General features: G+C 50.9%; 109 protein-coding genes and 3 pseudogenes (1 of these 112 only partly in view). 48 read left to right on the top strand and 64 right to left on the bottom strand.

Going from position 1 to position 115,343, the window contains the following annotated elements:
- Window positions 1–121: 121 nt before the first annotated feature.
- The 3 genes from LIW51_RS38155 to LIW51_RS38145 all read left to right on the top strand — a co-directional run bounded on the left by LIW51_RS38155 (window position 122) and on the right by LIW51_RS38145 (window position 1,499).
- Window positions 122–376 (top strand): DUF5789 family protein, encoded by a 255-nt coding sequence (locus LIW51_RS38155; RefSeq protein ID WP_227380892.1) that lies wholly within the window; start codon window positions 122–124, stop codon window positions 374–376.
- A 120-nt stretch (window positions 377–496) separates the two neighbouring features.
- The gene (locus LIW51_RS38150; protein WP_227380891.1) at window positions 497–754 is read left to right on the top strand and encodes a VIT1/CCC1 transporter family protein; all 258 of its coding nucleotides are present in this window, start codon (window positions 497–499) and stop codon (window positions 752–754) included.
- A gap of 25 nt (window positions 755–779) precedes the next feature.
- Entirely contained in the window at window positions 780–1,499 is a 720-nt protein-coding gene (locus tag LIW51_RS38145; protein ID WP_227380890.1) for a DUF2270 domain-containing protein, read from the top strand.
- Between the two features lie 170 nt (window positions 1,500–1,669).
- Here the strand turns inward: LIW51_RS38145 and LIW51_RS38140 are convergent, their stop codons facing one another.
- The gene (locus tag LIW51_RS38140; protein ID WP_227380889.1) at window positions 1,670–2,089 is read right to left on the bottom strand and encodes a hypothetical protein; all 420 of its coding nucleotides are present in this window, start codon (window positions 2,087–2,089) and stop codon (window positions 1,670–1,672) included.
- 96 nt (window positions 2,090–2,185) lie between these two features.
- Here LIW51_RS38140 and sp36 point away from each other — a divergent pair, with 96 nt between their 5' ends.
- Together sp36 and LIW51_RS38130 are read left to right on the top strand one after the other, a co-directional pair.
- Entirely contained in the window at window positions 2,186–2,410 is a 225-nt protein-coding gene (gene sp36 / locus LIW51_RS38135; protein WP_227380888.1) for a Sp36 family protein, read from the top strand.
- Window positions 2,407–3,426: a DUF7972 family membrane protein gene (locus LIW51_RS38130; RefSeq protein WP_227380010.1), complete on the top strand. Its 1,020-nt coding sequence runs from the start codon at window positions 2,407–2,409 to the stop codon at window positions 3,424–3,426. The genes sp36 and LIW51_RS38130 overlap by 4 nt, the downstream gene beginning before the upstream one ends.
- 259 nt (window positions 3,427–3,685) lie before the next feature.
- Here the strand turns inward: LIW51_RS38130 and LIW51_RS38125 are convergent, their stop codons facing one another.
- On the bottom strand, window positions 3,686–4,348 hold the full coding sequence (locus tag LIW51_RS38125) for a thermonuclease family protein (protein WP_227380887.1): 663 nt from the start codon (window positions 4,346–4,348) through the stop codon (window positions 3,686–3,688).
- 787 nt (window positions 4,349–5,135) lie between these two features.
- Window positions 5,136–5,276, bottom strand: coding sequence for a hypothetical protein (locus LIW51_RS38120; protein WP_227380886.1), 141 nt, complete (start codon window positions 5,274–5,276; stop codon window positions 5,136–5,138).
- 543 nt (window positions 5,277–5,819) lie between these two features.
- On the opposite strand from LIW51_RS38120, the gene LIW51_RS38115 reads away from it, so the two are divergent.
- Window positions 5,820–6,314, top strand: coding sequence for a helix-turn-helix domain-containing protein (locus tag LIW51_RS38115; RefSeq protein WP_227380885.1), 495 nt, complete (start codon window positions 5,820–5,822; stop codon window positions 6,312–6,314).
- Entirely contained in the window at window positions 6,307–6,627 is a 321-nt protein-coding gene (locus LIW51_RS38110) for a DUF4326 domain-containing protein (protein WP_227380884.1), read from the top strand. The genes LIW51_RS38115 and LIW51_RS38110 overlap by 8 nt, the downstream gene beginning before the upstream one ends.
- A 6-nt stretch (window positions 6,628–6,633) precedes the next feature.
- Here the strand turns inward: LIW51_RS38110 and LIW51_RS38105 are convergent, their stop codons facing one another.
- The 7 genes from LIW51_RS38105 to LIW51_RS38075 all read right to left on the bottom strand — a co-directional run bounded on the left by LIW51_RS38105 (window position 6,634) and on the right by LIW51_RS38075 (window position 15,893).
- On the bottom strand, window positions 6,634–9,378 hold the full coding sequence (locus tag LIW51_RS38105) for a type IV secretory system conjugative DNA transfer family protein (protein ID WP_227380883.1): 2,745 nt from the start codon (window positions 9,376–9,378) through the stop codon (window positions 6,634–6,636).
- A complete protein-coding gene (locus LIW51_RS38100) occupies window positions 9,371–10,435 on the bottom strand; it encodes a DUF8128 domain-containing protein (RefSeq protein ID WP_227380882.1) in 1,065 nt (354 codons plus the stop codon). Before LIW51_RS38100 ends, LIW51_RS38105 begins: the two co-directional genes overlap by 8 nt.
- On the bottom strand, window positions 10,432–10,692 hold the full coding sequence (locus tag LIW51_RS38095; protein ID WP_227380881.1) for a hypothetical protein: 261 nt from the start codon (window positions 10,690–10,692) through the stop codon (window positions 10,432–10,434). Before LIW51_RS38095 ends, LIW51_RS38100 begins: the two co-directional genes overlap by 4 nt.
- A complete protein-coding gene (locus LIW51_RS38090) occupies window positions 10,689–13,601 on the bottom strand; it encodes a VirB4 family type IV secretion system protein (RefSeq protein ID WP_227380880.1) in 2,913 nt (970 codons plus the stop codon). The genes LIW51_RS38095 and LIW51_RS38090 overlap by 4 nt, the downstream gene beginning before the upstream one ends.
- A 44-nt stretch (window positions 13,602–13,645) precedes the next feature.
- Entirely contained in the window at window positions 13,646–13,918 is a 273-nt protein-coding gene (locus LIW51_RS38085; RefSeq protein WP_497007430.1) for a PrgI-related protein, read from the bottom strand.
- A gap of 153 nt (window positions 13,919–14,071) precedes the next feature.
- On the bottom strand, window positions 14,072–15,472 hold the full coding sequence (locus LIW51_RS38080; protein WP_227380878.1) for a TrbL/VirB6 family protein: 1,401 nt from the start codon (window positions 15,470–15,472) through the stop codon (window positions 14,072–14,074).
- A 10-nt stretch (window positions 15,473–15,482) separates the two neighbouring features.
- Window positions 15,483–15,893 (bottom strand): hypothetical protein, encoded by a 411-nt coding sequence (locus LIW51_RS38075; RefSeq protein ID WP_227380877.1) that lies wholly within the window; start codon window positions 15,891–15,893, stop codon window positions 15,483–15,485.
- 255 nt (window positions 15,894–16,148) lie between these two features.
- On the opposite strand from LIW51_RS38075, the gene LIW51_RS38070 reads away from it, so the two are divergent.
- From LIW51_RS38070 to LIW51_RS38060, 3 genes are read left to right on the top strand one after another with little or no spacing between them, the layout of a single operon-like run.
- Window positions 16,149–16,382 carry a MarR family transcriptional regulator gene (locus LIW51_RS38070; RefSeq protein WP_227380876.1) on the top strand — a complete coding sequence of 78 codons (234 nt, stop codon included), beginning with the start codon at window positions 16,149–16,151 and terminating at the stop codon, window positions 16,380–16,382.
- On the top strand, window positions 16,379–16,549 hold the full coding sequence (locus LIW51_RS38065; protein ID WP_227380875.1) for a hypothetical protein: 171 nt from the start codon (window positions 16,379–16,381) through the stop codon (window positions 16,547–16,549). Before LIW51_RS38070 ends, LIW51_RS38065 begins: the two co-directional genes overlap by 4 nt.
- Before the next feature lie 2 nt (window positions 16,550–16,551).
- The gene (locus LIW51_RS38060; protein WP_227380874.1) at window positions 16,552–16,746 is read left to right on the top strand and encodes a hypothetical protein; all 195 of its coding nucleotides are present in this window, start codon (window positions 16,552–16,554) and stop codon (window positions 16,744–16,746) included.
- 8 nt (window positions 16,747–16,754) lie between these two features.
- Here the strand turns inward: LIW51_RS38060 and LIW51_RS38055 are convergent, their stop codons facing one another.
- From LIW51_RS38055 to LIW51_RS38045, 3 genes are all read right to left on the bottom strand, one after another.
- Entirely contained in the window at window positions 16,755–18,014 is a 1,260-nt protein-coding gene (locus LIW51_RS38055) for a hypothetical protein (RefSeq protein WP_227380873.1), read from the bottom strand.
- 254 nt (window positions 18,015–18,268) lie between these two features.
- Window positions 18,269–18,505, bottom strand: a complete 237-nt coding sequence (locus tag LIW51_RS38050) for a hypothetical protein (RefSeq protein WP_227380872.1) — start codon at window positions 18,503–18,505, stop codon at window positions 18,269–18,271.
- Window positions 18,506–18,639: 134 nt separating this feature from the next.
- The gene (locus tag LIW51_RS38045) at window positions 18,640–19,350 is read right to left on the bottom strand and encodes a phosphoglycerol geranylgeranyltransferase (RefSeq protein WP_227380871.1); all 711 of its coding nucleotides are present in this window, start codon (window positions 19,348–19,350) and stop codon (window positions 18,640–18,642) included.
- 136 nt (window positions 19,351–19,486) lie between these two features.
- On the opposite strand from LIW51_RS38045, the gene LIW51_RS38040 reads away from it, so the two are divergent.
- Window positions 19,487–19,861: a hypothetical protein gene (locus tag LIW51_RS38040; RefSeq protein WP_227380870.1), complete on the top strand. Its 375-nt coding sequence runs from the start codon at window positions 19,487–19,489 to the stop codon at window positions 19,859–19,861.
- 11 nt (window positions 19,862–19,872) lie between these two features.
- On the opposite strand, the gene LIW51_RS38035 is transcribed toward LIW51_RS38040, so the two are convergent.
- From LIW51_RS38035 to LIW51_RS38015, 5 genes are all read right to left on the bottom strand, one after another.
- Complete coding sequence (locus tag LIW51_RS38035; protein WP_227380869.1) at window positions 19,873–20,514, bottom strand: hypothetical protein; 642 nt, start codon at window positions 20,512–20,514, stop codon at window positions 19,873–19,875.
- Window positions 20,515–20,648: 134 nt separating this feature from the next.
- The gene (locus LIW51_RS38030) at window positions 20,649–21,275 is read right to left on the bottom strand and encodes a hypothetical protein (RefSeq protein ID WP_227380868.1); all 627 of its coding nucleotides are present in this window, start codon (window positions 21,273–21,275) and stop codon (window positions 20,649–20,651) included.
- Between the two features lie 14 nt (window positions 21,276–21,289).
- On the bottom strand, window positions 21,290–21,922 hold the full coding sequence (locus tag LIW51_RS38025) for a hypothetical protein (protein WP_227380867.1): 633 nt from the start codon (window positions 21,920–21,922) through the stop codon (window positions 21,290–21,292).
- Window positions 21,923–21,988: 66 nt separating this feature from the next.
- Complete coding sequence (locus tag LIW51_RS38020; RefSeq protein WP_227380866.1) at window positions 21,989–23,017, bottom strand: hypothetical protein; 1,029 nt, start codon at window positions 23,015–23,017, stop codon at window positions 21,989–21,991.
- Window positions 23,018–23,423: 406 nt separating this feature from the next.
- The gene (locus LIW51_RS38015; protein WP_227380865.1) at window positions 23,424–24,053 is read right to left on the bottom strand and encodes a GNAT family N-acetyltransferase; all 630 of its coding nucleotides are present in this window, start codon (window positions 24,051–24,053) and stop codon (window positions 23,424–23,426) included.
- Between the two features lie 202 nt (window positions 24,054–24,255).
- On the opposite strand from LIW51_RS38015, the gene LIW51_RS38010 reads away from it, so the two are divergent.
- The gene (locus LIW51_RS38010; RefSeq protein ID WP_227380864.1) at window positions 24,256–25,347 is read left to right on the top strand and encodes a DegT/DnrJ/EryC1/StrS family aminotransferase; all 1,092 of its coding nucleotides are present in this window, start codon (window positions 24,256–24,258) and stop codon (window positions 25,345–25,347) included.
- Window positions 25,348–25,536: 189 nt separating this feature from the next.
- Here the strand turns inward: LIW51_RS38010 and LIW51_RS38005 are convergent, their stop codons facing one another.
- The 6 genes from LIW51_RS38005 to aspS all read right to left on the bottom strand — a co-directional run bounded on the left by LIW51_RS38005 (window position 25,537) and on the right by aspS (window position 30,123).
- On the bottom strand, window positions 25,537–26,088 hold the full coding sequence (locus LIW51_RS38005; protein ID WP_227380863.1) for a GNAT family N-acetyltransferase: 552 nt from the start codon (window positions 26,086–26,088) through the stop codon (window positions 25,537–25,539).
- A 57-nt stretch (window positions 26,089–26,145) separates the two neighbouring features.
- Complete coding sequence (locus tag LIW51_RS38000; RefSeq protein ID WP_227380862.1) at window positions 26,146–26,721, bottom strand: GNAT family N-acetyltransferase; 576 nt, start codon at window positions 26,719–26,721, stop codon at window positions 26,146–26,148.
- A 265-nt stretch (window positions 26,722–26,986) separates the two neighbouring features.
- Complete coding sequence (locus tag LIW51_RS39810; RefSeq protein WP_368411928.1) at window positions 26,987–27,211, bottom strand: tyrosine-type recombinase/integrase; 225 nt, start codon at window positions 27,209–27,211, stop codon at window positions 26,987–26,989.
- Between the two features lie 20 nt (window positions 27,212–27,231).
- Entirely contained in the window at window positions 27,232–27,570 is a 339-nt protein-coding gene (locus tag LIW51_RS39805; protein WP_368411927.1) for a site-specific integrase, read from the bottom strand.
- Window positions 27,571–27,781: 211 nt separating this feature from the next.
- Entirely contained in the window at window positions 27,782–28,540 is a 759-nt protein-coding gene (locus tag LIW51_RS37990) for a creatininase family protein (RefSeq protein ID WP_227380861.1), read from the bottom strand.
- Between the two features lie 272 nt (window positions 28,541–28,812).
- The gene (gene aspS / locus LIW51_RS37985) at window positions 28,813–30,123 is read right to left on the bottom strand and encodes an aspartate--tRNA(Asn) ligase (RefSeq protein WP_227380860.1); all 1,311 of its coding nucleotides are present in this window, start codon (window positions 30,121–30,123) and stop codon (window positions 28,813–28,815) included.
- Window positions 30,124–30,658: 535 nt separating this feature from the next.
- Between aspS and LIW51_RS37980 the strand changes: the two genes are divergently transcribed.
- Window positions 30,659–31,372 carry a methyltransferase domain-containing protein gene (locus LIW51_RS37980; protein WP_227380859.1) on the top strand — a complete coding sequence of 238 codons (714 nt, stop codon included), beginning with the start codon at window positions 30,659–30,661 and terminating at the stop codon, window positions 31,370–31,372.
- 313 nt (window positions 31,373–31,685) lie between these two features.
- Here the strand turns inward: LIW51_RS37980 and LIW51_RS37975 are convergent, their stop codons facing one another.
- From LIW51_RS37975 to LIW51_RS37965, 3 genes are all read right to left on the bottom strand, one after another.
- Window positions 31,686–31,979, bottom strand: a complete 294-nt coding sequence (locus tag LIW51_RS37975) for a HalOD1 output domain-containing protein (RefSeq protein ID WP_227380858.1) — start codon at window positions 31,977–31,979, stop codon at window positions 31,686–31,688.
- A 300-nt stretch (window positions 31,980–32,279) separates the two neighbouring features.
- Window positions 32,280–32,954: a bacterio-opsin activator domain-containing protein gene (locus tag LIW51_RS37970; RefSeq protein ID WP_227380857.1), complete on the bottom strand. Its 675-nt coding sequence runs from the start codon at window positions 32,952–32,954 to the stop codon at window positions 32,280–32,282.
- Between the two features lie 214 nt (window positions 32,955–33,168).
- On the bottom strand, window positions 33,169–33,384 hold the full coding sequence (locus tag LIW51_RS37965) for a hypothetical protein (protein WP_227380856.1): 216 nt from the start codon (window positions 33,382–33,384) through the stop codon (window positions 33,169–33,171).
- 357 nt (window positions 33,385–33,741) lie between these two features.
- Here LIW51_RS37965 and LIW51_RS37960 point away from each other — a divergent pair, with 357 nt between their 5' ends.
- Both LIW51_RS37960 and LIW51_RS37955 read left to right on the top strand, forming a co-directional pair.
- Window positions 33,742–34,059, top strand: a complete 318-nt coding sequence (locus LIW51_RS37960) for a DUF7344 domain-containing protein (RefSeq protein ID WP_227380855.1) — start codon at window positions 33,742–33,744, stop codon at window positions 34,057–34,059.
- A gap of 527 nt (window positions 34,060–34,586) precedes the next feature.
- A pseudogene (locus tag LIW51_RS37955) lies at window positions 34,587–34,904 on the top strand (TrmB family transcriptional regulator); the annotation flags it as partial.
- A gap of 699 nt (window positions 34,905–35,603) precedes the next feature.
- Here the strand turns inward: LIW51_RS37955 and LIW51_RS37950 are convergent.
- Window positions 35,604–37,121 carry an alpha,alpha-trehalose-phosphate synthase (UDP-forming) gene (locus LIW51_RS37950; protein WP_368411926.1) on the bottom strand — a complete coding sequence of 506 codons (1,518 nt, stop codon included), beginning with the start codon at window positions 37,119–37,121 and terminating at the stop codon, window positions 35,604–35,606.
- 662 nt (window positions 37,122–37,783) lie between these two features.
- Here LIW51_RS37950 and LIW51_RS40345 point away from each other — a divergent pair.
- The 6 genes from LIW51_RS40345 to LIW51_RS37925 all read left to right on the top strand — a co-directional run bounded on the left by LIW51_RS40345 (window position 37,784) and on the right by LIW51_RS37925 (window position 41,797).
- Entirely contained in the window at window positions 37,784–37,942 is a 159-nt protein-coding gene (locus tag LIW51_RS40345) for a DUF7837 family putative zinc-binding protein (protein ID WP_438267519.1), read from the top strand.
- A 211-nt stretch (window positions 37,943–38,153) separates the two neighbouring features.
- The gene (locus tag LIW51_RS37945; protein WP_227380854.1) at window positions 38,154–38,579 is read left to right on the top strand and encodes a CBS domain-containing protein; all 426 of its coding nucleotides are present in this window, start codon (window positions 38,154–38,156) and stop codon (window positions 38,577–38,579) included.
- Between the two features lie 414 nt (window positions 38,580–38,993).
- Window positions 38,994–40,487, top strand: a complete 1,494-nt coding sequence (locus tag LIW51_RS37940) for an SLC13 family permease (RefSeq protein ID WP_227380853.1) — start codon at window positions 38,994–38,996, stop codon at window positions 40,485–40,487.
- Window positions 40,488–40,585: 98 nt separating this feature from the next.
- The gene (locus tag LIW51_RS37935) at window positions 40,586–40,738 is read left to right on the top strand and encodes a hypothetical protein (protein ID WP_227380852.1); all 153 of its coding nucleotides are present in this window, start codon (window positions 40,586–40,588) and stop codon (window positions 40,736–40,738) included.
- A gap of 284 nt (window positions 40,739–41,022) precedes the next feature.
- Window positions 41,023–41,265 (top strand): DUF7127 family protein, encoded by a 243-nt coding sequence (locus tag LIW51_RS37930; RefSeq protein ID WP_227380851.1) that lies wholly within the window; start codon window positions 41,023–41,025, stop codon window positions 41,263–41,265.
- A 301-nt stretch (window positions 41,266–41,566) separates the two neighbouring features.
- Window positions 41,567–41,797 carry a DUF7120 family protein gene (locus LIW51_RS37925; protein ID WP_227380850.1) on the top strand — a complete coding sequence of 77 codons (231 nt, stop codon included), beginning with the start codon at window positions 41,567–41,569 and terminating at the stop codon, window positions 41,795–41,797.
- Window positions 41,798–42,109: 312 nt separating this feature from the next.
- On the opposite strand, the pseudogene LIW51_RS37920 reads toward LIW51_RS37925, so the two are convergent.
- The 7 genes and pseudogenes from LIW51_RS37920 to LIW51_RS37890 all read right to left on the bottom strand — a co-directional run bounded on the left by LIW51_RS37920 (window position 42,110) and on the right by LIW51_RS37890 (window position 50,227).
- A pseudogene (locus LIW51_RS37920) lies at window positions 42,110–43,155 on the bottom strand (PrsW family intramembrane metalloprotease).
- 740 nt (window positions 43,156–43,895) lie between these two features.
- Window positions 43,896–45,044: an MBL fold metallo-hydrolase gene (locus tag LIW51_RS37915; protein WP_227380848.1), complete on the bottom strand. Its 1,149-nt coding sequence runs from the start codon at window positions 45,042–45,044 to the stop codon at window positions 43,896–43,898.
- A 1,020-nt stretch (window positions 45,045–46,064) separates the two neighbouring features.
- The gene (locus tag LIW51_RS37910) at window positions 46,065–46,364 is read right to left on the bottom strand and encodes a HalOD1 output domain-containing protein (protein ID WP_227380847.1); all 300 of its coding nucleotides are present in this window, start codon (window positions 46,362–46,364) and stop codon (window positions 46,065–46,067) included.
- A 447-nt stretch (window positions 46,365–46,811) separates the two neighbouring features.
- Window positions 46,812–48,020 carry a glycosyltransferase family 4 protein gene (locus LIW51_RS37905; RefSeq protein WP_227380846.1) on the bottom strand — a complete coding sequence of 403 codons (1,209 nt, stop codon included), beginning with the start codon at window positions 48,018–48,020 and terminating at the stop codon, window positions 46,812–46,814.
- 620 nt (window positions 48,021–48,640) lie between these two features.
- Window positions 48,641–48,979: a hypothetical protein gene (locus LIW51_RS37900; protein WP_227380845.1), complete on the bottom strand. Its 339-nt coding sequence runs from the start codon at window positions 48,977–48,979 to the stop codon at window positions 48,641–48,643.
- Window positions 48,980–49,169: 190 nt separating this feature from the next.
- Window positions 49,170–49,466 carry a hypothetical protein gene (locus tag LIW51_RS37895; protein WP_227380844.1) on the bottom strand — a complete coding sequence of 99 codons (297 nt, stop codon included), beginning with the start codon at window positions 49,464–49,466 and terminating at the stop codon, window positions 49,170–49,172.
- Window positions 49,467–49,768: 302 nt separating this feature from the next.
- Window positions 49,769–50,227 carry a universal stress protein gene (locus LIW51_RS37890; RefSeq protein ID WP_227380843.1) on the bottom strand — a complete coding sequence of 153 codons (459 nt, stop codon included), beginning with the start codon at window positions 50,225–50,227 and terminating at the stop codon, window positions 49,769–49,771.
- Between the two features lie 1,293 nt (window positions 50,228–51,520).
- Between LIW51_RS37890 and LIW51_RS37885 the strand changes: the two genes are divergently transcribed.
- The 3 genes from LIW51_RS37885 to LIW51_RS37875 all read left to right on the top strand — a co-directional run bounded on the left by LIW51_RS37885 (window position 51,521) and on the right by LIW51_RS37875 (window position 54,654).
- Window positions 51,521–52,912, top strand: coding sequence for a right-handed parallel beta-helix repeat-containing protein (locus LIW51_RS37885; protein WP_227380842.1), 1,392 nt, complete (start codon window positions 51,521–51,523; stop codon window positions 52,910–52,912).
- 532 nt (window positions 52,913–53,444) lie between these two features.
- A complete protein-coding gene (locus LIW51_RS37880) occupies window positions 53,445–54,185 on the top strand; it encodes a mechanosensitive ion channel family protein (protein ID WP_227380841.1) in 741 nt (246 codons plus the stop codon).
- A gap of 325 nt (window positions 54,186–54,510) precedes the next feature.
- Complete coding sequence (locus LIW51_RS37875) at window positions 54,511–54,654, top strand: hypothetical protein (RefSeq protein ID WP_227380840.1); 144 nt, start codon at window positions 54,511–54,513, stop codon at window positions 54,652–54,654.
- A gap of 431 nt (window positions 54,655–55,085) precedes the next feature.
- On the opposite strand, the gene LIW51_RS37870 is transcribed toward LIW51_RS37875, so the two are convergent.
- Together LIW51_RS37870 and LIW51_RS37865 are read right to left on the bottom strand one after the other, a co-directional pair.
- On the bottom strand, window positions 55,086–55,460 hold the full coding sequence (locus tag LIW51_RS37870; RefSeq protein ID WP_227380839.1) for a DUF7853 family protein: 375 nt from the start codon (window positions 55,458–55,460) through the stop codon (window positions 55,086–55,088).
- A gap of 692 nt (window positions 55,461–56,152) precedes the next feature.
- Complete coding sequence (locus tag LIW51_RS37865; protein ID WP_227380838.1) at window positions 56,153–56,542, bottom strand: DUF6788 family protein; 390 nt, start codon at window positions 56,540–56,542, stop codon at window positions 56,153–56,155.
- 1,042 nt (window positions 56,543–57,584) lie between these two features.
- Here LIW51_RS37865 and LIW51_RS37860 point away from each other — a divergent pair.
- On the top strand, window positions 57,585–57,830 hold the full coding sequence (locus LIW51_RS37860) for a hypothetical protein (protein WP_227380837.1): 246 nt from the start codon (window positions 57,585–57,587) through the stop codon (window positions 57,828–57,830).
- 164 nt (window positions 57,831–57,994) lie between these two features.
- Complete coding sequence (locus tag LIW51_RS37855; protein ID WP_227380836.1) at window positions 57,995–58,267, top strand: hypothetical protein; 273 nt, start codon at window positions 57,995–57,997, stop codon at window positions 58,265–58,267.
- Window positions 58,268–58,350: 83 nt separating this feature from the next.
- Here LIW51_RS37855 and LIW51_RS37850 read toward each other — a convergent pair whose 3' ends face one another.
- From LIW51_RS37850 to LIW51_RS37835, 4 genes are all read right to left on the bottom strand, one after another.
- A complete protein-coding gene (locus tag LIW51_RS37850; RefSeq protein ID WP_227380835.1) occupies window positions 58,351–59,235 on the bottom strand; it encodes an NAD-dependent epimerase/dehydratase family protein in 885 nt (294 codons plus the stop codon).
- A gap of 448 nt (window positions 59,236–59,683) precedes the next feature.
- Window positions 59,684–59,899, bottom strand: a complete 216-nt coding sequence (locus tag LIW51_RS37845) for a hypothetical protein (RefSeq protein WP_227380834.1) — start codon at window positions 59,897–59,899, stop codon at window positions 59,684–59,686.
- A 167-nt stretch (window positions 59,900–60,066) separates the two neighbouring features.
- Window positions 60,067–60,459: a DUF7344 domain-containing protein gene (locus LIW51_RS37840; RefSeq protein WP_227380833.1), complete on the bottom strand. Its 393-nt coding sequence runs from the start codon at window positions 60,457–60,459 to the stop codon at window positions 60,067–60,069.
- 133 nt (window positions 60,460–60,592) lie between these two features.
- Window positions 60,593–61,021, bottom strand: coding sequence for a hypothetical protein (locus LIW51_RS37835; protein WP_227380832.1), 429 nt, complete (start codon window positions 61,019–61,021; stop codon window positions 60,593–60,595).
- Window positions 61,022–61,209: 188 nt separating this feature from the next.
- Here LIW51_RS37835 and LIW51_RS37830 point away from each other — a divergent pair, with 188 nt between their 5' ends.
- From LIW51_RS37830 to LIW51_RS37810, 5 genes are all read left to right on the top strand, one after another.
- Complete coding sequence (locus tag LIW51_RS37830) at window positions 61,210–61,857, top strand: helix-turn-helix domain-containing protein (protein ID WP_227380831.1); 648 nt, start codon at window positions 61,210–61,212, stop codon at window positions 61,855–61,857.
- A gap of 328 nt (window positions 61,858–62,185) precedes the next feature.
- Window positions 62,186–62,845, top strand: coding sequence for a helix-turn-helix domain-containing protein (locus tag LIW51_RS37825; protein ID WP_227380830.1), 660 nt, complete (start codon window positions 62,186–62,188; stop codon window positions 62,843–62,845).
- A 163-nt stretch (window positions 62,846–63,008) separates the two neighbouring features.
- Window positions 63,009–63,239, top strand: a complete 231-nt coding sequence (locus LIW51_RS37820; protein ID WP_227380829.1) for a DUF7120 family protein — start codon at window positions 63,009–63,011, stop codon at window positions 63,237–63,239.
- Window positions 63,240–63,903: 664 nt separating this feature from the next.
- Entirely contained in the window at window positions 63,904–65,316 is a 1,413-nt protein-coding gene (locus LIW51_RS37815; RefSeq protein ID WP_227380828.1) for a sulfatase, read from the top strand.
- Window positions 65,317–65,433: 117 nt separating this feature from the next.
- Window positions 65,434–66,753 carry a sulfatase-like hydrolase/transferase gene (locus LIW51_RS37810; RefSeq protein ID WP_227380827.1) on the top strand — a complete coding sequence of 440 codons (1,320 nt, stop codon included), beginning with the start codon at window positions 65,434–65,436 and terminating at the stop codon, window positions 66,751–66,753.
- Window positions 66,754–66,873: 120 nt separating this feature from the next.
- On the opposite strand, the gene LIW51_RS37805 is transcribed toward LIW51_RS37810, so the two are convergent.
- From LIW51_RS37805 to LIW51_RS37780, 6 genes are all read right to left on the bottom strand, one after another.
- Window positions 66,874–67,278 carry a hypothetical protein gene (locus tag LIW51_RS37805; protein ID WP_227380826.1) on the bottom strand — a complete coding sequence of 135 codons (405 nt, stop codon included), beginning with the start codon at window positions 67,276–67,278 and terminating at the stop codon, window positions 66,874–66,876.
- 141 nt (window positions 67,279–67,419) lie between these two features.
- The gene (locus LIW51_RS37800; protein ID WP_227380825.1) at window positions 67,420–67,659 is read right to left on the bottom strand and encodes a hypothetical protein; all 240 of its coding nucleotides are present in this window, start codon (window positions 67,657–67,659) and stop codon (window positions 67,420–67,422) included.
- Between the two features lie 91 nt (window positions 67,660–67,750).
- Window positions 67,751–68,404, bottom strand: a complete 654-nt coding sequence (locus tag LIW51_RS37795) for a hypothetical protein (RefSeq protein WP_227380824.1) — start codon at window positions 68,402–68,404, stop codon at window positions 67,751–67,753.
- Window positions 68,401–68,751, bottom strand: coding sequence for a hypothetical protein (locus LIW51_RS37790; protein ID WP_227380823.1), 351 nt, complete (start codon window positions 68,749–68,751; stop codon window positions 68,401–68,403). Before LIW51_RS37790 ends, LIW51_RS37795 begins: the two co-directional genes overlap by 4 nt.
- Window positions 68,748–69,329, bottom strand: a complete 582-nt coding sequence (locus LIW51_RS37785; protein WP_227380822.1) for a hypothetical protein — start codon at window positions 69,327–69,329, stop codon at window positions 68,748–68,750. Before LIW51_RS37785 ends, LIW51_RS37790 begins: the two co-directional genes overlap by 4 nt.
- Window positions 69,330–69,721: 392 nt before the next feature.
- On the bottom strand, window positions 69,722–71,863 hold the full coding sequence (locus LIW51_RS37780) for a cation:proton antiporter (RefSeq protein WP_227380821.1): 2,142 nt from the start codon (window positions 71,861–71,863) through the stop codon (window positions 69,722–69,724).
- Between the two features lie 211 nt (window positions 71,864–72,074).
- Here LIW51_RS37780 and LIW51_RS37775 point away from each other — a divergent pair, with 211 nt between their 5' ends.
- On the top strand, window positions 72,075–72,647 hold the full coding sequence (locus LIW51_RS37775) for a Gfo/Idh/MocA family protein (protein ID WP_227380820.1): 573 nt from the start codon (window positions 72,075–72,077) through the stop codon (window positions 72,645–72,647).
- Window positions 72,648–73,035: 388 nt separating this feature from the next.
- Here LIW51_RS37775 and LIW51_RS37770 read toward each other — a convergent pair whose 3' ends face one another.
- Both LIW51_RS37770 and LIW51_RS37765 read right to left on the bottom strand, forming a co-directional pair.
- Window positions 73,036–74,085, bottom strand: a complete 1,050-nt coding sequence (locus tag LIW51_RS37770) for an FAD-binding oxidoreductase (protein WP_227380819.1) — start codon at window positions 74,083–74,085, stop codon at window positions 73,036–73,038.
- A gap of 215 nt (window positions 74,086–74,300) precedes the next feature.
- The gene (locus LIW51_RS37765) at window positions 74,301–75,500 is read right to left on the bottom strand and encodes a cation:proton antiporter (protein WP_227380818.1); all 1,200 of its coding nucleotides are present in this window, start codon (window positions 75,498–75,500) and stop codon (window positions 74,301–74,303) included.
- Between the two features lie 901 nt (window positions 75,501–76,401).
- On the opposite strand from LIW51_RS37765, the gene LIW51_RS37760 reads away from it, so the two are divergent.
- The 3 genes from LIW51_RS37760 to LIW51_RS37750 all read left to right on the top strand — a co-directional run bounded on the left by LIW51_RS37760 (window position 76,402) and on the right by LIW51_RS37750 (window position 80,233).
- Window positions 76,402–77,700, top strand: a complete 1,299-nt coding sequence (locus LIW51_RS37760) for a TIGR00341 family protein (protein ID WP_227380817.1) — start codon at window positions 76,402–76,404, stop codon at window positions 77,698–77,700.
- Between the two features lie 555 nt (window positions 77,701–78,255).
- Window positions 78,256–79,254: a DUF7972 family membrane protein gene (locus tag LIW51_RS37755; protein WP_497007429.1), complete on the top strand. Its 999-nt coding sequence runs from the start codon at window positions 78,256–78,258 to the stop codon at window positions 79,252–79,254.
- Between the two features lie 574 nt (window positions 79,255–79,828).
- Window positions 79,829–80,233 (top strand): universal stress protein, encoded by a 405-nt coding sequence (locus tag LIW51_RS37750; protein WP_227380986.1) that lies wholly within the window; start codon window positions 79,829–79,831, stop codon window positions 80,231–80,233.
- Window positions 80,234–80,425: 192 nt separating this feature from the next.
- Here the strand turns inward: LIW51_RS37750 and LIW51_RS37745 are convergent, their stop codons facing one another.
- Complete coding sequence (locus LIW51_RS37745) at window positions 80,426–80,749, bottom strand: DUF7344 domain-containing protein (RefSeq protein ID WP_227380985.1); 324 nt, start codon at window positions 80,747–80,749, stop codon at window positions 80,426–80,428.
- Between the two features lie 293 nt (window positions 80,750–81,042).
- Here LIW51_RS37745 and LIW51_RS37740 point away from each other — a divergent pair, with 293 nt between their 5' ends.
- Window positions 81,043–82,326 carry a DUF7504 family protein gene (locus tag LIW51_RS37740; RefSeq protein ID WP_227380984.1) on the top strand — a complete coding sequence of 428 codons (1,284 nt, stop codon included), beginning with the start codon at window positions 81,043–81,045 and terminating at the stop codon, window positions 82,324–82,326.
- A gap of 97 nt (window positions 82,327–82,423) precedes the next feature.
- Here LIW51_RS37740 and LIW51_RS37735 read toward each other — a convergent pair whose 3' ends face one another.
- Together LIW51_RS37735 and LIW51_RS37730 are read right to left on the bottom strand one after the other, a co-directional pair.
- On the bottom strand, window positions 82,424–82,753 hold the full coding sequence (locus LIW51_RS37735; protein WP_227380983.1) for a hypothetical protein: 330 nt from the start codon (window positions 82,751–82,753) through the stop codon (window positions 82,424–82,426).
- A 594-nt stretch (window positions 82,754–83,347) separates the two neighbouring features.
- Window positions 83,348–84,346 carry a mechanosensitive ion channel family protein gene (locus LIW51_RS37730; protein ID WP_227380982.1) on the bottom strand — a complete coding sequence of 333 codons (999 nt, stop codon included), beginning with the start codon at window positions 84,344–84,346 and terminating at the stop codon, window positions 83,348–83,350.
- A gap of 488 nt (window positions 84,347–84,834) precedes the next feature.
- Here LIW51_RS37730 and LIW51_RS37725 point away from each other — a divergent pair, with 488 nt between their 5' ends.
- The 4 genes from LIW51_RS37725 (at window position 84,835) to LIW51_RS37710 (ending at window position 88,396) form a co-directional block, all read left to right on the top strand.
- Window positions 84,835–85,272, top strand: a complete 438-nt coding sequence (locus tag LIW51_RS37725) for a DUF2391 family protein (RefSeq protein WP_227380981.1) — start codon at window positions 84,835–84,837, stop codon at window positions 85,270–85,272.
- An 852-nt stretch (window positions 85,273–86,124) separates the two neighbouring features.
- Window positions 86,125–86,367 (top strand): amphi-Trp domain-containing protein, encoded by a 243-nt coding sequence (locus tag LIW51_RS37720; RefSeq protein ID WP_368411930.1) that lies wholly within the window; start codon window positions 86,125–86,127, stop codon window positions 86,365–86,367.
- Window positions 86,368–86,422: 55 nt separating this feature from the next.
- The gene (locus tag LIW51_RS37715; protein WP_227380980.1) at window positions 86,423–87,469 is read left to right on the top strand and encodes a YihY/virulence factor BrkB family protein; all 1,047 of its coding nucleotides are present in this window, start codon (window positions 86,423–86,425) and stop codon (window positions 87,467–87,469) included.
- 81 nt (window positions 87,470–87,550) lie between these two features.
- Complete coding sequence (locus LIW51_RS37710) at window positions 87,551–88,396, top strand: mechanosensitive ion channel family protein (protein ID WP_227380979.1); 846 nt, start codon at window positions 87,551–87,553, stop codon at window positions 88,394–88,396.
- Between the two features lie 160 nt (window positions 88,397–88,556).
- Here LIW51_RS37710 and LIW51_RS37705 read toward each other — a convergent pair whose 3' ends face one another.
- Entirely contained in the window at window positions 88,557–89,918 is a 1,362-nt protein-coding gene (locus tag LIW51_RS37705) for a TIGR00341 family protein (RefSeq protein WP_227380978.1), read from the bottom strand.
- 590 nt (window positions 89,919–90,508) lie between these two features.
- On the opposite strand from LIW51_RS37705, the gene LIW51_RS37700 reads away from it, so the two are divergent.
- Together LIW51_RS37700 and LIW51_RS37695 are read left to right on the top strand one after the other, a co-directional pair.
- Window positions 90,509–90,745: an IclR family transcriptional regulator gene (locus LIW51_RS37700; RefSeq protein WP_227380977.1), complete on the top strand. Its 237-nt coding sequence runs from the start codon at window positions 90,509–90,511 to the stop codon at window positions 90,743–90,745.
- A 120-nt stretch (window positions 90,746–90,865) separates the two neighbouring features.
- Window positions 90,866–91,144, top strand: coding sequence for a HalOD1 output domain-containing protein (locus LIW51_RS37695; RefSeq protein ID WP_227380976.1), 279 nt, complete (start codon window positions 90,866–90,868; stop codon window positions 91,142–91,144).
- A gap of 457 nt (window positions 91,145–91,601) precedes the next feature.
- Here LIW51_RS37695 and LIW51_RS37690 read toward each other — a convergent pair whose 3' ends face one another.
- The 5 genes from LIW51_RS37690 to LIW51_RS37670 all read right to left on the bottom strand — a co-directional run bounded on the left by LIW51_RS37690 (window position 91,602) and on the right by LIW51_RS37670 (window position 101,636).
- On the bottom strand, window positions 91,602–93,536 hold the full coding sequence (locus LIW51_RS37690) for a bifunctional metallophosphatase/5'-nucleotidase (RefSeq protein ID WP_227380975.1): 1,935 nt from the start codon (window positions 93,534–93,536) through the stop codon (window positions 91,602–91,604).
- A 92-nt stretch (window positions 93,537–93,628) separates the two neighbouring features.
- Window positions 93,629–94,540 carry a DUF6454 family protein gene (locus tag LIW51_RS37685; protein WP_227380974.1) on the bottom strand — a complete coding sequence of 304 codons (912 nt, stop codon included), beginning with the start codon at window positions 94,538–94,540 and terminating at the stop codon, window positions 93,629–93,631.
- A 279-nt stretch (window positions 94,541–94,819) separates the two neighbouring features.
- Window positions 94,820–97,048 carry an alpha-N-acetylglucosaminidase gene (locus LIW51_RS37680; RefSeq protein WP_227380992.1) on the bottom strand — a complete coding sequence of 743 codons (2,229 nt, stop codon included), beginning with the start codon at window positions 97,046–97,048 and terminating at the stop codon, window positions 94,820–94,822.
- A gap of 287 nt (window positions 97,049–97,335) precedes the next feature.
- Window positions 97,336–99,240, bottom strand: coding sequence for an alkaline phosphatase D family protein (locus tag LIW51_RS37675; protein WP_227380991.1), 1,905 nt, complete (start codon window positions 99,238–99,240; stop codon window positions 97,336–97,338).
- A 602-nt stretch (window positions 99,241–99,842) separates the two neighbouring features.
- Entirely contained in the window at window positions 99,843–101,636 is a 1,794-nt protein-coding gene (locus LIW51_RS37670; protein ID WP_227380973.1) for a PhoX family protein, read from the bottom strand.
- Window positions 101,637–101,831: 195 nt separating this feature from the next.
- On the opposite strand from LIW51_RS37670, the gene LIW51_RS37665 reads away from it, so the two are divergent.
- Window positions 101,832–102,890 carry an endonuclease/exonuclease/phosphatase family protein gene (locus LIW51_RS37665; protein ID WP_227380972.1) on the top strand — a complete coding sequence of 353 codons (1,059 nt, stop codon included), beginning with the start codon at window positions 101,832–101,834 and terminating at the stop codon, window positions 102,888–102,890.
- A gap of 338 nt (window positions 102,891–103,228) precedes the next feature.
- On the opposite strand, the gene LIW51_RS37660 is transcribed toward LIW51_RS37665, so the two are convergent.
- From LIW51_RS37660 to LIW51_RS37640, 5 genes and pseudogenes are all read right to left on the bottom strand, one after another.
- Window positions 103,229–103,636, bottom strand: a complete 408-nt coding sequence (locus LIW51_RS37660; RefSeq protein WP_227380971.1) for an endonuclease/exonuclease/phosphatase family protein — start codon at window positions 103,634–103,636, stop codon at window positions 103,229–103,231.
- A 137-nt stretch (window positions 103,637–103,773) separates the two neighbouring features.
- Window positions 103,774–103,857: pseudogene (locus tag LIW51_RS39800) on the bottom strand (twin-arginine translocation signal domain-containing protein); the annotation flags it as partial.
- 194 nt (window positions 103,858–104,051) lie between these two features.
- Window positions 104,052–104,999, bottom strand: a complete 948-nt coding sequence (locus tag LIW51_RS37650) for an endonuclease/exonuclease/phosphatase family protein (RefSeq protein WP_227380970.1) — start codon at window positions 104,997–104,999, stop codon at window positions 104,052–104,054.
- A 413-nt stretch (window positions 105,000–105,412) separates the two neighbouring features.
- Window positions 105,413–106,408: a phosphate signaling complex PhoU family protein gene (locus LIW51_RS37645; RefSeq protein WP_227380969.1), complete on the bottom strand. Its 996-nt coding sequence runs from the start codon at window positions 106,406–106,408 to the stop codon at window positions 105,413–105,415.
- A 2,899-nt stretch (window positions 106,409–109,307) separates the two neighbouring features.
- A complete protein-coding gene (locus LIW51_RS37640) occupies window positions 109,308–109,445 on the bottom strand; it encodes a hypothetical protein (RefSeq protein ID WP_227380968.1) in 138 nt (45 codons plus the stop codon).
- A gap of 442 nt (window positions 109,446–109,887) precedes the next feature.
- Between LIW51_RS37640 and LIW51_RS37635 the strand changes: the two genes are divergently transcribed.
- From LIW51_RS37635 to LIW51_RS37615, 5 genes are read left to right on the top strand one after another with little or no spacing between them, the layout of a single operon-like run.
- The gene (locus LIW51_RS37635; RefSeq protein ID WP_227380967.1) at window positions 109,888–110,487 is read left to right on the top strand and encodes a hypothetical protein; all 600 of its coding nucleotides are present in this window, start codon (window positions 109,888–109,890) and stop codon (window positions 110,485–110,487) included.
- A 27-nt stretch (window positions 110,488–110,514) separates the two neighbouring features.
- Entirely contained in the window at window positions 110,515–112,293 is a 1,779-nt protein-coding gene (locus tag LIW51_RS37630; protein WP_227380966.1) for an ABC transporter ATP-binding protein, read from the top strand.
- Entirely contained in the window at window positions 112,290–113,081 is a 792-nt protein-coding gene (locus LIW51_RS37625) for an energy-coupling factor transporter transmembrane component T family protein (RefSeq protein ID WP_227380965.1), read from the top strand. The genes LIW51_RS37630 and LIW51_RS37625 overlap by 4 nt, the downstream gene beginning before the upstream one ends.
- Before the next feature lie 2 nt (window positions 113,082–113,083).
- Window positions 113,084–113,530, top strand: a complete 447-nt coding sequence (locus tag LIW51_RS37620; protein WP_227380964.1) for a hypothetical protein — start codon at window positions 113,084–113,086, stop codon at window positions 113,528–113,530.
- Window positions 113,531–113,546: 16 nt separating this feature from the next.
- Window positions 113,547–114,584, top strand: a complete 1,038-nt coding sequence (locus LIW51_RS37615) for a phosphate uptake regulator PhoU (RefSeq protein ID WP_227380963.1) — start codon at window positions 113,547–113,549, stop codon at window positions 114,582–114,584.
- Between the two features lie 326 nt (window positions 114,585–114,910).
- Here the strand turns inward: LIW51_RS37615 and LIW51_RS37610 are convergent, their stop codons facing one another.
- Window positions 114,911–115,343 carry the 3' end of an alkaline phosphatase D family protein gene (locus LIW51_RS37610; RefSeq protein WP_227380962.1) on the bottom strand. Its footprint extends 1,382 nt past the window's final position, so only the last 433 of its 1,815 coding nucleotides appear in the window; its start codon lies beyond the right edge, outside the window; it ends in the stop codon at window positions 114,911–114,913.

Genomic DNA, 115,343 nt, shown 5'->3' with positions numbered 1-115,343 from the left:
CGAGATCGCTTACTCCAATCCCTTTTCCCCCATAACTTGAGAAGCGGAAGTGGAAACCCCACGGTAATAATCTGGTGAATCAGCCAACAGCTTATTCTGGCTTGTGAATCTAAACAAGCCTATGAGTGACGATCGACCATCAATCGAGGAACGATCACAAGGCGGTGAACTTGGTGACTTTGATGAGATCCTCGAGGCTCAAGACTATCCAGTGACATTAGACGAGTTGGTTACAGCGTATGGCAATTATGAGGTCGAATCGTCGAGCGGCACACAATCTATCGAGGAAGTGTTTAGTTCAGTCGACAATAAAACATACAACTCCATAGACGAAGTCCAAAACGACATACTAAATCAGTTAAACCGAGAGGAATAGCAAACCAGTTTCGCAGTGTTTGTTTTGATATAGTATCTGATCACGCCATCCAGATCAGCCGCAAAGAGCTTATCAGCAGTGTCGAATACTTGTGTCTCGTACCAGGTCATAAATGTACTCATGAGTGGGCTAGGACCGTTGTTCGGACTCGTGCTGCCGCTCACGCCCTTTCTGTTTGCAGACACGGCACTCTCGTTGCTCCAAGCCACGATCCTTTCGGTCGCTGTCGCGGTCGGCGTGCTGTTCGCTTTTGGTGTCTGTATGGCGTCGATCTCCCGCCAGCGGTGGTATATCGCTGGCATCCGGATGAGGCTCGCTGGCATTGTCGTTGCGGTCATTAGCATCATTCTGCCTAGTGAATTGAGCAAGGTCAGTTAAGGAACGAGAGTACGTAATCAGTGATATGAATACCGATGAGAACCGTGAATTCGACCCGGAAGCGCCGGAAGAGCGCGAAATCGGACGCGAGATGGTCGATCAAAGTACTGGTCTTGGTTCCGTGATGGCCCACTTTTATCGCGGTGAAATGGATCGAGTAACGACGTGGCGCCAACGGCTCGATGAAACGACGAAGTGGACGGTGACAGTCATTGCGGCCTTACTTGCCTATGGCTTTTCAACGAGTGGCACACCTGCTGTCCTTCTTGCTGGAATCATCGTTACAACAGTTTTTCTTGCGATCGAAGCACGTCGCTATCAAGACTATGATCTCTACCGAGCGCGCATACGCATACTCCAGGAGAACCTCTTCTCGAACGCACTTGATCCATCTCAAGGCGTTGAACATCACGATTGGCGACGAAAACTCACTGATGATCTGCGCGATCCGACGTTGAAAACTCCATATCCAGAGGCCGTCGCTCGACGACTGCGCAGAGTATATCTCCCACTGTTGTTCATCTTACTCGCTGCTTGGTTCTTTCGCATTGTCGCCTTCGCAAAAAATGGAACATGGATCGAAAACGCCGCGATCGGGATCGTACCAGGAACCATCATTCTCGGTCTTGTTGCTGTCTTTTATCTCGGTCTACTGTGGATCACGTTCCGACCGCGTCCCCGGCACGCCAAGGAGGATTTTGACCGGCAGCACGTTGAGCAGGAAAAGTGGAACGACTCGGAATGAGTTCCTCAGTCCTTTTCAACAGGCCACTGATCACTTATCAGTTCAAGCAATTCTGTTGGTGTAAAGCTCTCGTTCTCGCATTGACTAGATTTTTCTTCCAGTTTGCTATACTTTCTGGCTAGGCCCTATACTAAATTTATCTTTTCTCCCACAGAACCGAGAATGGTCATTTAAATCACGCTCTTGCCAGTGATTGTCGCGTTCCGTGTTTCAACAACCGTTCCATTGACTGTATTAACCGCGACAATTGTCACCGTACCAGTTGTCGGCAGCATGAGTGTGACTGACGTCTCGCCACTTTCAACAGGCGTCTTATAGACTGCTTTGCCTGTCGCATCAATCACGTTCAATTGGGTCACTCCGTCACTGGTCGTTGCCTCATCGGTGAGTGTGACTCGTGTATCGACTTTCCCTGCTGCAACTGAATCAGTTGTCGACGCACCTTTGAAAATGGATGAATCAGCAGTACCGAGAGTTACCGTTGGATCGAGTGTTAGACAGCCACTCGTCATCGAGACCATCACGACCAGTATCGTGATCATCACAACGCGGATCCATTGATTCATTACTTCTATGACTTGGTGCCGCATGCTTAGTCCTCACGACTAGCCGGTCCGGCCGTGGCTATCCATTTTCCGTCTATCGATCAGCATTCTTAGGCCCGTTGAGTCTAACAGAGAGACGTAATGAGTCAAACGCAGGGAACTCAATGGGAGTATAAGACGCTGAGACCACCGCGTGGTGAAACCAAAAAAGAAGCCGATGATCCGCAAAAGGAATTGAATGCCTACGGCGAAGATGGGTGGGAACTGAGCGAGACGATCGAATACACGGGTGGCGGCACCAAGTATCTCGTGTTTAAACGACCAGCTGCAGCTGATACCTGCGCCGGTGAGGACGCAGAATCATGAGCGATGAGAGTTCTGACATCAGTACGGCCAATACAATGCGCGAGCGAGCAGGCGAGAGTCGGCTCAAAATCTGGCTCTTGCTCGCCGCGAACCGCCTCCACGTAACGGCCGTCTTAGCGTTTGCAGTCCTGATTGTCTTTGTCATTGCGGTGACCTTCCTGTCTCCACCCTTGCAGCAACAACTTCAATCCGGAGACATGATTGAGACGATGTTCTCGACGATGATTGGGGCCATCATCACTGGCGTGACGCTCGTCGTGACCATCGGTCAACTCGTCATCTCCCAGGAAAACGGCCCGCTCGGCGAGCAACGCGAACGCATGGAGAATTCGATGGACTTCCGTGACTATGCCGAGGAGCTGATCGGTTCACCGAGTCCTGCAGATCCGTCGGCATTCCTCCGAGAACTGATCGATGTGGCCGAGCAGCGAGCCGTCGCCCTTCAAGAGGGTCTGTCCGAAAACGACAATGATCAACTTCAAGAGGAAGTTGACGAGTTCACCGACAGTTTCACTGGAAATTCGGAAGTTGTTCGTGATCAGCTTGATGGCGCCAAATTTGGTACGTTCGACGTGCTCTTTGCCGCACTCAATTTCAATTACTCATGGAAAGTTTTCCAAGTCGAACGACTCATGAATAACTATGAAGAGAGTCTCTCCGAGGAAGAGATCACGCTCTTAACTGATCTGAAAACGGCATTGAGCCTGTTCGGCCCAGCTCGTGAACATATCAAGACCCTCTATTTTGAGTGGGCACTTGTGAGTCTCTCACAAATGATTCTGTATGCAGCGATCCCAGCACTTGTCGTCGCCGGGATTATGCTCACGATTGTTAATGCGACTACGTTTTCAGGGAGTACGCTCGGCGTGACGAATATGGCGTGGACGATCGGTCTGGCGTTCACAATAACGTTAGTACCATTTTTCCTCTTTACATCGTATGTCTTACGAGTTGTCACCGTTGCGAAGAGAACGCTTGCTATCGAACCGTTGATCCTTCGGGATTCACAACGGTAATTCATGCCTTAGCAACCATCGTGAGGTCTATATACTTCAAAATTGGTCGAGTGTCTTCAAGAGGGCGAGTGCGTCACTTGGCACCGTAAATTCAGCAATAACACTCATAGCAACGCAACATCCTGGAAAAGGATAAGAGCAGGGGCACAGCAATTCAGCTGCCAAAGATGTTACTGTTTTCGCGTGGTGTAACCACAACTGCTTAGTGCAACAGGCGGCAGTGAATGTTCGATGCAGAATATCCGTCGACTGAGGGTGGTTAGGCTGTTGTCGTGGTGTTCTTCCACAAACCGTAGCCGCCTTGCTTGGCCTCCTGTTGTTTGGTCATGAACTCCTGGCGCTTGCTAAAGCCGGTGTCTGGCACGCGAGCGTAGCCAATACGGATCAAATCAGTGTTGACCATGAAATTCCCGATGTAGACGTACGCGTGCATGTGACCGTCGTCTGTTGTACCCACCTGTGGATCAGAGACGACTGTCACGACTTGATGATCCAATTGTGAGTTCGTATAGCGAACTGCCTTCTTATGGATCTGGCCGCTGTCAGGGACGCGTACGCCGATCAAATCGACGGTCTGGTTCTTCCCATCATGTTTGATCTTGAGCGTTGTCGGATCGATGACCTTGATAACACGCGCTTGGAAGCGTTTGCTATCCTCAGGGGTCTCAATGTTCGCCGTCGTTGGCTGCCGTAGATACGTCGTCTGCGTCCGTGTCTGCGTCTGGGTTTCTGTGGTCGTCGTGGTCGCAGTAGTCGACTCTCCCACTGCTGTCGTCGTGCTGACGGTCGTAGTCGTCTGGGTCTCCTTGTTCGTGGTGGTCGGCGGTGGAGTCTCGCTACTGCTACCGAATCCGAGACCACCGAGACAGCCTGCACACACGATGAGCAGTATCAGGCTGAACGCGGGGAGCGACCGATGCATACCGGTGGTCGTCACTCTGTTTAGTTCAACGTTGCGGGTACCGAATGATGCGCGATGGCGAGCGAAAGGAAGCGCACCAAACGGTCCGCACCGACCGGCCTCGGCCGCCCGCCCAGCAGCGCCGAATGACCGCCACTGGCGAACGGTGGACAGTCGGCCGACAGAAACCAGAAGGGGTGCCTACCCAGCTGAAACACACCGGAATTCATCTGTTTTTCCACCGGATAGACAGTCAGTCAGAGCGCTCATGATAGTCCCACTGGTGACACACCAGAGTTCCGTTGTAAACAGTGCTCGCTCGACAGTCCCACCGTCGCTAAACCTAACACTCTCCTGTTAATACGCAGAGGACAGTCCACCGGGCTCTGACCTGCTTATCTCTACTGTGCTTGTATTCTTGGACAGTCCAATGTGCTGTCCTGTACTTGGCTTACGGCAGTCCCCTGACTTCCTGTGGACAGTCTGGCAGTGCTGTTCACTGCCACTCACTCGTGCGTTCTATGGAAGACGTCGCTCTCCTGTTGGCACCCCAGTATGGCGCCCATGTGGCACCCCACTTCTGCCGTTACACGGACATTCCGTGAGCACGTGCCGCTGGCACCCCAGTTAGTGCACCAAGATTGGTTGACTGCGTGTCGCTCGTCGGCACCCCACTCCAGTGCGGATACTGGCACCCTACACAGGCGCTCAGTGGTTTCTTCTTCTGTCCCGGCAGGGCAGACTGTCCCCTGTACTCTCGTCTGTTGCTATTCCAAGGGCCTCTCGCCATACTCGTTTGTGCTGGCCGTCATTCCACTTCCGCTGTCGCGGTCGCTGTGCTGTTGCTGTTGCGGTCTTCCCGCTGTGCGGTTTCTTGCTGTCCGGCACACTGCCCGGTGCTCCTCATGGCGGCTTGCCACCAGTGCTGTATCGCTGTTCCTGTTGGCACCACGCTGTTCTCAGCGGATCCGCTGGTCGCACTCCTGGACTGTCCCCCTTTCGTTGTTCGTTTTCTCACGGCTATCCGGCACGGCCCGACTGTCCCATCTCTCGGTGTTCTTCTTCCCCGGCTGTTCTGCATAGTGGACTGTCCCATTCTTCGTGTCCTGGTCGACCTCGAGGATTCGCTCATGGCAGACTGTCCGGGTGCTGTTGCTCCCGGCTGGCTACTCCCTCGCATCACCGCTGCTGGTCGCCTATTGGGGTGCCCTTTTCGCGTATACTGTTCATCATCTGCTCCTGTAGGGTGTTCATTTTCTCGATAGTTTGGGGTGCCATTTTCTCTTCGTATGAGGGGGGTGCCGCCCTGTCGGTCGCCCCCCCTGTATTTCCAGTGTTCCGCCTATGTTTGTTGGTTGGTAGTTCGTTTGGTTCCCTGTCTGTTCTCTATTGCTTACCGATGATTGTCTGTGTAGTCTTTTTCCTTCGGGAAGTCTGAATATAGCTATCCCTTGCGATATTATTATGGCCTTCCGGGGAAAATATGGCTACTATGAGCACCTCTCCAGAACCTGAGACAAGTGACGATGATGCACTGACGTTTGAGGAGATGGCTGAGAATTTAGGCGACCGTCGTCGCGCCCTGCTCAGGGTACTTCAACAATCTGATGGTTCAACGCTTAATACCTCTCGACTTCGGGAGCGTGCTGGCGTTCCAACGGGGAGCATCGGACACCATCTGGAGCTCCTGGAGCGGTGGGGGTTGATCGAGGAAAGCGGGCGGGAGTATGCCGGCCGTGGCTCTCGGGCGAGAGTGTGGGCGTTTACCGACGACGGAGAGACGTTCGTGGAGGAGTATCTCAATAGCGAGGGCGGCCAAACAGCTTCAGTAGACGACTTAGCACGTCGTGTCGATGAATTGGAGCAGCAGAACCAGCACCTGAAAGAGGAACTCCGGGCGCTCACTGCTGCCCTGGAAGATGAGGGTATCCCGGTCGCCGACACGATCGAGGCATTGATTCGAAGTCGGAGAGAGAACGATGAATAACTCGACGCAAACCACCCTTACAGGGAGCCCTAAGACGACCCTCGTCAACGTCCGAAACCATGGTCGCAACGGCGTGACGATGATTGACCGCTCCACGAAGTACGGAAACCCGTTCCGTATGGAGAAGGATGGGGGACAATACACGCGGGAGGGGTGTGTCGAAGCCTATCGGGAGTGGTGGTATGCTAACGAGCAGGCAGAACTACGAGACCAGGCAAAAGAGGAGTTACTCGGCGAGACGCTGGGATGCTGGTGCACGCCAAAAGCGTGCCACGGCGATGTGATCCTTGAATATCTTCGGCAGAACAAGTGAACTGAATCAGGTGTCAAGTGAGTTCAGTCGGTCGAACACATCTGATGCACCGCCTCCGTCCTCGGTGTCGGGATCGGACTCTTCAGTGGGGCTTACTGGTTCTACATCGGCGGCCATATCCAGCGGGATATGGTCGCCATTAGGACGATAGAGGAACAAGTCTGCTGGTGTTTTCGCCTCCTCTTTGACGACGATGATATCCAGCATGTCCGTGTCGTATTCGGGGACGATCGGAGCTTTCACTGACCGATCACCACCCTTCGGGTAGGCGGTCGCGTCCTCAAAGATGGCGTCGGCGCTCTCAAAGCGGGCGTGCTCCGTTCCGTCGTCGTCGCGAAGGAGGTACTCCCCGCTGCTCTCTTCGTATACCCAAACGTTATCGCTGCTTCCGGGGCGAGTTATTGGGTCGCCGTCGATCGTCACGTCGCTGGTGAGCGTGTAGAAGCGCTGTTCTCCATCGACAGGATGGTCTTTGTGACAGCCCTTCGGCTCCTTGAGAAGCGTCGTATGGACACGTCTGGCCGTCTGTTCCCGCGAGACGAGCAGGCATCGCTTCCCTTCGGTGACTGCCTGCATCACATTGCGGACAGTCTGTGAGGGTTGGCTATCACCGGTCGTGTGTTCACTTTCGATGTAGACCTCACGAGCACCAGCCAACCGATTCATCACGGGATGGTGCTTTCGGTAGCGCATAACAGCGTCGGCGATATCTTCGTTATCCGCGTCGTCTGGGATAGCTAATGCGTCATCAACGCTGGCGAGCGCGTCTGGCATATCGCCAGTATCCTGTGCAAGGATATCAACAGTGAAGCCGAGTTGTGTCAGTGGCACGTAGGCGTCGGCCATCGGTGCCCAGTGATCTACGCCACCGTCGTTCTCCGTATCGCCGATGTTCATGAAGCTTCGAGAGAGAACCTTGACCTGGTTTTGCCCGTTTTCTTCGCGATGTTTGAGGTAAGCTTCGGGAATATCTTTGAGGACATGCCGCCATGCTCGTTCGGCGGTCTCAACCCCGCCCCTCGCGGGAAGATAGTCGTTTAGTCGATCGAGACACGCCTCAATTGGAATGAAGTCACCCGGCCGCCCTTGTCGGATGCTCTCGTCGTAGATGGCTTTCAGTGCCGCGTCACGCGCCTGCTCATCATTCGCCGTGTCGAGTGTTTTCGCGCTGGCTTTCCCCGGCGTAACGGCTTCGTTCATCCCGCCAAACTTGAGTTGGCGCATCATCTCGTCGTCCGTGAGCGGCGGGGCAGCAAACCGCTCCAGACTTTCAGTGATAATCTCCTCCGCTTCGTCTTCGTCCCGAATATTTGGATACGGTGCGAAGGTCTTGAGCTTGAGCGCTCCAGAGAAGCGTGTGCCACCGTCAAGCGGAATACGGGACCATATTCGATGGTTTTCGAGTTCGGTGAAGTCCTCGATATCACAGTCACTCAAACGCCGTGTGAGCGGCCGAGCGTCTTCGTCGTCCAGCACGCGGAAGAACACACCCGTGTTACAGTTGTTCTTGACTGGTTTGAGCACGCCTGACTCTTTGAGCTGCGTCGGGTACTGACACGCCAACGTCACTGAGAGGCGCATTGAGCGGGCGCGTGCCAGCATGTCATCGACGTCAAGATTTTTGTGGAGGACGCGATCGGCTTCGTCAAGGATGGCGAAGTAGGGCGTCTTCTCGGCTCCTTCGATCGAGCGGTTTTGAATCGCGTTCCACAGCGGTCGCAGCGTGCCCAGCGTCACGAGTTGCTTGATATCATCGTCAGAGACGGCCGTCCGAACGATCACGATCTTCTCGTCATCAAGGATGTCCCGAAAGTCGATCGTACTCGCACGACAGCCTGCGATCCGGCGGGTGACGGGACTCTCGACCCACGGTTTCAGCCGCGTAATCACGGGTCGCACAGCGTCGTCATCCATTTCGGCGATTTCGGAGACGAACTCGCCGACCCACGGATCATCGATTTCCTCGGCGAAGTCCTCGCGCCGCTGGGCGTTCAGGAGGACGAAGTACATATCGAGCACACAGTACTGCTCGTCTGGGTCCTCGATTTCGTGATTCGCCTGCATCATCGCCCGTGCCATCGACTCCACGATGGCGTTCATCCGCGGTCCCCAGTAGTCGTCACCTGAGAGAACGGCCTTGAGCACCTGAATACGGTCGGTGATGTGCTGTTCAAGCTCCATCTCGCTCTCACAGTCCGGCACTTCGAGGAAGTTGATCCCGATACTCCGATCGTGGTCGTCGTCACCCGGCTCGATCCAGATTATGTCGTCATGCCGATACTCGGGAAGTTTCTGGAGGAGTTCTTTGCTGTCCTCGGCCTTGGGGTCGAAGTAGATGAACCCGTAGCCTGCCCAGGCGAGTTGCACCATCCAATTCAGCATCTCAGTTGTCTTCCCGGCACCAGTAGTCCCAACAACCCAGAGATGCTGAAAGAGCTGATTGAACTCGACAGGGGCTGGATCGAAGCCTTGCTGGGCGCTGTCGTTGTACCCAAGCCATAGTGGCATGTCTGGATGATCACGGGCACGTTCGAGCAATTCGCGGATATCTGGGCCTGCCACTGGCCCCTGCTCTTCGGTTTCAGTGATCGTTTCGGTCATGCCATCCGCCGCATACTCCGCGCCTGTTTTCGTGAACCCGTACGGTTCGTTCGTGATCGTCGTCGGAACGGAAGCGCTCTCTTCGACTTTACCCTCCGCTGATTTATCCGTAGAATCGTCTTCTCCACGACCGAAGAGCCGGTTAAGCATCTTTCTCCCCCGTGATGTACCCGCTGTGCTCGTGGGACCCGACTGGTACCTCTTCACCGCGTTTGGTCTGGCGGCGGTCGAGCTGGGCGATCGAGATATCCGCTGGTGGTAGGTGGACGATTGGAGCGATCTCTAGCGACGTGAGCAGCATCTTCTCACCCGACCACTCACGGCGGGCCATCGTCTCCGCCAATGCGTTCGGCGAACTACTCGGCTCGACGATGAACGCCTGCTCGGTCTTTGAGTTGTAGTAGCTCGCGAAGGAGGCACCGACCGCCTCGGCATGGTGCTTGACTGCTTCCTTGTCGTCACCGACCGAGAGATGGCGAATCATCACATCAAACGCCTTCTCTTTCGCGCGTCGATCGAGGACGTTCCCGATCTCCGTTGCATCGGCCGTCTCTTTTTCGCGCTTGGTTTCGGCGAGGTCGTGAATCGTGTAGACGCCGTTCAAATGATAGTAAAGTTCGGTGAGGTTCGTCGTGAGAAGGTTCCCCGTTTGCCAATTTCGTGTTGTTGGTCGAAACATGACTTGGATGACGCTCCGAATCGGCTCTCGACCAGTTGCACCGCCTGCTTTCACCGCATCATCCACGATATCGCCGAGAACGGTCTCGTATGGGTCGTCTTCGCGGAAGCCTTCGAGGTCACGGCGGCGAATCGGCCACCATCGGTGCTTACGGAGCGTCCATTCACCACCGGCGACGTAATCCCCCTCATCGATGTGTATGAGGTCGGCTTCTTCCCGCCGAACGTCCGAATCAGGATACTTGTGCCGGAGTCGAGTCAGGAACCAGTGAAAATCGTCGCTACACGGGAGATACCGGAAGCTGATCTGTTCGCCATCGTAGATGATCTCTGCTGCACGGGGCACGCTTCGTTTGCCACTCAGGTCAGAGTGAGAGGGATGGACTGATTCGAACCACTCGATCGCGGTGTCTATCCCGCCGTCGTCTTTGAACGGCCGAACACGAATGAGCTCATCACTGGCTTGGTTGTTGGACGCTGCACCGAGTTGTGCAGCACGGTACTCGGCTGACCGACTAAAGCGGCTCATCGGCCCGCCCCCGGAATGAGTTTCGAGGCTCCGATCAGCACACCGATGATCGCCATATACGACGCAACGATGTCACCGAGCAATGCGTTGAGTTCCGATGCCGAGTAGCCCAGGAACGCCGGCACGAGACTGTTCGTGAAGAAGACCGCGAACATCCGCTCAGCGAGGAACGTTGAGAACTGCTGGATGAGTGGGATACTCGCGAGTGTCTGAAACGCGGTCACTACGATCTCGACAGCCTGGAACAGGAGGCTCATTCCTGCTCACCTCCGTCAGCCGCCATTACCGAACGGTGCGCCTCTGTCTCACTGTCCAACTCATCACTGGAGTGCTGCTTATCATCGAAACGGTCGCCAAGTTGGCGCTCTAAGTACTCGTGCCAGTTGCCGTGGTCACTCGGTTCGTAATCGACGATCGAGAACTCGACCGGATTAACATCCATACTCATCTCAACCCGCTGCGGGTAGCACTCCCGTGTTCCATCCTCGTCCACGGCGAGCAACATTTCCGAATAGCCACGGTCCTTATCGCCCGGCAGGGCGCTGTTGACGAAATTCGCTTCCTCGGTGTTGAGCCCGATTTCACTCCCGAACTCGGGCGTCATATCGTCCAAGTGGTGGAAGCACATCATCGAGGAGTTGTTAAAGATGACTTCTGCCTGCGATTTGAGCGCACTCGTCCCCTCGTCGTCCTTCGCGTAGAACTCGCTGATCGACTGTGTACTGAACAACAGCGAGAGATTGTAATGCCGGGAGTGGCGAACGACCTGCTCAAGGAACGTCAGGTTGTCCGCGTGCTTGGTGAGATACTGCGCTTCGTCAATCAGGATCATCGTCGGGTCGTCGCTTTCCTTCGCCATCTCGTAGACTGACGTCAGGAGCAGCCCGAGCATCAGCCCTGTCTCACCTTTCCCCTCCTTGAGTTGCAGGTCAAGGTAGAAACTCCCGCCATCGGCGTTCAAGTCGAAGCCGGTTTCCTTCGTAAAGTGGCGATAGCGCGTCCGGAACGCTTCAATATCCTCTGAGAGAACCCGCTCGGCAGCTTGGCGCGTTCGCATCGGGACGTCCGTCTCGCTCAAATCAGCGTCGAGGAGGTCGCCCATCTGGTGAATGTCCGGGTTGTCGCCCACTCCGGCGATATGAGCGATTTCCTGAATCGCATCGCGAAGCGTCGGCGATTCGTTGCCGTGCGTGCTCGGGTCCTTCGTGATCCCCTTCTCGTTGTAGGCACGCCGTCCGGCTTTCTCCCAGACGTTCTTTTTCTCTGCTTCCAGTTCTCGCCCTTCGAGGTCGTAGAACGTCTCCACGAAACTGATGAAGCGTTCCATCGCTTCGCTGAACGGCGTGGTTCGCCCGACGACCGATAACTTCTCCTCGGGCGTCTCTTTGATCTCTAATGGATTGAGGCCCGTCTCTCCGCCCACAACGATCTGCTCGGCATCGAAGAGCTTCGACGGGCCTGCAAGCCCTTCCAGTGGGTCGATGAGCACGACGTTCATCTCGGGATTTCTCTCTTTGAGTTGCGTCAAGATTTTCTTCGACGTGGTGGACTTGCCGCTCCCGATTTTGCCGAACACCATCATATTGTAGCCCATCCCCCGAAGGTACGGATCAACAATCGTGGGTTCGTCCCGATCATGATGGATACCAACCTCGATTCCCGACGGCTCGTAGATGTTGTTCGACGTGTAGGGCATCTGCTTTGCCAGTGCACGCCCAAGCATCGGTGTGGCCTTGTTCATCGCATCATAGACGAGTGGCGCGGCCGAGTGAGCCATCTCTTCTTGCTGGAAGTGGGCAGGAACGACTTCACACCGAGCGGGTTGCTCTTTGAATCGTTGTTTCATCGTCTTCGCCGCATCCAGCAGCTGCTCTTCAGAACTGGCACGAAGGCTCACGTACGTTGATGTCATGAACAGCCCCGACCCTGAGTCGGTCAGCGCATCTTCGATGTCCGAGGCGGCCTGCCACTTGCGATAGGCCGATTCGGCTCCCCAGTGCCCTTCCTGCTCTTTCTTCTCGTAGTCGCTTTTGTGTTTGATCTTGTTCTTCTGGGACTGTTGCCGAGCGTCGGATTTTGAGACCCCAAGCGCGTGCGTTGAGAGTGTAATATGCACGCCGGGTGTGTTCAGCACGTCGCGAAACATGCCGATATCAGGATTTTCCGGCCAGTTCTCGACCCACATTCCAAGGACGTAGGTCTCTTCGTCCAGGACGAGATAGCGCTGATCATCATACCGCACCGACTCGGGAGCGAGAAATGACCGATAGTTCTCGGCGAGCGGGTCGCTGTCCTTCGCTTGTACATCGACCTCGTAATCTGCGTCTACATCGGCGTCCGCACCCACAACCGGAGAGTCATGGATCAATGCCCGAATCGTCCCATCGGGAATTGTCGCAGCGTTATCTGCTCTGTAAAAGGAGCGAAGCAACCGCGAGAACTCGACAAGCGAAATGGGCGTCCCAGTGATCCCATCGACGCTTCCGAGTGCCTGAACGACGCTGTCAACCCGCTTGTTCAGGCGAGCAGTCAAGTCAGTGCGAAGCTTCTCGAGGTCATCGCCGTAGTTGTTCATCCGACGAGCCTTGATCTGGTCGCCGATCAGCGGGAGGTTGGTCGCACTCCCGAAGAGTCCAGCCGCGTCATCCCACGATTCGGAGAGTTCGACCGGCATGACCTTCACGAGAATGTAGTGCTCGCGAACGAGCACACTCTCGTGGTCATCGTCGATGATCTCCACTCGTTCATCGAGCAGGCGACGTTGCAGGCGGTTCATCCCCGTGAGATCCTTTTCGTCGGGCCGTTCAGCCGCCATCTCGTGATAATCCTCGCGATAGCTCTGTTTATCGAGCGAGCGAAGCGTGCTGTACTGCTCGATCTCGAAATCAACGGTTGTTGAGAGGGCTTCATCCAGCTGCTTGATGCGATCCTCCCACTGGGACGCCGTTTTCGTACTCATGTTCGCTGGATCGACGCGGATTGCGGCAACGACCGATCGGTCTGCCAATTCAATGGCGTTGTGTGCCGGAAGTGGTCGATTCACGGGGATCCAGTCTTGCGTGGATTGGCCGGATTCACTCGTCACGAATCGACGGACGAGAGGGATTGTTCGGAAGAGTTTCTGCGCAGTCGGATGCTCATTTGCGGGTTGGGCGTTCTGACTCATTGGCTTGAATGGCGGGGTGTTGGTTTACAGGCGATACTGTGGAGTTAGCGGCGTTTGTGACGAGAATGGAGCTTCACCGATTGCCGGGTGAGCCATTTCGTCCGTTGAGCGACGAACTCGCCTACTGTGAGGTACTCTGGTTCAACAGCGAGCACAATCCCTGCACTCGCTAGCGCAGCGAGCGTGAGGAGAATACCCGCGATCTGGAGCCGTTTCGGGAGAAACGGCGTCAGAACCAGTATCCCGAGTGCCGGGTAGATGGCACGAACGAGTTCGTTCATGTCCCAACGGCCGAAAACATCCCGTCCGCTGGCCATTTGATCGAGGACTTCTGCTCCGGTTGAATCTAACATGAGTGGGCTGTCTGTGTGGTGAATCACCGCAGCACAGTGCCGTCAGCAAACGACACTGCTTGACTGCGAGTGGGAGGACAGGCCCCGTCCTCCGTGGGTGCACGACAATTCAGAGTCTCAGTCATCGTCTGAACTCGCTCTGTTCGATTCTGCTGTGTAATCCCAATCTCGGCTGTTCGCACGTCGCTTCCGCATGCCTTCCTTTCCGCCATCGGTCCGAACAGCTCGAAATCCGTCTTGCTTACTCTGGACCCACTGCTTAGCGGATTCCGTGCGCTCACTAGCGCGTTGGCGGATGTTTCGGAGCTGGTGCTCACGGGACTGGATCCACGTGGTCGCTGATTCTTTGCGCTCTTTGGCACGTTCGTAGGATCTTTCCATTCCCTCCTTCGAGGGGCGACTCTCGTTCGCTGCCCTGCTCATTTTCCCTGCATAGCGCCGCGTCGCGATCGACGTCCAGCCGAGGATCGCGACCGACAAGATCGCGCCACCGAGGAAGCCCGTTCCGACGAGTACGTCTCCAAGCGGACCGAATCCGAAATCGAAGTCGATAATCAACCCGAGTCGGAGGAGGAAGGCCGCCGGAAAGACGAGGATCAGGAGCGTGAGGTAGTGCCACGCCAATCGCGCGAAGAATCCACGCATCCACTCAGCCGGTGCCGTGAGCGCCATGATCACCAGGATTGGCATGCACACTTGATAGAGGATAATCAACGCGTGGCGCGTGCCGAACATGAGTGCCAAGGCAAAGACCTCAGAGAGGCTCGCCCCCTGTGTCAAGAGGATTGTGAGGACACCTCCAGAGGCGACTTTGGCCAACCCATTCAGCGTGGTGACCATCTCCGCACCGCTCGGTGCGAGCGTAGTCGCAAAGGCATTGTTCAGCCGGGCGATCGCCGTCCCGAGTTGCCACCAGAGGCCGATGAACATCCCGCCAGCAGTCGTTTTGACAAGCAAGTCACCACCATCGAGATTCCGTCCGATACCGGGCATCGTGACCTTGATCCCTGACAGCCAGTGATTCAATACCAGCAGTATCATCGACGTTGACCCGACGTATGGAACGTACAACTTCCAGAAGACATCGTTCCAATTGGGATTCTGGTTCTCCACTGGGTAGCCAAGGATACCGAGATAGCCGTCGTTCGTCGGGTATGGTGTCCCGACGATGAAGCCGGTGAAGGCGTTGATGAAGTCTTTGAATGCCGTGGTAAATTGGTCGACCAGCCACGTGCCAGCCAGATAATTCGCAAAGATCTTCGCGGTCTCTTTCGGACCCGGAATATCTGGCATCAAGCCGAATCCACCACCACCCGACGAGCCACTGCCCGGCGCATGTGAGCCGTTGGCTGGCGTCGTTGTCGTCGAATTATTGGACGTGGATCCGTTAGGCGATGTGACCTGGAGCATCGGGTGTGACGAGTGAGGGGCGGCGGCGAGCGCCGGAGTAATCAGCAGTGGCACGAGAAGGGCCGCGGTAAAACTGACAACCAACACTCGTCGGGTGTTGGCGTGCATGCGTTCCTCCTTAGACCGCTGGGATGCAACTGGTATCGACCGGGAAGGCCATCCAGCCCATCATGATGCCAAGCAATGAGAGGCCGACAAGCGCGCTGATGAATCCCTTGTGCCCTCTCATCTGCATCTGTTTGAACGTGCCCTGCTTCCCGCTCGACATCGTCAATGCTTGGCCACCACCCCCGATGAGCTGGCTGAGCGCATAGGCACCCACGAGGAATGTCCCACCAGCAGTGAGGAAGAACGGGAGTGCCTGCCCAATGAATTCGGATTGACCACATACATTCACGCTCCCACTCGACTGAGCGGCCGCACGGCCAACAACAAGCCCCGACGTGAGGGCGACACTGTATGCCTTCGGAATCGCCTTCGCGACTGTCTCATCCTTGATTCCAACCGCTCGTCCGACACGCACAGCCACCGTGTCCACTAGTTCAATGCCTGCATCAACAGTGCCTGCTACTGTCTGTGAAACGTATTCTCCAGGTGCTGTTTCTGACGTATCTCTGCTGCTCTGTTCGCGGTTTCTTGAGGGAACCATATTACATCCTACTGAACAACAGAGAGAAACAAATAGTTTACGGACAGTAGTCTACAGAGCTTACTTGACTGACCGTAAACTCGGTAGGTCAATTACAAATAATATTTACGTATGATAAGCTACGATATGCAACTGATGGTACGACTAAAGGATGTGGACAAGCAATTACTCGACCTTTTTCACGAGGGAGATCGAACGCAATCATATCTGGTCGATGAAACAGGTTACACACGCCAGTATATCCATCAACGATTAGAAGTGCTGGAAGCAGCAGGCTATATCGAAAACATCCACGCCAAATCAGCACTGTACCACCTCATCACCGACCCACGCGAAAACACCACGAACGACCAAGAGACAGACTCATGACCTCACTCAAAACCACACTCATCAATGCGATCAAGCACAGTCGAAAAGTGCGCTTCTGGGGCGCAATTCTCGTCGCTCTCGTCGTTTGCTATGCGTTTGGGATCGAGGGAATAGGGTCGTTCCTCATCATCCTTGGTACGGCCGCCATCGCAAACTGGAGGGCGTGACGATGGGAACTCTCGGCAAAGGTGCATCTGCACTTCTGTTTGCAGTTGGAGCACCGTTCATCGTTTTCGGTCTCTCCTTCATTGGGTTCTGGTACTACCTTTCGATGTACCTTCCCGACGGATGGGCAAAACCAGTAGCGTTTCTTGTTTCGCTCATCTGCGTCGTGGGTGTCCTCCGAGAGATCAGAAAAATCTGATCGCGGGATCAAATCGGCTTCCCATCTACCGTGATATTCTCCATCACGTCGCCCGACCCACGAAAGAGCATGCTCTCCGTTCCCTGCCAGCCGGGCGTTTGAACCTTCAGATTCCGAACAGTGACGTTGCTCGCAGCATCATCGACAACGAGTGCCTTCATCGGCGTATCATGGATTGTTATTGAAACATTCTCGATCATCGCTTTCTGAATGGCGTGCTGGACAGTGATGCTCCAGCCAGTCGGCTTCTTCTGGATGATCTGTGTATTCTTGATCGTGCAAGAGCCGTCATCTAACCGGATCGGGCGCTGCTCGTAGTAGAATTCCTCCCCGAACGACTCATCGATAATGACTTTGCAACCGATGATCTTCGAATTCTTTCCCCCAATTCGGATGTTTGACGCCTGTGAATTCCCCGAAATGCAGTTGATGACCTCGACAGTGCCGTCACCCGACCCGGGTTGGCCGCCAATACAGTAGATCCCGTTGTCGGGCCACCCACCACAGATCACGTGTTCTAAGCGGAGCTTCCCCTGTGTGCGTGGATGCATCGTAATTCCCGACGTCGCCCACGACCGACCAGCGTATGGGCCACCATCGTATGTATCGCGCGTGTTGATCGTCTTCTGGTACGTAAGGCCTCCGTGCCGAATGTTCTGAATCACCGATTTCCCGGCCGTGTGATGATTCAGAATCTGCATCCCTTCGTTCTTCCCACGCCAATCAGCCGTGAACCCACCAAACACGAAGGAACCCTTGTGTGGCGTGTCAGGCACCCCGATTTTGAAATGCTGAGCTGGCCCATGATACTCTCCCTCGGTCACGTCGAACCCCTCAATCGCGTCCACACGGCCGTGCGTGAGGACGGCATTTTGCCCAACAATGCCGAGATTGCGGAGTCCAACATGACGATGGCTCGTATTCAGCTTATATCGACCAGGTGGGAAGTAGACGAGCGTATCGTCGTCAATTACCTGCTCAAGAACATCATCGATCGCTTGCTTTCCAGTGTTATCTGCGCCTTTGTTTGCGATGTTGACCCGGTGTTTGAATTGGTCAGCGTATTTGGTTGGATCGAGTCCTGACGGCATGCCACCTGTTGAATTCGTGCTATTGGTGCCGCTCGATCCATCATCAACTGCACCAATACCGCTGCCGTAGACACACCCGGAGAGTGCAGCAAGGCCGAGGCTGGCGGTTGTCGCCAGAAACGCCCGTCTACTGCGCGATCTGCGGCCATCTTTATCAGAGGTTGGAGTCGATGTCATAGGGGACCACTCGTGTTTCGGTGCAGGCGGCGTTTCTAGAATTAGTTATTACCTCCTTCAAGATAAGTTTTTTGAGAGTTACTAATAATAGTTAAGTTGGTTTCTTATAAGATACCAATCTTATGTGTTTGCGTTGTATACAGCGCACACCTCTTGGCAGCCGGTGAGGGTGTCAACAGAGCCACTACTAGGAACGGTCGAAGAGCGGCGGAAAGGTAAGAAGAGGACAACACGCAATCAGATCGAACGACGCGCTAGCGAGTCGTACCGGGAATGAAAGTCCAGACTTTTTCTGTCGCGACGTACTCGCCATCCTGTTCCTCGATGTACCCCTCGGCAAGGGCCTCGGTTATCGCGTCGTCGAGATCTCCGTCAAAGCGGCTATGCTGACTTGCGATCACACCAATATGGGGGCGGTCAATTGTCGCACGGTTTTGCCCGCCCGTGTTATGCTCGATAATTCGGGCGATGATTGCAGCATTCTCACTCATACCGAGTGGTTGTGCGCGAACGGGTTAAATCGGTGGGCGATAGTAGTTAGCAGCTCATACTAACCAAAGAGCAACTGGTTGCAAACTCAGACTCTCGATTTCCTCAATCTCCGCTGTGATCGTAGAGGGCACGATTATGACTCATGTTGCGCATCTTTTGCTCCGCGAACGGTTGCCTCGACCGCCTCGATACCAGCCTCATGAAGGACATCACCGACGATGACTGTGTCAGCGACACTTGCCATCTCATAGGCCGAATCGTAGTCGTGAATCCCGCCACCATAGAAGAGCCGTGCTGACGAAAGGACATCTCGTGCCGCAGCGACAACAGCTGGATCGCCGAGGGTGCCGGAATACTCGAGGTAGATAATCTCCTGGCCAAGGATCTGTTCGGCAAGTTCCGCATAGGCAACAACGTCATCGACATCCAAGTCACAGTTGGCCTGCGTGTACGTCGCCACTGACGATGCTGAATTCAGAACAATATAGGCTTCTGGGTGGACGTAGTCCCACTCGAGATCGGAGGAGCGAGCCCATTCGTGGTGCGCTCCTGTGATCCACAGTGGGTCATCGGCATTCAAGACGATCGGAACCAGGTAGCCAACGAGTCCCTCACGATGGAATTGAGTTGGGCAATAGGTCGGCTCGACGAAGATCGGGATCTCAGCCGGAGTAAGTGTAGCAAGAAGCGATTGAACACTAGACTCGGTGACGTTCGTGGTGCCACCGAGAATGAGTGCATCTGTTCCTGTCTCAGCGATTGCTGTGTAGGTATCCCCGTCGGGGAGTGTTTTGTCTGGGTCGATCTTCGTGACGTGATCCCACTCTGCCCACGCAGCCGCCATAGCTTACCGTAGTCCCATCACGTGCAAACCGCTTTCTCTCTGGTTGTATCGAACTACAGGTCTCCGTGCTTTGAGTACGTCACTTTCACTCCGGGGATGGCTCACCCCTATTATTATGCTGGTTCGTCTATTGACTATGAATCACAAGCTCGTCCCGTTTGGGCGCGACAAACTGTTTAAGGAGCTGTCCGAGGAAATCGCCGAACTCCGCGAGACATCGCAAGAGGATGCCGAACTAATGGCAAGCAAAGTTCTGAGCCGTGCGTACAGTCACACGAAATTAGTCGGTCTCTCTATCGATGGTAAGCGAGCACTCTACCATTGGGATACGTTGAATCCGCCCGCGTTTGCGTCGTTAGCTCCGTTTGACGAACGAGAAGTGGACAGCAAGAATGCAGTTATCGTGTGGCGACATACCGACGAAGATCAGTCGGACGACTTCGAGGCATGGCTTGAACCGCGCCTTGATGGCTTAGACTGGATTCACCCGGACTATTTGTCCGTAGAATAGCGATTGTACGTTTACTCTAAATCGAAGCCATAAACGAGTTCTAAAAGTCGCACTACAGTCCGCTCTCCACGTGCAATATCCGACTGGAGATCGATTGGGTCAAAGTTCGCAAATATCCACCGCCGAATATCGTGGACGGCCTCGTTACGCTGATTACGCGTTTGCCCAATCTCACCTTTGAGTCCGTCATCAATAAATCCGCCACGGTGGAGATAATCTAAGCACTGCCCTGTAGACATTGGTTGGCCTCTTTTGTCGCTTAATATCTTTTCTTTCATCGCATCTGTCGTGGCATCATCGCTGATTACTTTCCTAATGACTGCCTGACGGAGGAGGTACTCCTGAGCTTGGCCAATAAACGCAAAAAACAGATGAATATCGTCTTTCTGTTCCCCATCCCATTCAACTACTGGTGCATTATCAACCTCTTCTATTCGGTCTCTTGCTTGATCAGATAGATGCAACAGTTCAGCAAGGATTTTGTCCGTGAAAAGAGCAGCACCGGGTGTTTGGTCATTAGTCAGTGAACTCCTTGCCTCACTGATGTCCTCAACACTAGGATTCTCCGGTAACTCTGCTTCCATCTCCTCATCACCTGGGAGAGAATCGATTGGATCAAAATTCTCAACGATAGGTCGAAGGAAATCCGACATAGGCAATTTTACTGAAACTCACTACTTAACAACCATGTTTCAAGAACTCACCCGCTTGTTACTTCATGGGATAGCAACTAAGTCGAGAACATTGAGGGGCACGCTTGTTAGCGTCGATTTTCAATATTATACTACTAGGGATCTACATTGATAACGTCAAATTTTTCGAGTAAACGACTGCTTCTACCATCCGAAATTTCTAACCAAAAGTAACGACCACCCTCAGCAACAGATCTATTTGGAAAGACCTCAATTGTAATTGGAAATTCATACTCTGTTACATTGTCGCATTTGAGTACGTTGGTTCTTGGATTATAATCATGTTCGCTGCGGGGAATTGCTCTAAGCTCAGCGTTAATATCTTCGGATGAGTCGATATTTAGTACAAATTGATCAGAAAAGCGGGAAAGTAGTACATTACCATGGAGCAAAACCTCCCCGTTTTGAATTAATGCGATATCCCGGCGTTCTCCCATTTTATCGGGTTGGCGGTTTCCATCCACAAGATGTGAGGGGGTAGTATCTACTGAAACTCCAAATGGTTTCCCTTCCCAATATTTGTAAATCACTGAAAGAGAAAATATGGTGACAGCTCCTCCTCCAAGAAAGAACCTAATCCAAACAGGCGAAAAGAATCCATTTACTCCAAAGAGAATTGTTGAGACAGTGATAGCAGCATAAGAAATGTTCGTTCCACGATAATAATCGACAAAATTCTGAAAGCTTTGTGTGAGCGAGTGCCATCGTGAGAGATCGCCCATCGACATATTGAGTTTTACGCGTCTGCAAGAACTTCCCGTTCAAAGATCTGAATGATGTATTCTCGGCCGTATTCCCAATCTGAGTTGATTTGAAGATCCCCACCTTGATATCGAACCATTATCGAATGTTCCTCAACATTGAATCCGACTTCCGCTTTTTCAATGGCAAAGTTGCCAATCACCTCCTCCCGAGGAACACCCTCAACTTCATCATATGGAACTTCTTGGCCCTCATCAAGAATATCGATTTCCAGTATCCTATCTGCGTGTTCGAGGAATGACCACAATGCATCCTCAGGAGCATGGAGATTTCGGTAGATGATGAACTCTTGTGGAATAGCTTCAGTAAGGCTCTGAACAACGCTATCTAGCGATCTAACGTCTGTATCTAGTTCTAAAATGAATAGTTGTGAACCAGATCGATATTCAAAATCAACATCAATTTCTCGTCCAGAAGTGTATTCAGATGGCTCATCGTACAAAAAGGATCCCCGAATAATCTGTTGATCTGAGAATGGATAATCCTCAACGAGTGGTTCAACACCTTCAAAGATAAGCGACTGAATAGACAATTGAGCTCCTGAGGAGATCTCAATACGTTCCGCTAAGGAGGGTCCAACAGTATCAGCTCGGCGGAGATTAGACACGGCCATCCTAGCTCACACTTGTATTTTGAACTCCATATATCATAGCATTTGGGTCGAACTTAGGACTTATTCAGTAAAGTCGTCAAATCCGGATTGGTAATCAGAATAGTTCTCAGAGCTACCCTTTTGACGGTATTCCTCGATAACACTATCAATAGAGAATGTAACCTCTACTCCTTGCCGCTTACACTCCTCATAGATGTCGGTGAGAAACTCGAGAGGGGGAAGTCGGTACTCATCATCGAGGCCTTTCCAAGACTCATAGAGACTAGTGAATTCTCTAAGAAATGCTATTGAAATCGCCATTCGTTCAATATCAGAAGAGCCATGGATGGCGTGATCGGCTTTAACGTGTACCCGCCCATCGTTGGAAACACGTGCTCTAACAAACTTGTCCGATAAGCCAAATACGCCCTCAAGTGCTACAAAGGCCTTCTGTTGAAGAACATTAATTAAGACTAAAGCCGATTTCGTAATGTCTGTAGAATCATCGACCTTACTACGTTGTCCAAGCAAATCCGGTTCACTTCCACGGATTTCAGCGTCAGTTAGCATATTAATCGAAAGGTTTCCAGGGAGCCCTTCACTATTTTTTTCTTTTGCAAATAACCATAAGAGGAAATCTGGATCAAATTCAATTTCATTCATTGAAAGATATTCATCAAGAGTTAGAGAAAGAAGTTCGCCAGCAGTCTCAGCTTTTGTCTTGTCTGCCCTGATGAAAAGATAGTCAGGAAACGCCCAATAAACATCAAATGATGAACGCTCCCGAATAGTGGGCACTTGTTCAGTGGTCCCATCGCGAATTGTTTCACGAAGTTCCCATTTCTCTTCAAGATGTCTAAGCGCATGAACATCCCCTAACAAGTCCTTTATCTGGCGACCAATTTCAGGATCGTCAGATACAAAATCGGCAAACGGAAGAACACGATAACCACGTCCAGGCCGTTCAATTGATCCCTTAGAAAAATCTGTTAGATCCTCTTCGATAACCTGATCAAAGTCAAAATTCGCATCAAGAACATTGGTAGTATAGAGACCATTGAAAACTAGCAGCCCATCATACGAAAAGGCCTCTAATTGCTCAGAGCTCATTATAATGTATAAAGTTACACCTATCCAATAAGAGCTTTTGGTCTTAAATCAGATACGGTCAAATCAACTTCTACGAGGAATCATGGAGATATTTCCGTTTAAAACCGGCGAGCCGATTGCAACATTCTTGAACGGCAAAACCCTGAGGTTCAGGCAATAAGTGACTTAAGCGGGATATCCTCGATTCAAATGCGTGTCAATAGCTATGAATTGATCGCGGTCAGTAGATAGCAAAGCCGCTTGAGTAGACCGCAGACGAACGACGTCCGGTTTTCGACGATTACCCCCGTGTGCGGCAGGAATAGATTTTGCGCTTCCCCGAGGGGTCGCGGCCCGGCCGAACTCACTTTCGCTTACGAGCTTAGGGAGTAGAAAACCGAGTTGATGTCGAGTAGCGAGTGTAAATCTACTGTTTAATATCAAATTCAAGTGTATCCATACACTCGGTTGCATCCTCGTATTCACTTTGCAGGATAGTAAACCGATGCTGATCGGTGATTTCACCGTTCGGGCGAGGTGAGTGCTGGCGCAACAATCCTTCGTGGCGGCCACCATACTTCTCGACGTATTTTTCGATCATTCGGCGGGACGGTTCGTTACGAGCACTACAGGTAGTATAGTACGCGTCTAGATCGTACTGTTCGAACGTCAATTCAATAAACGCAGACGCTCGCTCAACGCCATATTCTCGCCCCCAATACTGTTTCGCTATCACGATACCTGATCCTGCCCGTCGTTCTTTCCATTCCGGACCATAGGCTGTCAGGCCAACCAGCTCTCCCCCTTCGTCTTTCGACCGCAGAAGGTATCGAGCAGTATCCCGGTCAGCCCATTCCTGTTCAGCTTTATCTATGAACCCGGCAACGTGGTCGAGGTGTTTGAACCGAAACCACGGCATATGCTCGGTTGAATCCTTCTGCCACCCGTCTCGACTAACAAGATCATATAACTCAAACGGATCCACCAGTTCGTGACTAACTCGTTCAAAGAGCAGCCGTCGTGTCTCGATTCGTTCAGGGAAGAGTTGGTGTACCATTACAATTCCAGCTATCCGTTGAATACACGAGATAGAAAGCTCATTGGTAGCGTTCAAGTATGCCGAAGAACTTATGTATTTTTATGTGTTAGTATGAATTGAGTTTCTAAACAGCGAATCACTCATGCGCCGAGATTCTTGACAGAATGTGGTAATCTCGGGCGAACTTTTTTACCGACTATCGTTGCATACGAAGTTTCAGATGATTCCTCTCGCAGCACCAACACTTGGCGATGCCGAACTGGATCAGATTGCGACGGTTTTCGAACGTGGGCAGCTCACACGTGGCCCCGAAGTCAATGCGTTCGAAACGGAGTTTGCAACCTTCTGTGATACAAACCACGCGATTGCAACCGCAAACGGAACGACTGCACTTCACACTGCCTTTCACGCACTCGGACTTGGAGAAAGTGATCGGATTGCAACGACTCCATTCTCGTTCATTGCGAGTGCGAACGCGATTCGATGGTGTGGTGCTACCCCGACGTTCGTCGACATCAGAGCTGACACCTACAACATTGATTGCGAGGCGTTTGAGCAGCGTCTCCGTGACGGTGAACAGATTGATGCAGTGCTCGCCGTCCATGCCTTCGGGCTTCCCTGTGAGATGGATTATCTACGTGAGCTGTCAGACGAGCACGACTTCCTGATTATCGAAGATGCTGCCCAAGCTCACAGCGCACAGTACAATGGGGAACCAGTCGGATCGCTCGGGGATGCAGCGTGCTTCTCGTTTTTCGCCTCGAAGAACATGACGACTGGAGAGGGTGGCATGGTAGTGACTGATGATTCAGCAGTTGCAGAGCGCGCTCGCTCATTTATCGAACACGGCAAGACAGAGGACGGCTACGATGGGCTCGGTCATAATTTCTGTATGTCGGATGTGACTGCCGCCATTGGGCGTGCGCAACTCGAAAAACTCCCAGGATATACCGACGCACGACGACAGAACGCTCAGCAGCTCACATCCCAACTGGAGGGGATCGTCGAGACGCCAGTCGAGCCCGCGAATCGACGCCACGTCTACCATATCTACACAATCCAGACCGAACAGCGAGACAGCCTTCGGACGCACCTTACCGAACATGGCGTTGCGACGGGCGTCTACTATGAGACGCCGATTCACCGCCAGCCAGCATACCGAGATCACGATGTCCAATTGCCGACTGCCGATCGGCTATCGAATCGAGTGCTTGCCCTCCCGGTGCATCCGCACCTCGCAGCGGATGAGCTCGACCAGATCACGACGAGTGTCCACGAGTATGTAAAATCTCGCCGACGTGATGCAGTTTGATCGCCACGACTGACTGGCTGTGAGCGAGATATGACTTTCGACACGTCGCAGCTACTGATATGGCTGACATGCTTGTTTAATCTCCTCTTCAAACCGAATCTGTGGATTCTATCTCGTCATAGCCATCATTTATCCAACAGTCGAGCAGTCGAGCAGTCGAGATGACGTAGAGACTGTCATTGCCGGTTCTCAGTGGTCCTGAAGAGTGGGATCGATTCCCTTCCATTCTGTTTCGAGGAGGCCGTAGTGTTCAGTATCGTGGTATGCACCCCGAGTGAAAACATGTTCACGGTACGTCCCCTCGTGGGTGAATCCGAGCCGCTGAAGCACGGCTTGGGAGGCCTCGTTATCGTCGATCATCCATGCGAAAATGCGGTGAAGGCCGACTGACGTAAACGCGTGATTGACCAAGAGTGCTGCACTCTCGGTCATATATCCCTGGCCGCGCTCTTCGGGGAGGAGCCAATAGGCGAGCATGCCATGAGATTGCCGCATCTTCCGTACGGAGACACCTCCAATGGGATTCTCATCGACACAGGTGAGGAGAAAGATACTGTCGTCGTCTTCTTCAACAGTCTCCTCGATACGCTCTTCAATCATATGTTGGTTTACCGGAGATTCAATCAAGAACCCCTGCTGGAAGTCTGGCTCATTGTATGCCCGTTGAATGATGGCGATATCTTCGTGTTCGATCGTTCGGAGTGTGACCCGATCTCCTCGCAAGAACGCTACACCAGGCATAGCAGGAATTACATGGAACAGTGGTTAATATCCTTGTCTTCGCCACATGGAGAAAGGCTACTTCTGGGTGAGATACTGTTCTTGCGTGATCGAGAAGTGGTGCGAATCAAGTGGCTCACCACCGTCGGGAATCCGCCAATTTCGAAGGACACCTGCGTATTCCCCGCCATGTGCCTCAATGAACTTCTCGATAGCTCGGCGTGATCGGTCGTTGGCGACCGCACACTCAGCCTCGACGACCTCCAGGTCAAGCTGCGTAAACGCAAGCTCTGACAGAGCATGGAAACACTCATCCGCATAGCCACGTCCCCAAAACGGCTTACGGAGAAATACTGCAAGTTCACCAGCGCGGCGATGCCAGTCGATTGCTAACTCCGTTTTCCCAGCTAGTTCACCTGCTCCATCTTCCCCAGGTCGGGGACGAACGATGTAGTTCGCCGCCTCGCCATCGCGCCAGTGCTCGTCAGCTTGTTCGAGGAGGGATTGGGTATCGTGAAGCGAGAAATGAGGTGCCCAGAGGACGTACTTGGTCTCTTCCTCAATATTTTCCCCACGTGCAAGATGAGTAAAGAGGGTTCGTATTGAAACAGTGTCCTCGCACAGCCGTTCAAAACGGAGTCGAGTAGTTTCCATTGTTTGTGGAAATAGAGAATCCACGGAGAGGTTGGTCTCGAAGTCAATTTCGTCGTGCAAGGTGTCCGTCATTGGGGGTAGGTAACAGGCGTCACCCTATGGTTTTTATTGACATACGATAGCGTGACTCGATGGCAGGTACGCACCACATTGCGCACAGATTTATCTTACCCGGAGGTACCTGGCTAATCGCACTGCCGCTTATGGATTCCTTGGGTATGATTCTCGGCCTTTGATTGGCCGCTCACAGCTCAACAGCGCTCGTCTACTCGATGATATTCGCTTCAGTGGATGCAGCCAGATACGGCTCAATCGCGTCATAGCTCGACCAGCCACCGAGCGCCATCACAATGCGCGGTGAGATGTTCCCTTCGACAAGGAGGTGGTTCGCCCAGCAGCGGCGGAGATCGTGTGTTGAGACGCGCCGATAGTCGTCGTTGTCCGTTTCCTCGGCAGCGTGGTCGGCGGCCTGCTCAACCCAGTCCTGCACCGTACGTTTCGACCGTCCAATCAGGGGTCGTCGTCCCGAACACCGGCCTGCTGGACGTAGCGATTGATCGTTGCCTCGACCTCGACGGGCAACCATGTCTCACGTTGCTTGCCACCGTCGTAGCTCCCGGTCGTGTCCTTGCCATTTGTGATCTCTAGCTCGTAGTGGCGTCCGTCATCCATCCGCGAGATGTCTGAGGGCGTGACGCCGAGCACTTCTGTCACGCGAAGGCCGCAGTCGCCCATCAAGCGAATGGCGATCTCGTGTTCGAATGAATCGGCGGCGCGCGGGATCGCGCGGTATTCCTCCCGACTGAGCCAGGCGTTGGACGTCCCGTCTTTGTTCCGTTCCGTCCTCATTGCGTGTTAATCAGGATTTTCATGCAATAGAGAGGTTGGGGATGGCGCTATCGAGAAGTTGAATCGCATGGTTTCGGGCGTATCACGGGTTGGAAAGTGATTGAGTTGCACGTTTCTACGTAAACACGCAACACGAACCAACGTCGCCCGTTCTCTCCTGTCAACAGGGGAGTGTCTCACTGCAGAATGAGGCAGATTCCGACTGCCGTTTTCAGATTGCATCGCGCTCGGCTTCGATTTGGGCAGCATATGCGGTCGCTACTGTCTCGAGAATGGCTTCCCCCGCTTCCTGAGTCGCTTCTCGCGGGTCGCCGAGAACGCCATTCTCGGTGATCGCCGCGAATCCCTCGCTCAGGAGCCGTGCAGTCGATATTTCGCCCTCGGTTCCGACTTCGAGTTCGTCGGTCCTGACGAGTCCTTCCTCGACCGCCAGTACGACAGCGGTTTCGGCGGCCCCCGCGTGAATCACCGGTTCCTCGTACTCGACGCCACCCGCTCGAAGCCCCTCGTTCTGTAGCTCCATGAGTTCGTGGAGATCCGCGACGGCGATGACGTTCGCGTCGATTTCGCGGGCGATTTCTGGGGCGACGGTGTTGACCGGCGCGAAGTTTCCGCCGTGCGTCGGCACGAGGACGACGTGTTCAAACCCGTGTTCGTCGAGCGACCGACAGTACGAGCGAATCACGTCCATCAGCGTCTCGGCCGGCACCGTTATCGTCCCCGGGAACTCCATGTGGTGGCCCGAACACCCCGGGCGAATCGTCGGCGCGGCCAGTGCGTCGCCGAGTTCCTCGGCGATGCGCCGTGCGAGTTCGTCGCCAGCGAGTGTGTCCATGATGAGTGGGAGGTGCGGCCCGTGCTGTTCGACCGCGCCGACGGCGACAACCACCGTCCGCGTTCCTTGTTCAAGAGCGGTTTCTACCTCTGGCCATGTGTACTCCTCAAGGAGTACTGAGCGTTGAGAAGGCATCCGCACACCTCTGTCTTAGCTCTGATAGTATAAACGTGAATGTATGGGTTATTTCATATAGAGTTAGTTATATACATCTGTCCCCGTCTCGGCGCTGGCACGATACGTATGAACCATGAACCCCACCGCAACAAGCCCATCACGCCAGCCACACACACCCGCTGCGTATTGGCGAAGACACCACTGAGTGAGTTGCACGTTTCTATCCAAACATACAATCATCATACCTCTCAACGACGTTTGAAACAGGAGTTCCCTCCCGTTTTATCCTACTATGGCGTCAGTCGGTCCGGATCTCGTGGGAACAAAATCGCTTCCTTGATGTTGTCGAGGTCGGCCACCTGCTGCACCAAGCGGTCGATTCCTAACCCATACCCACCATGTGGCGGAACACCGTAGCGGAACGCATCGAGATAGAACTCGAAATCAGCAGGGTCGACGCCCTGTTGTTCCATCGTTTTTGTGAGTCGGTCGAGGTCATGTTCACGCTGGCCACCCGAGGAGAGCTCTTGGCCGCGATAGAGGAGGTCGAACTTTCGAGACGCAATGGCGTCGCCGGGAACGTCCTGCCGGTAATAGAACTTCTCATCAGGGTATCCAACGACGAAAATCGCTGGATGCCCTCGCTCGGCAAAGTACTTCCCGAGGAGTTTCTCCCCGCGTGTATCCAGATCAGTTTGGTCGTCAGGACGATGGTCGTACTCCTCACGGAGAATCGTCTGGGCTTCCTCGAACGAAATGCGCGGAAAGTCATCCGTGGGAACGATTAACTCGACATCTAAGAGGTCGAGTTCACTGGCGGCATCGTCAACGACGCGCTCGAGAGTGTACCGTAACGATTCTTCTTGCACGTCCATTACGTCGTGGTGACTCTCGATATATCCGAGTTCGACGTCGAACATCGAGATTTCGGAGACGTGGCGGGACGTCGCAAAGTCTTCCGCCCGGAATGCGTGGCCGACCTCGAAGAGCCGATCGAACCCAGCAGCAACCAACATCTGCTTGTACAACTGAGGACTTTGTGAAAGGAACGCTTCTCGATCGTAATACACGACCGGGAACAGATCGGCACCTCCTTCCGCTCCGGCGGCAGAGAGAGCCGGCGTGTCAACCTCCTCGAAGTCTTTCGCGACGAACCACTCGCGCATCGCCGTAAGGAGTGTCGACCGGAGCGCGAACACGGCTCTGGTCTCTGGGGCTCGAACGTCGACGTATCGTTTATCCAGACGTGTGCCGAGGTTCGCGTCGGTGTCCTTTGCGACGTCCATTGGAAGCGGAGTGTGTGCTCCGCTCAAGAGTGTAAGCTTGTCAGGAACGAGCTCCACTCCTCGATGTGCTTGCTCTGTTGCCGCTGCCGTGCCCCGTATTTTGACGATATCTTCGTAGTTGAGTTCTGTTGCCTGTTCGAACAACGCAGGGTCGTCGTCTTCTTTGAAAACGACTTGGAGGAGTCCTTTTCGGTCGCGAAGGATGACGAAGATGAGTCCACCGATGTCACGAAGCTCGTGGACGTGCCCTGCGATTGTCGTTGCGATGCCGTCGGATTCGGATGTGATTTCGTCGGTGTAGGTTCGTTCGATCATGTCGTGAGTAGCTCGTACCGATAGTCAGACGCGATACGGGAGCCTCGCCGAATTGTAGCGGGCTAGCAATCAGTGGGAGAATGTGGGTGCACCTGCTCACGCAGGCGCATTATTGGCGTTCGAGGCGACAGTAACTGGTGGAGAAAGCCAACGTCGGCACTGCCGGGATCCGGCAGGCGCGACCACGTGGAACGCTGTCGCCATTAGTTATACAACTATCAAATCCCCTAGTGTAAAACTCTTCCCTATTTGCGTAGCCGATCTGGAACTAGCCCGCCGAGAAATTGGATACCGAGAGCGGTAGCTGATTCATCCGTCAGATGAAGGTCAGAAACGGCCGTCCATAGTTAGTATATAGTGCTAACGTCCAAGCAGTCATACTCATCTACTTCCGTTGCACGTTTCTGGATAAACATGCAATTGGATCTACTAGATTGTCTCCGGTTCAGATCTGTGGTGTTGGTAGCTGCAGTCTTCGTGACTCGGTACCGACTAACAAGCCAGTTTTATTATATTTGATAGTGTGTCACAGACTGTGTCACGAGACGATCCCCTTGGTCACGCGATCCGCGACCACTACCACGGAGAGCAAGATGAACCGCTCATTGACCAGGACGGAACAGAAACCCGCGAACAGCCGATTGAACAATTCTATTTCGGCGAGTTTGATCCTGAGAGCGATGCTGGTGAGTGGGATACATCATGGCTAGACGGACCATTGCTTGACATCGGGGCGGGAGCGGGCCGAGATACACTCTACTTCCAAGAGCAATTCGAAACAGTTGCGATCGAGATCAGCGAATATCTCGTAGAAACGATGCGCGAACGTGGGGTTCGGGATGCACGTCATATTGATATGTTCGAGCTGCGTGAGAACTTTGCTCGTGATCGATTTCAGTCAGCATACGCGTTCGGGACGCAAATTGGCCTCACCGGATCGATGCAAGGTCTTCGGAAGTTCTTAGGCGATCTCGCATTTATTACAACTTCCGATGGAACTGCGTTGTTACATGGCTACGATCCAGAGCGAGACGCCACCACAGAGATCATCGGATACCGCAATGATCCGACACCGGGTCTTGCGTACCGCGTCTACCATACAGAGTACAAAAACGATCGAGAGACGCTCCTGTTCCGTCTGTTCAGTCCTGACCGACTCCGAGAAGCAGCGGTCGGGACTGGATGGGAAGTTGTAGAGGTAAGATACGGATCTGAGCGCACATACACTGCGGCACTCAAAAAAATCTGAATACTGTAAACGAACTCACGCATCGATACAATGGTTCGAACGCTCCCAATTGAGACAGTGCGTCCGAGTCAGTTCTATCTCAGTAGTCAAAAACTCGCTACCGTTCTTGACTGGTTTGACTTTTTTCTCTCTATTACTCCTACTCCCACGTCGCAACTATTTGCAAGCGAAGCATCAAGTGCCTTGCTTGCATTGATATCAAGCGACTCTGCGACAGCGAGTAGGGAAAAGAGAACGTTTCTCCAATACTGAATTATCTGACTCCGTGTACCAGACTCGATGAGATAATGATCCGCGAGCATTGGGATCGACATTACGCGATTTTTCGAAATGTTGCCATTCCATCCTGATGGATTGTAATCCGATATCCCTCATACGTAAACTCGATTTGGGCTTGTGCAGCCTTGGGCGGTGGACTCGAAAATAGATTACTGACGAAGTGATCGATCACATCATACACCGGCGCTAGTTCAGATGTGTTCTTCCCTTCAAGCTCTGCCACTACTTCCGCAACAGTGACTTGCGGATCACCGTCATCAGCCGAAGCTAACTCGGTATGGAAAACCGTTTTCTCGGGCTTCTGGTGGATGTCTTTGTTCTCGGCCATATCACTGCTTATTGAGCGTGATGGTCGTAAACGAATTGGCTGTAATACTAACAGGAAACTAAGTGGTCAGACAGGTAAAACTGAGAGACATCAACTTCAAATTGAGATCCTGTCCGTACCTTCGACTGCTCGTCACACGAGATCGTCCCAATTCAACTCGGATAGGCTATTAACCAACACCGAGTGGGCGGCTACCGGATTTGTTGGTTAAGATCATACGTTCGTCTGTAGAGCTTCAGAATAGGAGTCAATCCCCTCCCCTATTGAGAGATACAGGTTTTCTCTCTCACTAGTTCTCTGTTAGAGATTACGATCTCTCTCCTCATTGGCGGAGATATCTGGGATGACCTTCTTGAGGATGCCCTTTGTCCCCCGGCGGAGCCGTTCAGAAAGCGCTTGGTGTGAGACGCCAAGTTCCTCGGCTAATTCAGATTGGTCGATTTCCCGTGGGACGTCGTAGTAGCCGTGTTCGGTGGCCAGGGCAAGGGCTTCTTGTTGGTCGTCGGTGAGATCGAATCGAACGCGCTGGGCGCTATCGACATCATAGATCCGGGAAACATCGAGAGTGAATCCGTGCTCGTGCGCATACTGACCGACTGCCGAAATCTTGTTCCGCCCGGGAAAGAGTACACGAAGATCCCACTGATGATCGTGTGCCGTTGCCCGCTGCACGGTTGCATCCTGTTGGAGCAGCATATACACGATAATCTGAGTCTTAGTGACCCATTCCATTCGATAGAGCCGTTCCTCGTCGAGTTCAGTGAGAAGCTCGACATCCCCGACACTAGGGTCGTCTTCGAGTGCCGCTGTCAGCGTCTCAAAATCACCGTTGGAGGCCCAGACGAACGGCAGTACGTAATCTGTATTGTGTGCGACCACCCGGTCGATTGTAAACACCGTCTCGGGCAGGCGCTCCAACGTCTCGGATAAGGCAAACTCCTCCGCTGGGATACTAAATTCCGCGATTGTACTCATGTCTCTACGTGGTTTTCAGGCGCTTATGGGAATTACGGGATACCGGAGCTCCAGCAAGTGCCGCGATCACATATCCCGTGAGACCAGATAGAGACACACTACGAATCCCATATAGATTTGGAGGAGGGTAGCAGGGTTTCTACTTCTGCTTAAGCAGTCGCTGTTGAATCCGTGCTGATCACGGACGTGATTGACGAACGCGGTTGATATCGTGCTACAAATAGTCGTCAGGAAGTTCGCCACCGTGGCCAGCCGGGAGATCCGACACTGGGGTGATAGCGTCGAATCGGGGGCCCTTCTTCACGAGATTCTCATCGTGATCCCAGATGACAAAGCCGTGGTCCACTAATGTGGAGAGGTCGGTATGGCAGAGTGCAAGCCGGAGTCGTGCCACAGCTTCGTCGGCAGAGGGGGGATCGTTGTTGAGCATACAGAACCACTGGTCACCTAACCGTATAAATCAGTGACAATTTCACGGAGATGTAACGTGTGAGGAATCGGGTAAAAGAACGGCGAAAAGAGGAGACGCTCGAGAGAGTTTCTCATTAGTACGAGATTCGCGATTGAATTTCATCAGTTGTCGCAGTCACGGCAAACTCATTACGGAGGATTCTGCCAGCCGTTCTCCCTCATGTGGAACGATAGTAGTCGTCTGGAGGTCCGCTTTGATCGAGACGGTCTACGTGTCTCTTCAGCCTGTGGTTTGCACGATGTATCACTCATTTCCTCACACCACTAGGTTCCGTGAAAGTGAGGCGTATTTATGGCTATGTGAATATTATTGATTATGATCATGCTCAGCAAACAGTTATTTATTCTGTCAAATGAACACAGACGACAATTACTCATCGCCTTAGCACAACGTAACCCTCAATCCGACCCGACAAGCGCTTTTGATGCGTCGGAGACGAACAGCGACACCCAGGATCAGGCGATCGCGATGCGACATATCCATCTCCCCCTGTTAGCAGACCACGGGATCATCGACTGGGATCAAGACGCACAGATCGTGGCACAAGGCCCCCAATTCGACGAGCTTGAGCCACTTCTCACAGCAGTGGGTGAGCAGGAAGAAGCGCTTACTGATGGGGGCATCCCGGACTAATCGATCGTGATCGAAAACTACCACGAAAGTGGTAGTTGCAGCACGGAGCGGCGATTGGTTGGGACCCTTTCGAGCTCCGTGCCATATACTAGTTCAAGCTACCTCAGTATAGCCCTACTGTAATTATCTGAGTGAATGAGTGAACTGCTGACGAACTGACTCAGTGACATAGGTCGTCGAGGATACTGTCTCAGCGATGCCAATCGCGGTAGTCTCATCACATACTCTTGTCGCACCATTAGCGTGCCTGATACCATCTCTTGGTGCTGAATCCGTGATTTTGAGCGCATATTCTGCGCTTTTCGAATTTGCGGACTGCGGTTTCCCGTATTCACAGCGAGATAGGTGGGGAATCAGCAAGCTGTTGGAATTTGCATGCGTGTGATTCATGGTGGCTGAGCCATTGCAAAGGGATACGAACAGGCGTCCTGCCAGTTGCTCTCGATCAACTGGACAGGAATTGACTCGTGAGCAGCGACACAATACCATAGATAGCACCGGACCCCCCGGTCGCGTGGTTGGGATCCATGAACGACGTATCTCATCACCAGCAAGCAGTCGAATTGCTCCAGCAACTCGGATTAAAAGAGTACGAGGCGAAGTGCTTAGTCGCGTTATCACGCCTCCCGAAAGGCACCGCCAAAGACATCAGCGAGACCTCTGACGTTCCGCGCACGCGTGTCTACGATGCGATCCGAGTGCTCGAAACCAAAGGCCTCGTCGAAATCCAACACTCGAACCCCCAGCAGTTCCGCGCCGTGCCGATCAAAGAGGCAGCCGAGACGCTGCGTCAGGAGTATGAATCGCGGACGGACACACTCGTCGAGGCAATGGAGAAAGTACAATCACTTCGCGTTTATCCACGCCATGCTTTCTGAGCTGCAACTCGACGACACCGCGTGTACCCGAAGTACTTGTTGTACACCAGAGTAGAAAGTGATCATCGCCGCAACTGCTATCGCATCTCTCGACCTAGCCTTGTCTATGTTGAGTGCGTGGTCTACTATACCAACATTTGGGAGTTTTATTCGAGGCGGATTCTTTATCATTTACATACTTCTATGGGTCATCGTAAGCTTCGTTATTGTAGACCAGCTCAATCTGTCTGGGAACCTCATGTTTCCGGTGTTCGTGATCGTTGCAATCGGACTTGGGAGTGTATTTTTCCCACTCCTTCGCCGTGTCTCTTCTATTGAAACTGAATAAATATGAATCGTAGTGAGAATATTTAACGGTTTGAAGACCACTTTTGAATTTATTCCCGCTAATCCTATCGGTTGGAAACGGGAGAGAACAGATATGGTTCACTAGTCACCGTCTCTGTGGATGAGATTTGACCCTTGAACAATTGCCGAACGAGGGCGGCAGAATCGCTTGTACTGGTAAGTACGCGGAAATCAGTAGGACACATCTGTGAGTCCGAACCTCGTTGCTGCGGCGTTCAGAGGAGTCGCAGCGTTTAGGAGTCCGTCCGTGGACACGAGGCGAGAAACCAGTTCTTCTGCGTCCAGGATCGGCGGCGACCCGTCGCGAGTGGGGTGGGTTCAGTCATTCACCACCGAGTCGAGGTCGGCGTGGAGGCGAGCCACCATCTCGAAGATGTCAGCCATCCACGCGTCAAGGTCGTAGGTGGACACGTGCTGGCGAAGCCGTTTCATCCGCCTCCGTTGCTCCACTTCTGGCATCGTCAGCGCCTTCTCGATGGCCTCGGCGAACCGCTTAGCGTTGTGGGGATTGATCGTGACGGCGTCGTCGCCGAGTTCGTCATGGGCGCCTGTCTGATCCGACAACACTAGGACGCCCTCATTGTCAACATGGGCGGTGACGTACTCCTTGGCGACCAGGTTCATCCCGTCGCGGAGCGCGCTGACGAGCATCACGTCGCCGAGCCGGTAGAGCCCGATCAATTCGTTCCGCGGGAGAAATTCATCGATCCTGATGATCGGCTGCCAGTCGTTCGTACCGAAGCGGTCGTTGACCCGGGCTATCGATTCATCTACCCTGTCCTGGAGGTCTTGGTACTTCGGGATGACCGACCGGCTTTCGACGGCTTTCTGGACGTAGGTCAGCTCCTTCTGCCACTTCGGTCGCCTTTCCCAGAGGTGTTCCAGTGCCTCGATGCGCTCGGGGATACCTTTCGTGTAGTCGAGGCGATCTACGCCGAGCGCGACCCGACCCGAGGTGGGAATCCCGTATTGCTGCGCCAGATCCCTCCGTCGTTCGTTGCTAATCAATTCGGCCGTCCGGGCGATGGCGTTGGCGTTGACACCGAGCGGGAACGACCGGACCGCGATGGTGCGGTCGCGATATCGGACCGTTCCGGCCTCCTCGTCGACCGCCGCTTCCTCTAAAGCCCGATCGACGCAGTCCAGAAAGTTCGTCCGGTAGCGGTCGGTGTGGAACCCGATGAGGTCGTTTCCGAGAAGCCCCGAGAGGATGGCCTCTCGGTGAGGGAGGCTGCGGAACGTATCCCAGCCGGGCCAGGTGATGTGCCAGAAGTGCATGAGGAACGCGTCTGGACATGCCATGCGAACATACTGGGGCGCGCACGCCAGGTGATAGTCCTGGAACCAGACGACTGAGCCGTCGGAGGCACGCTCGATGACGGCGTCGGCGAAGGATCGGTTCACCTGCTTATAGACCTCGTAATAACGCTCCTTGAATTCAGTCTGCCAGATGCCCCCATGACACATCGGCCAGAGAACTTGGTTGCTGTAGCCATAGTAGTACCCCTCGACCTCGTCCTCCGAGAGCGAGAGTAGGTCGAGCTCATAGGTGGGATCGTCGGGCGGGACGCCGACACGTCTGTCCTCGTTGGTCACCTCATCGTCGGCCTCGCCGTCGCTCCACGCGACCCACGTTCCGCCCGTCCGTTGGACAACCGGATCAAGCCCGGCAGTGAGTCCGCCCGCGGGACGGTCAACGGTAACCGCTCCGGTCTCGTCGTAGCCGAACTTGTACGGCTGCCGGTTCGAGACGACGACTAGTTCGCTCCCGTCAAGCTGGGACGTAGGGGCCTTGCTCACATCGGCAGTGTCGATATCCATGTCGGAATTAGTCACGGTATCAGCGTGTTCCACCGAATTTCATGTTTGTCACGATGCACTCGTCCGGCATTACTATGATAAGTCGTCGGTCTTTGAGGAACTCCTGGATCGTCGCTTCTAATACTTTGATTGAATCATTTCCGTTCAATGATTTAAAGGGGTACGCTCCCCTTTCTGTGAATGTCATGGACTCCCCGGTTGTGCTCTCAAACTCATTTTGGAGCTACTTCCTTGACGGTCGGAGAGAAGATAAAACTCCTTGCTGCTCACACTAGCTCTTGAAATGAAATTACAATGAAGATAGTCGAAAAGGCGTTTAATACATACTGATGAAATATTATATTATTGTGTGTACGTTCGTATATCTAATCCATTGAGCAGCTTTATAGAGACACTATCTCTTTAGATTTTTCAGTTATGGCAGCGACTTTTCCGGAATCTTATTTGAGAGGCAGCCTAATTGCCATTTGCGAAGGAATCTGTATTGCCACCATCTTCACAAGAGACTCTTCTCGGGTTTTAATTGGCGAACACTCTTATCTGATAAAACTCTTGTCTTTGTTGGAGAGTCAGACCGTTTATCACGCGCTCCCTTCTCCTGATTCCCCGATGACTAGCAACCATTCAGCACTTGGTGTGTGTCCCTGTATGAAACCCGAATTCTCACCGCATGATTATTGATTGGATATGAGAAAGACAATGGGAATCAAGTGGTTTTCGCCGAGTGTCCTGACTGTGAGAATGTTGTTCAACCGAAGCAGACGCAGTTCGTTCTCACAGTAGCGGATATTCCTCGCATCTTAGTCGTTCTGAGACCACTGTATAGATGGCACTGACACTCCCTGAAAAGTGGTCAAATATTATCTATGTTGAGATATCCGATGGTTCGAAGACCACTTTGAATTTATTCCCACTCATCCTATCGGCTGGCAATGAAGAGAACAGATATGGATCACCAGCCACCGCCTTTGCGGGCAGGATTATAGAAGTACTGCCACTTCTGCCAGTATCTTGAATACCAGTGCCATCGCTAGTTTAACTAGAACCATGCCTGTTGGTGATCTTGGTCCGACCGACGTCGTCACGGCAGATCGTGATACGACACTCGGTGATATCGCTGAAACACTCGACTCTGAAAATGTCGGAGCAGTCGTCATTACTGACGATGAAACACCCGTCGGGATTGTCACCGACCGCGATCTCGCCATCGCAATCACTACGAGCGATGATGTCAGTGCACTCACTGCAGACGACGTCATGGCAGAGGATCCGGTCACGCTGCGCGAAAACGAGGAAGCCATCGAACTGTCGCGAGCAATCGGTGACCACGGCGTTCGTCGAATCCTTGTTGTCGATGAGGATAACAACCTCACTGGTATCGTGACACTCGATGATCTCATCGCCACAATCGGTGAACAACTCGATAACATCGCCGACACGATCGAAGTGCAGTCGCCAGACTACAGTCCTTAAGACGCAGAGGATGCGCTGTGCGAGAGATGCGGCTCCCTAAGCCAGTATTTGGTAGTGAATCCGTCTTCTGATTAGCCCTCTCCCAACGCAACAGTGACGAAGTAGGCAGGTAGTTTCGAGACTGTGGGCTCCCGACAATATCGCCCTAGCCAGTACCAGTGCTGGCTGTGCAGCTCAAGGAAACATGATTCGAATTCAGAGCCCCGTTTCACTGCATTTAAAAACAAACTTCAAAGCATAATTGATACCAAAATTATATGAGGATTCTAACGGACAATACATTACTATCTCAGTATGCTGTAAGCGGCAAACCGCATAGTATTACTATCCGGGTTGTGAAGTGAGCTTAAATAATATCATCAGCTTCATTTTTCCGATGGAGATCACGGAGAGTGATATTGTATTTATCCCATCATGGCAGACACCACCTCCCACACGGGCTATTTCGACCGATTCCGCGGTAGAGACGACCCGCAGGGAGGAATTGGCATTCTGCTCCTTGGGCCAGTCCTTTTCATGGGTTCGTTGCTCACTCCATTTTCAATCAGCTGGAAAATACAAGGTGCAATCGGACTTTTAGCCTGGATCGTCATCTGGATGGTTTCTGGTATTATTCGGCTAGAAATCGTGTTTCTTCTTCCTGTCGTGATTGTCAGTATTGTTCCGCTCGCACCGTGGCAAGAGGTTGTTTCAGTCTACTGGGATCCACTTGTCTTATTCATCTTTGGCGCGGTTGGCATCGCGACAGGTTGGAAATATTGGGGGTTCACACGGCGAGTGGCCTTGCGCTCTCTATATAAATTGGGTTACGGGCCAAAATCCCAGATTTTGGTGTGGTTTGGACTGGCAGCAGTATTTTCTGCTGTTATTCCAGATACGGTGACTGCGGCCATGTTTATCCCGATTGCAGTCACCATCCTCCACTACCAAGGGTATGAAACAGCTGATGAAATTCGAGCATCGTCATTTCCCTCGCTTGTATTATTAGCAATTGGGTGGGGTGCAGCAGTTGGCGGCTCAGCAACACCACTCGGTGGGGGAATGGATATTTTGACAATCGAATTGTTGAGCGATCACGTTGGGTATTCGATCCCATTCACAAGCTGGATCTATCACTTACTCCCATTTACCGTTCTCAATTTCCTCCTTGTTGGAACCTATCTCTACTATGTCTTCGATATTGACGCAACAGAAGTTCCTACTAGTAAGTCCTTCTATCAAGCAGAATTAACAAAGCTCGATTCGATCAAACAGGAAGAAATCATTGTCGTCGGTGCGTGGCTCCTTGCCTTTGGTCTCGTACTTCTCGAACCACTCTACGGGGATGTTCTCGAAAATAGTGTTCCATGGTTTGATCCGTTGCTTGCGTTCCCCATTATCTGTGCACTGTTATTCGTGATTCCAGCAAAATCAGGGTCAGCGTCCACGATTTTGAATGCTGATGTCATCACTGACTTTCCACTACCGGTGTTGTTTATCTGGCCGGGTGCGATTGCACTCGCGAAAATCCTCACACTGTCTGGCGCTGTTGATGCGCTTGGAGCGGCAGTTGATCAATACCTTACACTCAGTTTACTCGGATTCTTGCTTCTTGCGATTATTGTCGCAACAATCACGAATATCACGACAAATACGGCAGCAGCCGCCGCACTGATTCCAGTTATCATTTCTATAGCTGCAAAAGCCGATCTTCCCGTTGCGACATTTGTGTATGCTGCCGCAGCAATGTTGAACATTAGCTATGCACTCCCGTCGGCAAATGGCTGTCTCGCGCTCACAACTGGGTTCGGCGCAGACACAAACAAAATGGTGAAACATGGCACAGTCCTGTGTATTCTGACGATTGTCCTGATTACGGTGTATTCGTATCTTGCAAGTCAATTCATCCCGGGGTGGAATCTACCCTAAGCACGGCCAACGGCTACTCCCTATGCCTTCGCGCTTGTCAATCAATCAGTAGCCAAAACGAACCACTATCCCATACCGATTTCGTGCGGCATCTACTTTTGAGCCAACGACCCTGGGGCACCATCTACGTCTCGAACCTCATCGGCAGTGCAGTATTCGCAGCGATCGGTGTCTTCGTCGGCTTGGAACTCGGAACCATCGAGGTGACGGCATTCGGCGAACTCGCCCATGGAGTGCTCAAGTATTCCTAGTCGATTACACTCCCGAGCGCCATTCTGGCGGGGTGGTTGATGGGATTCATGATATGGTTTATCGCCGCCGAGAGGATTGAGTGGATACTGCACGCGCTGTTCCCCGAGCGTAACGATATCCGAACTGTTGCGGCCGTTTGGTTCAGTCACGATCCTACAATTCACTCGATCAGTGCAGTTGAGTTCCTCATTGGCGTACGTCGACGTACAATCGCACGATATTTCTTCGATAGCCGTTGTATGACGGGCAGAGCACTTAGGTGTAAGACGGATTAACTTGACGTATGGAAGCTCCACGCCAGCTTCAGTCCGCCGCGAACGAGCAAGAGGATATTACGATTACTCGTCGTGAATATGAGGAGGAAAACATCATCACTATCGACTTTGGTCCTGACGTCGAGGCATCCCTCGATACCATTGGTGAGACTGTTATCGTCGTTGCGGGAGATCACCAATTCGAGTTCGAGCGACCAGCCGAAGCGACCGACATCACAACCAACGACGGGATGCTCATCATCAAGGAGTAGTCTCGAAAATACAGTACACATAGGGTGAGACTGTCGGGACTCGGCAGTAGTTCGGTCAAAACACCTCTTCAGCGCTAACGTCGAGAAAGAGTAATAGACGTGCCGGCAGTCTAGTTTGGCAGACCAAGTGTGAGACAGAATCTTTGATTTCTTTTGGTTGAAGATCATATAGGGTATTGCTCGGGGATTACCGCGAGGAGTCTCACGACTATACGTAGCTATACAATAGATGAAACAGCATCACAATGTAGAACTATTACTAACCCAAGAATTAATCTCTTTCCAGGAATGAATTTTGTCTATGGTTACGTCTGAGGTGACACTGCCCGACCGTATAGATAGTGACATTGACCGCCTCGTTGAACAGGATGATTTCTTGAATCGCGAACAAGCAATCGAAGAACTCCTTTCTCTCGGTGTGTCATCCCATAATACGGCTGATGAATCCGAAGAGGAATTGGTTGACGATGTATTTACTCAAGCCGTCGACGATCAGCAAGATCCAGCCAGCCATCAAGATGACCGACTCTAGTTCAGATTAAGAGGAGGAGTTCGTAACCAGCGGATAGCACAAAGACAATAAGGTCCTTTTTCGTACGTGATTCACACACCAATCAATAACAAGTATCTGAGGCTAGTGGGGTCGTCGATCATTCTGGAGGGAAACAATGAAATCAATAATGTGTTGATCGAATCTAGGGAGAGCTTCATTCACCTCTCTACTCAACCTTCTAAGATAACCTATCTGATTAGCGCGCAGCCACGCGGTTTCACATCTTAACTGAATACGGATGGAGTGTATTTCTCCTGTTGGGAAGCCTCGCCATTTACTGGGAGAAAGATGTTACTCTGTATCGAAATCATCTGTCTTAGCTGAGTGTTTTGCTTCTTCGTCTCTGTCGGTCCCATCTCTATTAGACACTATTGGCGCTTGCTGGTTTGTCTCCTCGTACAGTCCACGATAGCGTTCGATCTTGCGGTAGAGCAAATACCCGAAAAACCCGTCGTACACGATCACAAACCCGATGTATGCCATCGTATGTGGGACTGCAGGAAGGAAAGTCGAAATCAGTCCAGGCACGAAGCCAACAAGTGTGTTGTACGTGGCATGGATGAATGCCGCGATGAGCAGTCCCTTGACGACGATCGGTCCGGCATTTTCGCGGTTGAACTTCGCGAGTCCGAGATAGTAACCCGCGAACGCTGAGTAAATGACGTGGCCTGGTCCGGCGAATAGTCGAACAACCGCGGTCTGTCCAGCCCGTAACAGGAGGTCGGTACTTGTGGACTTGAGGACTTCTTGACTGATATAAATAGCATTCTCAATGGTGGCAAATCCAAGTCCGGCCATCGCGCCGTACACAGCACCGTCGATAACAGCATCGAACTTGTCGCTCCTATACGCAAACAATCGCACAGCCAGCCACTTCACCGTCTCTTCGATCGGAGCAACGATGATATAGAAGAAAATCACCATCCCCACGATTGGAATTTGGCTAAAGAGTGGTTCTGTATAAGAGTTGAACACCGCCGCGAATCCGGCGAATAACAGCCCGAGTAGGAATGTGCCTACGAGTATCGGAAGCGGTTCCGACATCGTTACATCTGCGTACCAGAGGTAGACTGCGAACGCGAATGCGGGGACGATGGAGAGGACGGCAAACAATCCGATCCATGGGTTAGTTAGTGCAGCCAGCCCGCCTAGTGCGATTTGTACGAGAAGAATTGCCAGGGCAAGGAAGATAACGACTGCTCGCCCTGTCGCCACAATTGCCCCGTATAACTTCGTGGCGAACCAGTCAAGGCGCGTTCGTTGCTCCCATGACGAAATGCCATAGAGATCGATCGAGTCGCCTGTTCGGCGCCGACTGGATCGCGTTTCTCGTCCATGCTAACTATCCTCACTCAGGTAGGGAATAAAATAGTTCGGAGAAACCGATCCTAGTGCCTAGCGTGAATGTCAATAACTCAGCCCTGGATTAATAACACAAACTCGGCTTGTCAACGTTTCCCTCTGCTCGCTGACAGTCAGCGAGCAATAGGTAATAATATTGAACACCGATTTCTGGGGCAGTCCTAATGGATTCATACTGTGCTCGGTATTACCCATTTTACATCAAAATTCGAATAATACTTCGCGACATTCGAACCAGTATTCTCCGACAACCGCAACGTCGACTCGTTTAATTGACAGCGATTGATTCGTTATACCAGACGCCGCCTTCCCAACTGAGAACGTCTTTGGTTAACTGCTTAGCAAACTGGCCGGAATAGGTCATGAACATCTGTGTGAGTACCCTCCTGGAATAACTACACATCCATATTAGAGATTGTCCGCCATGCGGCGTTCACACTATCGAACCCGGTGTTTAGTTGCTTACTCGTTTCCTGCGGGTGAACGTACTGTTTTTAATTTGTAGGGTGAGCGCCAAGGTTGATCTGGCTACAGTCACTTATGAATTTTGAAGAATTGTGCTTCCGCAACCTCAGAGAGTGATCGGACGATCCACGCTGACGGAACGGTCTCCGGCACTATTCGAGAATTTGTTCCCCGAGTCGATTAGTCAGTCAACGGCGCTATTCACTGGTCTCGTTTCCAAAAACGAGAGATCGAGAGGCACTAAGGACGATCACGCTGCACAGTTATTCGGCCCCAGTTCGAGTTCAGTCGCGTTCTTCTCATCTTCGATCATCTCCTTTCCAGTATTGATGTCAATAACCGTTTCGTAGTTCGGTGGCTTTTCCGGTGCGTTCTCGGTCAGTCGTTCGACAAATTCCTCCTTTTCGAGTTGAAGAACGTCGAGATGTTGCGCCAGATCATCGAGCTGCCTATTGATTGGCTTGCCAGGTGATCCGTTTTCATATCGACCATCCGCTGTCACGGTAACGTGTCCTGGGAGCACTTGGAGGTCGTCGGGTAACTCAAGGAGGGTATCGTGGAGGGTGTCATAGAGCAACTCTGCTCCACGAGTTGCGTCGGCGTCACCGAACTGGAGTTCCGTTCGGCCCACGGAGTCGACGAAAAGTGTATCGCCGGTCAACACGGCTTCGTCATTGACGACAAAGTTCATCATCTCAGATGTATGCCCCGGTGCGTGCAGCACCTCGATTTCGATGGCTCCGATTTCGATGACATCCCCATCGTCAAGCGGTTCGTACTCATATTCGACATCGCGCTCGCATGCCTGCTCGCCGAGGTGATATGGAACATCCAGCGCATCCGCGAGTCGGGGACTACCGGAGATGTGGTCGGCGTGAATGTGGGTATCGAGGGCGTGTGTGATTGTCAGACCGCGTTCTTCGGCGGCGACTTTGAACTCGTTTGTTTGGCGAGTGACGTCGATCACCGCTGCTTCCCCGCTACTCTGTGAACCGACGAGATACCCAAGGCATCCCTTTGCACGACGCTGGAGTTGGAGAATGATGAGATCATCATCATGCGTGTCGATTGGGACGACTTCATATACCTTGCTCCAATCTTCCATCCCACCCTTGACGACGGCCACGTCGTCGTACCCACGCTTCTCAAGCTCAAAGGTGAATGGTGTTGAGGTTAGCCCCTTTCCGCACATCGTGACGATCGGTCGGTCATCGGCAATAGCATTGACCCGGTCGAGGTCGTCGTCGGATATTCCGTCATGCGGGTCAAAGGAGACATTCTCCGCACCGGTAACGTGCCACGCTTCGTAGCTGTCCTTGGGTCGGGTATCAATAAGCGTGAACGTCTCATCGTTATCGAGTTTGTCCGCTAACTGGTGAGCAGTTATCTGGTCCACCATTGGAGTTCCACACAAAACTAGTACACATCAACTCTTAATAGTGATTGTTGCCGGTCGCCTTCGCTCCCACTACCCAGTATATCCTTGCTATGACGACTATTCGATCGATCGCCAGCACTGACGCTTTTGGACAGTGACTAAGGCGTAGCAGGTGTTGCCTGGGACTCGGCCATGAATGCCGCTACCGTTGTCATTGATCACAGACAATGAGTACCTGTCATCTGTGTACACGGATATGAAAGAGAGTATCGCTCAATTACATCGGTGCTCCAAGCCACGGGTGTGAGGCGTATTACCGGTTTGTGGTGGACGTGTGGCGGTGCCAGGAGCTCTGGCGGTAGGTTGGCCTCCCACCACAGTGTCGCCAACCTCTCTACGAAAGTTCTCGTTCCACGCGTCCTCCAGGAATCTCATGCTGCTCAGTGTCCTTTTTGTCGTAAACGATACTTGACAATTAAACGATATGATGGAGACGGTATAGAGATCAAGGGAAGAATCTCACAAAGATAAATCACTCTGTGGAAGAAGTCACAGAGGGAGGTGCTGCCACGCCTCGAAATTTTTCAGCTGATGCGGGTGGGTGTTGACTTGCGCTTGTGGTAAATGTTGTTGAGAATACACAGCATAATTCATACTTCTGAGGCACGTACTAAGTGGTAGAGAAGCCACTGCTGGCTTACTAATCGCCGAACCGGTAATGGACATCTATGATTAGGAGGGAAGGAAAATGACAGCGACCATCGAGGTTTGGTAGTATGGGAACCCACAGCATGAGCCCCAGATCCTTCCATTCGACGAGCAGTGGTTCTATGGTGAACTCCAGCACGACATAGCTATTCCAGTTACCGTTGAGTTTCGAGAATTACGTGCATATCTGCGCTTCTGGGCACGGTACGCACAGCTGTAGAACCAACGTGCACTCGAAGCGAAGCGTTTGCTACTATAACCACTCTCGGTCAACACCTATATTCAGGAGAAACGGAGGCTACGAGGTAATGACTACGAACGTGGACAACAGAGTTACCCCTCTTCTTCCCCGAGCGGCTCAAGGTCGATCGTGCGATCGCGACAGACCGTCACGTGATACCCAGCATACATGAACGTGATCTGGCCACCGATTCGGTCACTCGCATCAGTGCGAGGCGCAATCAGTGCCTCAAGCGCATCTGGATCGATATATTCATAGATTGGCTCAAGATCGTCGACCGAGACGTCTTTGTGCGCTGCGAGCCGCTCCACGATAGTAGTCGCAAGTGGTTTTTCCGTGCGCCATCCTGGGCCTGCTCCGCCGTCTGGATGTGAACTGTTCTCCGAGTCCATACAAGCGATCAGTCTCCCGCGAACGCTGCCAGCTACCGTGCTGAGCGTAATAACCCCTCTGGCCAGTTATTAAACATGAATCAGACATTAATTAATACGTATAATAATATATAATTAATAGAATTTATTCGGTAAATAGAGTAATGATGGATATCTCTTTTTTTCTTGCGCTCCCTTCTCGAAGATCATCTTCTTCTGTTATAGTGCGTGTAAAACCGCCGTGAGACGAACTTATCGTGCATGTTCTAGACGCAGCCGGCACGGCCGCTCGCGAGTACGCCTGTGAGTATGCGTGCTGTGAGCGTGCGTGAGCAGGCGTCGTCGACGTGATAGAAGCGGAGTATATCGATGTGCTAGAAAACGAGGACATCGACACAGCAGAAGACGAAAATGCTCCGGCGATGAGCGCTCGGCGGTAAGATAGGGCGAACACGCTTTCGCCGAGTTTCAGTCGTTCACTCTAACTCGTGGCTGACGGCTCTGGTCGACGATGTCAGGGACCGTGCCGCTGGTCGAGTGGTCAAGAGTTTTGTCGACGACCGCTCGAAACTGTTGGCGGAACCGGTCGCGGCCAAACCGGCGCTCAATCTCGGACGTCGTCATCTGGCAATCGCGTTGCTTCGACGGAGTTGACGCCACGGCGGATATCTTCTCGACGGCGTCCTCGGATGATCCGAACAACTGCGAGTCATTATCGTCGACGATGGCGTGCTGGCCACCGGAGTCGGGGACGAAGGTGACGGTACCGCCGGCGGCGAGTTCCGCGACGGCCATCCCGAAGTGCTCGAACTCTTTTCCGTGAATGCCGTATTTGTGCGCGCAAATGCGCTCAACGAGGTCGGAACGTGGAATCTCGCCTTCGAGGTAGATGTAGTCACGGTCAGCCGCCATCTCCGCGACCTCGGTGCGGTACTCCTCGTCGACCGTCGGGCCGATAATGTGGAAGTGGATGTCGTGGCCGCGTGCGCGTACCCCATCGACGATGCGGATCAACTCGTCGATGCGCTTGCTCCGCTCAATACGACCGATTGTGACGAACCCGTCCTCGCGTTCGTCCCACGGTCGCGGGTCGAATTCGGAGGTGTCGATCGGCGGATGAAGAATCTGCGGATGTGTCCCATAGGCGTCCTCAACGACATCAGCCGTCCACTCTGAGTTCGCGAGAAGAATATTCGATTGGATATCCTGTCGGTCAACGCCGGAGATACGTGTGCAAAAGCGCTCGTAGAGGCTCTCTTCCTCCACGCCAGGGTGGAAAATTTGGTCGCGGTTGTCGAGGCTCACCGTCCAATCAAATGGGAAGTGAATGTACTGGATGGAATCAGATTCGAGGCCGAGTTCGTTGATAGTCGAGATGAGAAGGTCGAATTCGTCGGCGTGTCGCTTCGCGTACCTTCCGAGTAAGGCGTTCTGGAGGATGTAATACTTGATGCCATAGTGGTCGTGAATTGCTGGTGCGATTCTGCCTGCCTTCCGGACGGTGATATCCTGAACATCGGTATTGAAATAGTCGTTGAGTTCCTCGAAATCAGGAGTTGTTAGCGTTAGTAACGTCACGTCATGGTCGGTTTGTAATGCTTCGAGGGCGTTCATCGCTACTGCTTCTCCGCCCCCTTTCGCCATCATATCCATATGAATAATTGCGACATCGACCATTTTGTCATCACTCTACTAAGTTGGCAACGCGACTTTCAATAGGCCTTCTGGGCGATTTGAAACACATTAACCAGTGCAGACGCAGATTTCATACGCCAGAAAACGTATCCTCGTTCGATGACGCAATTCGACCGTGAACGGAGCTCACTGATAACTATGTGATTAGAAAGATCACGGTTCAAGTATAGGTACAAAAGTAGAACCATTGACCACAGAGATCTCAGAGATATCAAACTCGAGCTTGATACATTAGTGCCGCGGTGGCGCAACCACAGTACTTGATCAGGGAGATGGATAAAAAGAATACTCAACTCGACAAGTCGTAACTTGACTGGGAGCATGTTTGTTGCACCATCGAGCGGGACTCGCTGCCGCACGCAACTTGCAGGTGATGACTTATCGAGATGAGCCTCAAAGAAAATTCGCACCAAGCAGCACGAACTCAGTCACTTAGAAGCTACACACAACCGTATCTCGTCGGCGGTAATTTCACTGACTATCTCTCCCCACCCGACTGCTGCCGAAACAAACTATGTGGATATTGCTTGGCAGTGAACCATTCCGTCACTCCCGACTGGCGAAACCGTCGGACAACCATGGTAATTCCAGGCCATTGGGGCTTAGTCACCGATATCTGCGTTGAACTCATTTTGAGAGAGTTCCTCAAGGAGGTTCTTCACGTCTTGTTTGGTATCATCGTCAATATCGTCGATTGCTTCAACACTATGAGCCCCACCGTGGGCAGCCTGCAAGGCATTTTCATTGAGGGTACCGTCAGGGCTCACGACCGGAAGTTTGAGGTCAGTAAAGTTATCCGGTGGGAAGCCTGCCGCTGACAGAACAAAGTGGTGGTCGATCTCGGAGAGATCATCAGTGTCAAAATCCTCCTCTTGTGGGGAGTCCCACTCGTCTGATGTCGTCTCTGAGTACTCGGGGTCGTGCATGTCGTAATCTGCCATGGTTCATCTACATACTAAAGAACGCTAGCTATTTGTACTAAATGGCCACCCAAACGGTGTTTCGATCTCTGAGAGCAAAGAGTAAAGCATGAGACAAGTGGTATGGCGTTCCCTAAATTGCTGTATTATTTATAATTATCGTAGCATGTCATTCCAACGTTTCTCGGCCGCATGAACGGAGACAAATATCTCAGGCGTCAGACTCGGCTTTTGGCTGATCTTTCAGCCGAGAGTTATCGAATCGAAGGAGTAATTTCGCGAGTGTTATTTTGTCGAACTGGACGAGCAGCGAGAGAATATTCCCAAGCATACGCCGATCGAGGTTTGGTTCGTCAAGCGTCTCATAGAGTTGGCTCATGCAGGGATAGTTGCGCTGACATGCTTCAAGTGCCTGCTGAACCTCCTGATGATGCGCAGAGAGCAAGCCGTATTGCGTTGGCTGTGCATCACGAAGATCCCGGATGCGTGTGATGAGGGTGTCTGGCATGGCTTACTAATACTCTTCGTGAGCTCTATCTTCGCGTTTTTGGCTACAGATAATAGCAATGAATCAGTGTAGGAGTATTCATGAAAATAATCTGAATCTATCGTCTCGGTTGCTGACCTTGGATACTCACTTAATCTCAATGCGCTTGCGATTGGCCTGGGCATACAGGGAATCGGACTGATCTTCCTCACGAATCACCACTATTCGATCGGCCTGTGATGTGCAACAACTAAGATGAATTATCCTATTCACTCCGCTCCCCCTCGGTTGCTTAGATGAGTCTACTGTCCGGAATGATGGATTCAATTTTCTAGTCTCATTCCAGTATCCCTGCTCACCGTTAATACGGGTATATCAGCGTGCCGAACGACTGTTTCAGTTACGCTCCCCATCAGCGCACGTGTAACGCCCGTTCTGCCGTGCGTTCCCATGACGATTAGATCGATGTCGTGTTCGTCTGCATACACGAGGATAGTATTCTGAGGGATTCCTCGGCGAATGGCTGTTTTAGTATTGATACCAATATTGTTGGCTTGCGCCGCAATTTCTGTCGTCGAGCGTTCGCCTTCCTTCTCGAACTGCTCCATGAGATCGTACCACCAGCCCACCCCTCCGCCGAATTCAGCAAACGGTTGTTGTTTTTTTACTACGTAAAGCACATGGATAGTAGCACTGTGGGTTTGAGCGATCTCAAATCCCGTCTCGACAGCCGGAAAAACTTCCTCGCTGCCGTCAGTCGGAATGAGTATTCGGTTGAACATGCTCGGCTACTCCCTAGACTATGTTAGTGAATATCATATAAGATAATGTTGGTTCCCGCGATTTATCGATTCTATTAGCAGGGCTGCCGCGTTGTCAGGTATTTGGGTGGATAAACGGAGCAGGTATCGCCCCCCGTGTGATCGCGTTCGTCTATCTGATCACCGCGACAATTCAAGACTTTCTAGACGACGGTGAAAGCAGTGTTGAGGAGCTCAACGCGCTGTACCATGTTTATTCAAATCCGTCATGTAATTATCTCTTGCTCACATACACGGGTATTTATTGAGAGCTATAGTTCTTAAAGAGTTCCTGAGCGAGTTCTCCCGGCGAGTACCGATACCATGTTCCGTGAAGCGCCCAGTGACTCAATTCTATCAAAAGAAGTATTGGGTACGCAAGCATCCTACTCAGTAGGATTGTCAAACCCGGTTTGATTTTTTCTCGTTGTTTAGCAGTCATTGTTGAATACCCTCAGTGGTTCTTTTTACTCCTTTAAAAATGGCCGTGACATATTGACATCATCCTCAAATTCTTGCTACGTTTGCTGGACGATTACAACGCCTACATCATCCGCTACCAGCGGGTGGCGGAGGTGGTAATGGAGGTCGGGGCAGATCACCTAGATTATCTTCGGGCAGTGTCTCTTGGGGATGCTAAGACCGGGTATACATGCCGATTCTCGGGCGACGAGTCTATCTTCAGCAGTATACTCAATTTACTGAGCACGACCATTCGGGGGAGTGACTGAAACGCTGGCTATAGAGTATACAGGTGATTGCAGACATTGTGCTGACCATGTTACCCCTCTCTTTCAATTGCTTGTAGAATGGAGTGCTGATTTTGATGGCTCAAGCGGGCGTAACTCGTGCGCATATTTTCTACTACCTTTCCGTGTAGCTTCTACTTCCGCTTATTGATTTAGTAGATACAACAAACCGATACGGTGAGATATGCTCGCAGCACTTTTACTTAATGCTCGTTCACCCGGCCGAAAGTCAGTCCCGTACCGCAGTGGATCGCGACGAACCGGCAGGTTTCACCGCCAATCCTGAAGGTATACGCTACCTACGCGCCACGGTCGGGCGTACAGGATTTCTCTACTCGGCCGAAAAAGCTTCAGATGCTCAAAATTGCGGACATTCGCGAATTGAATGAACGCCGGTGTCGAACGCGGTAGTAGATGTTACATCTCAGTTATCAGCCTTGAATATAACCTCGCAAAGTACATAACAAAGGTTAATTCCGTCATTGCTTGAACCCATGCTGGCATGCAAACCAGCGGTGATGAAGCAATGAGTAGGAACCAAAATTTGTCGGAGATGAAGAGCAGTAAAGAAAAAGCGGACGTAGACGAGGGGCAGGCGCACGACGAGCAGGCGACCAAAATGCGTCGCGACCGTACGTCAACGCCGGCCGAATCGGACCTTGACGTGAGCCGGCGAGGGCTGTTCGCACTCGCCGGGCTGGCCGGCCTCGGGTTTATGGGCAGAGCGAGCGCCAACCACGGAACAGGTAATGACGGCTTCAGCAGCTTCGACACGATCCACATCGTCGGCGATGGCGACGGACAGTACTCGACTATTCAGGCGGCCCACGATGTGATTCCAGGGAACGGCTCGGACGCGAACGGAGCGATCCTCATCGCCGACAGCTACAATCCTGCCAGGGAGAATTTCCCCGTAATCGTCGACAAGTATGTTGATATTCGGGGGATGGCGAACACGGCGCCGCTCGTCTACAACGACGATTCAAATACGAATACCTTTGTATTCGAGGCCAGTGAGCAGCATAACACCGAGTCGCCGATGCTCAGCAACATGCGGCTCCGTGGCGGAAAGAAGGCCGTTATCATCAGGGGGTATACGAACGCAACCGTCCAGGATGTCTCGATCTTTGGGTGTTCGGGCACCGCTCTCGTGGTAACGCCGTACGGATCATCATTCTCGACCGTCTACGACAACTACTTTCGAAATATCAATATTTCGGACGTAGGCGGCGACGGCGTTTATGTTCCACAGAACTCAGCGAGCAACTCTCTGTTATTCGACAACGTCAACGTCTACCGCGCCGGGAATCATGGCTACCAGCTCCGGCATGGCGGAGCCGGAACTACGATCCGGGATTCCACGATCCAGCACTGCGACGACTGGGGCGTGCTGGTCGACCGCAGCGCCGCATTCACCGTCCGGGACTGCTACCTCGAGTCGAACGGTCAAGAGTACTCGCCTGGGACCGGCAACCGGATTGATCTCATCTTCCACCGCGGCGGTCTCAACGAGAATTTCCTCGTCGAAGGGTGTTACTTCCAAGCGTTCGGCAACGGCGACACCGCCATCCACATTAACGCAGGCGAGAACGGACAGATCAAGAATTGTGTATTCAACGGGTACGGGGGCGGCCACATCGTCGATGATGAGGGCTCGACCGACCTCAACGTCTCCCGGTCGACTATCCAAACTGACGGCTCGGAAGAGAGTTTCTATAGCGGTGGGTCACCACTGGGGATGCGAACGCGTGAGAACGGAACCATCAACCGCCAGAATCTCACAGCCATCACTGGACTGTACGACGGTGATCAGGGGCTCCATGACGGGAGTGGAAGTGGTAATCCTGCAGGTCTGGCCGTCTGGGACGAGAACAATGGCCAGTGGGTGAGCCAGGTCGACGGGAGCGTCATCGGGTAAAAACGCTCGGTATTCCGTTGGGGTACCAAGGCCTCCACAAGAATTCCTTTTGAACCGAATACAACAGTAAACATCCCTTGTTTCAAGTGAAGCCTTTCATTTACTTCGCTGTTTCTCAGTGTTTCTAGAATACAATTGAACAAATCGTCCTGATAGAGGGTGACCACTGGTAAATCAGACCTAATTTAGGCGTCCCATCCGGCATGCTGTATGTGCTCCAAGAGAACTGGAAACGCGACGAATATGGCCAATAATTTACCAGAAGAGAGTAAGGGTTTGTATCCCAACGTGGAAGCAGGGCTGTAAACCTCAGAAAAGCTGGGTCTCCCGGACACTTCAATCTGGGTATCGAATGGTTGTTGCCTACCGCTAACTCGACTTCTCTAACCTTTCTCCGACAGTATTGTCCGTGAAACGACTGCAGATTCATTCGGCATTACTCGTTCGCCGCTCCGAGTTAGGCGGCCAACAACAAACCGATAGTAGTCCAACCTTATGGTGAACCACGCAATTGCGTGGAGGAGAACGAACCATGACACACTACGACGTCTTCACCAGCACGGTCTTACAGGTCGGTGGGCTTCCAGGATGGCTGCAAGACCCTATCTCAGGGTTCATCGCATTACTGCCACGACTCGTGGGTGCACTCGTCATTCTGCTCATCGGTTGGATAATCGGCCGCGCCGCAGCGGCAGTTGTCCGTAGAATAGCCGACCGAATTGAACTCGACAGAATGGTGCTTGACACCCCGCTCGGTCGAATGCTCGGTGGAACCGAGAGCGCAGTATCGGGAGCGTTCGGCAAACTCGCCGCGTGGTTCATCTACGCGCTGGCGATTCTCGCCGCGGCAAACGTACTCGCGATTGCGACGCTTTCGCAATGGGTTGCCACCGCAGTCTCGTACCTCCCCGCGCTGATTGCGGGACTGTTGGTCATCGTCTTAGGATTCGTGGTCGCTGATTTCATCGGCGACGCGATCATGCGAACCCGCGCGGCGACCCATACCGCGTACACCCAGTGGTTCGCCACAGGGACTCGACTGTTCCTGTACTTCACTGCCATCGTCATCGGTCTCGACACGATGGGCATTGACGTGGGTATTCTCTATCTGTTCGCTCGTGCCCTTGCGTGGGGCCTTGCCGCGGCCATCGCCATCGGCGCTGGTGTTGCCTTCGGATGGGGTGGTCGGGACTATGTCGCCGAACACATCGAGGGGTGGATGAGCAGCGCGAATCAGGGAACCCCGAGTCCGCAACCGAGCGACGACGACTGAGAGGAACCGTTCCAATTTTCAGCAGTTAACAGCAATTGCTCTAGTGAACTGAGAGATGCTAGGTATCGCTGGGCTTAACACAGAATCAGGTTTATTGCTCTCGTTTTACGTCTCTGTCGGGGTGACAGCGGGCGCTACGAAAGCCGACCCACCACCAACAGTCATCCTCCCCTATGAAGATTGTTGTTCCTGCTCCGGATTTAGAGTCGAGTGCGAATAAGAGAGCACGTCGCGCCAGTGGACGAGTCGATATAAACAGAACTAGTGATAGGATTTTGGTCGCAGAATCGACCCACGAGACCACGGCGCTACCGCGTCCGCGCACGTGGTGGGGTTCGAAATGGAGGCGGTCGGAGTTGTAGCACTCGAGGAACTGCTCGTCGAAGCGCGCATCGATTCGGTTCGAGAACGACCGAGACGACTGTTTTCCGAGTCGCGACTGCAATTCTGGGAGATGAGCAATAAATAAACTGAGCAAGTTTCATCGAACCGTTGTGCTGGATTGCGAACGTATGAAATCTACGACGAGAAGACGAAATCAGTGTTAACAGACCATGTCGGACGAACAACGCGACGTTACCGCCAGGGCGATAACGTGCTTAATATGTGGTGAAACAACCAGCCAACAGATGAATAACGTCTAACCATCTATCGGAGGATGCTTACGATCGAGGGGTCCTAACCAATAGCCACCATCCAAGCCCTCAGAAGTGCTTAAGTCGGCGCTGTTGAGTCAGGTCGACATAGATCAAATGGGCTTTAGTTATTTAATCCACGGGTAGAGGGTGATCGTCCTCCTCCAGATGCTTATTCTAGTGCACCTACCGCAAGAACGTCTGCCTCTGTCCCACCCGGCCCATCTCGATTAGTTACGTATAAAAAAGGGATGCAAGTCATTCGTTATCCGCTCTCGTTACAGACCAAGCCCCTACGCATGGGATTTGCAAGTCGTGGCAGTAGCTGGATGGCGACAGTACGGTCGCATTCCGGTGTATGTGGCTCCATGGCGTACCGGCGGAGTTGCTCGTATAGGCACTCTCGTTCACCCAGTGTGAATGTGAACTGCTGGCTCTCCGTTTTAGCATGGGCGTTCAGTTTCTCGAACGCATGGAACACACGAAGTGGCGGTGGATCGGTATCCTCTGGGTCCCGTGTTTCTAATTCGATACGATCTAACACCACATGATGGAGCACCCACTGTTCTTTCCGGGACAGGTTGAGGCGAACCGCCTGTCGGTGGCTGGAGACGTTCATGGGCACGGCCGTCGTGGCCATCTATAAAGTAGAGACTGTGAAAAGGAGTAGTTAATGGCCTCCGTCAATGTGGAGATGAGACGGTCGCCGAAGTAACCGTCCTACATGGCTTACCGGTAATTTCGCAGCCTTATTCATATGATCTACGCCCAACCGAACGCCACATTCATATAACGGTCGTTAAACGTAACTCCACTCATCTTGGCGGTCGAGCTGGGACGAGGGTTTAGCGTAAGATGAAAAGCTCAAACCGCAGTCACCGAGTCGTCTGGAGATTCATTCGACGAGTTGTCCCATCGAGATCGGGCTGTATAACTAGGAGCTCGACCTCTTGACCGAGGATGTCCAGCATGAGCTGGATCAATGACGGACTAGCCAGTCCCAGATCACGACGGGTGGACTCGGTGACAATCAACTCCGGGCTCCAGAACCGCTGCACCACCGCCACCTTACTCGAGATCTCCTGTGGTTTATTGGACGACTATGATACTGCTGACGTTCTAGTGAAGGAGATGGCAATGCAGTGTTCGTTTCTTGTTAGCACAATTCTCATTCTAGCATCGTTCAGTTCGTCAAGACGAAGTTCGGTTTGGACGACATTAGTATCGCCATTCGTGTTTGACATGCTCATAGACACCCCACCGGTTCATGGAGTAGTATATGGCCAAGACACGAAAACATCCCTCCTCGTCACCTTCGGGGATCGGAAGCAGTCACCGATTCGGAGTGACTGGCGCAATACACTGTGATTTCATCTGGTCGCCCTCCCGCCACTGGAAATACCAGTACTGGTTGTCGTTGATGGTCTTCGTCGTCAGCGTCGCCTTCGCTGGCACCCCCGAGGCGAAAATCTCGTCCCAATCGACAGCATCTTCGGGGATGTCCTTTGCGTGGACTTTCTCGGCGAGTTCGTCGGCTGTCACCGGGTCAACGTCATGGTCTTCGGCGGCCAGGGCGCGCGTGGCATGTGCCTGCGCCGCCCGATATAAGCGGAGTTCTTGGGTATACGCCTCAACGTCGTTCAGCGTCTCGACATCCTGCTTTTGCAGCCCCTCGGCAAGATATTTCGGCAGTGAGTCGGGTGGGGTGGGAATAGTCAGCATCAGTAATTCACTCCCTTAACAGACAATACAGCGGGAGAGGGGATAGCTGTATTAGGTACGAGGAAAGCATCAGTTTCGGAGGGATCTTCACGACATCCAAGTATTGGAGTCGAGTAGTTTTTGTCGAGCTCGGTTACTTGATAACCAGTAGTACGACAAAGATGGCAAGATTATAAGCTAAAATATCCATCTGAAACTCGGTCATGCTTCCCGGTTCCTGTTTTGCTCTCACCACCTAGCAGTGACTAATTGACGGCACTAGCACCAGTACTGGTAATAGTGATAGCGGACGGCTATCTGGTACGAGCGTACCTTCATTGCTACCGATGAATTTGACTCTTGGACTACTACTTGTACCTGTGTTTTCGGCTCCACTTTTTCCCACGTCCGCAATCAGGTATGTCCGAACTGTCCTGGTTCTGAATCGACCGCCACCAGAAAACGCTTCCAATTACGTATGATTTCCTCAGTCTTCGATCGAGCTCGATTGTGAGTAACACTCCACAATAATAGCTGGGAGACAACTACTCCCTGTAGCTGCGTACACAACTAATAACTAAGGATGAGTCACGCGATGAAAGAACTGCCCTGAGCCAGTGGGCGCAACACGGGTTTCCGGGGTCCGGTGGACGCGTGGCGGTGCCGAGAGCGCTGGTGGTGGGCTGGCTTCCCGTCACTATGACCACACCCTCTCCACGAAAGTTCTCGTTCCACGCGTCCTCCAGGTATCTTATATTACTTCGTATTCATTCTTCTCGTGAACGATATTTTGTGTAGATCAACGATCCGAGGCGCGGGAGAGAGCAAGGGAGGAGTCTTCCAGGGATGGGTCACGTCCGTTTTAGAAGTAACGGAAGGAGGTGCTGCCGCGTCTCGAAATTCTCTGCTGATGTGAGTGGTTGTCGACTTGCGATTGTTATACATTCTGTTGGTAAATAGGTAATATAATTCATGCTGTTGGCGCACGGACTAAGGGGTAGAGAGTCAGTCCGCCTGCTCAGTAACGTCAGGAGTGAGGATCCACGGCAAGGAGGAATGCAAAATGACAATGAACGTTGAGGAGTGGTACTACGGAGATCCGCAGTTTGAGTCGCAGTCTCCCGTATTCGACGAGCAGTGGTTCTATGGTGATCCACAGCATGAAGCAGCTGCGCCACTCAACGTTGAACTTCGAGAATCACGTGCGTATCTGCAGTCCTGGGCACGGTATGCAAAGCAGCAGGGACATCGCGACCTCGACGCAAAGCGGCCAATTCTGACCCCGCCATCGGTCGCCTCTCCACGTTGAGATACTGCTGAAGGTCTCCTGCGACAGGGGAACCTTGGTAGGCTCCGTTCTCATCGACGGAGAATGATACCGTCGCATGGCCAATATATGGCAATTCCACCAGTCATTGAGATCAAACGATTAATTTTGCGAATACCATTGGGGGCGATGAGAGTGTCCATGAGATGGCAGCTGATCTGCACGATGCGTATAGGGCTGAAGATGCTCTCCTCTTTGACCAGAAGTCAAAATCGGTTGGCGAGCGGTTTGCCGAGAGTGTATTGCTCGGGATGTTTGCGAAGGTCATTGTGGGAAACCAGTATCGTGGGGTAGGGCAGGTGGTGGTAGAGTGGCAGGATGGTGACTCGCGACACCTCTTACCCAAGAATGTTTCTGGAGCCGTTGATCGATTTGCTACGAGAAGGAAGTACATGAATAGGGCTGATAGAGCACAGTAACGGTGAAAACCGGTTTTTATCAGAATTGATGATTCTAAAATGATGGTATCTACGTATCGAAGAGGATAGGTTGTCCGCCCAAATTAGGATCGTTCGAGATACGCATCAAACGTCAGAAGATCGCTCTCATTGCGGTCGAATACGGCGAGATCGTTACGACTGGACGTCAAATCCATCTTCAGCGATCGGGCTTGGTCAATCCCGAAGGGAACTTGGGGAATGAAATGAGCGAGCAGTAATCCTGCCTCTACGAATTTCATGGGAAGTGGAAGGATCGTGACGGGCTGTCCTTTCGATCGATGGATTCGCCGCGTAGTGTCGGCGAGAGTCAATTCTTCCGGTCCAGCGAGCTCGTAAATACCATTCAGATAATTATCATCTCCAATAGTATCTGCAATTATCGCTGCCGTATCACCAACCCATAGTGGTTGAAACGGTGTCTGGCCACCATCGGGCAAAGGAGTGACATAAGGAAACGTTCCCAATTCGGTCAAGTTGCTGAACTCGTCAGCATCACCGAACATGATATTTGGACGGAATATCACCGTATCTATATCAGCAGTGAGCGCGACCCACTCCGCCCACGCTTTCCCCCGAACGTACCCCGTCTCGCCGCTCGGATCCACCCCCACAGAACTCATCTGCACAAGATAATCGAGATCGTGTTCGATGGCCGCTCGTACCGTATTTCGCGTCCCGTCAACTTGGACTGTCTCCTGGCTTGGTTCGTCGGGATGTTGAAAGAGTGGTGACAGAGCAACGAGATGGACAACGACATCTTGCCCCGCGAACGCATCTGCAATCGACTCATATTCCATGACATCGCCAGCGACGGTTTCGGTTCCATCGGGTAACACTGACGGGTCAGGAGTCCGTGAGAGAACCGTGAGGTCGTGGCCGTCGTCTGCGAGTTCACGACACAGATTGCGACCAACAAATCCATCGCCACCGGTTACAAGGATATTCATGCAGTGCAATACGGCTTCGCACTCTAAGTATCTGGTTGCCTTTAAAGTCGAGAAAAGCTGACGTATACTTTAAATAGTTGACTTCTGACCGTGCTCTGATCAGTGAGCATGCGCTCATCAACCGTTTCAGGAAAGTTCCAGATTATTGTCCGTAAGCGCGGAAACAGCGTTACCGCCCAGAAAACTCAAACATTTCCCCTCCGCTACCCGGCCGCGAATATCACACCATTGCGGGGATTCTCGGAGCACTGTGTCTATATAATTCGGATCAGCTCACTTTCAACTAGTTCATCAAGCTACAGTGTGAGTGTCTGTAAATTCATCCGGAAGTACCCTAAAGTCTGCTGGAAGAACGGTGCCCTCTGGCATGTCGAAATGCGCCGGGTGTACCAGCACCCAGCACTGTTCTTCCAATTCACGGAGATTGAGCAACCGAATTGGTGTCGTGCTACAGATATTCATCGGGGAGTTCGCCACCGTGGTTATTCGGGAGATCCGACACTGGGGTGACGGCGTCGAATCGGGGGCCCTTCTTCACGAGATTCTCGTTGTGATCCCAGGTGAGAAAGCCGTGTTCTACGAAGGTAGAGAGGTTGGTATGGCGGAGTTTAAGACGGAGTCGTGCCACATCTTCGTCGGCAGAGGGTGGGTCGTCGTTGAGCATAGAGAATCACTGGTTGCCCAAACGTGTAAACGAGGGACATTTTCACGGAGATGTAACGTGTGAGGAACCGGGTGAAAGAGAGGGAAAACAGGAGACTCCCGAATATTTCTCTCCGTTGGCTTTGGCTTGTAGCAATAGGTTCAGCTTGTGAACCAATATGAGGTACGTTACTCCTCTTGAAGGGTGTAGTCGGGAGGATCCTCAAGATGAGTAGTGAGTTGGCCAGCATTGCGCCACCACCGAACCATTCCGCTTTGGCGATCGTACCTGACGATGTCGTGTTCTGCAAGTGCTGGCAGATGAATTGTCCAGACCGCAATTGCGACTTGCTCAGCGAGTTCAGTCGTTGTATCACTCGGATAAGCGTCACTCTCCTGGAGTGTTAGTTGTTCAATTATCGCCTCAATCTCAACCGGTCCGTCGTGGGCATGTAGATAATTAAGAATCGCACGTTGCCGGGGATTTTTGAGTAGCTCCTGAATTGTTACTTCTGACAGTCTGGTCGAGGTATTCTCATTCAACGCATCAAAGGGATACGTTTCTCCTTGGGTGGATGTCATAGTATCCTCGGGTGCTCTCTCTCTTTCGGATTTGGTGTGGAGCTAGTTCACAACCGGTGGGAGACACAATAAAACTCCTTGCCACTCAAACTGACTTATTGTATGGGGAAAATGGCAAATTTAGGTCGGCGACCTATTTAGATGGATGAATAGGACATTCGTCTGTAATTCGTTCGCGGAAGAGAGCAATCCGTCGGCGGTGGCTAATTGATACTGTGCCTTCGTAGTGGTTCACGGTCTCCATGGCGGTGAGCAGCGCTTCAATTGCGTGGCGTTTTGTGGAGACTGTCCCAAGTAGATAACAGGTGGTGAATTGATTTGCTGCGGTATCGATAAGTTTGAGTTCCCACTGATCTCTCTGCTTTTGGGAGGGAGCACAGTGGTCGGGAGAAAAAATCTGCTCTGCTTCGAGTGTCAGCTCAAGAGTGTCATTGTGGACTCCCATTTCACCCCCGCGTATCGGCGTTTGTATCCAGCCAGCTGGGAGTTGCTCATGTTCCAAAAGAGGTGGCATAAATATCTCTTCGCTCGCCAGTCTAATCCCTATTCTGGCATTAAGCACTCTCAAACAGCCTCGTCGAGATCCATCAGCTAGTTTATCTACCTTCAGAGAATCTTACTGGTCAAAAACATCAGTAATAAGTCACATGGGAGCGTAGAACGGTAATTATCGTCTATTCACGATGTGGGTAGCTGTAGGCACCTTTCAAGGGGGCGATTCGTTTTCTATCTCCAGTACGTACTGAATCTATGTTCGTTGCGACGTTTTCGATCCCGGCGGATGGATTTGCGCTTGGGCACGCACTTGACGCAGCTCCAGATATAACAGTCAAAGCTGAACGAATTGCTGCTCACGGTACTGTCTGGGTGATGCCTTGTCTCTGGGTGGCAGGTGATGATCTCGACGCCTTCGACGCAGCACTCGAAGCCGATCCGACGGTCGATACGATTGTTATGACTGAGAAATTCAATGAGGAGGGGTACTATCAGGTTGAATGGAGTGACGCTGTGGAACAGTTCATTAACGCACTTATTGACACAGAAGGATCAATTCTCAACGCCGAGACCCACAACGGTAACTGGCGTCTTCGTATTCGCTTCGCCACCAGAGACCAGTTCGAGGACTTTCAGGATTACTTAGCTGAGCAAAATCATCCGTTTCGCTTACTCGACCTCTATGAACCAAGCTCACCCCGACAAGAGATGGGGGAACTGACAACAGCGCAGCGTGACGCACTTGTCGCGGCTGTCGAGCAGGGCTATTATCGCATCCCGCGTGACGCCACGATGGAAGAGGTGGCGAACACACTTGACATTTCCAGTCAAGCTGCCTCAGAACGACTCCGAAGGGGAATCGACCAACTGGTTACAAAGATCCTCATTACGCCGAAAGAGTAGGGGCACCCGATTAGATATACATATAAGAGCATGAGTAGTCATGCTATACTATCAACCGCTTATAGCAGAATGTCCCAAAAAATGGGCGAGGATTTGTCGGAACACAGTAACGGAGCCAGCGAATGAATAATGCCTATCAGCCTCAACCACCCGAGACGGCTGTATATGCAGGGGATCACTATAACAATCACAGTGCATTCGTGAGGCGCGTCTTTGACCGCATGTTCGACACTAACCAGAATGAGGTATTTGACTATCTCAAGTATCTACCCATGAGAGCGGTGATAAACGGAGGGGAACAGCGTGACGAACCATTAGCGACTGACCAATGACGACTGGAACGGTTGCTGAGGTCGAGATCCCCGCTGATGAATTCGCCCTTGGTCAGACGTTGAGTACGATTGACGGATTGACCGTTGAAATTGAACGTGTTGTTGCTCACCCTGATGATCACCTCATGCCTTTCGTCTGGGTGAGCGACGGGAATCATGAGGCGACCGAAGCGGTTCTTGCAGAGGATCCCAGTATTGAATATATTGAATTACTCGTAGATCTCGAAGACGAGCGGCTCTACAGAATGGAGTGGGTCGACCAGATTGAAATGCTTGTCCGGCTCCTGACTGAGGAAGAAGGGACAGTGCTTGCCGCAAGGGGCGCTGAGCAGAGCTGGCACTTCCGTATCGTGGTTCCGGAACGGGCGGCGCTTTCGCGAACCTACGAACACTGTCAGGAACACGGCCTCTCGCTTACAATCCGGAATCTGTACCGATTAGAAGATGGCCGCCACGGCCGCTTTGGCCTCACTGCAGAGCAACAAGAGATGCTCATACTCGCCCATGAGCATGGGTATTACACGGTGCCACGTGAGATTGATGCAAGTGATCTCGCTGACGAGCTCGGAATCTCACACCAAGCTGTCTCTGAACGCCTCCGGCGCGGCCACGAAAAGCTCATGAAAAATACATTGATTAGTAAGAATGCTGAATGACGGCCAGAAAAGAGAGGTCATCTATTGCACTGCCGGCACTGCTGGGCGGCGCCGATACGGTCGACATCATCAACCTAGCCGCAGTCTCTGAGATAAAACAGCATTACTAGGGAGAGCTATTCTAGCCCAAGAGTTAATCTCTTTTCAGGAATAGATTTTGTCTATGGTTACGTTTGAGGTGACGCTGTCCGACCGTATTGATAGCGACATTGACCGCCTTGTCGAACAGGATGCTTTCCTGAATCGCGAGCAAGCGATCGAAGAACTCCTCTCACTTGGTATCTCATCCCATGACACAACTGATGACCCCGAAGAGGATCTGGATGATGATCTGTTTACTCGAGCTATTGATGATCAGCAGGATCCTGCGAGCCAACAAGACGACCCACTCTAACAACGTCAACAAGGATTTATAGCCGAGGTCATCTCTATTGGAGTTGAACCACTCCAAACTACTGTGAGTAAACCGGCTGCCATACAGGCTCGATTTTGATTTCTCGCTATTTGATCGCGGTGTACTTCTCTTCGGAAACGATACAACCACATGGCTCTATCTGTACCCCGGATCCATCGGACTCTGGACTCTCATAAACCACTTTGTGGATGGGATCACCGCATTTGGGGCATGATGGCAATTCTTTCATTGATTTCTCTCCGTTGCGGGACCGTCTCTCGGGTAGAGGCCGTCGATCGTGGTCCTGCTCCTATCAGAATAAAAAACCGCCTTACAGTACAGATTGAAACAGACCCAACGCCCGTCATGCCGTTTTCTCACGGACATAGAGCGACACCGAGGACATTGGACTTCCTTGTCAGTCATTGATTATCTTTGAGTTATTCGACCGCATCCGACTTGAGTCACTCGGCAGACCTTTCGAAGGTCAAAAATAAAATGGTTGATTGTGAAGGAACGTCATAGTCGGTATGGACTGCACAAGATTGAGGAGCGACGAAATGATTACAATGAGAGCACTGGCTGTCGATTTTTTAAACCCCTTTCATTGGCAACCAACTTGATTTTGCAAGTTGCCACCAAAATGACACATGGGTGATATAGTATGGCGAATCTGGTTCCTCGGCGAAGCTCTCCACACACTTCCCCACCAAAGAACGTTATCGTTCTCGTACTTGACACTGTACGAGGGAAGGAGACTGTTCCCGCAAGGAAGACATTAACCCCGACAATCGCCAGACTTGCAGATACGGGAACAGAATATCAGAATGCATTTGCTGATGCACCATGGTCACTCCCATCTCATGCGAGTCTGTTTACTGGTACTAAACCCTCTACGCATCAAACCACTGGTCGAAAACCACGGTTAAACCCAGAACTCACCACAGTAGCGGATGTGTTCGCTGCAGCAGGGTACGAGACAGTTGGGATTTCGAACAACACCTGGGTGAGCGAAGAATTTAGGTTTGACAGTGGATTCGAATCCTTTCTTCATGCCTGGAATATAGCTAAAGCGCCTGAAACCGATCAGGGAACTCTCTCGAAAGAGAGCCAAGGAGACCAGAAAGATACCCGAGCTGAAAAAACAACGACATGGATCACTGACTGGATGGCTACGCGGGACGATTCTCGTCCCTACTTCCTCTTTGCTAACTATATTGATGCGCATCTGGAATACGCGCCACCAGAAAAATACGTTACAGATGAACTGCCAGCAGAATACAGTTATGAAGAGGCATTGCAGATCCCGCAGGATCCCCGCCGACACGACATTGGGGAGACATCGATTTCGAAAGATGAGTTTGACGTTTTGAGAGCATTGTATCGGGGTGAGATTACATATCTTGACGCGAATATTGAGAAGATAGTAAATGAACTACAGACGAGTGGAGATTGGGACGATACAATTTTCGTGATTACAGCCGACCATGGGGAAAATATTGGGGAGCATGGATTTCTTGGACATCAGTACAACATCTATGACACGTTGCTTCATATTCCCCTGGTTATCACTGGTGGTGCGTTTTCCGCCAGGACGGCGACAAACCGACTCATCCAGTTGTCTGATCTCGCACCGACCTTGTTGGATGAAGTCGGGATAAAGGCACCATCCACACGAAGTCAATTTCAGGGATACTCATTTCACCCCGGATCAAACGCACCGATTCGGGAGCAGATCATTAGCGAGTACAGTGCACCTCAGCCATCACTTGACGACCTCGAACAACGGTTCGGATCACTCGCAGCACAAATCTCTCACTACGGTCGCTCACTATGCGCGATTCGGACACACGAGTACAAGTTTATCCATGCATCCGATGGGAGTCAGGAACTATACGAGATCAGCGATGATCAGACAGAATCTCGTGATCTCATCGGTCAAGGGTTAGTAATCGAAGATGAGCTTGCGACCGAATTGAGGAGTCAAACAGCTCAGAAGCCGCCGGAGCGTGATCCTTTCTCGTCCTCAATATCTACTGAATCAAAAGAGCGACTTCGTGATTTAGGCTATCTGTGAGATCCGAATCACTGATTAGTTGAAGACAATCCTGAATATATAAAAGCAGCCAAACGGACCAACCGTTGCTTGAAAATGCAAGTAGAAGTATTAGCAATCTCGTAGGGCTTTATTCTAATGATGGTTAACGTCGCCCTCGTTGTTTTAGATACCCTCCGCAAAGATGCCTTTGATGCAGAATTCGATTGGCTACCAGGCAAGCGATTCGACCACGCATGGTCAACTGCGAAATGGACGATGCCTGCGCATGCATCATTGTTCACAGGAAAGTATGCAAGTGAGCTCGGCGTCCATGCGAAATCAGAAGGTTTTGACTGTCCAGAACCAGCAATAGCAGAGTGCCTTCACCAAGCGGGCTATACAACACGAGCATTTAGCGCGAATCTGATGGTATCGCCTGTGTTTGGATTTGATAGAGGGTTCGACACGTTCGAAGGCACCTGGCGAATAAACGTCAACAGTAAAAGTTTGAAAGGGTGGAAGGAGATCCTGGAAATCAATCAGGATACCACAGGATTACAGCGATATACGGACGTGGCACGACGGGCATTCGCTGGCCAATACCGCATCCGAGCCTCAATCAAACAAGGCATGATAAAACGATCGAAGGATCGATTCGGGAAACAAACCGACGATGGTGCAGCCAAATTCCTTGAAACGGTGCAGGAAACAGAATATGGAGACGATGAATTTCTGTTTGTAAATCTCATGGAAACTCATGCTCCATACTCACCGCCATCCGGGACGATCGATGACTCGTCCTATAACGAAGTCGCTGCCACGCTCACCGATGATGAGCCAGACAGAAACCATATCCGCAGAGCATATGACGAAGCGGTTCATTACCTTGCAGACCAGTATCGACAGATTTTCGCCGAGCTTGAGCGGGATTTTGACTACATAATCACGATGAGTGATCACGGAGAATTATTCGGCGAGCACGGTAGTTGGCGGCATTTACATGGTGTATATCCGGAGCTGGCTCATATTCCGCTCGTGGTCTCGGGACCCGATTGCAGCGGTCGGTGTCTAAAGACAACAAGTATTCTTGACGTCCATCGAACGATTCTCGAATTCGCTGACGTGGATGTTCCGTCCCGAGGGCAGCATTTACTGGGGGAGATCGCAGACCAACCACGGTTGGTTGAATATGAGGGGCTTCGATCCCCGCGGATTCGAATGATGCGGAAGGCTGGCTATCTCGACTCGCTTATCGAGACGTATGATGCGCCACTCACTGGTATTGCCCTCCCGGATTCATACTATGGCTATAAAACACGAAATGGGTGGCAAGAAGACGGCTCACCGGCCGTTTCCGACCCGCGAAAATCGCTCAAGGGACTTCAACATACGCTTGATGTTCGTGAGACTGCAAACGAGACCGTCGAGGTCGCTGATCCGGTAAAACAACAGCTCAGAGACCTAGGATATGCATGACATAGCTGGAGTCTCAGAGGAGCTACCTTGGGTAGAGATATAGGCGACCTGCTTCTCAGCGCAGTTCGTATCTACAGCAACGGTATGGTCGATTATTTTCGAACTCATCCTCGTGGTGAGTCACGGTATTTCGTCGAATGGTACGGCACTCTCTCTATCGATCGCAATCCATGGCGAGAAGAACCCAGTACGATCCTCTCTCGCCTCGATATAGACGTATTCAACACCTCCAATCACTTCGATTATGTAGCCGAGATCGAATGTCGGCCATTCCTCATGCTCCTCTGATGAACAACAATCGCTCTGTGATGAATGCCCTGTCACACCTACTCCCCCTACCTCAATCTCCGCTCTTAGCCTTGTAACAGGCCTGCTTGCAAATACAAGGCATAATCGAACAGTCGTGTGATAACAGTGAAACCGTGTCCAATTCGTAACAGCCTTGCGCTGCCATTCAGGATCACCGCCTTCGGTGCCGATCACCTGGTCCCCAACCGGCAGCCGTGCCATGCCTGATTCACTCATTGAGTTGAGTAGCGACTGAGAGCCGAGAAAGGAGAAAAACGAGCGAATCGAGGAGTGTCGCAGTCAAATCAGCTATTGCGGTGCCGACAAACCTGCCGTCGTCTACTGTTCACGAAAAATCCTCCGAGGAGGGCACATGAGTTATTGTCGTCGCAGGCTGAGCACCGCATCGGAGTCGGCATCCTCCATCATCATCGGCAGGTCGGCCGGAGCGACATCGTCCGACTCGTTCGCGAACCCGGTGGCCGTGAGTAGTTCGTCGAGTGACGCGTTTGTCACCTCCTCGTTGATGGCGTCGACGGTTTCGTACATTGATTCGGCCGTTTCGTCCGGTAGTTCGTCGTCCTCGACGGCGTCAAGTGTCGTCCAAATTCGCTCCATCCCGTCGTCAAGAGGCCGTTCGAGGTCTGCTTCGCCTTACCCATGGTCTGTGTGGAGTGGTCGTGTGTCGATCGTTGACGGTCGCTGTGCTCTATTCTGTATTGGATCGTTCCTCGTCTGCCTCGGAACCATCGTTGAACTCCTCGGCGATGGCATCGACTAACTCCTCACGCTCCAGATTTGCCTTCACGCCGACCTCCTTTGCGATGGACTGAAGCTCCGAGTACTCCATCTTCTCGAGGAGGTCACGGTACGTCTCCTCCCGGATGGCTTGTATCTCGTTGGCGTCGAGATCACTGGGATCGATGCTAGAGTTTTCGTCGCTCATGTCCTCCACGGCTTCTTTCGCGTCCGTCGCCGCCTCTTCGGCGGTCTCTTTCACCTCATCAAGCGACTTCTCTCGCCGTTTGATGTACTCACGGAGCGTGTTTTCGATGGGATTGCGGAACTCCGGTCGGCTCAGCGTCCGCCTGAGTGCCACGATGAACGCACTTATGAGGCGGCGAAGCAGCGAGCGCTCACCGTCGTCGTCGTGCTGAAACGGTAGCTTCGAGACGAGCCAGTCAAACGCAGCGCGGCCGAGGTAGCGTCCAGCGAGTGCGCCGACCGCTTCACCGACCGCCCGTCCGAGCGACGCCCCATCCACTTGCTCGGACACGCTGTCGCCAGCCACCAGCGAACCGACGTCGACCTGCTCGGTTACCTCGTCCACGATCGCCTCCTTCGGGTTGGGATCGTCGGTCATTCGTTCTTGCCTCCCCCATCGCTTTCGGCGTCAATGCTCGTATTTTCTTCACTTGCCTCGCTCTCAGCACCATCGTCTCCCTCATCGTCGGTTTCCTCATCACCGTTCTCGTCCGATGCGGTATCGGACACGGAATCGAGGAGGGAATCCAACAACACGCCACCAAGGAGACCGCCGAGCCACCCGCCGAAGTGGCGACCGACGAACTCCCCGACCGTCGCACCGAGTGACTCCGTCGACGTCTCGTCGTCGAACTCTCCCTCGAGCGGCGTGTCCGCAAACACTTCGTCGAGATCGATGTTCCGAATCGCTGCGCCGAGGTCGAGCGGCGGAGTATCGTCGCTCATGCTTCAGATTCCGCTTCGGACTCCCTGCTGGACTTGTCCGCCGATTCGGAGCCGAACATTTGGTCGACGAACTCTTTGAGGAGCGTCGTTAGCAGTTCGTCGAGTGGTACGTCTGCCAGTGCATCGCGTACCGAATCGCGGGTGGAGTCGACCGCCGACGAGAGCGGGCCAGAACCCTCGAACTCTTCGTCGGAATCGCCGAAGAGACCCTCGAAGAGACTCCCGGAGAACAGGTTCCCTAGCAGTCCTCCCGAGCCGCTGCCGAGCAGGTTTCCGACCCCGGAGAGCAGATTCCCGAGCAATCGACCGGGGCCGCTCACCGCTGTCACATCCAGTTCGACCTCATCGAGATCGACTTCGAGGCCGAGCAAGTCAAGGAATAATCCTTCAAGGTCAAGGTATAACACCGTCGTCTCTCCTTCCTCACGGTAGCCGTACTCGTCTGATTCTTCGTCGCCCTCCTCTGTCGTCTCTTGCGATTCATCCGTCTCGTCCTCGGATTCTTCAGTTTCCTCCTCGCTGGTCTCCTCCGTTTCGTTCGTCTCGTCCGTTCCCTCCTCTTCACCACCGTCGGGCAACAACTGCTTTTTCTCGGAGAGTTGGTGGCAAGACCACTGTCGCTGTCCGGAGCGGTGCTGTTCTCTTCGTTATGGGGTGCGTCGCTACGTTTGGCAGATTCTGACATAGTGACCGACTGGGTTTGAATGGGAAGGGTCGTCACTAAATCATTCTGGTTATCTATGCAAGCTTAACTAGCAGAATACGAGCTCGAAACGGGACGTTGGAGTCAAATCTCCCGCTACTCGAATAGCGTAGAGTGATTCCAGTAGTTCGTTCTTCAACCAGGAAGCGATCATTGCCGACTTTACATCTCTCTTTGATGGGAAACTCCCACGGTAACGCGCTATAACAGGGATGACCTCAGGGAGCAGATCGATCATCCCTTTATAAACATACGAGGTTGAGAAGACTAATCAATTTGAAGGAACTGTCTCTGGCGGGCTTTTCCTTCTTCTGGAAGATATGCAATCACGACATTGTCGGGCCCATGACTAGCAAGAACCTGAGGAAGCCGCTTGAGGTATGATTCCCATCCCCGGGCTCCTTCACGTGGGAGGAGGGCGACAACAAGATCGCCTGCCTCGAATTGATCGTTTGTTTCTGAACGGAGTGCTTGCCAACTGCTCACTGCTTCGAGTTCAAATGGGACTTCTGGTTCAATTGATGTAATCAAGTGTTCATACTGTTCTGTATCGCCATTGATGACAAAATATTGACTGGGGAGGCCTAATTGCTCAGCCACGAGTTTTACCATAAATAATCCTTGAGACAGGCCAGGATGAGTTGCAACACGGTGGGGGAGCACGATTACAAGCCGTTCTGTCGTGTTTATCGGTTGCGTAAGATTTGCCACCAGTACAAACTCGTTCGTTCGACCGAGAAGCTGCTTGATAGCATCCCCAAACAGTCGATACCCAAATCGGTGCTGATTGTTCCATCCCATAATGATGGTCGTAATCCGGTTATCCTTGATTGCACGAACAATCCCTGTTACCACGTTTTCCGCGACCCGTGTCTGTGTGTCAATTGGAACTTCAGCACCGACGGCGTGTTCTTCTGCTGCTTCAAGTGTTTGCTCTGCGTCAGCGACTTCACCTTCTGTCTGTTGGTCTCCCCCTGCTTGCTGATCGTGCGTGTCCGCTTCATCGGTTTCTGATCGATTGGTGGCGGTATAGCGATCCCCAATATCGAGGTTCTGTCCTTTCTCTTCTACGACAGTGAGTGCGTGAATTGGTTCTTCTGATTCGGATGCATGGAGTAGTATCGAGAGATCCAACAGCGTGTCGGTATTATCTGTATATTTGGTGAGGGGGATCAAGAGTCGTTCTGGCGCCTCGCTCGGCTTATACTCCTTCGTTTCTTCAGCCGCGACAACTTCGCGGCCGTATCGCTCCGAGAGATATGGGCTGATTATCCCTGCAATAAGAATCATCAGCACAATCCCATTCACTGCTGAAGTAGTGAATAAGCCGAGATCGGCGCCAATAAATGCGATTGCAAGAGCAGCAGATGCTTGGCCAGTGGAAAGACCGAACATCATCAGCCATTCTGGACGTTCGAATCCATACATACGGCCTGTCACCCACGCTGCGACCAATTTCGTTCCAAGCATAATGGCGAGAATTGTCCCAGCAATTACCCATGGCTGAATCCCTTTCAAGAACAGATCTGGCTGGACGATCATTCCCGTTGAAAGTAAGAAAAATGGGATGAAGAGGGCATTGCCGACGAAGTCGATTCTATTTTGTAACGTACTTGTTGATGGAATAAGCCGGTTTAATGTGAGACCAGCGAGAAACGCACCGATGATCGGCTCAGCTCCAGCAAGGCTTGCAAGATATGCCGTGACGAAGAGAACTGCCATTACAAAGAGGAATTCGAAGTAACTCTCCTCGTTAACATTGCGGAAAAACCACCGTCCAACTCGTGGGACTGCGATCCAGACTCCAACGAAAAAGATCGCGAGTTTAAGGGTAAATTCAACCCAAAAGAGAATCTCAACGTGGCTCTGTGAATGTAAGTTTTCAATTACTGTGAGGATGAGCAGTGCGACCGTATCAGTCAAAATCGTGGCGCTGATCGTCGTCGTTACTGCGTTATTTTTCACGATATCCAATTGCTCTACAATGGGGTATCCAAGAAGCGTATGCGAGGAGAAAATAGAGGCAAACAGGATGGCCGCAATGACTGAGAACTGAAGGATCACGACGCCGCTAATTGTTCCCAGAATCATCGGTAATGAAAATGTTATCAACGCAAATATCGCACTTCGGCTTGGATTCTCTAAGAAATCATTGATATCGATTTCGAGCCCAGAGACGAACATCAGATAGAGGAGTCCAACTGTCCCGAGCAAAACAATCGTGTTGCTCCGGTTGAGAAGACCAAGAGTATGAGGACCAATAAGCACTCCAACCAGTAATACAGCAATGATCCCTGGTAGTTCAAATTGTTCGAGCAAGAGGGGAGCAATTAGAAAAACAACCATTGCGATAGCAAAAATAAGAACTGGATCATTAAACGGCAAACTGATTGTAGGGAGCCCGGGCATAACCACTGGAGGGAAATTCCTTGCGAGTCGCTTAATTCATTCGTTTTCCGGTACAGCAGTCGTATAGCTATGTCTCCTGGTCATTGTTTGCGTAAATACTAAGAGAGATCATATCAGATATTTTCTCCCAGAGTACTAGGCAGATACTAGAGATAAAAAGGGAAGATGCAAACATTATCATCCATGCAATTATAGGAGAAGTGTCTCGAATTTGCCATCCTATATAAAAGATAGTCATACCGCCACCCATTATAATAAGTGGAATTCTGATCCAGACCAATGGCGACTCAATCAAGCGATATCTGGCGGTGGCGCACTTCCTGACCTCGGTGTCTATCCCTTGAATACGAGTCGGTTTCTGCTGGGGAGTGATCCTGTCCGAGTACTTGGATCGGCGATTTCGACGCATGAGCCGTTTTCTGAGGTTGACGAACATATAATATTCCAACTATTTTTCCCCGATGATGTTCTTGCTACGTACACTGCGAGTTTTAGTGTGCAGCCGAATAGCCGCCTCTATGTGCTTGGTACTGAAGGCCAACTTGCAATTACTGCTCCATTTGGTGGTGAAGTTCCGCAACATATCGTTATTGAACGGGGAGAGTTACAAACAGAGCATACTGGTCCTGCAGTCGATGAAGTCCTTGAAGAATTTGACTACTTTGCGAACCATATTCTAACTGATCGAAAACCCGAACCAGATGGAGCCGATGGACTGAAAGACGTTGAAATCATCGAGAAAATCTATGAATCCACTGAATCGAAGTGTTGGGAGCCACTTTGATCTCAAGAACTATTGTACGTGCTTGTCCCGATCGTGGGTGAATCATACCCTGGTATAGTAAGCTGCTATTGAGTATAAACACAATAATGCTCCGAAATTTTACTTAATTTAGTGATAAATGAATTGGACGCTACTCACTCACATCGAATGTGGCTGTATTTAGACAATTCTGAGCTTATTGAGGTGACTATTTCTTGGCGATGCTAGTCTCCACTTGTGAACGACACCGATCGGATCGAGTCTCTATGGAAGAAAAAATCCCCTCCGATACTTCCCACAACAAGTGTGAAAGCTAGCCAAGTGATTAACAATACCTCCGGAACATCGACAATGATGGATACATTCCCTATTCGGTTAATCGACCTAGCAGTGATAATGCATACCAAAACTATCCATAACTCTCCTTTTTGTAGTGGTTGTCGGGCAGGTTGAACTGTTCGACGACGTCGGAGACGCTGTCGGCCATCGCACCGATGCCGCAGACGTACACTTCCATCGATGAGGGGTCGATACGTGCATTGATGTCGTAAACGGGCGTTTCACTTATCCACTCAGCTATCTCCGCAGACAGTTCATCTGTCGCTGTTTCCTGCTCATCGAGATACTTAAGGAACGACTGCTGGACGTACGCCGTCTCGCCATCCCAGTCAGAGAGATACTCTTCACGTGAGCATGTTGGCACGTAGTGGAAGTTCTCCTTCTTCTCGGTATATGCGGCAAATTCTTCCCGATAGGGGAGGTGATCCTCCCAAGAAGAGCCCAGAAAGAGCCAGACATCCCGCTTTGCTCCATTGAATTCGTCGATATTTTCTTCGAATGTATAGTCGATCATACTCTTAAATGGCGCGACGCCGGTTCCCGTGGCGATGAAGATTACGTCGCGATCCGAAGGCGGCGTGAGCGTGAATTCATCGCCGAACGGGCCGCGGACGAAGAGGTCGTCACCGACGACCGTCTCGTCACACAGCGTCGGCGTTAAGTGGCCACCAGGAACCCGTCGGATACATAATTCAATATTCTCACTGTTTGGTGAACTAGCGATAGAATACACTCGAGGCTCCTCATCCTCATAGCTGATGCGGACGTACTGGCCTGGGACGAACTCAAGTCTCTCCTCTGGGTCGAACTCCAATTTGAGTAGCGACGGAAATGGGCGTTCGGCTCGTTCTTTCAGCGAACTGAGTCGGCCGCTTAGGTGTTCTTCACCTTGCTGTGAGAGTTCTGCGACGATCTCGTCCCATGCCTCATCGTTATCAGTCACGGAGCCAAGTTCATTGATGTCGACGTAATCCACAAGCCAGTCACGGTCTGCATCTAATGCCTTTCTAATCTCATCTTCTCGGTTATGATCCATCGCCGTCGTCTCAACGATGGAGGCGTGCTGATCAATAATCTCCATAACCTCGGCCTCCTCCGCGAGTGAACGGTCGGGGGTCATGTTATTCGTATTATTCCGCCGAATCTGGGTTATGTTCTTCGGCCTTGTAATGGTATTAACGCTCTAATTACCTTCCATCGTTATGTCTAAATAACCCTTAAGCCACTCGCTTAATTATAAGGTAGCTAAATATAATGAACATTTATAGAGTTTTTCCACTCAGTTTGTAGAATCATGCCACAAACCAGAACTTATAACTCAAGAAAATTAACGGATTACTCCGTTTGCGTGGTTTCTCTAGTCGGTATTTCTTCGCCAGCTTCCGACTTGGAAAACCGCATGAAATATTGGAAAGTGGCTACAGTAATGAATACTGAAATAGTTGAAAGAATGATAAACGCATCATAAAGTGTCGAAGAAATAAGGCCACGCGAGCGGCCGATCTCGGCTGCCGCAACGCTGAGCGAAAGCCGTCCTGGCATTGTTGCGGCAAGTAACAACGTGGTCTTTCGACCGATATCCATTGTAAATCCGCCGATTAGCGCGCTGACAAACTTCGAGCCGATGCCAACAATGATAACCAGTGCAATTAGCCCCAGCCCCGCCGAATAAAGACTGGAGATGCTGAAATTCATCCCGACATAAAAGAAAAACGCCGACGCAGCCAATGTGATGATCGGACGAGTCGCTGTCTCTACGTCTGGACCATTATCGTGAGTGATCTCATCAAGCAGTAAACCGGCGAAAAATCCGCCGAGAATCGCATGGATACCGAGCCACTCAGTAAGTAATGCGAGTGTTAGCGTGAGAAGAATGCTCGTTTTTACTGGATCCTCGGCTAACCGTGGTGGAGCAATTCGAGAAAGCTTGTCAAGGAAGAAAAGAGGGATGACTACAAAGAAGAGCACAAGTGCCGCCGTCACGGCGACTGCGCCAATTAATGGGTTCGGGCTGGTCAGCGCAATACCGTACGCAAGCGCGATAATCGAGAGAACATCGTTTAGGCCCGTAACTGAGAGGATAAGTTGACCACCCTCATACTCCAGCAGATGGAAATCAACGAGTAGTGGATGAACAAGCCCAAGCGAGGTAGTCGAGATAACGATCCCAACGAGATACGCAGCAAAGAGATTGAAGCCGAGATAAACTGCAAGGCCTGCCCCAGCAAGGAAAGGTATCATGAACGTAAGCCCACCGAGAATACCGATTCGTTTCGGTTGGCGTCGGATCAGACCTAGATCGAGTTCAATTCCTGCCTGAAACATAATCAGGAGGAGGCCGAACGCTGCAAGTGTGACAAGGAAATCGTATCCAGGTAACCCCGGACTGATAATACCAAGCAGTGATCCGAAGATAATGCCTGCGAGAATCTCAGTAGCGACGATCGGGATGCCATAGTCCTCGAGGAAACGTAGGCTATAATTCGTCCCATAGACGATGACAAGAACGAGGACGAAGTGAAAATTGAAGGCCATCGTAGGTAGATACGGTCACACCAGTAAAAAACGCAGGGATATTATTGCATAGCCACTATTTGCGTCTTACTTCCTTTAAGACACTTCAGGTAATACTGCCTGTATGAGTTGAATAACTAAATTATTATCACCATAAACCTTGCTTACTGTACTACCTCGTCTACAAACCATCGATAAATTAGGAACTGATAAAAATATTTTGATGAAGTTGTTATCTAATACGTCTGAGAAAGGCGTTAACTACGTTGATGACCGATGGTCCATCAGGATGAGGAAGCATCGGTTTTTGTCTCAGTTATATACAGCAACGAACAATGACTTGTGATAACAAGCGTCGGAAGCTTATGGACATCGAATAGGTACAATTATGAATGAAAATAACCGAAAGAAATGGACTATCGTCATTCCTCTAGGTGTGTTATTAGGCGGTGGAATGGTTGCTTTTTATGCTGGATGGAAAATTCGGACGATGAATTCTGGAGTAGCGTGGGGTACGATGTTTGTTTCTTTTCTGTTCGTTATGCTTATTAGTCACTTACTGTGGAATCACGTAACAGAAACAGCTTAATACGATTTACTACACTATTATTTGTAGCATTTTCATTATTAACTTTTAAAAGAATATATAGTATTTAATATTTGTATTTTTACAACACATGCAAGGTTAATACAGAATTCCAATTTAATCACCGCCTCTTGAGGTGAAATTCGAAAGAGTAGAACGAAAATCATGGAGTAAACAACAAGATTTGTGCGAAGCATAAAGAGCATAATTAACATGAGCTCATTCCCCAACCAATTATTTATTGAGATGGTGTTAGCACCTATCCGCTTTCCTTTGTAGCAAAATTTCGCCTAGCATCGAAATACCCATTTGCTTTCCGCGTTCAATGGTATAGCGATGCGGCTTATTCAAGTACTTGTGCCGGACGAACATCAGAATCAGGTGTTCGAAGTTTTAGATGAACAAAATTTCACATATGTGACTACTGAAGAGGCGCGACGAGATGGTTATCTGGTTTTGTATTTCCCATTGCCAACAGAGGCCGTTGAAGATATTCTCGCACAACTTCGCGATATAGGACTTGATGAAAGTGAGTATACAGTCATCACGGACATCGAAACTGCAACGACGCCAAATATTGGTGAACTTGAAAAAGACTATGTGGAAGAATCCGAGGATGTTTCACGGATCTCTCACGCGGAACTTCGATCATCAGCGCACGATTTGAAACCAGATACGCTAACCTTCGTTTCGTTAGCTATCTTAAGCGCAATTGTAGCAACGACCGGTCTCCTTCTTGAATCGGCTATTGTAATCACTGGAGCAATGGTCATTGCGCCCTTCGTCGGAGCAGCACTCTCTGCAAGTATTGGTGCTGTTATTAGTGATCGAACAGTTTTGGCTAATAGCATAAAATATCAGATTTTAGGTTTAACAGCGGCGATTGTGAGTGCTAGTATTACGAGTTATCTGCTAAAAGTAACATCTACTGTCCCAACCTCTCTTGCAGTCATATATAATACGCAGATCAACAGCTTTAGCACACCAAATCTACTTGTGTTGCTGATTGCGATCGGTGCTGGGGCGGCTGGAGCACTTGCCCTTACTACAGATATTTCAACAGCACTCGCTGGCGTGGCCGTCGCTGCAGCACTTGTGCCAGCAGCTGCAACTGTTGGTGTGACAATTGTCTGGGTTCAGCCAGGCCTTGCTCTAAGCGCCTTATTCGTATTATTCGTAAACATTCTCTTCATAAACCTGTCTGCTTACGTGACCTTCTTGATTCTCGGCTATCGACCTTCAGGTATTGCAAGTCTCCGACCAAATCTTTCTCAGCCACTTCGGACGTCTGGATATACGCTCTTTCTTGGTGTGAGCATCGTAGTTATTGTCATAACAATTTTTGTTGCAGCTCAGTATTTCCTGTTTGTTCAAACCACTAACTCGCAAGTTAATGACGTACTCACCCAATCTGAATACCAACAACTTGAGCTCATTGAGATTACTCGGACATATAGCGACCCTCCACCATTTGGGCAGAAAGAATCTGTTACAGTTGTCATCGCTCGGCCTGCTGGTCAGCAGTATCCCCAACTCGCCGAACGGCTTCAACAACAAATTGAACGGAATACTGATCACCAGGTTACTGTCCAAGTGCGGTTTATCGACTACCAGCGATCAAACCCCTCTAGCTGATCTTTTTCTGTGCCCAAATTGAGTTTATCGACTATATTGATCGGTGCTGTAGCAAGTTTCTCGTCTCGCTAGTCTTGCTCTGTTTGCAGAAAATTATTTAGTAAACTACTCTACCTTGCTCGGTCTTGCAGTCTTGCTGAAGACGGGATTTCCTGGTTCGACGACACGCAGTGCAGATACAATGGTGACCATATAGAGCGCAGTCACCGTAGGTGGTTGTTCAGGAAGAACCACCCTATATCGGTGAGTCCAAGAGAAAGAATGCTGTAAGCGGCATTCACGTCGAGATCGCACGTGAAGCCACATTTCACTCTCAGTGACGAGTGATCTCTTCTGGGGGGGCCGACTCGGATTGACAACTATCCACCAACATCAGATACGGTGGTAGAATCGATTTACTACTTGTTATAATCAGGGAATTGGGGTTATATACGAATCGAAAAAATCCTTCGCATAAGGGTAATAACCACCCTCACTATGAACATAGACGTGAGAATCATCGACCTCTAGTGCCCATACGCCAATTATTTTGTCGGGTAGACTCAAAAAAAGCGTGTGAACCGAATAGACGAACCCAAAAACGGATCACGACTAATCCGATGGCTAGTTCTTGATGGCGATCGACTACGGATAGCAGGGGCCATGTCCGGGATCATCTTCTTTTTATGCGCTATTTCCGCACAGGTGAATATTATCAATGTTCAAAATATTAGTTCCGTTACAACGCTCCTGAGTGCACTCGTTGGTGGTACGCTTCCATTTATCACTGTCGTCCTCGCGATTAACCAGCTTATCCTCTCAGAAGAATTTGGATCAACCGGTACATTCCGCGATCGGCTAGAGGAAACCGAATCCTTTCGCCGCACCGTCGAAAACGATGCTGGCCTTACTATCAGCCCGATTGATCCCACGAATTTCCTACGTACCCTTGTTTTGGCGACGCACGACCGTGCAATTGCACTGCAGGAAATCTGTGATAAGAGGCATAATTCTCAACTTCAGGAGGCAGTAAGAAATTTCGTTGATGACACTACTGCCGAGGCTGAAAAAGCAGCGACCACCTTAGCAAATGCCCAGTTTGGATCATTTGAAGTAGTTTCAGTGATATTAGATTACAACGATTCAAGACATCTATACACAGCTCGCCGTATTCAGGCTGAATACACTGATGCTCTTTCGGATCCTCTAAGTGAAACATTTGATGAGATCGAAGCTCTTTTAGAGGATCTTCATATAGCACGGCAATACTTTAAAACAGTGTTTGTCCAGCAAGAACTTGCCGACCTTTCGAGGTTACTATTGTATCCCGGTTTTGTTGCGCTCTTAGGTAGCGGCTTTATGATACTAGGTTACGAAAATCTTCTTAACGCGACAGTTGGACAAGCAGTTCCCATACTCCTCGTCAGTGCGACGGTCACACTCTTATTCGTACCCTTTGTAGTCCTTCTCGTTTATGTCCTGCGAATCGCCACTGTAGCACGGCGCACTGCAGGTGATTTTGGCCCATTCATCCTTCAACAAGGGATTCCGGACGAGAACGAGGACAACCTCTAAGTTCGATCAACGGTTTAACTGAGAAACTCTCAAAAAACACGATTCAAATAATATTTTCCCTCAAGATAAGAAAATTACCAGTGATAAAGATGAAGCGATGAAAGAGATTAGGAGGATATCTGAATCAGTATGCTGAGAAAACACCTGTATGAACCCGTTTGTGGTCAAACAAACCAGGATAAACCTGGCGATAACATTAAAATTGAGAGAGGAAACTCGAAATAGTGGCTACCGCCCAGCGGCACATCACAATCGGTTTAAATGAAAAGTTCAGATAGAAAACTATGATCGCAACATTCGTACAGTAAAACCAGGGAAATTAACTATAATTTAGTCAACTGAGGTAGAATCTGCTACTCATGTCGTCTTTACACGTTTGGACAAGGACGTGAACTGAGATAACACCGACATCTTTGAACTGCCAAAAGAGTATGCTCTGAATCGACCTACTGGAACGGACGATTCTTTAGCTGTGCCTGTAGAACAGGTAGCGGCCGACTTCGCGATATTATACTCATCTCTACTCATTGATGCGGACAACATGCTTACGGTGATTGGGGCTCATATCTGAAGCATGTACGACGCAGTGCTCTTTCCAACTGATGGGAGTGAGATAGCGACACAAGCACTCGAGCATGCAATCTCACACGCCCAGGTCTACAATGCGTCGTTCTACGTCTTATACGTCATTGATACTCGATTTTACAGTACGAGTGGGGAGGAGTTTGAGCGAGAAACACTCAGCGGTGAACAGATCCTAGATGAGACGGAGGCAGCGGCATCATCGCAGGGAATTGCTGCGACAACAGCGGTACGTGATGGCAATCCTGCTGATGAAATTGTAAGTTATGCCAATGACCAAGATATTGATCTGATTATCATGGCCACACATGGTCGGAAAAGTGTAGATCGATTCTTACATGGGAGTATCACTGAAACAGTGCTTCGGACGGCTGAGCAACCGGTTCTTGCTGTGTGAATCTAAACCTTGTGAAATTGAGAGTTATGACCGCATCCATAACTTAATGCACGTGATCGGCCAGCCCGTCTAACGGCGCAACAGTTGTATCCTCTGTCGAGAAACAAATAGAACCATACGGCGACAGAGGCCAACGGTACCTTCAAGAGTGCTTTAACCGGATTTCATGTTTGTGTACCAATACGAGGTACTTTACTCCTCTTGAATCACCTTGAGGAAGGCTTCACTCGCCGTGCTCCCTCGATACCGAATTGTCTGACTCCGCGTATCATACTCGATGAGGCGGTGATCAGCGAGAGCCGGGAGATGCTGATGTACCAGGACAATCTGTGCCTGGTGGCGTGATGTGATCGACTCCACGTTGTTGTGAACGTGGTCAGCCAGCTCGTCGAGTGTGGCACTGTCCGTGTCCTTCGTTTGAAGATATGAGAGCACTGTGCGACGACACGGAACTGCGAGTACCTTCAACAGTGCGTCGATCGGGATATCGTGCGTAGTATGCTTGTGGACTGGCATTTTCTCTCCCTTCAGCGTGGCGTAGCGGATCTCGCTGGAACACCATCAATGGGTATCCACGAGTATCGTCCCGCTGAACTCCACACCGGTAGATATCCACAGTCGTGCTATCGTCTTAGTCTCTCTAACCAGATGTTCAAACGCTACAAATTAACATCTATCTGATCTTATAGTGTTTTATATGGAATAATTGGTCAAAATAGCTACTGCGATCATTTCTCTGCTCTCTACGCCGTATGTGGACACACGTACCAATGGAGTTTTTACGCCTCGAAGGCGAAAGGGGTACACCAATGACCAGTGAGCAGTACCAGCCTCAAAACCTCTTTCACCCCGACCACTGCTATCAGGTCTCTGTCGACGAAAACGGCCATGAGACGCTGAGTATGCGGATAAGTGAGGCGATGGCAACTGTTGTTGAGAACGATCTGCGTGAAATTCCACCTCTCTACGATGTCATCGACCCAGACGCACTCAATAATGTCTTTCACTCTTTCTCAGTGGAGACTCACCGGCCACACCACTCGCTCACTGAGATCGTGTTTTCATGGTATGACCATGCTGTCCGCGTGCGACAAACGGGTGAGATTCGTATCACGAACCAACCCGTCATTCCTGAGATCGGCACAGACGCCGCCTCATCTGCTGTATTCTCTGCTGAAGCACTGTCTGACACAGATGGAGTCGCTTATGAGTATGCCCCAGCCGAGGACGTAGGGACGGCAGTTGTCCTCGCGATTGCCGATGAAGTCGGGGTTGAACCACGTGCGTTACGAGAACGGTTGTCGGATCGCATCAATCCGGACGTGCTCACTAACTTGTTTGGCCCGAAACTCGATGGAACATCGCGACCTGGTGGCTATGTCTCGTTCGCGTTTCAGGGTTATTTCGTCACAGTTTCAAGCGATGGGACGATCACAATGCAGTCCGAACTAGCCCAGCTGAAACAAGAGGGTGGGAACGTCCTCGTGGTTGGAGATGTCCCTGATGACGTCTTCGCCACTGCACGATCATTCCTTGTTGGAGATCCTAAGCCAACCCAACATGATTTGTATACGCTACTTGACCGTTCGCCAGCGGCTCTCCAACAGTCTGCAACACCAGTACAGCCCACTCTAGGTACTGGTGAGATTCTTGATTATCAAATACCAGTGAGATCGGCGGGAGTACGTGAGTTTCCATCAGAGCACCAAACCCAAAATACCCAGATTACTCAGGTTACAGGGGAACTGTCCGACCTTCGCACGACACTGATTCAGTCACTCGCAAAATACGAGCATGACATAGCTGATCCTGCTGTGGCTGATCTCCGGCTCTACATTGATTCGCTTCGCCCGATCATTGATGATGCTGACACTGACGTTGCCACGTTTTTACAGCCACTCCAGCACGCTGTGAGCGCTGTGGGTGCAGTTGGCTATTATCTTCTCCCAGGTGATCGAAATGTGCCGTGGATTCAGGAACTTGAAGCAGACTTTGATGCCGTAATCGAACTCCGCATTGGCACGTCTGGCCCTGAACAACGGTGGTCTCTTCGCCAGACTGGCTATACAACGCGGTGGTTCTCACTTGACTAATATACTATTTTCACTAGTCAATATTAAGGATTTAATACTCGACCACAGATCCAGGTATCAGTAGTACTGCCAACGGAATCGAGACAGCAGAACACGGCTAGCGATCGATATCCGTTTTGAGGACGTGTGCTAGTTCCTGCATTGCCGCTTGGTCATATTGGGTCAAATCATACCGATTACTGTTATTTCGCTCGCTATACACACCGAGAATGCCGAATTGGACGAGCAGTGAGAGGATATTCCCGAGCATACGCCGATCGAGCGCTGGCTCGTCGAGTATCTCATAGAGTTGGCTCACACACGGATAGTTGCGCTGGCATGCTTCGAGTGCCTGCTGAGCCTCCTGATGATGAGCAGAGAGCAAGCCGTATTGCGTTGGCTGTGCTTCACGAAGATCCCGGATGCGTGTGATGAGGGTGTCTGGCATGGTTTACTAATACTATTTATCACATCTTCTATCTATAAATCTATCGCTTTCATATCATTTTAGACTGATTTAGTTCTATCACTTCGAGTCTCTGTACGTATAGAATCAACATGGAGCAGAAGAAACGGAGCAACGATCTGACTGGTTCCGAAAGAGTGTCTGTGAAACGTTAGAAACGCTCTCGTAACGTCCCTGCAGACACTTTGTCGACTATTCTAGGTTTCAAAAATTCTCAGAGTAAGAAATACGGTGATCCGAAATATGAATGTCGGTGACGAATTATTAACTATCTTATATCGAGGGTGAATATCCGTGTGCGATCGCTCATAGCAGCCATACGCCAAGAAATTTTATCGGAGATTCGACCACAAGGCATTGAGCAACCCGACGCTCGTTAACTTCTTCAAGCGCTGCGACCGAGAAGAGATGTACGACCGTCTATCCGAACATGATGACCTCGTGGCTGCTACCAGTATAATCGACCTAGAAGCAGATCGGTAGGCTGCTAGTGTGTACACTGCACTTAGGCTCATACGGTTCTATCAAGTAATGATCGAGGTTGGATCGTTCGAAATGTCGGAAGCATATTAACAGTTAATCAGATTGAGTTGGTTCGATTTTTTCTCTATCTTCTAATATAGAAAATTCCCCAGAGAGTTCTCGCTGTGGATATGGGATATCAATCTCATTTTCGTCAAAGCGAGCTTTGACACGAGAGACGTATTCGCTTCGAATACGCAAAAATTTCGCCCGATTTGGATTACTGATCCAGATTCGAGAAACAAGACCGACATACGAGTCTGCAAGAGCATTCTCACTCATTCGGATAGTAGGTTCGGGTGAGTCCAGAATTTCAGAGTGGTTTTTTGCTTCTTGGTAAAGGATATCTGTCGCTTGTTGAATGTCATCTTCATAGCCAATCCCGAATTCAAAGGTAATTCGAAGTTGCTCCTTTGCCATCGGATTTTTGATGACATCACTCGTGAGAACAGAATTCGGTACAGGAAGTAACTCATTATCAAAAGTACGAACACGGGTTACACGAAGGCCGATATCCTCGACAATACCTGCATAGCTACTCCACTCAATCCACTCTCCAATTCGAAACGGCCGATCAGTATAGATGAAAATCCCCGAAACAAAATTCTTAATTGTTTCTTGGAGTGCAAAGCCGATTGCAAGCGTTGCCGCAGCTCCAATCGTTGCTAAGGAAGTCAAAAGGTTCCCATACCCTGCGAACCCAAATGCAATTGCGATAATAATCAACAGTAATAACCCTTTTGAAAGGCGTTTGAGGGGTCGTTGAGCGTGTTGATCAAGCCCACGACGATCAAGTACTCGATCAATAAATGGGAGAACAATCAACTGTCCAATCATATAGAGGCCCACTACTGTGCCAGCAAATGTGATTAGTGCCCCAAGCGCCTCGGGAAATGGGATACCAAGATCACGTAATACCTTCCCAACTGGGCCAAGTTGCGGATTTAGCACTGCTTCAGTTGCTTGGGTTGCAGTCTCAGTACTGTTTGCTGTCTTATTCGGTTCTGCTTGCTGGAATTGTAAGTATATTCTATTCATGGAACCTTGGCTCATACTATCCTCTTGATTTGCTCATTAGTATTAGACTCTTAACTGGTTACCGTACGTACTATCATTTATTCGTCGAACGCATTGCTATTATATAATGCCCACATCGAACGCGCTATGCGAAGATGGTATAGAGGACCGTTCAGATATTTCGATTAGTCGTTGTTTCATACCTAACCCACTGTGGTAGCGTAGGGCATTTCAATATTTATGTCTTAAAAAGAATGATCTTCTAGTTGTTAGATTCTATTGTAATAATGCTCAGTAGTGGCAATGATAGAAATCATTTGGCGTCAGTTGGAGTAACCCATATTGACCTTCCTACATTACTGCGCTGTTTGATTGCAGTGATAAACCCCGAGTAAGTCATCACGGAGATATACTGATGATACCCAGCCAGACGACCGTCGATAGCATGAAATGCTATCGATCACAGCACAAAGAATCAATCATCTCCAGAAATATTAGTACCGTTCGGTGGGATGAGGTAGTATATGAGTCGGCAAAATCGCCGTTTCCAATTTGCGGATGTTGCTCAGCAATTCGTCGGCGGCTTTCTGTTTGCGGGACCATTCGTCGTCACCGACGAAGTATGGTGGTTAGCAAGTAATATGTCGTGGCTCCACGCTTTGGTCGCCGTTGGGATTGTCTTTGCTATTGGGTATGGAGCACTCTACGAAGCGGATGATGACCGCGATCCAGATCACGAGGCGTCGATCATTGGTCTTCCACTCCGATTTATCTCACTCATCATTATTGCCTTTTCATCGGTTCTTCTACTTGCGTTCACATTTAATTCACCAGCGACATTCATCCCCGGACATAATGAAGTCGTAACAACATCGGTCTATGTAGCTGTCACATTCAAAGCAATAAGTGTCAGCGCGGTTTTCAGTGTTGTTGGTGCTGCAACAGCCGACTCCGTATTCTAATATCGCTGTCCAAGTCAGATTAGATATCTTATAAAAAGATCACTTGGCTGTATTTCACAGATGATCCTATTATTAATTAATAAATTTAAGGTGGGAATTAATCAGGTGAGAATGAGAGGCACTGCGTCGATCACGGCGATAGTTCGATCGGTCCACTTCAGACACTTGTGCTGAACATCGAGCTGGTGATACTGCGGTGGAGCAATTTAAACGTGGTCAAACGACTGCGCAGTAGTCGAAGTCGTTCGTGCGTCGGGGAGAAGGTTGAGCCAGCCATAGAAACCGACTGGACGTGGCTATCTGTTTCTCGGAGAGTTCAGCCAGTGAATCCGATGAATTGACTCTTTTGAAGTTATCCAATCGAAGATGGTTATGGAATCCGTGTTTTTCGTGTAGTGTCGATGCCGAATTACTCGGCAATTGACTCGCTGTTGACTGCGTCAAGCAGCGAGTAAAACTTACTCGCAGCCATCAGTAATCAGCCAGATCCGCCAGTGACCGTCCGCCTCGATGAAACTTCGCCTGAGTTTCGACTGTGCGTATCATCAAACAGTGTGACGGGTTCATCTGGAATTAAGTAGTCGAAATCGAACAGGTTGAAAAGTAGTTTTACATGCTCAACCTACAAATCGCTTCTATACGCCGTGGGTGGTCGTCGGAACGTCCAGTGGTGGCTTGACTAATTTGTACATTACCATGATCATCAGAGACTATATCAACCATGCAACGACCGAACATCTGTCGAAGAGAAGTTAAACTAGATAGTGCTCATGAGAGAAAGATTTTCTCTGGTTCATCATTGATCCAGATCTTAACCAAAACACCTATACTGTTGGTTTGAGATAACTCCTCCTGATATCAGAGAAAATTCTCCACGAAGAGAAGATTTCGCGAGAAGAAGTCGCTGATCGATTGCAAGCAATTGCACACGAACTTCGAGAAGGTGGAGACGCCAATATCGATGTCGGCAATAAAACAGTGACGCTCTCACCAGCAGCCTCTGTCGGCTACGAGATCGGCACTCGAGAATCGTCATCGGTACTCCGCGGAAGTCGTGAATCAGTGACCATTAAACTGGACTGGAAACCCGAGTAGGAGAGAGTTTATATACTGTCGGTGGAACCTTGAAATCAAACCGTCTTTATTGATTATGTCTCCATCAGTTCAGAACGGTATCACAGTCGCTCAGTCGGTTCGAACCGAAATACAGGAAAAGCAGGTAACGTTCCTCGCAGGGAGTATCGCATACCATGCCTTTATCTCTCTTCTACCTCTCCTGCTCCTTGCATTTCTGGTGTTTGCAGCGATTGGAAGCAATAACTTGCAAACCCAAGTAATCACCTTCGCACGCTCTCTTTCTCCCGCAATTGGTGAGCTTGCTAAAACCACACTTGCAAGTGAACAGGGACGAGCGAGTGCTTCCATCGTGGGAATTCTAACGCTCATGTGGGGCGCATTAAAGCTCTTCCGTGGATTGGATACTGCCTTCTCCGAAATCTATGCAGCCGAAATCGATGAATCCATTCTCGACCAGGTACGTGATGGGCTCATCGTTCTGTTCGCGATCGGATTTGCAGTGGTTGCAACGATTATTGCAGGTACACTCCTTGCTCTCTTTCCTGCAGTTCCATTTATCGAACTGCTCAATCCAATCGTGTTGATTATGGCACTCACCATTGCATTTTTTCCGATGTACTATCTCTTTCCTGGGGTCGAAACCACACCACGTGGGGTACTTCCTGGGACGATATTTGCGGCAGTAGGATGGACAGCACTTCAGGGCCTGTTTCAAATCTATGTGCAGGTGGTTGGGTCGAGTGCCTCGGGTATCCTCGGCGCGGTACTTCTCTTAGTCACATGGCTCTATTTCAGTGGATTAGTATTGCTCATTGGGGCAGTACTGAACGCGGTTCTTGCAAAATGGACTGAAACAACAGATAAAAAGACAGAAACATGGTATCGATCACTCACCTACGATGAAGCTGCTCGGTATGTTCGCCTCTTTCGAGAACAAGTGTTCGGACGCTATGAGCGAATGGTAGCTAGAGAAATACCAATCGACGAATCGTTCTTGAACTCGATTACAGAGCGGCCTGCCACGATTGAGCTAATCGAGAAAACGACACAAACCGATGATGGTAACCAGTACGAAATTCGAGTGCGGTGGATTGAGAGTACTGACGAACACGGAGAATAATGTGGACAAAACATTTATAAAATGGCTCTTCGATTGTCGATCCAAATTATGGTATTGAATTTAGTGTTGGATCGGAGTTTGATGATCCCGCTGCAGGCAAGTAATACACTCTCAACTTCGTCTATTGTCAGTAATTATGTCATTCCCGCCGCGCTGTTCCTTGCAACGCTCGTCGTCGTGTACTTGATCGGACAGAATGTACTCATCCCACTGCTCACCCGTGTCCTCAAGGAGCAGGGACATGACCCAGCTGTTCGTAGTCTCGCCGAAAATGTGGCTGGCGTTCTCGTCTGGGTACTTGCCATTGCGCTCGCGTTCACGGTCGCCGGCTTTGGTGGTGTTATTGCCGCGTTCGGTGTGTTTGCTGGTGCTATCGTACTTGCCATCGGGTTTGCCGCCCAAGAATTACTTGGCAACTTTGTTGCTGGGATCTTTATTCTCAAAGACCGCCCGTTCACGGTTGGTGATTGGATCGAGTGGAGCGGTGGGGAAGGGCGAGTCGAAGATATCGACCTCCGTGTCACTCGAGTTCGAACGTTCGATAATGAACGAATTACCGTACCGAATAGTGACTTAGCAAATGAGGCGGTGAAGAATCCGGTGGCCTATGATAAGCTGCGGCAGAAATTCGTCTTTGGCATCGGCTACGATGACGATATCGACCATGCAAAAGACGTGATTCTCGACGAAGCTCGACAGCACGATGAAATCCTCGACGATCCGGCGCCGGATATTCGGGTGACTGAGCTTGCTGATTCGTATGTTGGGTTGCAAACTCGGTTCTGGATCGGTGAACCTGGCCGAGGCAACTTCACGCGGATTCGATCGGAGTTAGTACAAGCGGTCAAAGAGCGGCTTGATGCCGAGGCAATTGACATGCCCTATCCAGTCCGAACGCTCGAAGGAGCGGTTGAGATCACGGAGTAGCTGGCTACGGGGAAGTTGTTTTTGGGTAGTTGAATCGGCTGGCAACTTCTCCTAATCGGAGTTCCCCTTTTATAGTGGTCAAATGCATAGCTGTGGCGAAATCGTCACAAACGTTCCTTCTCTACGAGTGTTGAGGCAACAACAAGACAGGGACAGGCACCTACTGCAACACCCCTCTGGTAGGTGACAGGGCCCTCTGTTGTGCTCGAGCTTCTGTGGACGTCTCAATGTTTTCACGGATAATGACAACAGAGGTATCGATGTTAGTCCGTTGCTTGATTCGTCGACGAAGTGCATCTGCAGCCCGGTCATTGTTCGTTGCCACTCGTAGCACAACCTGATCGGGATGGCGAGAGAACAGCTTCGTTTGATACTCAACATCCATCGACAAAACAGTGAGTCCGCTTTCTTCAGCGGTTGTGCTGACCGTTGATTCAAATTTGGCGTTTCGCTGGAGATCGACCGACGTGACCACCAGAAAGGAAGAAAGCACGAGAATACCCATAGTAAGCACGGCAATTCGTTTGAGTGTGATGCGCCGGACAAGATCTTCTTCAAACCAGTGATCAGGACGATACCCACGTAGCCAGAGTACAGCTAAACTGGCGAAATTGATCGAGAGAATGTTGACCAACACGAGAATTCCGGCACTGACGACAAGCACGGAATCACCATAGGCGATTCCCAGACCGACAGCAGCAGCAGGTGGAATGAGGGCGGCTGCGATCATCACTCCAACCAACGGTGCACTTGCGCCGGCAGTGAGTGACAACGCTCCGGCTGCTCCTGATCCAAGCGCAATAACGAGTGAAAGCGCACCTGGGTTGACGCGTGCAGCAACTTCACCGAGCGCTCGGATGTCGATATTCGGAAATAGAGTGAGTTTTGCAATCACTGCAAACGCTGTCGCACTGGTCACAGCAAGGACGAGGCCGAGAAACTGGGCTTTCACTCCCTCACGGAAAAGCTCGTCATCGTTGACGATACTCCCGACACTTGCCCCGACAGTCGGTCCGAGTAAAGGGGCGATCACCATACTGCCCACAACGACCGCAGCACTGTCAGTCAGTAAGCCAGCAGCGGCGACGACAGTGCTGATGATCGTGAACAGCATGAAATTCGGCGTGAACGCAGCCATCTCTGCTGCCTGTGCCCGGAGCTCATCCCGTGATATACGATTAACATCGATTAGCGTGTCGTCATCATCATCTGTTTCAGGTTTCTGGGAGAGAATCGCTTCGACATCAGTGACGAGTGCGTAGCCATCACGTTCGATGCCGACACTACGAAAGGCATCTAACAGATCCTCTACTTCGTCTGTTTCGACGGGGATCGAGACAACAGCATCATAGTCACGGCCAGACGTCTCGGCAGTGAGAGTGAAATCGAGATCCCGCTGCTCAAGAATCCGGCAGACGATATCCTGTTTGTCCTGTGGGATCGTTAGTTGGATCAATCGCATTCGTGCACCAAGGGCTTTCGACAGTATCTGTATAGAACTATGCTTTTCGACTATCTCCATATCTAGTACGCTCTCAACCGTCGAGTGACTAGGTTTCGTCGTCCTTCCCTATAACCGGATAGAGTCGGTGGAGTTTCGTTCGAACATCGTCAGTCGTGAATTGCCACGTAATCGTAGTTTCAGTCTCGTTGCGAGCGAGTACCCACACAGCGACCTTACAAACCGAGAAATTTCATCATACTTATCGATGAAAATATGGGGCCTAAGGTATTATCATACTAACTTGTAATTACTCGATCGCTAGTGTTCTGTTTCGTTAAATCAGACGCTGAAAGAATGAATCCGGATGTCGAGGCGATGAGCGATTTGGCTGGACGAAATCTGCTTCCTCGGGGGCAGCGACCCGGCAGATTTCACTTCCGCTTATGGTCTAAATAGAAGTACTAAGATGAAATGAGATATTGCTTGATTCGGATGATAGATCGCCTGAAGCCTACATTAATAAGGTTCTCAACCATACCTCGTTACATTAAATTTCGCCATTCAGCCATTGACCGAATCAGGCAATTAACAACTAGAGAGTGATTTTGGATGGTGACACGGAGATAGGCTCTGTATACTTATTTTTGCAGCCCTTCCTTATGTTGCTAATGGCGACACACCGGTCGACGAAAATCGTCCTAGCAGCCCTTGAATTGGCGACTGAGGAAGGAGAGTTTCGCCTGCCCGATCTCAAAGAGCGCCTGCACTTACCAGAGAATCCGCCATCAAACAGTACGATTCGGCAAGTACTCCGCCAACTCGAAGAGAGTGGCTGGCTTGAGCGCGATCATCCAGAAGGGCGGATCTGGTATGCAGGCGATCAGTTAGACGAATTCACTAAATAGTGGGATTGGTCTTGACCTCCACTGATAGGCGAGGTATCACACATCACCTTCACTTTAGCCGTCATTTTTACTAATTTTCCCAGAGGTGTACCACCCAGTGTTGGGGCCCCGGAGAAAAGCATGGAACATTCAAATCCGGACGCTATGCCTGAGACACCGACCGGGCGAACCCCAACAAACGCATGTGATATCGCCCTCGAAGCACTGGCCGACTGCGACAGCATTGACTTAAACTCACCAGAGTTCCGATTCTACGACCACGTCGATCTCGACGCCCTCAATGACTTGTTCGCTCACCGCCCGTCCATGATCAATTCCGTCGAGCTCGAGATAAAAGGGATGATGCTCGAAATATGGATGAATGAGGGGCTTTGCGCCCGTATCCGCGAGGATAAGTAATAATGAGAAAGTGATACTATTGACGGAGATCAGAATCGGATGTGAGAGTACAGTGTGATACATACACGAAGTCGAAGGAAATATAAAGAAACGATAAGAAGGGAAGCTTTGCGTGATCTGCCCTTGGTCGTTGAGGGCAAACCAGTCGGAGTTTGGTCCACAAGGTTCGAAACTAGTTGCCATACTCCGTTGTCTATCGCACCGCTCATTCCGTGCAACACTCACAGTCGGTGGGAGTAGATCTTTCTCCCATCCCTGACTTCTTATAATACAAATAAAAATTTTATAATTACATATTCTTTATAATACATATTCTTTATAATAATATATATTCTTTATAATTCTTCCGCTAAATATCATTCTTATTCTTTCTAATAAGTACGCTCAGATATTTGAAGAATTTGCCCAGCTAGTAGATCATCGCTTAGAGAAACCTTCTGATGTGAATACTGGGCAGTTACGGAGTTTTATTACGCTGCACTTCGCCGACAGGGGCTTTCAATCGATAAGTATCATAGACAACCGAGACAGGAAGATCATACAGTGTTTCATCATCGCGATGATATCCATATGCTTTATCATCAGGCTCAAACTCGCCAAATACTCGAAGATGAGCACGCTCGTACGCATCGGGGAATATTGCAGGATCGAAGAACACCTTGACAGCATCGTCCAATACCTGGACATCTGTTGCAGGGATTTCGGTTCCTGTCTTCGTGATTCCATGGTAAGCTGCCGGCTGTGAGCTAACTGAGATGGCCTGTTCTGGTTTCCCAACAATAACACTAATATCCGAATCTGTTCCACGGCGACGTGCTTCGCTCCCGCCAACTTCTGAATCGACTCGAAGGATTCGATTTTCGATTTCGGGCGAAATCCTCTCTTTTGGCGCGAGGTGATCAACCACTACGTCAGCGAGCAGCTGTGAGGTCTCTTGGACGAGTGTCGCAGAGGAGAGTGAATCCCAATTCTCAGCCACGTAGTTGTTCGTCGCTACTGTGTACGTTGCCTCAGGGTTGAGGGCCTCACCATTTACGAAGACGTTCTCAACCTGGGGATCACCGTTATGACCTGAATACTCGTATTGAACGCCCAAGATTTGCATCGCCGGTTGAATCCCATATGAACTCCAGGGCAATGCACGGATCGAAGATGTGATCGTCTCGACAAGAATTTTGCCACTTAGCTCAAGTTTGACAAGAGTGTTTGGGAAGGGAAGAGTGTTGTAGATGTCTTTTTTCGAGATTGCTCCAGGGCCATACGTCTTGTTCGAGCGGATGCCCCCTGGATTTTGGATGCCGATGTCAGCATCGAGTTCTGCTCGGAAAATATCGGTGATGAGGTTACCGTATCGACTCTCACGACCGTAATTCGTGTTGAAGCGGGCGTCTAATTCAACTGCTGATCGGACGACAGTAGTATTGAATTCATCGTTGAGCTTCGACTGCCACTCATCGACGATCGCCTGCATCCCCGAGTCGGCCTGGTATGCTCCAGCGGTTACATCGATCTTTTGCCATTCCACGAGTTCACCAGTACTTTTCTTAAGTGTAACCGCACCAAGGTATTTGAACTGATCATCCACTTCGCTTACAAGTGTCCCACTGTGTTCATGGACATGCTCGAACGTCACGCCAGAGTGTGAGCCAACAATGAGATCGAGTTCATCGACTGCTTGAGCGATCTCTTTATGTGTGCTATGGTTTGTGTGGGAAGCGAGAACAACAATATCTGCATTTTCTTGCGCTTTGAGCGCCTTTGTCGCCGTTTTGGCTGCTTCAACTGGATCGATAACTTGGTACTCGTCTGGATACGCGGTGATGCCGTGGAAGTCTTCGACACCTAGACCGAACACCCCTACCGTAACTGGACCGACATCAACAGTCGTCCACCGTTGCGTTCCAGGAATCGGGTTACCATCCGGCGTCAGTAGGTTGGCGACAACCCATGGGAAGGAACTCTCATTAAATCGTGCGGAAGCATTGTCGACGCCAAAATCAAAGTCATGGTTGCCAGCGCCATCAACGAAATTCCCTTCAACGTCATCATGGATGTAATTGAGCGCATCTATCATGTGTTTCCCTTTGAAAACAAGGCCCATGAGCGAGGGAGAGAGGTCATCACCATTCCCGAAAAACACGGCATTATCGTGCGCTGCCAATTGCTCTCGAATAGCGGTTGTATATTCGGCAATCGATCGGCCATCTCGTCCCTCGAAGCGCCCATGAAAGTGGGTATCATGGATGATGGTAATCGTATCTGTGCTGGCAGCAGAGGCCGTTCTAGTACTGATTGAACCGACAGTTGCGGCAGCTGCTCCAGATGCAAGCAACTGACGCCGGGTCGTTATGAAATCCTTCGTACTCCCTCGCCTATTCTCTTGATTAGTCATTTCATTGTTATCCCTCTACTTCGTAGAAATAGCTCTTTCTATGTTTAGTATATATACGAATATTCTCGCACTCAAAACGATAGGTGTTCCACTTACTGAGAGGTGTTAATATCGTAAGTGAACAGGTGCGATGTATTGTCTTCCGGTAAGAAGTAGAAGCGAAGACCGTCAGAGCGTTCCTCGGCCAAGAAGGGGTTACGAGTCATCACCATTCCATCGTCAGTCCACTCAGGAACGGGAACCTGATATTCCGGCGTGACCGAACGGAGATTCACCAAGTCAATGCCACCGAGTTGGAGGTCGGAAGCATTGGGCGGCTGATAAACGGCCACACCAGAACAAAGTGCTAAGTCATCGCCGATGTACTGGCAATCTTGGTAATCCACATAGTGCTCCGGATTCTGAATCGCTCGATCTGCCAGTGGCTTGTTCTGGTCGATGATCGTCCCGTTGCTCGTCAATTGCCACTGATAGAACGTTCTAGAGCCCCAATTGACGCCGTAGAGAGAATCGCGATCCGCGTTATAGATGAGCCCACCAATGTGGTCGGCAACCCGAAACACAGGGGTCGCTTCCATCGATTTCGGATCGACGCGATAAATGATAGAACGGCTGTCGGGGCGATACTCGGCCACTGGGACCCAGAGATAGTTCCCATCGTAGTCAATGCCACCCGGGTGGTAAATGGCTTCTTTGCCGAGTTCAATCTCATCGAGTAATTGTCCCTTCTCATCCATCTTGAAGAGATGCCCGACACCACGACCAGGACTACCGTTATCGTCATCGCGTTCTGTATATCTGCCTGGAAGTTCGAGAATCTCCACGGATGAGAGGAACAACTGATCACCGACCTTACTCATCCCCTGTGGATGATACGTGTCGAACTTAACCTGCTGTTGGCTTACCTGTTGCCACTCCGTGCCACGAGAAAGCGTTTTGAATTTCTCTGCAAGTGAATTTTGTCGTGGATCCCGGGCGTGAGTCGATGTGCGCTGTTCGGACATATCCGTTGATCGGTTCTCGTTCTTGGCTGCGCCTGTGCTACTCCCGAGTACAAGGGATCCGATTCCGAGGAACGAAAGATATGATCGTCGGCTTGTTCGTGAGTTGCTTGGTACGTCAACTTGGTCCCGGTCGTCGGAATTACTCATTACAGTAGCACCTATCCAAGGTATTAAAATAAAATTTGGGATATAATAGACAAACGTTGACAAAGATAGAAATATAGGTCCGTATTCAACGCATATTCCAAATATAACTGAAAATAGTGCTAGCTCTTCACCTCAACAATCACTGCCAAAAGGCAAGGGATCGTCACGAATTTCTTCGAGTACTCGCTGGGAAATTTGATAGATGTCACCCGTCGGCTCAACCGCATAATCGTTTTGCTTCCGAGCCCACTCGTTCTCGAGCAGATACCAGTCAATCTCATTAGGTTTTCGATTCTCGGCCAGTGCAGCCTCTCGTTCATCGAAGAATTTCTGCCATCGGCTGTAATAGAAATCACTGAGCAACCCAGCCCACTCTCGCTTTGCATAATCGTGGAGCACGGAAGCGACGTCCTGATTGCCCCACACAGTGATGAGTGAACGGGCGTCGTATTCGAGTCGTGCGGCTTCTTCTTCGCTACTTGCCATCGACCTCGCATCTTCTACCCATGGTCCGAGCAGCATCTGTTCATGTGTCGAAACGACAGCGTCCATCAGTTCAATGTAACGCAACCATAGATCAGTGTACTCACGAAACTGCTCGATATTTTGCTCGTTGTAAGCTTTCTCGATCCGCGGTAGCAGGTCGAAACTGCGGTTTGAGAGCACCTGTCTCGTGACATCCATGAGATCGTATCTGTACGCACTGTTGTCTCGGAGAGCGCGGTCGACATTCAGTAAGGCAGGAAGTGCACAAGCGAATTCTGCGGTGTTATATCGCTGTGAGAGTGTATCGAAACTCGGTCGAGAGCCGTAGAGCCCCACCTGTGCCATCGTTCGCGAACCATTGTCCGGCATAGAGTATGCTGTCTGTGCGAGCGCACGCCACGCTGTGACGGCATCCTCATCCATCCCGCCATATCGGAATCTCGTCCAGGTCTCGAACCAATCGTCGAAATCGACTGGCTCGTCTCGCCACGCTAACTCGGTAAAGAATTCAAATGCCACGGGGTTGTTGTCGATGGCTTCCGGCATCATCGCAATCCCCGAGAGCGCACTATTTGACTTTGCGTGCCACCGCCAGAATTTGTCATTCCAGACGGCCATGTTGGCGCCCATCGTCGTATTGCCACCGAAGTTCCAGATGGTACCGAATGCGTAGGGTGTGCCGTTCCATTCTTCTTCTCGATTCAGATCACTATACATTTCAGAGATACCGTCAAGAATGAGCATCTTACTCGTATCGACTGCTTCAATCGTTTCGGGCAAGGGATTGTCCCGCCATCCTAAGATCGCCCAGGTCGCGTCCGAATGCGCATCTCGAAGAGAGTTCTGCACTGCTTTCGAAGCGGCACGAACATCTACATCACCAGCGGTTCCTCCTTCATGCAGTAAGTCCATTTTGTACATCGAGGAATCGCCGAACAGCTCGGACTGGTGGCGATAGAACGTCTCTGCGACTTCGGGAAAGTACTTGCCTGTGGGATCCAACCACCCTGGTCGTTCGAACCCACCTGCCCACGTTCCCTGCGGAATAACGTGCGCATCCGAGTGTTTCTCGTCGAAGTCTCGGGGAACTGTTCCGTAGTAGCCGGGGAAGACGGGTGTCATCCCTAATTTACGGAGTCGCTTGACGATTTTCTGTCCGAGTGCAATCCGTTTCTGAATGAGTTCTTCAGAAATTGGATTGGCGAAACAGCACATATTCTGCAGGAGCCACCATGGCTGATGTGCTGGATTCGGTATCCAGTTGCGAAGTTCCGTTTTACTGTATCCGAATTCTTGGAGAGTGTGGTAGTAGACTGCTTCTTGGCCAGGATAGACGAGCACTTTATTGATCCCATGCAGTGCTAACAGGTCGATCTCGTGTTCCCAATACTCCCAGGTTTCGTACGGTTCAGTGTACCCATCGGTGGTATCGTTGAGTGCAAATCGATTGTCCACCGATGCGTCTTTCCGAATCGATTGTGACGGTGCAGGGAGTTTGTTCGGGAGATTCAATTGTGTTCCATTCCACGTGATATTTGCTCCAACAACGTACTTCAGGTACCAATTGAAACCGGCAAGAAGGACCGCCGGACTCGTGCCTTTGATGACGGGTCGGTTACCACGCGTCCCGATTTCGAAATAATCGGCTCCGTCCTTTGTTGGTCTCGCTTCAAAGTCGATTTGGTTAACGTATTGTTTGTCGCGAGTGATTTGGTCGCTGTGCTCGATCTGGGTAAGCAGCCGTTCAATCGCACGTTTTGTGGGTGTAATGTCAAATGGTGGTTGATTCGATGTTCCGACGTTTTGTTTTTTGTTTGTTTCTTCTCCGAATGAGTTGCCACCGAACGATGATATGCTAATCCCTGCGGCCGCCATTGCCTTGAGGGCGCTTCGTCGAGTGACATACTCCCTGTCCTTCATACTGGCTAAGTTTCGAATAAGGCTATATGCTGCTTTATATTATTTATATATAGTAACAAATTATAACCAGAGATGAAATTGAGATCCTATTGCATTACAAAGGTTCGTTTTGACTAAAAGAATGCTTCATGTAGCGGGACTGGCACCTGTAATACTCGAACCTGATGCCAGTCCCGCTAGCAATTCCTACTTGGCTCCGCCACTCATCCATCAAAAAATCTAATCACCGACTATCATCGACCTTAGGTCGGTTGATAGGATTCTTCGTCGAGAATGATGCCCTCGTCGTTGGCAACGACCACTGTGTCAGGATTACTGTTGTTCAGGACTGCACCGTCCCATCCAGTATAGACGGTCGAGTCGGTATCTTCGCCACTTCCGTTCCGGACAGTGATCGTCTCGCCTGCTCCAAGGGTGACGTCACCAAACGTATAGTTTTGTGCCCGTCCGCCTTCGAAGCTGAGAATGAAGTCCGTCATGTCGATCTCCGAATCACCTTCGTTTTTCACTGTGGCGTACTCGTTGTTGAGGTCTCCTTCTTGATTTGGCCGAATATCAGTGATCTCAATGGGTTCTTCCTCTGGTCGTTCAGAGGCTAACTGTGCCCCTGGATTGCCAGCCTCGGTCACGAACGACGCGAGGGTGTCGATCGTCGCGCTCTGTTCCTCAACGGTCGAGACGACTCGATAGTCGGCCTGCCACTGCTCGGGCGTCAGCGTGCACCGGACGTAGCCACGATCGACATTATAGAATCGTTGCCATGGTTCGCCCGCCGATGGGCCGTACTGAGTGAGTCCAGACGTGTCTCCAAACGAGGAAATCGACGTACCCACGTATTCGGTACCCACCGTTTCGGAATCCGGATTCGAAAAGTCGGCTTTGAGATTGTAGGCATAGTTGCGGTGAACATCGCCAGTGATGACGACCGGATTAAGATCTGCATCATTAGCCATCGCATCAAGTAATGTTTGCCGATCGGCCCGATATCCGTCCCATTTGTCACCGCCACCGAAGTCCACTTCGGTCGGGTCCGCATTTTCGTCCGTCGCGGCGACGGGAACTTGATTCGCAAGAACGTTCCACTTGGATGCAGACTCATTAAACCCATCCAGCAGCCACTGTTCCTGTTCGTCACCGAGAATGGTCCGTTCAGGATCTTTTGCCTCTTCGCTGGAATGGGTCTGGTCATCACGGTACTGCCGGGTGTCGAGCACGTTGAACTCGGCGAGCTGGCCAAACGTAAATCGACGGTAGAGCGGCATGTCGGGACCATCGGGCATCCGCGACCGGCGTATCGGTTGGTGCTCCCAGTAGGCCTGGTAGGCAGCGGCCCGCCGTTCAAGGAATTCCTCGGGCGGAGTACCTTCGTCGATCTCGTCAGCATAATTATTTGCCACCTCGTGATCGTCCCAGGTAACGAACCAAGGGAAGGCTGCGTGGGCGTCTTGGAGGTTCGAATCAGACTTGTACTGTGCGTGTCGAATGCGGTAGTCAGCTAAACTTTTGATCTCTCGCGGTGGTTCATGGCCACGACCAAACGAACCCTGTGCACCGCCTTCATAAATATAGTCGCCAAGGTGGAAGACCATATCTAGATCTTCCTGAGCCAAGTGTTGATGCGAGGTGTAGTATCCTGAGGGATAGTTTTGACAGGAAGCAAATGCGAAATTGAGTTCGTCAATCTCCGAGTCAGGCGCTGGTGCAGTCTTTGTCCGACCGACTGGACTCTTGTTCTGCCCAACGCGGAATTGATAATAGTACTCGGTGTTGGGCTCAAGCCCCTCAGGCTCAACGTGGACAGAATGAGCGTGTTCCGGGCGGGCGTACACCGTACCATCTTTCACAACCTGCTGCATGTTTTCACGAGTGGCCACCTTCCATGCGACTGGCACCTTCTTATCTGGCATCCCACCATCAGCTTGGAGTGGTTCTGGTACAAGACGCGTCCAAAGGACAACCGAGTCCGGAAGAGGGTCACCAGAAGCTACACCAAGTGTGAACGGATCGTCGCTCAATTGACCGGTGTTGTCGTTTTTCGCTGTAGCAAGTCCTATCGTTCCGAACGTCGTAAGCCCAGCCACACCCGTTGCCGTCTGAAGGAATTCACGGCGGCTAGAGGAGAAAAGTTTGTTTTGTTGAGTATCCATCTTATTGTTACTGTCATTTTCTGTCATTTTACCCGCATAAATAGTATAATCGTTTAAATATGAGCGTTTATAATAGAACTCTATGGATACATTTCTAATTGTGAGGATACAGGAGAAATAAGTTCTTGTCCTAGGAGAAAGCGAGTTACATACTCCTATATAAGAAATAATTCTACTGTCGATATTAGTTATTGATAGACGGATCAGGTTCTCATACCGTGTCGTTGATCAATGGGGAGAGAAAATTTACGTCAAAAATTCATGAAGCACATATCTATACCCACAATCAAAAGTTGCTAATTATTGAGATAGTTCCAGGAAAATCTCAACCGAGCCAATGATTACTCATCTTATTTCTATGTCGGTTCTTCCCAAAATATATTATTCAGAAGAAACAGTCCAGTATTTATTTGACAGTTCTGCTATTTTCTCTGCGGAGAGAGCCATACTGTAGATAGACGTAGCGTCGATGTGACCACCAAAGTAGCTCCCAGTGGTATCCCACACGTCCTGCGACGAGCTCCCACCGGAACGACCGATTTTACCTTATAAATCAATTGAACTAAGTTCAGTGAAAATAAATGTATTCTAAGCTGGATCAGTTAATTCGGGTTGTACACCCAAATCATGTTCGGCGGATCGTGACCTTCATTACCGGTGTCTTCACCGATGATCACGCGACCATCGTCCATCACAACGATATTGTCAGGCTCGGAGATCGTATTCTCAGGGTCATAGCTCTCTTGACTCGAAAACGCCTGCTTCATTGATGTCATACCCTTACCCACAATGCCATTCTCATCCTCTTGGGTGGGATTGTGTTCACAGTCTTGGCAGACAGTACTCGCCGAGTTAGGTTGAGCATCATAGGGACATCCACCACAGATGTTCGCGTTCGGCCCACCCGTCACGACTGGTTCCATCCGACTTACGTTGTATTCGGCACCGAGCTGCATCCGATAGACTGCACCCCACTCGTTTCCCTCAAGTTGGATTTCGTCTTGTGGGTCGTCGTTCTCAGACGATGCATCCTTGTTTGAGAGCATCGTCTTGTTCGTATTCGACATTGCCATGTACAGATAGTCACCTGGTTTAGCGTTCCGCTTGATGTTCACGCCTTCCATCTTGCGGAATTCGTTCGTCGCGCCCTTGACAGCAGCCGCTTTCCGCGATTCGAGAAATGCAACACAGTCGTCCTTTGCTTTTCCACGCGCCCACCGCTTGACTTCTGCATCAGTGATGTAATCGGCGTTCGATCCCGGTTCTTGATCATCGTACTCGGCGATCCACGACTCGACTTGATCGTGGGTGCCATGGGCGAGCTTGATCCATTGCAGATCGAAACCGGTGGTAGCGACATTGCTTCCGGCGTCTTGGGTAGCTTTTGCAGCGTAGAGTGTTCCAGCAGAGAGATCACCAGGAGTGTCGGCCACGAACTTGAAAAAGATCGTTCCAGTGCCATCGTCACTTAGGTACACGGTTCGCTGATCGGGCATCACGACTGCGTTCTCATGTGAAAACCGCCCCATCGCGAACTGCTTAACAGGCGTTGGGGTACCAGTCGGATCTTCGATTTCGATGATGTACCCATATCGATAGGGATTCGCTGTTCGGCCGAGATACTCCGACATTCGCTCTCGCGCACTGTTTCCAGCAGTATACCACTGGGCGGCATTCGGCTCGTATTCTTCGGAAGTCAGGGGCGTTTTCCATGGTGTGACAGTCCCGAAGCAGTTGTTCCACGTTCCTTCGACGTCGCGGAAGTTAACGTTCTCGCTGCCAAGGACGTTCCATTGGTTCGGACCTCCTTCTTGTCGACCCTGCATGCGAATATGAAGTCGGCTGACCATCCCGGGTCGGGTTTCCCAGTTCGTAAAGAGATAGCCCTCATTTGGCTGGTCGGCGGGGATGAATCCGTTATAGTCGGGATTGTTCCCGTCAGTCATTGGTTCGCCATCCGCCGAATACGGGATGCCGAGTTTCTTTCCGTTATCCGTCTGATCCCCACCGTTCGCTAACGCTTGATATTGGCCGACGGCAGTGTGAACCGTTTCTGCTTCTTCCTTGTTGTCGGGAACTTGTACGCTTGCGAAATCTTGGGGAAGCGTGTTCAGATTTGTGCCGATGAGTGCTCCGACTGTACCCTTATTATACGGCTTGTCGTTCTCATCGCTCGGGTGTTGGATGTTGAAGAAAAACCGACCGGGTTGGGTGAGATACATTCCGGTGATTTCCGCGCCTCGAACCGTGGTTGCGAGGCGGTTGAGCGTCGGTTCACCCTCGTGGTCATAGTCGTCGTTCCCGCGACGGGCGGCCGCGGAGGTGCCCGCAATGCCTCCTAAGCCAGTCACTGTGAGGATAGCGATTGCATCACGACGAGTAAATTCATCAGACATCGCGCTAAGAAGGAGAAGAAGCATGCATGAACGTTTATAATAGACCCCATTCTTAGAAAGTACGACACTATTTCTCACATAGAGCACAATAATTATAAGAATTGTTATTTTATATAATTATCTAGTTATACATATAGATAACAATATATGTATAATATAAATGAATAATTCCCTCCGCTATCGCTGCATAGCCGTATGTCATCGGATAAACCCCGGCATATTTCGGTTTCTCGACGGACTGTCGTTACAGGGATGGGTGCAGCGACGGCGAGCGGTCTGCTTGCAACTGCTGACTCAGTTCTTGCAAATGAACAAGAGGAACCGTCCGCACTCAATGAATCACCGCCAGGGAAAGCACTCATCGTGGACGCGAACCTGCTTGAAGCGTTTCGAAAGCCAGATGTCGAGCATCCACAGGATATGCGAAATTTCGCTCGCCGACTCGTTTCGAAAGTTCCGTACGCTCCCGACATTCTATTGCTTCAGGAAGTCCGGGAAAAGAGCACACATAACGTTGCTCAGTTCATGTCGGAAGAGACGGAATATACGTACGAAGTAGCAGTCGAACCCCCCGTCCACCCATGGATACCCGAAGGGGCAAAAAACGATACTGGGATCGTATACAATACAGATACAATGCATGTTGAAGACGACGGGGGGTTCATGCGGACGACAAGTGGGAATGGCGGCAAAGATCACGCATACGCACTGCTCAAAGAGAATCGTGGCGGCCTTCGTGTTCCTGCGTTGAGCATCCATTGGCCTCATGGGTCGGATGTGATGGAACGAGCAAAGAAAACCGCACCTTTCTTACTCGATAAATACCCCTCACCATCCGATCAGAATGTTCCGGTTATTGCCGGTGATTTCAACGTGAAGCGGTGTCACGGCGGTGATAGCTGGAAGTGGGAAGCTAGAGATTGTGAACCAAATAAATGGTATTCACTGTTCACCCAGAAATACAACTATTCGGACGTCGTTCTGACGTCAAATCCGCAAGAGATCCCACGCGCGCAAGAGCTAGAACGTGCTCGAATCGATTTCATTTTTGCGCAAGGCAGGATCTTCGATGGGGCGTCAGATCTCGGGTGGAAGTCGGAATTCGAAAGTCGAGAAGCGTTCAAAGAGTGCAAAAGGCTCCACACGTACCCAGATGAAACAGAAGAAGAGCCGACTGGCTTCTGTAAGACTGCGTTTTACACTGACCACCGTTTCGTATGGGGTCTCGTGGGTGCGCCGGAAGACGAAGAGTAAGGGGGTGAACCACCATATCAATCGATATTCGTGTCACTCTCTTTTAGGATATCAAATGACGAAGGTTGATATATTTAAATTGTTAATATTGCTGTGATTGGACGATGATCTGCAGCAATAGTTGAGCCGACATTTCCACTTTTGATCCCGACATCAGACGTTGCGAATATATAATCAATGCGGCGATCCTCACTTCCTTTCAAAGGTGCGGGGTACGTCGGATCGTCATCACCGGTTTGACGGAGGACGTCAACATAGAAATCATTAAGAGTTTGATAATTTGAATCGTCTCTATCAATGTATTTTCCATAGAACGAATTGAAGTCACCAGCAAGAACCTATGGCCCCTCTCTATCTTGGGTGATCTCAAGCACCTTTTCGATCTGAATTGAACGTCGATCCGCCTCAAAGGCGTAGAGGTGAGCGTCGTAGAACCAAATGGGAGTATCTCGGATGTTTATTTTTGCTTCTGCGAGCAATCGATCGAAGTACGGTTTATCTTTGTTCTCCTGTGGCAGTGGATAGCCATTCGTTTCGAGTATGGGGTACTTGCTCAGGATGACATCACCGAACTGCCGGCGTTTCCCATCTGATTCCTCAGTAGGAGGACGATTGTAGTACCGGTAAAACGCAAGTTCCATGTCCAACCATTCAGCCAGCAGTTCTGGCTGATTATCGAACTCACTCCGATTACTCCAATGGGCATCGACTTCCTGAAGGGCAACAATATCGGGGTCAGCTGCCATATTATGCCAGCGACCCTGCGCAAGTCGTATATGCCATCGGTGCCCTCACCGTGATGGATGTTGTACGACATCACTTTGAAATCCTGCTGTGGGCCATTTGCGGACGCGGAGGCACGTGCAATCGTTTCTTGAACGCTGGTCGAGAGTACTCCCGCTCCAGCGATACCGCTAGTTTTGAGGAAGGTTCGTCGGTCAACTGTATCTGAGGGTGCGTTCGACATCTCAGCTAAACCCCTTCCAGTGTTTGATTTTAACTTTCATATGAAGTATATCTCTTAGATGAGTTGACCCATTTTTCTATAGTATGTTCAATATAAAGATGACTCAAGAACTTCATCGATTGAAAATGAATACATTCGTTGACTACTGGGTTAATAATGTAGCAATTATATAAATAATTATTACGTCGTTTGGCTCAGTGGAGCCGGATGTCAGCGAAGGTAGGAAGATGGTCGGAGACCAGCGTTTCTTCGTTTATGCCAGCCTCTGTAACGGAGATACGGTCGTCACTGGCGAACACATAATCGATACGTTCCTGGGGTGCTGAATCGGTGTAAATTGCAGGATACGTGTCCGATTCATCGTTTCCAACAGCAGCGAAGGCATCAGTGTACTCACCCGTCATGGCGTTAATTGGGTCAGCGTCCGGCACGGCGTTGAAATCGCCCGTAATGACCTGTGGCTGGGAAACATCATCAGTAATGTCCAGTATCGCGTTCACCTGTGCCATGCGGCGTTCTTTGAACAGGTGATCGAGATGGGTGGTGTAGAAGCGAATTTTACTGTCCTCAATCTCGACCGTTGTTTCCTGCAGTCCGCGCGGTTCGTTGTATGCCCCTTTCTCGACTTGGGGCGATGGAAGTTCGTAGTGTTCGGATTCGAGAATAGGATATTTTCGCTTGGTCAGAATAGCTGTTCCGTACCTGCTCTGGTTCGTGCAACTGCTCTCGTAATCTGTAATGTTTGCAGCGTAGTCAACATTCATGTTGAGACGCTCGGCCAGTCGTTGTGGCTGGTCGTCGCAGTTGCTTCGCGCCGCTAGATGTTTGTCGACTTCCTGAATCCCAACCAGATCCGCGTCGGATCGCTCGATTAGATCCGCGATTCGTCGCAGGTCGTACGCGCCATCCATACCGGTGCCATGGTGGATATTCCAGTTGAGAACCTTGATCGAGATAGCAGTGTTGTTTACCGAGGCTTCGGATGAGTCCGAATCGGCTTCCGCAGCACTGGCAGAATTCATCGCACTGAGTCCAACGGCTGTTGCTCCCGTGCCGGCGAGGAACGCTCGTCGTTTTATCGTGGTTGTCTCGGAATCGGTGGTGGTACGCTCTGTGTTGTGTTTATCGAGTGGTTTCGTCATCGAATGCAGAATTTTGCTTGAACCGGATAATACTATCATATTTGGTATATTTATCCGTGAGTTATTAATCGGTGTACTATATATATACTAAACAAATACTAATAGCTATTTTTACCATAGGGTTGATATTGATGAAATCCCTTATGAATAGATATAGGATAAAATTCATAGATGTTATCTCTATGCCTTCTAACTAGATATCAAGTTTTAGAAATGCTCAAAGTTGATCAAAGAAAACAACTTCCACGAAGGCAATGACCCAGCCAGTTCCATTTCCGCTTCTTGATCGAAAGTTGAGAAGACACGACCACTCGCCATAGCCAGTAGAGAAGATAGGCAAACAGATCGCCCCACATGCAAGGGCGAACGCCGAAATAGGAATGGTAGTTAACTATCTCAATCCGAGAGATGGTTCACGGTCGAGGAGCAGCTTTCTGGAGCGCCGTTTCGGCGATGTTACTGCCATAGTCCGCACACCTCGATAGTGAATCGACGCAAAGCCGAAGTTGGTGAGCTTGGTGAGAATCGAGTTCACGGAGGAGTTCATTGATACCTCGGCTATGCTCGTCAACCTCGAGAACCGTTCGAAGGGCCTCGTTAGAAAGTCGAACGGCGTGCTCTTGCTCGTCCGAAAATACGGCTTCCATCGCAGTGTTGATGACTGTATCCGCTTTTCCGTGGAGTCGATCAACCGGAGTTGCTACGTTCTCGGGTATCTCGTCGACCTCGGTGGTTATCTGACCGATTTTCGCCGCGTGATCGGCAATGCGCTCGAGCTGACGGGCACTCGTGTAGAAGTCGAAACAAACCTCTCGGGAGAATCCGAGTTCCTCGACTGTAACGGGTGTTCGCAGTGTTTTTCGAAAAAGTCGTGAAACGACAAACCACAATCGATCGATGTCGTCGTCACGGTTGACGATTTCCCGAGCAAGATCGTCGTCGTTCTTCGTAAGTGCAGTTACAGCGTCTTCTAGCATAGTGACAGCGATAACCTGCATCCGCGAGATCGAATCGCAGATGGACAGCTGAGCGGAGTTAAGGAGATTTCGAATTACGATTTTCCCCTTCCTCTCTTCCATCACCTCGAGTCCAACAAGGTTCTGTGTGATATTTCGGGTTGCGCGGCGTGTGTCGGGTGTGATGCGATTCATTTCAAGCGTTATAATATCGAATCCATTCACGTACATGGCGATTATGGTGCGAACGATGTCATCGTTATCGAGAGTGAAAACGTCGACTTGACCCTCGATTCGCTCGTCATTATCGTGGGGTGCCAAAATCAGGTTATTTTCGTCGGTGTAAATCGCAATGGTGCTTCTGTCCGTTACGTCGTTCTCCCTTGTCCAGCCTTTCGGAAGGGAAACAGTGTAGGTGGAACCTCCTGTGATCTGCACTTTGCGCGTTTCCATATCCTCGAATTTGCCACGGAGACAATAAAACCGACTATATCTATATATTGAGTTCTAAAAATCGGTAGCTAGTGTCCATAACAATCTGGACAAGACAAGAATGAGGGGTAGACTACCGATATTCTCGTGAGAAAAGGCAACTTGTAAACAGAACTAACGATATGACGAGATTCGATGTCCCATCCCGTGATAAGTCTTCGCACAACCGTATCCATACTCATCTACTCACGTACGTCAATGCCAGCCAGACCATGTCTAAATACCATCGATTGCATAGCAGAAACCGTCGAACCGATCTGATCGGACTTCCCGAATTACTCCTCAAAGTGGGTTTTTGGGAGCTTACTTTGTATCCAGTGTGGAACGATCGATTTGAAACAGTCACCGACGATGTGGATCCGTTTCCTAACCAGTGTGTACAGAGCGGAGATTGCGAGCAAGGTGAGTATGAACTGGTCAGATAGTTTGGATGTAACAGAAGAAACAATCATGGGAATTGCAAACGTTGTTGCAAGAAGAAAATCTTCTGGCGCGCCCGAATATCGAATCCACCGCCGTGGGGTGTGCCATTCGCCCAAAAAGTGGTTGTATACCGCCTTATTTGACGAGGGATCCCACAGTGTGAATTCCACACTCCCAGTAAGAATATAGACACTAAATGGAATGCCGCTCCCGCGAAGAAATAAATGAGTACGAGCACTTCAGGCGATTTCAGAGCGAGAAACAAACTTCCGGAAACAAAGACCGCAACCAAGAACCACACCGGATAATAGAGCGCCTTTCGATGGTCTAAGAAGAGATCGAGATCGGGGGAACAGACCACCGAGGAATGCTGTACTGAGTAGTAAGGAAGGAGAGATGTAGCTCGAAATACTCGGAAAGGTGAGTACCGCGATAGACACACTCATAAAAATATGGGTAAGTACCATCATCGGAATCGCGTCGTTCTACAGTCCAACACGATACTGGCACAAATAGTTGTGCTTGATAGTGATACGCCCCCGTGAGGAGTTTAATCGCTAGTAAGGTATCCGACTATATTCTTCGGATCACGTGAGTCATTTCGAAAAAGTGCGTGACCAATCATATGGAATCTCTGGGATGAGCAACAGTACTCTCGGTCAACTCGATGCCTACGCCGTTGCAAAGGCACCGTTCGCACTCGGAGCCAGACTCGTCGGAGACACTTCCGGTCTACCGGTCGCTATTGGGTCACCCGGAGTAACGCTTCTCGCCGGGACCCCTACTGTTCGTGTTGGGAATCGACCGGTACGTAAGACTCAGAAAGTCCGGATTAGTACAGAGTGAGGACTCAATACTGACAATTTTAGTTCTAGATTCCCTTCCTCAAGGAGCAACGTAGAGGGTGAAGCGACTGAGTAACACAGTAACTACTTATCTCACTTTCCTACTACATTCCCCTACTCGCAATGCTGCATTTCAAGGTGTGTCCGCACTGTCTCAAGGTCAGCAAACCGTCGGAAGCAGTACGGACACTTGAGTCGCGAAATCACGGTATTCACGCCCCTTGTCGCCTTTTCCTCCTGACTCCGTAACATACTCTTAAATTGCTATGGCTATCATATATTCGTTACTAGGAGAACTTTGGAGGAGTAGGCAGTACTATTGACTTCGTGTAATCGATGACCCGTATCCCCTTCGGGGTATCAGACGCGAAGCGCCAGAAATCTAAATAGATATTTAGATTGGTTCTAAAATTATTATCGATTTATGTATTTAAAACGTCTCGACGAAAACGGTTGCTCGACAGGCATTTCGCTTCAAAACCGACTCGAAGGCCAAAACGGGCGGTTGTCCGATGTTCAGCAGACAACCAAAATCGGCAACAATGTGAATCGGAGGATTGAAGAGAGCGCCGTCGCTGCAGCGGCGACACTTGACCGGTTAGCTGTACTCAATTCGCGGCTCATTCCAGTAATTGCGAACGATCTTTATAGTATCCACCAGAGTCCCTCGAATCCGGTACGTTCGATGGTAATAGCTATCTAACATCCAATTGATCAGTGCATAGAAAAACTCAACCAGCGCTCCGCCAAGAGTTTTACAGCGAAAATCTCGGACGTTGAAATACTGTTTGAGCGTCCGAAACATGATTTCTAAAAATCTTTCACCTGTAAATTACTGTGGCATCCAGTGGATCATAAGACTCGGCGACGCACTAAAATTCTCCCTCGGTTGAAGCCAACTCAATCAATTCATCAGAGACAGATGTGACGTCTCCGTCTTCTGTCGAGTCGAATTTTCACCACACAGTATTTCGATGGCTGTGTAGTCCTTTTTCGTCGGAACAGTTTGTACCACAAACAGATAATCACCCCGACGGCGTAGGGAAGATGCATAAAACACCTATTTCATCCACGTTTCATGACTCAGGTTTGATGAGAACCGCTATTGTTGAGAACCATGTGAAACACCATCAATGGGGGAAAGGCTTCGACTGTTTCATCTGGGGCCCCTGTCTTCGGGTGGAGACGCTCTGATGCGGGTATTCAAAGAAATATGCAATTGTGTTGTGTTCTCCAATTCTATTCAAGGCTCATCATCGGTGCTGACGCTAGTATTCTATTTCTACGACCCTGATGAGGACGCAAGCCGCAGTCGTGGGAATAACGAGAACGGCGATAACTGATCGCCCGCCGGAACGAAAAACGAATAACTAAACGCTCCTATTCAACGGAGTTGTCCCTGGATCATCGATTTTTCTCATCTTCTGCTTGGCAACCAGGCATGTCCATAAACATACATCATATCGATTCCCTCTATATTATTATGCAAAACTCACATCGATTCGATAAAATTGCCAGGATAGTCCTGTTCCCTATGTGATGTCCAAGTAGCGTGAAGGCTTCAGACAATCGAAATGGTGACCAACCAGTAGTTACTCAATTTCGTCGGGATCAAGAAGATCGGGGTTCGTTTCTAGGGATGCGATCACTGCGGCGACTCGTTCGTGGAATGCTAATCCGCTAATTACGAGAACACTGAGGAGGATTTGCGTGACTAATTCACTTGGCATAATCCTCCAAAGTAACCTGCTGATTAAAGAGGCTATCGACCGTTCTTAACCATTCGCGTCATCAGGATCAGGGTAATCGATACGTCGGGATACTTTACAGCTTCGTAACGGATTGATTGAATAACCGAAATCACCATCCTTCGCTCGTACGCCACGATAATACTGTCGTATATCCCCAATAATTCGACATATATCCAGCTGTTCATTTGGTCCTCGCTCGACGAAAGCAATGATATTTGCCTAACACCGATGTGTTGGAGACCGCTCTGAAGATGGCAAGGAGGTAATTAAAAATAATACCCCTAATGAACAGCTAGTTCAGTGTAGCAGCAAGATATATCTATATAGTGGTATTTGTGGCTAAGTCTGATACTTAACAATATAAATGGGGATGTACTCCTCATAGCAGTGTTCTTCTCATTGGATTATAGAGACCGTCGTAATGGTGCAGACGACAGAAACAGAATCCGCGCGGGGTGAAGCCACTTCGTTCACGACCGACGTTGATCTGACGAGTCTCGTGGTTATTGCAGGACTTACAGCAGTATTATTCGCAGGGGCACTCGCCATTGGAGAGGGCCTTGGCGAAATTCCCCCTGACATCGACTGGAAGGCGTTTTTCGTAGTGTACACGGTAATCGTATTCGTCCCATGGGGAACGCCGACCATTGCGGCAGCCGTCGGAGCGACGCTCGCGGAGGGCATCCTTGACTTCTTCGAGGGAATGGAACCGGACGAACCATTCGGCTGGGCTGGCTATGTTGTCGGCTTCACCGTCGCTGGCTACTTCATGAAGGACCCGAGCAAGACAGTAAAGCTCGCTATCGGTGCAGTGCTCGGCGCCTTCATCCAATTCGCAATTGAAGGATTGTCCCTCGTGCTCATCTCCGGGGATGCTTGGAGTGTTTATGCGACCGCGCTCGCGGGCAACACGATTACACATGGGATCATTCTTGGGGCGATTCCGCTCATTCCAACCGTCGCTGCACTGCGCGGTCGGATGGAGCGCGTCCTCGCACCCTCCGCACAGACGTCCAATTAACCATCACCAACTTCGGTTTTCCGCACAATGACCCAAGATGCCAAATTGATGGAAGAACAAATGCTTCGTGCTGACGAATTCAGTTTCACCTATCCCACCAAAAACCACCCCGCGATGGCGAATGTTTCATTTGGGCTTGACGAAGGTGAGGTCTTGGGCGTTGTTGGCCCGGTTGAGGCGGGCAAGACGACGCTGGCGATGGTGCTTGCGAGCTTCGCTCCGCAGAACACAGGTGGGACGACGAGCGGTGAACTCTCGGTCGCCGGTCGCGATCCACGCCAAGCAAACGACAACGACGTGGCCATGGTGTTTGAGGACTACTCCTCTCAGCTCACCCAAGTCAATGTCATTGATGAAGTGATTGCGCCGCTAGTGAATCGAGGCATTCCACGTGCCGAGGCGACCGACCAAGCATGCGAGTTGCTTGAACAGGTTCGTATGGCGGACGTTAAGGATCAGTTCACCTGGGAGTTGTCTGGTGGTCAGCAACAACGACTTGCTATCGCGGCCGCCCTGGCTATCGATCCCGAAGTGATGATCTTTGATACTGCGACCGATATGCTCGACCCGGAGGGACGCGACGATGTCGCCAACCTCATCGCATCGCTCAAAGGCGATAAAACACTTGTAGTCACCGAAAACGATCCTGACGCTCTCGTGGGGATTGCCGACAAACTACTCGTACTCGATGGTGGCGAGCGCGTCGCCTTCGGCTCCGCTGACGAACTCCTCCGTGATGACGAACTTCTTGACGACGTGGGTGTAGCTCCACCGGTCTGCCGCCGCATCGCTCGCAAGGTTGATCTACCTAGTGACCCACTGACCCCGGGGGAGTTCATCGATGCATTCGAAGCGCGCTCTAGGTCCGGAACGACGACTTCTACTGACGTGATGGTAAGTGCTGCCGACGGTGGGTCGGTGTCCGTCGCTCCCGGATTTGGTGACACCCTTGTCCGCGCTGATGGCGTCACCTATGAGTACTCTACCGATGCAGTCGCGGTCGACGGCGTGGACTTCACAGTCAGCGAGAACGAAGTGCACGCAGTCGTCGGCGGTAACGGCGCTGGAAAGACAACGTTCAGTAAGCTCCTTGTCGGCCTCTTTAAGCCAACGGATGGTACAGTATACGTCGACGGTGCGTCTACCGACGGACGAACCGCACGAGATATTGCAGAGTCAGTCGGCATTGCGCTTCAGAATCCTGACGAGCAACTGTCAGAGCAGACCGTCGAGGAGGAGATCCGGTTCCCACTTGAGAAGCGTCGCTACGAACGAACTGGGTTTTTGGATCTCTCGAAACGCGAGCGCTACGACGAGGCGTTCATTGAACAACGAGTCGAAGACGTCTGTGATCTTATTGGCATCTCTGATGAAATTCTGGAGGAGGATCCAATATTCCTCCCACGAGGGAAACGACGGCAAGTGACGATAGCAGGGGCACTGGCTCCAAGTCCGGACGTGCTCGTGCTCGACGAACCCATTGCAGGGGTCGACGCAACAGCTCGGGCGCATATCGAACAGACAATTGAGCAGTTACGTGAGCAGGGGAAGGGAATCATCATTATCGACCACAACATGGAATTCGTCTGTGACGTCGCGGACACCGTTACAGTCCTCGAAGATGGATCAGTGGCGATGCAGGGATCGACCCAAGAGGTGTTCGCTCCAAACAACTGGGAGTGGCTAGCGAAACGACACCTTCGCCCGCCACGGGCAGCACGTCTCGCCCAGCAAGTCGGTCTCGACGCGCTGACCGCTGATGAGTTCGTCGAATCATTCGAGCCGGCGGTGGAGGTGTCGCAATGAAACGGCGTGTCCCCGTTGTGTACAACGACCGAGATACGTGGTTCCATCGCCGCGATCCTCGGTCAAAGCTTGGCGTATTCGTGCTGATGCTGTTGTACCTATACCTCGCACCGACCTGGGAGTGGATGCTGGCAATGGTCGTGATCGGTATTGGGTTAGTCGCTGTCGCTCGTGTCCCGGTTAAATGGATCGGGGCGCTCCTTCTACTGCAGGTTCCGAACGTCTTGGGAATACTCGCATTCCCGGCCATCCAGCGGATGGCAACGGGTGGGAGTGCGTTCGGAGGTAACTTTGACTTTGGCCTGAAGCTCGCTCTGTCGTGGCAAGCGGCACTCCTGATTAGCGCGAGTCTTTTCACGACAATGGAGCTGACGGAGATAACTGACGGGTTGCGAGGGGTCGGTGTTCCAGAACTCGTCTGTTTCACGCTTGAGTACGTCTTCTTGCTATTGTATGTCACGATCAGCGATCTCTTCCGTATCATGGACGCGATGAAGGTGAAGGGACTTGGAATTGAGACGAAAAACCCGGTCAAATTCGCTCGGAACATGCCGAGTCTGGCAGTTCCGATGTTCATGTCGGTGCTTCAACGGTCGAACACGATGATGTCCGTGTTGACGATGCGTGGATACTCGTTCTCGAACGAAGAGCGCGAACTCCGCCACGAGCTAAAGTTTGACGGCGGAGACGCGCTTCTATTCGGAGTGGGATTCGTCGTACTTGCTGGAACAGCAGCCGTGAACTTTGGCGTCTTAACAGTTCCCGGGCTGCCATCACCAACTTCATGAGTATGACCGAACCAGAACCACTCTCCCAACCGTCTGGAAACGATTCACTCATGAGCCTCAATCCGAGTACCGCCGAGGGTCGTAGTCAGATCCTTCTATTCGGGGGACTAGGATGGCTCGCCATTGGCAATATTGTTGATATAGCACTGATTGTCTGGAGTGGAGTCGCAATCGTTACCCTTGCATTCATCCTTAACACCAGTGGCAAGCTAGTTCACTACCAGCAGCTGTCGATCCCGCGCAGCGACCGGCTGAAGCTCTCGGTGTCGTGGCTATTGCTTGCGCTGACGGTCGTGGGACTCCTGACGACCTACGCGTCCGCTCGCTATAGTTCTGGAGAGGGCAACTTTTTCTGGCCGCTGGCAGTTGCTGGTATCGGATTTGGGTTGCTCCATATGGCTGCACAGTCGCTGTACTTGCCGACGACGGAGGAATCGATCGAACAGTGAATCACCTCTAAAAGAAATGAAGTCACGTAAGATCCAGAAAATCGGTAGTGGCACGTTCACCGTCTCACTTCCTCCGGAGTGGGCTAAATCAGAAAATCTCAGTCAGGGCTCCATCGTGGATCTCCACACTCATATCGATGGGGGGCTCGTTATCCAGCCCCGAGCAAACGAGAACGATCTGACCGAACAAGTTACCATTGAGGTTGCACACAACGATGGAAAGTATATAACACACCTTATGCAGGCGGCTTATACTGCAGGCTTTGACAAAGTGACGCTTGTTGCCCAAGAGTCGTTTACTAATGCACACCGGCAAGCCGTCAACGAAGCCGTTAGTATCCTGTCTGGCGTCACTATCAGTACGGAATCACAGACACGGATAACGGTTCAGATCCTGCTAGATCCAAAAGAGATCTCGGTACGCCAGCTGGTGCGCCAACTCAAAGTCGTTGCGTTGTCGATGCATCGCAATGCAACCGCTACTCTGAGTAATGAGAAGACAGCAGCAAGCCTAGCGGACCGCGACGACTACGCTGACCGCCTGTATACACTGATTGACCGTTCGTTCGAGAGAGCGTTGTTGAGACTCGACGAGATTGATGCGCTTGGATTAACTCGCACGGAATTGTTCGAACTCTGGGTGACAGCCCGTGAACTGGAGCGAATTGCTGATCACGCTGAACATATCAGCGAAATCACTGCTGAATTCGACAATTTGGCGAAAGTCACATACACGAGCGAATTCCAACAAATCGCTCAGATGGCTCGGGATATTGTCGAAGATGCAGTCAGTAGTATCCTTGGTGATACGGACGTAAACACCGCATATAGGGCGCTGACTGTACGAGATCAGGTTCGTGAGGAAGCAGCAGCGTTGGATCGCCGCCTGTTTGAGGCTTCCTCGGCGGACTATCGACTTGCGCTAGTTCTCAATAGTCTGCGACGGACAGCCGAACAAGGTGGTAATATTGCTGAACGGGAGCTACAGGCAGTAATTCGACGCGGAGACATAGCTGTGCAGCAAACGGATGATAATCAGGAAGACGAACATTAGCAAGAGTCATTAAACGTAGCGGAACCAAATGGATAATTGTCACAGCGGTAAATTGACTTGGTGAACACGGTCGTGACCTGCTCTTTGATTCAGCTGAAGTAGACTCGTAGACACGACCGAGACTAGTAAGCCGATATTGACGATCTCACTGACGCAGAGGACAAGAACAGCCGTGTCCAGGCGTCAGTGTCGCGTCTTGTCAATCTTGTTCGAGATTATAAAACCGAAAAAAGTGTTGACGGCTCGCCGAATCCTGTCGCAGAAGCCTTGAATGTAGGGCGGCAGCTCTTGGAATACGAAACTAACGTAATATCCCTATATGTCGTCTATGAATTTTGTGAGGAGAAACCGTTTTTCAAATCATTGGCTTCGAGTTCAGTGAGTTCAACAGACCCTTCAGGAATTTCGTACTTCCTGAGGACTGCGCGAGCCGCATCGGATCTGTTAACCGTATCATCGACTGCGTACGTCGTCCATGTGCAGGCTTCGGGAGTAAACTCGGCAACAGAGTACCCGTTGTATTTCGCGTTGAAAAACTCAACCCACGGATTCTCTTCAAGAACCGTCTCGACCATCTCTTCGTTTGTCAACGCCTTCGAATCGGACTCCTTCGTTATCTCTTCACCCGGACCCCAAAAGTCGGAGGTTCCTGAATCGCTCGAAATTCCCGGAGTGAGAAGTTCAACACCGACCATTTCTTCTTCCGGTGGAACTGGTGTCCGACTTTCGGTTCGTTCCCAATCGTTCATTAAATACGAC

The organism is Haladaptatus halobius, from assembly GCF_020618475.1.
GTDB classification, from domain to species: Archaea; Halobacteriota; Halobacteria; order Halobacteriales; family Haladaptataceae; genus Haladaptatus; species Haladaptatus halobius.
The sequence above is the reverse complement of the archived record's forward strand: the minus strand, read 5'-3'. Positions and strand labels throughout refer to the sequence as shown.

What these genes read in the sequence shown, in the direction of transcription:
- LIW51_RS38020 (WP_227380866.1), bottom strand. Translation starts at nt 23,017, where the DNA reads ATGAGCTCTGAGCAATTAGAGGCCTTTTCGTATGATGGGCTGCTAGTT.
- LIW51_RS37965 (WP_227380856.1), bottom strand. Translation starts at nt 33,384, where the DNA reads ATGCTCAACAACGATCCCCCCTCTGCCGACGAAGCTGTGGCACGACTC.
- LIW51_RS37830 (WP_227380831.1), top strand. Translation starts at nt 61,210, where the DNA reads ATGTTCGTTGCGACGTTTTCGATCCCGGCGGATGGATTTGCGCTTGGG.
- LIW51_RS38000 (WP_227380862.1), bottom strand. Translation starts at nt 26,721, where the DNA reads ATGGAAACTACTCGACTCCGTTTTGAACGGCTGTGCGAGGACACTGTT.
- LIW51_RS38070 (WP_227380876.1), top strand. Translation starts at nt 16,149, where the DNA reads ATGGTACGACTAAAGGATGTGGACAAGCAATTACTCGACCTTTTTCAC.
- LIW51_RS37740 (WP_227380984.1), top strand. Translation starts at nt 81,043, where the DNA reads ATGACCAGTGAGCAGTACCAGCCTCAAAACCTCTTTCACCCCGACCAC.
- LIW51_RS37675 (WP_227380991.1), bottom strand. Translation starts at nt 99,240, where the DNA reads ATGGATACTCAACAAAACAAACTTTTCTCCTCTAGCCGCCGTGAATTC.
- LIW51_RS38060 (WP_227380874.1), top strand. Translation starts at nt 16,552, where the DNA reads ATGGGAACTCTCGGCAAAGGTGCATCTGCACTTCTGTTTGCAGTTGGA.
- LIW51_RS37770 (WP_227380819.1), bottom strand. Translation starts at nt 74,085, where the DNA reads ATGACCCCCGACCGTTCACTCGCGGAGGAGGCCGAGGTTATGGAGATT.
- LIW51_RS37620 (WP_227380964.1), top strand. Translation starts at nt 113,084, where the DNA reads ATGACCGAACCAGAACCACTCTCCCAACCGTCTGGAAACGATTCACTC.
- LIW51_RS38015 (WP_227380865.1), bottom strand. Translation starts at nt 24,053, where the DNA reads ATGGTACACCAACTCTTCCCTGAACGAATCGAGACACGACGGCTGCTC.
- LIW51_RS38010 (WP_227380864.1), top strand. Translation starts at nt 24,256, where the DNA reads ATGATTCCTCTCGCAGCACCAACACTTGGCGATGCCGAACTGGATCAG.
- LIW51_RS37760 (WP_227380817.1), top strand. Translation starts at nt 76,402, where the DNA reads ATGCGGCTTATTCAAGTACTTGTGCCGGACGAACATCAGAATCAGGTG.
- LIW51_RS37930 (WP_227380851.1), top strand. Translation starts at nt 41,023, where the DNA reads ATGGAAGCTCCACGCCAGCTTCAGTCCGCCGCGAACGAGCAAGAGGAT.
- LIW51_RS37745 (WP_227380985.1), bottom strand. Translation starts at nt 80,749, where the DNA reads ATGCCAGTCCACAAGCATACTACGCACGATATCCCGATCGACGCACTG.
- LIW51_RS37840 (WP_227380833.1), bottom strand. Translation starts at nt 60,459, where the DNA reads ATGACATCCACCCAAGGAGAAACGTATCCCTTTGATGCGTTGAATGAG.
- LIW51_RS38045 (WP_227380871.1), bottom strand. Translation starts at nt 19,350, where the DNA reads ATGGCGGCTGCGTGGGCAGAGTGGGATCACGTCACGAAGATCGACCCA.
- LIW51_RS37975 (WP_227380858.1), bottom strand. Translation starts at nt 31,979, where the DNA reads ATGGCCGAGAACAAAGACATCCACCAGAAGCCCGAGAAAACGGTTTTC.
- LIW51_RS37825 (WP_227380830.1), top strand. Translation starts at nt 62,186, where the DNA reads ATGACGACTGGAACGGTTGCTGAGGTCGAGATCCCCGCTGATGAATTC.
- LIW51_RS37795 (WP_227380824.1), bottom strand. Translation starts at nt 68,404, where the DNA reads ATGACCGACGATCCCAACCCGAAGGAGGCGATCGTGGACGAGGTAACC.
- LIW51_RS37915 (WP_227380848.1), bottom strand. Translation starts at nt 45,044, where the DNA reads ATGGTGGACCAGATAACTGCTCACCAGTTAGCGGACAAACTCGATAAC.
- LIW51_RS37750 (WP_227380986.1), top strand. Translation starts at nt 79,829, where the DNA reads ATGTACGACGCAGTGCTCTTTCCAACTGATGGGAGTGAGATAGCGACA.
- LIW51_RS37815 (WP_227380828.1), top strand. Translation starts at nt 63,904, where the DNA reads ATGGCGAATCTGGTTCCTCGGCGAAGCTCTCCACACACTTCCCCACCA.
- LIW51_RS37810 (WP_227380827.1), top strand. Translation starts at nt 65,434, where the DNA reads ATGATGGTTAACGTCGCCCTCGTTGTTTTAGATACCCTCCGCAAAGAT.
- sp36 (WP_227380888.1), top strand. Translation starts at nt 2,186, where the DNA reads ATGAGTCAAACGCAGGGAACTCAATGGGAGTATAAGACGCTGAGACCA.
- LIW51_RS37945 (WP_227380854.1), top strand. Translation starts at nt 38,154, where the DNA reads ATGCCTGTTGGTGATCTTGGTCCGACCGACGTCGTCACGGCAGATCGT.
- LIW51_RS37790 (WP_227380823.1), bottom strand. Translation starts at nt 68,751, where the DNA reads ATGAGCGACGATACTCCGCCGCTCGACCTCGGCGCAGCGATTCGGAAC.
- LIW51_RS37715 (WP_227380980.1), top strand. Translation starts at nt 86,423, where the DNA reads ATGTCTCCATCAGTTCAGAACGGTATCACAGTCGCTCAGTCGGTTCGA.
- LIW51_RS37910 (WP_227380847.1), bottom strand. Translation starts at nt 46,364, where the DNA reads ATGGACTCGGAGAACAGTTCACATCCAGACGGCGGAGCAGGCCCAGGA.
- LIW51_RS37860 (WP_227380837.1), top strand. Translation starts at nt 57,585, where the DNA reads ATGACAATGAACGTTGAGGAGTGGTACTACGGAGATCCGCAGTTTGAG.
- LIW51_RS38035 (WP_227380869.1), bottom strand. Translation starts at nt 20,514, where the DNA reads ATGTCGGATTTCCTTCGACCTATCGTTGAGAATTTTGATCCAATCGAT.
- LIW51_RS37855 (WP_227380836.1), top strand. Translation starts at nt 57,995, where the DNA reads ATGGCAGCTGATCTGCACGATGCGTATAGGGCTGAAGATGCTCTCCTC.
- LIW51_RS38040 (WP_227380870.1), top strand. Translation starts at nt 19,487, where the DNA reads ATGAATCACAAGCTCGTCCCGTTTGGGCGCGACAAACTGTTTAAGGAG.
- LIW51_RS37845 (WP_227380834.1), bottom strand. Translation starts at nt 59,899, where the DNA reads ATGCTCAACGACGACCCACCCTCTGCCGACGAAGATGTGGCACGACTC.
- LIW51_RS37940 (WP_227380853.1), top strand. Translation starts at nt 38,994, where the DNA reads ATGGCAGACACCACCTCCCACACGGGCTATTTCGACCGATTCCGCGGT.
- LIW51_RS37705 (WP_227380978.1), bottom strand. Translation starts at nt 89,918, where the DNA reads ATGGAGATAGTCGAAAAGCATAGTTCTATACAGATACTGTCGAAAGCC.
- LIW51_RS37970 (WP_227380857.1), bottom strand. Translation starts at nt 32,954, where the DNA reads ATGAGTACAATCGCGGAATTTAGTATCCCAGCGGAGGAGTTTGCCTTA.
- LIW51_RS37900 (WP_227380845.1), bottom strand. Translation starts at nt 48,979, where the DNA reads ATGGCAGATTACGACATGCACGACCCCGAGTACTCAGAGACGACATCA.
- LIW51_RS38085 (WP_497007430.1), bottom strand. Translation starts at nt 13,918, where the DNA reads ATGGCCAGCGGACGGGATGTTTTCGGCCGTTGGGACATGAACGAACTC.
- LIW51_RS38080 (WP_227380878.1), bottom strand. Translation starts at nt 15,472, where the DNA reads ATGCACGCCAACACCCGACGAGTGTTGGTTGTCAGTTTTACCGCGGCC.
- LIW51_RS37895 (WP_227380844.1), bottom strand. Translation starts at nt 49,466, where the DNA reads ATGCCAGACACCCTCATCACACGCATCCGGGATCTTCGTGATGCACAG.
- LIW51_RS37665 (WP_227380972.1), top strand. Translation starts at nt 101,832, where the DNA reads ATGTCATCGGATAAACCCCGGCATATTTCGGTTTCTCGACGGACTGTC.
- LIW51_RS38055 (WP_227380873.1), bottom strand. Translation starts at nt 18,014, where the DNA reads ATGACATCGACTCCAACCTCTGATAAAGATGGCCGCAGATCGCGCAGT.
- LIW51_RS38005 (WP_227380863.1), bottom strand. Translation starts at nt 26,088, where the DNA reads ATGCCTGGTGTAGCGTTCTTGCGAGGAGATCGGGTCACACTCCGAACG.
- LIW51_RS38125 (WP_227380887.1), bottom strand. Translation starts at nt 4,348, where the DNA reads ATGCATCGGTCGCTCCCCGCGTTCAGCCTGATACTGCTCATCGTGTGT.
- LIW51_RS37710 (WP_227380979.1), top strand. Translation starts at nt 87,551, where the DNA reads ATGATCCCGCTGCAGGCAAGTAATACACTCTCAACTTCGTCTATTGTC.
- LIW51_RS37615 (WP_227380963.1), top strand. Translation starts at nt 113,547, where the DNA reads ATGAAGTCACGTAAGATCCAGAAAATCGGTAGTGGCACGTTCACCGTC.
- LIW51_RS39805 (WP_368411927.1), bottom strand. Translation starts at nt 27,570, where the DNA reads ATGAGGACGGAACGGAACAAAGACGGGACGTCCAACGCCTGGCTCAGT.
- LIW51_RS37850 (WP_227380835.1), bottom strand. Translation starts at nt 59,235, where the DNA reads ATGAATATCCTTGTAACCGGTGGCGATGGATTTGTTGGTCGCAATCTG.
- LIW51_RS38030 (WP_227380868.1), bottom strand. Translation starts at nt 21,275, where the DNA reads ATGGGCGATCTCTCACGATGGCACTCGCTCACACAAAGCTTTCAGAAT.
- LIW51_RS37695 (WP_227380976.1), top strand. Translation starts at nt 90,866, where the DNA reads ATGGAACATTCAAATCCGGACGCTATGCCTGAGACACCGACCGGGCGA.
- LIW51_RS37650 (WP_227380970.1), bottom strand. Translation starts at nt 104,999, where the DNA reads ATGACGAAACCACTCGATAAACACAACACAGAGCGTACCACCACCGAT.
- LIW51_RS38110 (WP_227380884.1), top strand. Translation starts at nt 6,307, where the DNA reads ATGAATAACTCGACGCAAACCACCCTTACAGGGAGCCCTAAGACGACC.
- LIW51_RS38065 (WP_227380875.1), top strand. Translation starts at nt 16,379, where the DNA reads ATGACCTCACTCAAAACCACACTCATCAATGCGATCAAGCACAGTCGA.
- LIW51_RS37800 (WP_227380825.1), bottom strand. Translation starts at nt 67,659, where the DNA reads ATGGAGCGAATTTGGACGACACTTGACGCCGTCGAGGACGACGAACTA.
- LIW51_RS37780 (WP_227380821.1), bottom strand. Translation starts at nt 71,863, where the DNA reads ATGCCCGGGCTCCCTACAATCAGTTTGCCGTTTAATGATCCAGTTCTT.
- LIW51_RS38115 (WP_227380885.1), top strand. Translation starts at nt 5,820, where the DNA reads ATGAGCACCTCTCCAGAACCTGAGACAAGTGACGATGATGCACTGACG.
- LIW51_RS37640 (WP_227380968.1), bottom strand. Translation starts at nt 109,445, where the DNA reads ATGCCAAGTGAATTAGTCACGCAAATCCTCCTCAGTGTTCTCGTAATT.
- LIW51_RS37730 (WP_227380982.1), bottom strand. Translation starts at nt 84,346, where the DNA reads ATGAGCCAAGGTTCCATGAATAGAATATACTTACAATTCCAGCAAGCA.
- LIW51_RS37890 (WP_227380843.1), bottom strand. Translation starts at nt 50,227, where the DNA reads ATGTTCAACCGAATACTCATTCCGACTGACGGCAGCGAGGAAGTTTTT.
- LIW51_RS37690 (WP_227380975.1), bottom strand. Translation starts at nt 93,536, where the DNA reads ATGACTAATCAAGAGAATAGGCGAGGGAGTACGAAGGATTTCATAACG.
- LIW51_RS37685 (WP_227380974.1), bottom strand. Translation starts at nt 94,540, where the DNA reads ATGTCCGAACAGCGCACATCGACTCACGCCCGGGATCCACGACAAAAT.
- LIW51_RS37725 (WP_227380981.1), top strand. Translation starts at nt 84,835, where the DNA reads ATGAGTCGGCAAAATCGCCGTTTCCAATTTGCGGATGTTGCTCAGCAA.
- LIW51_RS37870 (WP_227380839.1), bottom strand. Translation starts at nt 55,460, where the DNA reads ATGGCCACGACGGCCGTGCCCATGAACGTCTCCAGCCACCGACAGGCG.
- LIW51_RS38140 (WP_227380889.1), bottom strand. Translation starts at nt 2,089, where the DNA reads ATGCGGCACCAAGTCATAGAAGTAATGAATCAATGGATCCGCGTTGTG.
- LIW51_RS37805 (WP_227380826.1), bottom strand. Translation starts at nt 67,278, where the DNA reads ATGAGTGAATCAGGCATGGCACGGCTGCCGGTTGGGGACCAGGTGATC.
- LIW51_RS37960 (WP_227380855.1), top strand. Translation starts at nt 33,742, where the DNA reads ATGATCATGCTCAGCAAACAGTTATTTATTCTGTCAAATGAACACAGA.
- LIW51_RS38100 (WP_227380882.1), bottom strand. Translation starts at nt 10,435, where the DNA reads ATGAGCCGCTTTAGTCGGTCAGCCGAGTACCGTGCTGCACAACTCGGT.
- LIW51_RS38145 (WP_227380890.1), top strand. Translation starts at nt 780, where the DNA reads ATGAATACCGATGAGAACCGTGAATTCGACCCGGAAGCGCCGGAAGAG.
- LIW51_RS37630 (WP_227380966.1), top strand. Translation starts at nt 110,515, where the DNA reads ATGACCCAAGATGCCAAATTGATGGAAGAACAAATGCTTCGTGCTGAC.
- LIW51_RS38155 (WP_227380892.1), top strand. Translation starts at nt 122, where the DNA reads ATGAGTGACGATCGACCATCAATCGAGGAACGATCACAAGGCGGTGAA.
- LIW51_RS37625 (WP_227380965.1), top strand. Translation starts at nt 112,290, where the DNA reads ATGAAACGGCGTGTCCCCGTTGTGTACAACGACCGAGATACGTGGTTC.
- LIW51_RS37885 (WP_227380842.1), top strand. Translation starts at nt 51,521, where the DNA reads ATGAGTAGGAACCAAAATTTGTCGGAGATGAAGAGCAGTAAAGAAAAA.
- LIW51_RS37990 (WP_227380861.1), bottom strand. Translation starts at nt 28,540, where the DNA reads ATGCCTTCTCAACGCTCAGTACTCCTTGAGGAGTACACATGGCCAGAG.
- LIW51_RS37820 (WP_227380829.1), top strand. Translation starts at nt 63,009, where the DNA reads ATGGTTACGTTTGAGGTGACGCTGTCCGACCGTATTGATAGCGACATT.
- aspS (WP_227380860.1), bottom strand. Translation starts at nt 30,123, where the DNA reads ATGATCGAACGAACCTACACCGACGAAATCACATCCGAATCCGACGGC.
- LIW51_RS37865 (WP_227380838.1), bottom strand. Translation starts at nt 56,542, where the DNA reads ATGCTGACTATTCCCACCCCACCCGACTCACTGCCGAAATATCTTGCC.
- LIW51_RS37660 (WP_227380971.1), bottom strand. Translation starts at nt 103,636, where the DNA reads ATGGCAGCTGACCCCGATATTGTTGCCCTTCAGGAAGTCGATGCCCAT.
- LIW51_RS37680 (WP_227380992.1), bottom strand. Translation starts at nt 97,048, where the DNA reads ATGGCGGCCGCAGGGATTAGCATATCATCGTTCGGTGGCAACTCATTC.
- LIW51_RS37635 (WP_227380967.1), top strand. Translation starts at nt 109,888, where the DNA reads ATGGTGCAGACGACAGAAACAGAATCCGCGCGGGGTGAAGCCACTTCG.
- LIW51_RS37645 (WP_227380969.1), bottom strand. Translation starts at nt 106,408, where the DNA reads ATGGAAACGCGCAAAGTGCAGATCACAGGAGGTTCCACCTACACTGTT.
- LIW51_RS38150 (WP_227380891.1), top strand. Translation starts at nt 497, where the DNA reads ATGAGTGGGCTAGGACCGTTGTTCGGACTCGTGCTGCCGCTCACGCCC.
- LIW51_RS38090 (WP_227380880.1), bottom strand. Translation starts at nt 13,601, where the DNA reads ATGAGTCAGAACGCCCAACCCGCAAATGAGCATCCGACTGCGCAGAAA.
- LIW51_RS37925 (WP_227380850.1), top strand. Translation starts at nt 41,567, where the DNA reads ATGGTTACGTCTGAGGTGACACTGCCCGACCGTATAGATAGTGACATT.
- LIW51_RS37905 (WP_227380846.1), bottom strand. Translation starts at nt 48,020, where the DNA reads ATGGTCGATGTCGCAATTATTCATATGGATATGATGGCGAAAGGGGGC.
- LIW51_RS37765 (WP_227380818.1), bottom strand. Translation starts at nt 75,500, where the DNA reads ATGGCCTTCAATTTTCACTTCGTCCTCGTTCTTGTCATCGTCTATGGG.
- LIW51_RS38130 (WP_227380010.1), top strand. Translation starts at nt 2,407, where the DNA reads ATGAGCGATGAGAGTTCTGACATCAGTACGGCCAATACAATGCGCGAG.
- LIW51_RS38095 (WP_227380881.1), bottom strand. Translation starts at nt 10,692, where the DNA reads ATGAGCCTCCTGTTCCAGGCTGTCGAGATCGTAGTGACCGCGTTTCAG.
- LIW51_RS37700 (WP_227380977.1), top strand. Translation starts at nt 90,509, where the DNA reads ATGGCGACACACCGGTCGACGAAAATCGTCCTAGCAGCCCTTGAATTG.
- LIW51_RS38050 (WP_227380872.1), bottom strand. Translation starts at nt 18,505, where the DNA reads ATGAGTGAGAATGCTGCAATCATCGCCCGAATTATCGAGCATAACACG.
- LIW51_RS37670 (WP_227380973.1), bottom strand. Translation starts at nt 101,636, where the DNA reads ATGTCTGATGAATTTACTCGTCGTGATGCAATCGCTATCCTCACAGTG.
- LIW51_RS37880 (WP_227380841.1), top strand. Translation starts at nt 53,445, where the DNA reads ATGACACACTACGACGTCTTCACCAGCACGGTCTTACAGGTCGGTGGG.
- LIW51_RS38105 (WP_227380883.1), bottom strand. Translation starts at nt 9,378, where the DNA reads ATGCTTAACCGGCTCTTCGGTCGTGGAGAAGACGATTCTACGGATAAA.
- LIW51_RS37735 (WP_227380983.1), bottom strand. Translation starts at nt 82,753, where the DNA reads ATGCCAGACACCCTCATCACACGCATCCGGGATCTTCGTGAAGCACAG.